We start from the raw sequence: 115,343 nt of genomic DNA, 5'->3' as shown, positions 1-115,343 counted from the left end.
TCTGTCTCTGTAAATCCGTCTATAACCTCAAAAGCTAATGTATTTCCTTTAAAAGTTTCTAATTGTTCTATCATGATCTTCTTTTTTATATTAAAAAAACAGATTTCTTAGCCATAAATTTACTAAAAAACTCACATTTATATTGCTAAACACTCTCTTTTTTTGCCTGTTAAAGTGATTAGTTTTTCTCCCTATAAACTTGTATCTTTGCGTTTTGGCCAAAAAACATGAACAACACAGAAGAAACTATTGAAATTATTGGCGCTCGTGCCCATAATTTAAAGAATATTGACGTAATCATTCCCCGAGAAAAACTGGTAGTTATTACCGGGCTTTCCGGTTCCGGAAAATCATCGTTAGCATTTGATACCATTTATGCCGAAGGACAACGCCGTTATATAGAAACTTTTTCAGCTTATGCCCGACAATTTCTAGGAGGATTAGAACGTCCGGATGTGGATAAGATCGACGGTCTGTCGCCTGTAATTGCCATCGAACAGAAAACAACAAGCAAAAGTCCCCGCTCTACAGTAGGAACTATTACAGAGATCTATGATTTTTTGCGATTGTTATATGCACGTGCGGGTGAAGCTTTTAGTTACAATACGGGAGAAAAAATGGTCTCCTATTCAGATGAACAAATTAAAGAATTGATTTCTGAAACCTTCAATGGCAAACGAATCAATATTTTATCACCTGTTATTCGTTCCAGAAAAGGTCATTACCGTGAACTATTCGAGCAAATTGCAAAACAAGGTTTCGTGAAAGTACGTGTTGATGGTAAAATCCGAGATCTGGAATACGGCATGAAAGTAGATCGATACAAAACTCATGATATAGAAATTGTAATAGACCGGATTGCTGTTAAAAATGATGAAGATACTGAAAAGCGCCTTATCGAAAGCATTAAAACCGCAATGTATCACGGCGATGATATCTTAATGGTATTGGAACAAGAAGGTGATGAAGTACGCTATTTCAGTCGAAATTTAATGTGTCCGTCAACCGGTATTTCGTATCCGAATCCCGAACCCAACAACTTTTCATTTAACTCTCCGAAAGGCGCCTGCGAATGTTGTAACGGTTTAGGCACAACCAATGAAATTAACCTTAAAAAAATCATTCCCAACCCTAAAGCATCGATCAAGAACGGTGGTTTTGCGCCCTTGGGCGACTATAAAAACTCCTGGATCTTCAAACAATTGGAAATCATTGCTCAGAAATTCGAATTCAAATTAACTGATGCTATTGATACGATTCCTCAGGGAGCAATGGAAATGATCCTGAACGGTGGCAATGAAAAATTTTCAGTAGTTTCTAAAGTGATGGGGATTACTAAAGACTATAAAATTGATTTTGAAGGAATTGCCAATTTTATCAAGAACCAATACGAACAATCCGAATCACAAAGTATCAAACGCTGGGCAAAAGAATTCATGGATGAGGTCGAATGTCAGGAATGCCATGGAACACGTTTGCGTAAAGAAGCACTATATTTTAAGATTCATGACAAAAATATAGGCGAATTAGCCCAAATGGACATTGCTGAACTGTCAGAATGGTTTAAAGGTTTACCGGAACATCTTACGGAAAAACAGCAAACCATTGCTCTTGAAATTTTAAAAGAGATCACTACACGCCTACAGTTTTTACTGGATGTCGGCTTGAACTACCTTTCATTAAACAGAAGTTCCAAATCGCTATCCGGTGGGGAAGCCCAACGGATCCGTTTAGCGACACAGATCGGCTCACAACTGGTAGGTGTACTATATATTTTGGACGAACCGAGCATTGGTTTACACCAAAGGGATAACGAACGACTCATCAAATCATTAGAAAGTCTGCGAGATATCGGAAACTCGGTTATTGTTGTTGAACATGACAAAGACATGATCGAACGTGCTGACCATGTAATTGATATCGGACCGAAAGCAGGACGTTTTGGTGGTAAGATCATTAGTCAGGGAACACCGAAAGAGTTGCTAAAAGAAAACACGATTACCGCACAATTCATGAGCGGCAAGATGAAGATCGAAATTCCTGAAAAACGTCGCGAAGGCAACGGAAAAACCGTAAAATTATACGGTGCTAAGGGTTATAACCTTAAAAATGTTACCGTTGAGTTTCCTTTAGGAAAACTAATTTGTGTAACTGGGGTTTCCGGTAGTGGAAAATCGACTTTAGTCAATGAAACACTCTACCCTATTTTAAACGCTCATTTCTTCAATGCGGTCAAAAAACCGCAGCCCTATGACAAAATAGAAGGATTGGAACACATAGACAAAGTTATCGATATTGATCAAAGTCCTATCGGTAGAACGCCGCGCAGTAATCCGGCAACTTATACAGATGTTTTCTCTGAAATCCGCAGTTTATTTACCCAAACTCCGGAAGCTCAGATCAGAGGATATAAACCGGGACGCTTTAGCTTTAATGTTAAAGGCGGAAGATGTGAAACCTGTGAAGGATCAGGTGTACGAACTATTGAAATGAGCTTTTTGCCGGATGTTTATGTTGAATGCGAAACCTGTCAGGGAAAACGCTTCAATCGGGAAACACTGGAGATCCGCTACAAAGGGAAATCTATTTCAGACGTATTGGACATGACTGTTAACGAAGCAGTGGTTTTCTTTGAAAACATCCCGAAAATTTACAGAAAGATCAAAACTATTCAGGATGTAGGTTTAGGATATATTACACTAGGTCAACAAAGTACCACCCTTTCAGGTGGCGAAGCACAACGGGTAAAACTGGCGACCGAACTTTCCAAGAAAGATACCGGAAATACATTTTACATTTTAGACGAACCCACAACAGGTCTACATTTTGAGGATATTCGAGTTTTAATGAATGTGATACAGAAATTAGTCGATAAAGGCAATACGGTTTTGATTATCGAACATAATCTCGATGTTATTAAAATAGCAGATTATATCATTGACATTGGCTATGAAGGTGGGAAAGGAGGCGGTCAGGTAGTCACAACCGGAACTCCTGAAGAAGTTATCAAAAATAAAAAGAGCTATACGGCACAATTTTTGAAAAAAGAATTATCTTAGCGGGCTTGTTTAATTTTAAAAAGACGAAAAGACTATGGCATTAGAGCAATACGAAAACGACGACCACAGAATACAGGAAAAATTCAAACAAAAGACCTGGAACGAAATACGAACTAACGATTCATGGGCAATCTTTAAGATCATGTCTGAATTCGTAAACGGTTACGAGTCAATGGGAAGAATCGGTCCCTGTGTTTCTATTTTCGGTTCGGCACGTACTAAATCTGACAGCAGATATTATCTTTTAGCAGAAAAGATCGCTTATAAAATCAGTAAAGCCGGTTATGGTGTAATCACCGGAGGAGGTCCGGGTATTATGGAAGCCGGAAACAAAGGGGCTCACTACGGCGGGGGAACTTCAGTAGGTTTGAACATTGAATTGCCTTTTGAACAACATTTCAATCCGTATATCGATCGCGACAAAAACTTGCAGTTTGATTATTTCTTTGTCCGCAAAGTAATGTTTGTCAAATATTCACAAGGATTTATCGTTATGCCGGGTGGTTTCGGTACTTTGGATGAATTGTTTGAAGCTATAACGCTAATTCAGACTAAAAAGATTGCTAAATTCCCTATCATTTTAGTTGGTTCTGAGTTCTGGGAAGGCTTAATGGATTGGGTTAAAGCTGTACTGTTAGAAAAATTCCACAACATTAGTCCGGAAGATCTTAATCTATTCAAAATTGTAGATACTGAAGATGAAGTGTTAGACGCTTTAGATACTTTCTACAAAAAATACAATTTATCTCCGAATTTCTAAAAATTAAAAAGTTACTGCTTAACACAGAGATTAAGCAGTAACTTTTTTTAATACTTCCTAAATCAAACTAAAGTTGCCGTCAGCTTTATTTCAAAACTAAAAGCATTACTTACCGGACAGGTTTTCTCTGCATTCTTAGCTACTTTCTGGAATTCTTCTTCACTTATTCCCGGAATCTTAGCCTGTAATGTCAGTTCTGATAGTGTGATCACACCGTTATCAATTGTAACTACTGATTGTGTTTCCAGTGATTCTACCGTATAACCTGCTTCAGAAAGATCTAAATCTAATTTCATTGTAAAACAGCCTGCATGAGCCGCCGCTAAAAGTTCTTCCGGATTTGTACCTACACCGTCTGCAAAACGGCTGTTAAACGAATACTGTGTCTTGTTAAGGGTGGTACTTTGAGTGGTTAAATGCCCTCCCCCGGTTTTAATGTCGCCGTTCCACACGGCAGTTGCTCTTCTTTTCATTTTTTATTGTTTTTAGTTAATTCATAGTTTTACATTAGTCTCATTGTATGCAACGTAAATTCATTTCGATCAGCATCTTTAATTCTGATTTGTCATTTACTGTATTTCGAGTTACGTTAAGCCCACTCCAAAGATTTAATAAATGTAGTCCTAACAAATCAGGAGTCACAGCTGTTTTTAAGTTTCCTTGCATCTTTTCTTTTTCAAGTGCTTTTACGAAAATATCTTTCAGAGTTCTCAATTGTTTTTCGGCTGAACATTTTAAATCTTTGTCACTAACCTGTATCAAAGCATTTGCAAAATAGCAACCATACTTTCCTAAATTAGTTTCCGGATCTGCCATTTCATAAAAGAAAACTCTTATTTCCTCTAAAGGATGCTCCGATAGCTCTATTTTATCTTTAAACGCTTTTATATGGTGATCCATTACCCGATCCAGTGACTTTTGAAAGAGCTCTTGTTTTCCTCCTTTATAAGCCAAATAAAAGCTTCCTTTCCCTATTCCCATAGCTTTTAGCAAATCATCTGATGATGCGTTCTCATAGCCCTTTTGCCAAAAAACTTCAATTGCTTGATCTAAAGCTTGATCTGCATTGTATATTCTGGGTCTTCCTGCCATTTCTCATTGATTTTCAGTATAAATATACAAATTGTACCAATTAGTACAAAATTAATTTAAAAAAATCGGGAAACAGTTTACATTTCCCGATATATAACGTATAAGTTTCTGAACTTATTTAATTACAATTTTTTTGATCGCTTCATTTCCGTTATTCTTCACTTTTACCAAATACATTCCTTTAGCCAGCTCCATCGTAAGTCTGATCTGAGAATCAAAAGTCTGCTCTAAAACAGCCTGTCCGGTTAAAGTATAAATAGTTACAGTAGAAGTGCCGCTTAAACCTGAAATCATTAAATAATCTGTAGTCGGATTGGGATACACCTTAACAGCATCTGCAATAAAATTTTCATTTGCTAAAGCAAAAGACCAAGGATCTCCGTAATGAGAACCGAAAATATAATCTGCTAATAAAGGATAATCAATAAACGGATTTCTATTCATCTGCCAATTATAAACGACATTATTTCGATTCATTTCATAATCATCAGCCGGGTCTTGTGTATTCCAATTCAACAAAGTAGCCAGATCTCCTATTTCCCCTGAAGGGGTTGTTCCGTCAGACAAATACTCACTCGGATCGCCATTAACCACATCCAAAGCATTGAAGCGAACAGCCATATAAAACAATGCTCTAGCTACATCTCCTCTCCAAGAACCTTGAGTTCCTGTTGGTCCGGCATAAACCGTTCCGGAGGCGACTGTACCGTAATTTTTATTGTTCCTTGATGAGTTCTCTTGTCCGTTCACCGCTCTTAAGTGATGTGCATCAGAAATTCCGTCTACCGTATTGTCCGGTCCGGTTGTATTCCAAACATTAATTCCGTCAGCCGTATCTCCCATTGCTACTTCAAACCCGCCTCTTGACTGACAAAAGATATGTTCTCTATTCCATTTTCCGACAATGCTACTGGTATTTTGCTGATCTAATTTCGCCATTGGCGATTCTGTATAAACACACCAAACTTGATTGTTATTTTCGGGATTACGATCAGCATCTTTTAAAATATCCCAGATATCCGCATAACTTTGTAATCTTACCACAGCCGGATCTGCAATTATATCTTGTAATGCTTGTTTCAATGCTGCTCCTGAAAGTCCTTCCAAAGCATCATAATAACCTGCCGGAATTTGTGGTGCACACACTCCATACGTAGGATTTAGAGGTGTTCCCCAAGGATCAGTCGCAAAATTAATATCATAAATCCGGATAATAAAATTGTCATTATTGGCAATATAACCTGAAGGTAATGATTGAAACTGGAACAAAGCTTCTTCATCGCCTTCATCTGTTCCGTCATCATACAAGCTAATGGTTGTAGACGTAGTAGATGAACCAACCGGGATAGAAACCGTCAAAGCGCCTGAAAAATCATTTACTGAAAAATTGCCGTTCGTCAATGAAAAATTCATAATTAAATTTTGATTTTGAACGGGCTGACTTGTTGTAAAAACAATATCAAAATTTTCACCTTCATTATAAGAGGTCTGAGAAGTTGTCACTGTTATATAATTGAATACTATTCCACTTCCGTCATTATTCATACCCGGCGTGGGCGTATCAACAACATAACTACCGTTTAACAACTGAATGGATTGACTGGAACCTGAACTGTTTTGATTTTCATTTACACAAACAGACAATCCCCAAATCGACATTAAAGCCGTTGGCTGCGTTGTAGAACTATTTGAATAAGCTAAAGCATCCACTACATTAGAGGCCGTAGCAGCAGTTCCGAAAGGAAAATCTGTATCGTTACCTAAATAGAGTGCTACTCCGTCCGGACCGTTTTGGATCGTATTATTAGGAATAACAATTACCGGTGAAGGAGAAACTTGTGCATTTCCGATCAGAAAGTTTCCGTTAGCATCAGTAGTATATCCATCTAAATCGATTGCATAATAACTGGAAACTCCTGTTCCGGAAGAAGTTGCATTAAAAAAGACCAACACATATCCGTCTAAAACATAATTAGGTGTCGCAGAATGTAATTCTACAAATTCCAAAACATCTGTACTGGCAGTATCAGCATCTAATTCGCTGATAACAACTTGTGAAAAAATAACAGTAGAGCATAAAAAGGTTACTATGCAAAGTAATTTTTTTATCATTTTTTGGAACATTATAATTCTTTCAAAGATATTTAATTTCTTAAAGAACTTAAGCTATTTCTTGTTTAATTTTTAGTTTAATCCTATTTTAAGCTATTGTTAAGCTTTAAAAAAGAGCATTTGTGTAAGTTTAACGATGAGTTACGCAACTTTTTAGTATTATTGTAATCTTTATTATAAAAAAGTCCGTGAAAAAGAACCTTTTATTTTATCTGTTTTTCTGTTGCATTACGGGCGGAATTGCCCAACATAAATTACGGCTTGATGTTAAAGCTGATACAGAAGCGCACTTATTATACATCCAGCAGGAAATCGAATATTTCAATTCTACGAATGATACACTTCAAAGTATTGTTCTAAACGATTGGAACAATGCTTTTTCTTCCAAGAATTCAGCTTTAGCCAAACGCTTTTCAGATGAATTTGATCGTAGTTTTCACTTAGCGTCTGAAAATGATCGCGGTTATACTGATATTAAAGCTGTTTCAGATGAAAACTTTAAGGAACTGCATTGGCAACGAGCTGCAAAACACATTGACATCATAACTTTAAACCTTAATAAACCACTACTCCCTTTTCAATCCCAACTTATTCGATTGACTTACATTGTTAAAATGCCTAATAGCCGTTTTACACAATATGGTTTTGATAATGACAAATTGTATCTGAAAAACTGGTATTTATCTCCTGCTCTTTTCAGTAATAAAAAATTTATTACTTACAGTAATGAAAATCTGGATGATATATCAAATACTATCGCAGATTACTCTATTCGTATTACTATTCCCGAAACTTTCCATATTGCTTCCAATCTAAAAGTTGAAACAATTGATGCTACCGGAAGTTATTTGCTATCCGGCGAAAACTACCAGGATGTTTCCTTAATTATTTCTCCGACAGCTATTAATCACATCTTTAAAAATGATGTCATAGAAGTTGATTGCAGTATTGAAAATTCAAGATTAGACGATTATCAAAAAGCAATTGTAATTGACAAGATTACCCGATTCGTACAAGAAAAACTAGGCAACTCTTCCGTTCCGAAACTGTTAGTTTCCAACGAGGATTATAAACGTCAGCCTTTTTATGGTTTAAATCAGTTGCCTGCATTCTTAAGTCCTTATCCTGATGAATTCATGTTTGAACTAATGTTCCTGAAAACGTATCTGAACAACTATCTCAAGGCTAATATCCAATCCAATCCCAGAATGTACAACTGGATTTATGACGGTATTCAGATCTATACGATGATGCAGTATATTGATACATTTCATCCGGATATGAAGATGACCGGAAATTTGTCAAAGATCAAGCTTCTGAAATCTTATAATTTTATCAACCTTCCGTTTAACGAACAATTCAACTACCTCTACATGCTGATGGCACGTAAGAATTTAGACCAACCCATAGGCTCTTCCAAAGAAAAGCTGATTAAATTCAACGAGCAGATATCCGGTAAATACCGATCGGGATTAAATTTAAAGTATTTAGATAGTTACTTAGAACACAACATTGTCAATACAAGTATTCAGGATTTTTTAGCCTTAAATAAAATAACCCAAACCAGTTCTCATGATCTGGAATACATTTTAAAGAAGAACAGTCCCAAGAATATTGATTGGTTTTTTACTACCTTGGTTGATTCCCGTGATCTGATTGATTACAAGTTTGGTCGTGTAAAAAAATCTAATGATTCCATTAAGGTTACCATTAAAAACAAGACCAGAACAAATGTTCCGATTTCCTTTTATGAACTTAAGAATGATACAGTCGTGTACAAAAAATGGATTGAAAACATTACAACTGATACTACTCTTGTTTTTCCGAATTATGAAGCCGACAAATTAACCTTGAATTACCACAATGAAATTCCGGAATATAATTTACGTAACAACTGGAAATCTTTAAAAGGATTCTTTTTTAACAACAGACCTTTTAAGTTCAATTTTTTCAAGGATCTGGAAGATCCCTATTACAACCAGATCTTATATGTTCCTGAATTTGAATACAACCTTTACGATGGCATGGCTTTAGGGCTAAATGTTAGCAACAAATCCATTTTGAACAAACCTTTTACTTTTAGTGCAGCGCCTTTCTATTCTCCTAATACACAATCTGTTGTTGGTAAATTTTCCGCCATATATGACAACAACATTCGCGAAGAAGGCAAGCTCTATAAAGTTCGCTATATTTTAAAAGGAAGCCAATTCCATTATGCTCCTAATGCTCGCTATACCAATTTTAGTCCGAGCGTACAATTCTTTCTTCGGGATAAAAACTTCAGAACAAATAAAAGTGAATACATACAATTACGCCAACTGTACATCAACAGGGAAAGTTCGCCGGTTATAACAGATGTCAATACAGACAACTATAGCGTTTTTAATGCCAAATACGGTAATTATCAAGCTGAAGGCACTAAACTTTACAGTTTATTGACCGATCTACAAGTTGCTAATTCTTTCGGCAAACTTTCTGCCGTGCTACACTATAGGAAACTGTTTGAAAACAACCGTCAGATCACCTTACGCTTTTTTGCCGGAACCTTTTTGTACAGAAGCACAACTTCTGACTATTTCAGTTTCGGACTGGATCGCCCAACTGACTACATGTTTGAAGAGAACTTTTTAGGAAGAAGTGAAACTACCGGATTATACAGTCAACAATTTGTTTATGCGGAAGGAGGGTTTAAATCTATTTTCGGAACCCGATATGCTAACCAATGGATGGTTACAACTAATGCCGCTTTTAATATTTGGAACTGGATACAGGTTTATGGCGATGTAGGTGCATTCAAGAACGAAAATTTTAACACAAAGTTTGTCTATGATTCCGGAATACACCTCAATCTGGTTCCCGATTATTTTGAGTTATTCTTTCCGGTATATTCCTCTAACGGTTTTGAATTAAATGATCCTGACTATAATCAAAGAATCCGATTTGTGGTAACCCTCTCACCAAAAACTTTAATTTCGTTATTTACCCGAAAATGGTTTTAATATTTTTTAGAACCTCTGATTATTATTAATTCAACAAAAACACTGTTTTATTTGTTTTTTTTGATGTTTTTTCAAACAATAAAAGGAAAATTTACAAAATACAAAAAATCAAGCCACTTCCCTATTGCTTTTTACAGGCTATTTCTTTACATTTGTAACAATCCAATTTGTTACAAAATATGAGTAGTAAACCGATCGAAAAAGAAGTTCTGTCGTTTGAAGATTTCAAACAGGAAGTAATCAATGATTACAAAATTGCCGTTATCAGTAGAGAATGTAGCCTTTTAGGGCGCAGAGAAGTTTTAACAGGTAAGGCAAAATTCGGAATCTTTGGAGATGGTAAAGAAGTTCCACAATTAGCTTTAGCTAAAGCTTTCAAAAACGGTGATTTCCGTTCGGGTTATTATAGAGACCAAACCTTTATGATGGCTTTAGGACTATTAAGTATTCCTGAATTTTTTGCCGGTTTATACGGACATACCGATATTAATCTGGAACCAATGAGTGCCGGTCGTCAAATGGGCGGACACTTCACTACACATAGCTTAGATGAAAACGGAAACTGGAAAAATCTAACCCAACAAAAAAACTCCAGTGCAGACATTTCTCCTACTGCCGGACAAATGCCTCGTTTATTAGGATTAGCGCAAGCCTCAAAGATTTATCGCAACGTAAAAGGATTGGAAAATCATACACAATTTTCAAATCAAGGAAATGAAGTAGCTTGGGGAACGATCGGTAATGCCTCTACATCTGAAGGCTTATTCTTTGAAACGATTAATGCTGCCGGAGTTTTACAAGTACCTATGGTTATGAGTGTTTGGGATGATGCTTATGGTATTTCTGTCCCAGCAAGATATCAAACGACTAAAGAAAGTATCTCTGAAATCTTAAAAGGTTTTCAAAGAGACGAAAATACAAACGGTTATGAAATCTTTACCGTTAAAGGTTGGGATTACCCGAGTCTTGTAGAAGTTTATCAAAATGCCGGTGCTCTGGCACGTGCGGAACACGTTCCGGTTCTAATCCATGTTCAGGAACTAACCCAACCTCAAGGTCATTCCACTTCCGGAAGTCATGAACGTTACAAAAGTAAAGAACGTTTAGAATGGGAAAGTGAACATGACTGTATCGTTCAAATGAGAAAATGGATGATCTCCAACAATATAGCCAGTGAAGAAGATATTAATGCTATTGATGAAGCGGCTAAAAAAGAAGTGCTTCAGGGAAAAAAAGAAGCATGGAATAACTTTATAAAACCTATTAAAGAGGAACAACAAGATTTGGCTAATTTATTAACAAATTTAGCGCAAAAAAGTCCGAACGGTGTATTCCTGCAAAAATTTGCTACTGATCTATTAGCCATCAAAGAACCTATCAATAAAGATGTTATTACCACTGCACGAAAAACACTTCGTTTAGTCATCAATGAAGATGGTAAACCGACTTTAGTACAATGGATTAAAGATTTTATGACTAAGACACAGCCAAAGTTCAGTTCTCATTTGTATTCACAATCGGCTAAAAGCATTGCTAATATCCCTGCGGTTGCACCTGCTTATGATGAAAACAGCGAAACTGTGGATGCCCGTTTGATCATTCGAAACAATTTTGATGCATTATTTACCAAACATCCTGATGTACTGATATTTGGAGAAGATTCAGGAAATATAGGTGATGTAAACCAAGGCTTGGAAGGAATGCAGGAGAAATACGGTGAATTCCGCGTTTCTGATACCGGAATTCGTGAAGCTACGATCTTGGGACAAGGAATAGGAATGGCTATGCGCGGATTACGTCCTATAGCTGAAATTCAGTATTTAGACTACTTATTATACGCTATCCAAATCATGAGTGATGATCTGGCTACTTTGCAATATCGAACCTATGGTCGCCAGAAAGCTCCTTTGATCGTAAGAACAAGAGGACATCGTCTGGAAGGTATCTGGCATGCCGGATCACCAATGGGAATGATCCTTAACGCTATCAGAGGAATGTATGTTTTAGTTCCCAGAAATATGACTCAGGCAGCCGGCTTTTATAACACTTTATTAGAAAGTGACGAACCTGCATTAGTCATTGAATGTCTGAACGGCTATCGTTTAAAAGAAAAGCTTCCTGTAAATTTAGGCGAATTCAAGACACCTTTAGGAATCGTTGAAACAATTAAAGAAGGAAGTGATATCACTGTTGTTTCTTATGGCTCTACATTGCGAATCATTGAGCAAGCAGCAAAAGAACTTTTTGAAGTAGGTATCAATGTTGAGATCATCGATGTACAGTCGCTTCTACCCTTTGACATCAACCATGATATTGTAAAAAGTGTCGCTAAAACCAATAGATTGTTAGTCGTTGATGAAGATGTTCCGGGCGGAGCCAGTGCCTATATTTTGCAACAAGTAGTAGAAAAACAGCATGCTTATCAATATTTAGATAGCGAACCGCAAACTTTAACTTCTAAAGAACATCGTCCGGCCTATGGGACTGACGGAGATTATTTCTCTAAACCTAGTGTTGAAGATGTTTATGAAAAAATATATGCTATCATGCACGAAGTTAATCCATCAAGATATCCTGATTTATACTAAACAAATGTAAATATTTTATTAAAGTTATCTTAAACTACTTTAATAATTTACTGTACTGATTTATAATGCGTAACTTTATATAGTAAGCTAAACTATATAAAGTTATTGTATTATGAGTACCTTTCAAAACAAAACAATTATAATTACAGGAGCAGCTATGGGTTTAGGCTTAGCTGCCGCCAAAAAATTAGCCGGCTTAAAGGCTAATATTACTTTAGTAGATTACAACGAATCTGCCCTTCGCGAAGCAGAAAAAGAAATTTTAAAAGAATTTCCTGGCACTGGTATTCTTACAGTAGTTGCCGATGTTTCCAAAGAAGAACAAGTCAAAAACTATGTACAAAAAACTTTAGATACATTCAAACGTATTGATGGTTTTTACAACAATGCCGGAATCGAAGGGCGACAAGCTCCTCTTACTGAATACGATTTAGGCATATTCCAAAAAGTACTTGATATCAACCTTTTAGGTGTCTATTACGGAATGCGTTATATCATTCCGGTTATGCAAAAACAAAATTACGGACGAATCGTTAATGTAGCATCTGTAGGAGGTATCCGAGGTGTTATGAACCAGACTGCGTACGTGGCAACAAAACATGCTGTAGCCGGCATGACCAAAAATGCTGCATTAGAATACGGAAAGTTCAACATAATGACCAACGCCATTGCTCCGGGTGCTATTTTGACACCTATGGTTGCTGAAGCTTTTAAGCAGGTAAACCCTGCTGATCCGAAATTAGCTGAAACGGAATATGCTAAAGCTAATCCGACAAAACGATTGGGAATTCCTGAAGAAGTAGCAAATGTTGTTGCTTTTTTATTGAGTGAAGAGTGTTCCTATGTTAACGGACAAGTATTGGCTATTGATGGCGGAGAATCCAATGCATACGGTAATGTTTAAAAAATATAAATACCCCTTTTAACCCCATTTATTAATACCAATCGGCTATCTAAATTGAAACTTAAGAGAACAAACTAAACTATTTTATTCATCACTACAATGTGGTTTTCTATTACTCCCGTTCTTTTGTTTCATTTTGGGTAGCCTTTTTAATTTCTTTTTTTAAGCCAAAAACTCACTTTGGTTTTTCTAATCTGTCTTTCCGTAGTCCGTCTCAATTTTTCATGGTACAAAAAATAACCGGCAATAGCTCCGATCAAACTTCCGATCAGAATATCAAAAAAACGGGTTTCTATTAAATCATTAGCATGGTTAAGTGCTGTTCCTCCGGCTTCAGCCAAAAAAATCGTCAAAGGTGTAATAAAAATAACCGCTAATCCATAATGCCGTACGACCAACATTTCAATTATAAACTGTAAGATCATAATGGTTAGACAAATCCCTAAAGCATCAAAATGTAAGGATACTAATCCCCAAGCCAATCCTAAGCCTATAAATGTACCTAAAATACGCTGAAAACTTCTGCTCCAAACGTGTTGCAACGAAACCCCTTGCAATACAGCCATACAGGAAATAGGCAGCCAATAAGGGTTTGTAAGTTCCAACAACTTACCCGTCAGCAACGAGAGCCCTATAAAAGTTCCTATTATTAAAGATTCAAAAATAGCAGCCGTTGAATTTTTCTTTAACAGAATTAATTCATCCTTTGCAAATTGTCTGTTCTTAGTGATAAAGATACTATAAAACAATGCCAGCAAACACGCTAACATAGCCCCCATTCCAACCAAGCCTACTTTCAACGGAACCACATCAAAATCAAAAGGCATGCAACTCGCTATTGAGGCTATCATTACAAAGAAAAAACTTCCCGGAGGCTTCATGTCAAAATAGCGAACAACCCAATGTACTCCAACCGTAAACAACCCTAAAACCAATGCTGATATATAAGGGTTAAAACTGAACAGAACCCCAATAGTAAAAGAGATCATAAAACCAAATGAACAACTCAACAGAGTAATCATTCTTCTGGCAACAGATGTTGTAGGCAGATATAAAATAACCAATCCGGCCATACAGGATAATAATCCATAATCCAATCTATCAGTAAAGTAGCCCACTAAAAGCGGAAGACCTACACAAAGAGATGCCAAGAGAGGAACATGCCATAAGCGTTCCGTTTTCTTTAAAGTTAAAAGGCTTTTGGCTTCAGCCTTTACAATTTCTAAAAAATCACTCATCTATTGTATCATTTACCCCATTGTCTTCAAAGCCATAATCAATGCATCAATCTCTTCTTTTGTATTTTCATGGCTTAGAGAAATACGTAAACTTGGTTTTTGCAAATCTTCCGGGCTTAAAATTTCAGCTAAAACATGTGAAGGACGAACACTTCCACTTTGACAAGCACTTCCACGGGAAACTGCTATTCCTTTCATATCTAAAGCAAATAAGATCATTGACGTTTTATCTGTTGAAAAAGGCAACATTACATTCACCAAGTTGTAAAAAGTTGTATCACTATATGTTCCGTCAAAAATTTCTCCGTTAAAAATAACTTCCGGAAAAGCCTCCGTCAGTTGTTCCTTCAGGTATATTTTTAATTCATGAATGTGTGAACGCTCTTTTTTCAGTTCTTGATAAGACATTTCTAAAGCCTTAGCCATACCTGCTATCTGATGAACAGCTTCAGTTCCGGCACGCCATCCTTTTTCTTGTTCGCCTCCGAAAAGCAAGGGTTGTAATACATAATTTTTCTTTACATATAAAAGACCAACACCTTTGGGTCCGTGAAATTTGTGCGCACTAGCCGTAATAAAGTCAACCGGAAGTTCTTCCAAATTCAATTCGGTTTTCCCTACCGATTGCACAGTATCAGAATGAAATAAAGCATTGTAATTTTGGCACAATGTACCCACTTTATCTAAATCGAGAATAGTTCCTATTTCATTATTCACATGCATTAAACTTACCAGTGTTTTTCCCTGAACCTCATCTGCTAAAATATTTTTCAATCCTTGATAATCGACCGCTCCGTTGACTTCCAGAGGAACATATTCCACCACAATATCATATTCATTTTGTAAAGCCAGAACTGTATGTAAAACGGCATGATGTTCAATCTTACTCGTTACGATACGTTTAACTCCTAAATCTTTGACTACCGAACGCAAGACCCAATTATTCGATTCTGTTCCACAAGAAGTAAATAAAATTTCACTGGATTTAGCACCAATTGAAGATGCTATCTTTTTTCTTGAAGTTTCTAAAATGACTTTCGCACTACGACCAAAACTATGCGTAGAAGAAGGATTCCCAAATTCCTGAGCCATTACTTCTGCCATGTGAGTAATTACTTCTGGACGAATTCGGGTTGTAGAAGCATTGTCAAGATATACTTTTTGCATGAACAATTATTTTTTGGCAAAGATACGAAACACCTAAAACATGTTGGAAACATTGCATAAAAAAAGCCGCTTTGTTCATAAAGCGGCTTTTTCTTATTTTTTTCTATCTTGTTAGTGACCTCCACTTACTTTTTTATCAAAATTGATTCCTTGTTTTGTTAAGATATCTTTTACGGTATAAGCATAGAACGCTAAATAAGCAAAACAAACAACTCCTACGATATAACTAAAATGAGGAGATGTTAGATCAGCCACAAAACCTTGAATCCAACTTACGATTCCTCCCCCCATAATCATCATGATTAAAAAGTTACTTCCTTGAGTAGTATGTTTTCCTAATCCACTAATAGCTAATGTAAAGATACATGGCCATAACGTAGAACAGAACAAACCAACACTTGTAAACGCATAAACGCTTACCATTCCGCTAGTAGCCATTCCAATTGCTAAAGCTGTAATTCCTAAACCTGAAAAGATCAACAACATCGTAGCCGGATTTCCTTTACTGGCAAAATCTGCAACAATCAATACTAAAATTACAGCCGCATATACATAAAATGGTTGTAAATCTTTCCCTGCTAAGTAACTTGCTAATAAGAACACTCCAAAAGCAATATAAGGCATGATGAATTTCATTATTTTTTGTGCTCCTTCTGACAATCCTAAAGCTTCAACTGCACCCGTCCAACGACCAATCATCAAACTTGCCCAATATAAAGACACATAAGGGGCTACTTCACTAATTGACATTCCTAAACCAGCCTCTAAATAAGCCGGCATATTACTAGCCGTAGAAACCTCAACTCCTACATATACAAAAATTGCTAACATTCCCATTAACAATTGCGGATATTTTAAAGCTGATGAACGAACGTCTTTAACAGTTGCTACTTCTTCTTCTCCTTGTTCTTTAATTTTATTTGGTAAACTTGAAAATTTTAATAGAATAGCCACTAATGCAAAAGCTAAACCTAAAATTAAATACGGAACTTTTACGGTAGCAATATCAATTACGTGGTTTACAGCCGGCTTTGCTCCAAAAATTGCGTACGTTACAATTAAGGGACCTATAGTTGTTCCGAAGTTATTGATTCCACCTGCTAAAGTTAATCGCTGAGAACCCGTAGCAATAGGACCTAACACAATTGCCAAAGGATTAGCAACCGTTTGTTGCAATGAAAAACCTAAACCTACAGTAAACAAGCCTGACAACATTAAAGCAAACGAACCTGTATTAGCAGCCGGATAAAACAATAACGTTCCTAAGGCCGAAATCAGTAAACCTAAGGACAAACTGTTTTTATACCCTAATTTTTGAACAATATCTACTTTTATTAATCTTGAAATCAGCATATAAAGTAAAGCACCCACGGTATAAGCAATATAAAATGCAAATGAAACCAACTGACTTTGCCCATTCGTTAAGTCAAATGCTTTTTTAAAAACGGGAATTAGAATATCATTACTGGCTGCAACGAATCCCCAAAAGAAAAATACCGAAACTAAAGGAATAAATTGAGCCCAATTAGTCTGTTTATTTGATGTACTCATATAGTATAAAACGTATTTATTGGTTTGTTATTTATTTTTTTTGTAGTTCAAATAAAACGTTGCCAAAATAGGTAAATGATCGGACGGATATTTGAAGTCATAAAAATCGTTAATTGTATTGAATTTTCGAACGTAAATTGAAGTTTTTTTATCAAAGAAAATGTAATCTATCTGTTTATCAGGTATTTTATAAAACTGAAAAGCATTCCAGGTATGGATAGAATTACCATACGGTTTTGTTTTTGAAACCGAACTTGCTTCTTTTAGATCTTCTTTTAAGGTTGCAATAACCGTATCGTTAGGTTCGGCATTGAAATCACCTGTAAGAATGAACGGAATATCTTTTTTAGTCTTCAGTTCTTTAGCCAATTGAACCAGTATTTTAGCCGATTTTTCTCTGGCTTTTAAACCGACATGATCCAGATGGGTATTGACGATCCAGAATTTCTGTTTGCTCTTTTTATCCTGAAATAATCCGTACGTCACAATTCGATGACAAGCAGCATCCCAACCTTTAGACATTTCGTCCGGAGTTTCGGAAAGCCAAAAAGTTTTTTCTTCTAATACTTTGTATTTTTCAGCATTGTAAAAAATACAGGAGTATTCCGCATGAATTCCTTCTTCTCTTGGTAAACCAATAAATCGGTACTGCGGAAGGTTTTCCAACAAAAAATCCAATTGTACTTTCTGAACTTCCTGCATTCCTAAAAAATCAGGTTCATAATATTCAATTAAACGGGCAACTCTTTCTTTTCGTATCTCCCAACTATTATCGCCGTCATCTACTGAAGCTAAACGCACATTATACGACATAACATTCAAATCGTCCTGAGCAAATGCTAAGGTTGAAACGCAAAAAAATAAAAACAATACCTTTTTCATCAGTCTACTTTTATAACCGGAGTTCTTTCGCTAATTCCGTTAGCATTAAAGGCTTCTATTTGGAAATAATAGGTGTCGGTTCGATCCATTCCTGTGAAGAAATAATCACTTTTACCGTAAACCATAATACTTCCGTATAATTTATCAGGCGATTTACCAAAATAGATCACATAGCCTTCAGCTTGATTATTTTGTTTCCAACGGATCCACGAACTTCTTCTTTCGCCAAATTTATTCTTATCTGCTCGTAAAACCATAAAATTTTCGACTTTTTCAGGTTTTTTCCCGTTCCCTTTTCCAAAAACACGGAAACCGCTCAAAGCAAATTTCCCGGTTGGCATTTTGATGTTCTCCAATTTCAGGTAACGGGCTTTTATGGGCTTTGCTAACTCGACATAATCATGAGGAACATCTGTCCTGTTTTTGCTTTTATCTACTGCCAGTTTCCATTTTTTACCGTCATCAGATGCCCAAATTTTGTATTGGTGTACAACTCCGGAGCTTTTTCCCATAAATTCTACATCCTGATCAGCATAATTGATCTGTATAGCATTTATTGTCGATATTTCACCTAAATCCGTTTGAAACCATTCCCCTTTTTCTCCTGTTTGTGCACTCCAATAGGTTCTCATATCTTCATCTACTGCAAAATTCGGAGCATATCCTCCCAAAGTAGAAGAAACCTGAACCGGTTTATTGTAGTTCAGCAACATCCACCCGGCAAATAATCCTTGTGTAAAATCTTTATCTTTAGCATATTCCGGAATAAATGTAGGATAATCTCCGTAAGCCGTATTACAATACATCACGTCATCCTTATCAAAACCGGCAGGCCAGATCCCGATCCGTCTTTCAAAATTATTTTTTTGTCCCAGAATAATGGTTGAAACGTGCCACCAGTTTCCGAAATTGTCCTGATATGTGGCTCCGTGACCGGCTCCGCGAGCAAATCCGCCCGGTTTATAGGACAAGGGATTGTGTTGCTGGTAAGCAAAGCCCTCCAATGGATTTGAACTAACATAAACACCATCTGCATATCCGCTGAATTCCGTTGCCGGCGCAGCATATTGCAAGTAATATTTATTTTTATATTTGGTCATCCAGGCGCCTTCCATAAAAGGTTGCAAAAACGTATTATCATTGTATTCCCCGAAACGTTCCCAACCATGATCTTCGGGTTTTAAAGTCAACATTGGTTTTACAAAACCTTCAGACTGTAAAGTCGTCGTATTTATTTCTGTTCCGAAAAGAGGAAATTCATTGCTGGATCCCCAATATAGGAATAACTTATCTTTTTCTTCATCGTACAAAAAACCCGGATCCCAGGCTCCTACTTTAAAGTTGTCAACTGCTTTTTCCCATTCGTTTGCTAAAGGATCCTTACTTCTCCATAGAGCAAAATCAGGTCCGTGTGTGGAACCAATTACGTACATATATCCTTTCATAACAAAGACAGCCGGAGCGCATAGCTCGTCATATACCTTGTTCTTTTCATCAAGCTTATGGTCGGCTTTTACACCATCATTCAATGAAGGGTATTCGTTTTCCGGTTTTAAGAATTTCCGTTGGATATAATTCCAATGTAGCATATCATCACTCCACCAATAGCCCCATTGATTGGTTGCAAACAAAAAGTATTTATTCTGAAAATTAACAATAACCGGATCTGCTGTTGCGCGATGCTTTCCTTGTTTCGTAAAATTAGGAATAGGTGTATAACCATAATCGATATTGACCGGATTACAAAATGTCTTTTGCTGAGCAAATCCCTGAAAAACAGAGATCATGGTTAGTATTGCTACAATTATTTTTTTCATGAGTTACTTCCTTTACTAAAAAATACCCTTTAGTGATATTCCAAAGGGTATTTAACTTAAACTAAAACATTACTTTACTAACTCAAATTTTAATTTCATCTGGGTATCAGAATTGGTTCCTACAAAAACTTCGAACGTTCCGGGTTCCGCTACAAAATCTAAATTAGAATTGTAGAACTTCAAATCTTCTTCAGTTAAGTCAAACTGTAGTGTTTGTGTTTCTCCTTTTTTAAGAGTAACTTTTCGGAATGCTTTTAATTCTTTAACCGGTCTTGTTACTGAACCTACTAAATCTCTGATATATAATTGAACGACTTCTTTTCCGTCGTAATTTCCTGTGTTCTTAACCTCTACCGAAACGGTAATTTTCTCGCCTTTAGTCAACGTATTTGATGACAACTTTAAGTTTGAGTACTCAAAGGTCGTATAACTCAATCCATAACCAAACGGGAATAATGGCGTGTTTGGAACGTCTAAATAATTAGAACGGAATTTTTCGAATTCGCCTTTTTGTGTTTTTTCCAAACTTAAAGGTCTACCCGTATTCTTATGGCTATAGAAAATTGGCACTTGTCCAACATTTCTAGGGAAAGTCATTGATAATTTTCCTGAAGGATTTACCGTTCCATACAGTACATCAGTAATGGCAGGACCTGCTTCAGTTCCCGGGAACCAAACGTCTAAAATAGCATCTGCTAATTCATTTTCCTCAGTAATTGCTAAAGGACGACCATTAAACAATACCAAAACAATCGGCTTGTTCGCTTTTTTCAATTCTTTCAATAAGTCTTTCTGAGCCTGTGGAATCAAAAGGTTTGTTCTACTACTCGATTCTCCGCTTAGTTCGGCTCCTTCTCCGATAGCAAATACAATTACATCTGATCTTTTTGCTGCCTCTAAAGCTTCTGCCCAAAGCACTTCTTTTGCTCTGTTATCGCTTGGTAATGGTTTTCCGAAGAAACCTGCTTTTTCAACAAACGCATCATCATAATCAAAATTACAGCCCATTGCATAATTAACATTTGCTTTGCCTAATTTAGCTTCTAAAGCTGTTTTTAAAGTAATTGGTGTATCAAAATTGGTCGCCACACTCCAAGTTCCCGGCATGTGTTTTTGCGCAATTGCCAAAGGACCAACTAAAGCCACTTTTTGATTGGTTTGTAATGGTAAAACTGAATTTGAGTTTTTCAACAAAACAAAAGATTCAGCCGCGATATTTTGAGCAATCTGACGATTTTCTTTCGTAAAAATTTCTGTTTTAGCACGTTTTACATCACAATATTTATATGGATCGTGAAACAAGCCTAAATCGTATTTTGCTTCTAAAATTCGTTTTACGGCAGCATCTAACTGATCTATGGGTACTTTCCCTTCTTCAATTGATTTCTTCAAGGTTGTCAGAAAGCCTTCTCCAACCATATCCATATCGATTCCGGCATTCATTGCTAAAGCAGAAACGGCTTGTAAATCGCCCATTCCGTGTGCTATCATTTCATTGATCCCGGTATAATCAGTTACTACAAAACCATTGAATTTCCATTGGTTACGCAATACATCTGTCATTAGCCATTTGTTTCCCGTAGCCGGAATTCCGTCGATTTCATTAAATGATGCCATAACCGAACCTACTCCGGCTTCAACAGCTGCTTTGTATGGCGGGAAATATTCATTATACATACGAATACGGCTCATATCAACCGTATTGTAATCTCTACCGGCTTCCGGAGCACCATACAATGCAAAATGTTTCACACAAGCCATAATTGTATTGTTATCCATTAAGCTTGCTCCCTGATATCCTTGCACCATGGCTTTAGAAATTTGACTTCCTAAATAAGCATCTTCGCCTGAACCTTCTGAAACTCTTCCCCAACGCGGATCACGAGAAATATCGACCATGGGAGAAAAGGTCCAGTTAATTCCATCGGCACTGGCTTCTTTAGCTGCAATCTGCGCTGATCTTTTGATATTATCCATATCCCAACTGCATGATAAACCTAAAGGTATAGGAAACGTAGTTTCGTAGCCGTGAATAACATCCATACCAAAGATCAAAGGAATTTTCAGTCGGCTTTTTTCAATAGCAACTTTTTGTACGTCTCTGATGCGTGCTACAGATTTTATATTGAATAAACCTCCTACTAGTCCTTTTTCGATTTTCTCTCCTATATCAGAGTTTGTAGCCTGTCCGGTAGTAAATTCTCCGGCACTTGGCAGATTTAACTGTCCGATTTTTTCTTCTAAAGTCATTTTAGCGATCAATTCATTGACCAAAATATCTTTAGGCGGAACAGTTCTCTGTTTGTTCTTCTTTTGAGCCAAAGCAGAACCGGAGATCGTTATTGTTGCTAATAGTATACTTATTATCTTTAATTTCATTGGTTTGTTTTTGTTTATGGTAGATTAATTCTTTTGTTGAGCAAGCATCCAATTGTAAATTTCGGGGTCATCATAGACTCTTGTCCAACTATCATGATTTGCGTCATCAAAAATGGTTAGTTCGATATCTTCATTGCAATTCTTTAATTTTTTATAGATCTCAATGGAATATCGAACATCTACAACATCATCAACCAATCCATGAAAAATTCGTGTTGGGATTTTGCTTATTTTACAATTTTCGATCATTGGTACACGATCTACAAAACCTGCAATGGGCACTAAAGCAGCAAAGCTTTCAGGGTGAGCAAAAGCTAGATTCCAGGCTCCCCAGGCTCCCATACTTAAACCTGTCAAGTAAATTCGTGATTCGTCTATATTTTTATTTTCTTTGATTATATTTTGAATCAAGCGATATAGTGATTCCGGTTCCCAATATGCTTCTTTCGGACACTGAGGGGCTAAAACGTAAGCGTCCAATTCATGTGTCTTTAAATATTTAAAAGGTCCGTGAACCTTTACTAGTTCAACATCGTCTCCTTTTTCACCTGATCCGTGTAAAAAAATGATAAGCGGTTTTTTATCCTTACCTTTAGGTTTATGCAAAGCATATTGATACGAATAACTCGTTGAAACAGTGGTCTCAAAATTTCCGGTTACCTCTTGAGCCAAAGTGATATTAAACCATAAGAATACTGCAAGAACAATTATATTTTTCATTAAAATCCGTGTTGAGTTGATGAAAATCCTAAGTTTTGTAATCCGGTTTGAACTTCGGTTGCCTGCATGAATAGATCCCATAACAATCCGGTTCTATGATTTTCGATCATCGGAGCAATAGTTCCCTGATCAATAGCTAAATATCTTCTTGTTACCCAGTTATATGGTGGCGAAAAAGCATCATAAGGTCCGGCATAGCCTACCAGTGTAGCTTTCTTTTCTTCATATAAATAGCGTAAAAAACGCATGGATTCTGTCGGAGTATACGGAAATGAAGATAAAGCTGCCGTAGGGGTAATGACACCTGTGTCATTATTAGGTTGATGAGCGGTATAGCCTGTTGAACCGTCTGAATTTCGGGTATAACTTGCCGTAAGTCCCCAACATTTATTACTATATCCATTCCAGTTATAAGGATTATTAACACAGTAGGTATATATAATTTCCGTATGGTTTTTATTCAGATCCCAATAGTTTGCATATTGATCTGAAAGTCCTCTGGGGTCTAATCCTAAATAAGAATAATGAGCCCAGAAAAGCGGTCCTACATTATTAGTCGCTCCGTTGTGATTGAAAATCAAAGGGATTCCATATTTAGTCCCTGAAGTTACAATAGCCCCGTTTCTGGCCCAAGCCTGATGATAGGCTTCGTTAGGAATAGGATGAGTCGGCGAAGCTGCCCCCATAATGTAAGCTGCCAGACATTCGTTATAGCCTTCCAATTTAAAATTCATTTGCCACTCATAATCGGGAGACCAATGCCAGTATAGAGCATTCTCTCCTTTGGTATACCAATCCCACTCTACTCCTTCCCATAAAGCATTTGCTTTTTGAGATAAAGCCTGTTCTGCAGCACTTCCATTTTTAAAATACTCTCTAACGCAGATCAATCCTTCACATAAAAAAGCTGTTTCTACTAAGTCTCCTCCGTTGTCCATTGTCCCGAAAGGGATAACATCACCTGTAGTACCGTTCATCCAATGTGGCCAGGCGCCATGGAAACGATCAGCATTTTCTAAGAAATTCAGTGCTGTAGTTAATCTTGTAACAGCTTCTGCTCTTTGAACAAAACCTCTTTCAATACCAACTAAAATAGTCATTAAACCAAATCCTGAACCTCCTGTGGTAACAATATTCTGATCGTATGTCGGATCATCTATCAGGTAACGTTCTCTTGCTAATTTACAATCAGGGTGTGCTAAATCCCAGAAATAACGAAAAGATTCTCTTTGTACTTGTGTCATTAATTCGTCATCTGATAGTACTACCGGTGTTTCTTCTTGATTATCAGAACCATTATTATCATTACTTTCCGTACAACTAACAGACGAAAAAAAAGTAAAAATTACTATTAACTTTATAATTTTCATGATTAGTATTTAAAAACCTGCCGGAAAAATATATTCTTCCGGCAAGAAATTTTTATTATTTATTATTTACGAATAAATCCTGAACCTCTGCAGCAGTTAAGGCTATATTGTATAATCGAAATTGATCTAATGCTCCTTTCCAATTAGAAGCTAACCAGTTATTTCCACTCGAATTTTGTGCTTGTGGTCCGTTACCGATTCTACAACCTGTAACTTTTGAATCATCTAACGTAAGCCCTCCATGGGTTCCCCAAGTTTTAGTTTCAATAAAATTTCCGTCGATATACATTGTCAGACCAGATGTGTTTTCATCGTAAACAAAAGCAAAATGGTGCCATTGATTATCTAAAACTCCTTCTATTGAATTAGCTCCTTCCCAAGTAACCCAGGTATCAGACATATCGGCATCAACCATAACAAGCTTAATAGCCGCTGCTGTACTTGAACCAGAATATTGATCAAACAACAAAAATAAGGTAGCTCCGGACCAATGTCCGTTTGAAGACGGAATACTAAAAATATTCTCAGCTCCCGGGTTCCCTCCGTTTTGAGTTTGCCCGTCATGTTTTTCCCAAAATGCAATAGTAAAACTACTTACCGTTGAAGCCCAATCATTTGGTTTTGCATAATTAATTTTTGCATCTAATACTCCTTGCACAGCCTTACCTGAAACCCCATCTACTTGATTGAAACCATTTTCTGTAGGGAATTTAGCTCTAATATAATCTACTGCATTATAAAGTTCATTTTCGGTTTCACCATCAAAAGGGACATAAAATTTTAGGGGACCTCCCGGTGGATTTTCATCAATAGGATAATTACCTAAATCAGGATGATCCATATCTTGACATCCTACAAGTAAAAGTGAGGCTATTAAAAACAAGCTTACTTTTCTTAATGAAATATCTATTTTTCTCATAACTTATATCTTTTAAATTTAGAACGAAACAGCCTTTTTACCATTCATTCTGTCAGACTTTAATAATTTGGATTTTGAATTAAAACACCACCCGATTGATCAATTGCTGATTGAGGTATCGGATAATACTGGTTTTTAGCCTGATAGCCCAAACTTCCTAGAACCGTTTGTGCGTCTCCCCATCTAACTAAATCATAGAACCTTTCTCCTTCCATTGCAAATTCAACTCTTCTTTCTTGTTTAATTGCATCTCTAACCGCTGTTTGATCTGTAGCAGAAATGTCCGGTAATACAGAAGAATTCCCTCCTCTTGCCCTTGATCTTACAACATTAATATAATCAACTGCTGCAGAAGATTGTCCTAATTCGTTTAATGCCTCAGCATACATCAAGAGTACATCTGCATAACGCAAAATTTTAATATTTGCCCAATGATTTTTATTTTCTGAATATTCTGTTCTTTCACTTGGTTTAGTATATGCTTTTTTATTCCAATAAGGTTGTGCTAATGGCGGACTATTCGGAACCGTTAATCCATAACCGTCTGTTTGTCCTGAATATAAAATTGTCGCATCCTTTCTTGGGTCTCCTGTCTCAAATGCATCAACCAGATCCTGAGTCGGCACATTGAACCCCCAGCCTAAATCCCATGTACCAGTTCCTCTAACACCTTGTGTCTCCCAATAATTATTAGAATAATTCACTCCAGCTAATCTCAAAAACTGAACTTCAAAAACAGATTCGGTAGAATTGTCTCCATCTTGTAAAAACAATTCTGAAAAAGAGTTATATAGTGAATAACCATAAGTCATTACTTGACTTAATTCACTTTCTGCAGCAGACCAATTTTGCTGATATAAATACAATTTTCCTAATAATGTTTGTGCAAAACCTTTGGTAGCCCTGCCCGGATAACTTGGCCAAGAAATAGGTAGGTATTCTTTTGCAAACTCTAAATCACTTACAATCTGAGTATCAATTTCAGCTACAGTCGATTTCGGAGCTATCTCATCAGAAGGAACAACTATTTTATGAAGAATTAACGGTACTTCTCCGAAATCTCTTCTCAAATCGAAGTAACAAAAAGCTCTGATAGCCATAGCTTCTGCTTTATTAATTAAAGTCCCCTCATCAGTTGCACCGGAATTCTCAATATCAATAATTAAATCATTACATGCATAAATTATTCGATAATGTCCTGTCCAATTCCCTTTAGCTATCCAACCTTCAGATGCGTCATATTGAAATGAATCATAAATATTACCCAAGGTAGCCGCATCTGTTGCCGTGCTCCCTTTTGCCGCATCATCTGAACGAATACTCTGGAACCAGACTCTAGAGAAATCTGCCACTCCTCCTTCGGTTCTCAATTTACCATATAGACCAAAAGCCTGTTCTTCATAGCCTCCTGCTCCTAAATCTCCGTAAGAAGCAGTTCCTAATGGTTTTTTATCAAGAAAATCATCATCACAAGAAGCCACTCCTAAAACAGTGAATGCTACTAATGTTGCTATTTTTATAATTCTTCTATTTTTTTTCATGATCATTTTTTTTTAGAAAGTTACATTTAACCCAAGAGTTGTAATAGCTGGTACCGGATATGATCCTCCGTCTACACCAAAATATGTTGGGCTTCCTCCAAACTCAGGTGTGAACCCTGAATTCTTTTTCCAGGTTACAAAGTTCTGAGCGTTCAAGAATAATCTTAAACTTTTAATCTTTGCTGCACTCAAAAACTTAGAGTCAAAATTATATGCTAACTGAACATTTCTCAATCGTAAGTAGCTACCGTCTTCAATCATATAAGTTGACGGTAAAGAGTTATACCCGGATGCATCATATACTCTTGGTTCCCAATTAGAGGTTCCCGGTCCTGTCCATGCTCCTAAACGATCAGATCTATAATTGAATTGAGCATATGAAGAACCGTTCCCCCAATTTCTATAAACCTCATTACCATATACTCCTTGGAAATCTACCCCAAGACTCCATTTATTGTAATTTACATTAACTGAAAAACCATACGTAAAATCAGGAGTCGGATTACCTATATAAGTTCTATCATCTGTATTAATCACTCCATCTCCGTTTATATCCTTATATTTTAGATCTCCAACTGTGTAATCTCCCAATGTACTTATCGGAGAGTTCAGAATATCTGCATACGTTTGATAAACTCCTTCTACTACATAACCATAGAAAGAACTGATAGGTTGTCCGGCAATAGTTCTGGTTGGACTCGTAAAATAATCAAACCCTTCATCATACAAACTCACTACTTTATTATTCATGGTCGTTAAATTTGCAGATACAGAGTAACTGAATCCTTCTCTTACTTCGTTTTTCCAAGAAGCAATAAATTCTAATCCATTATTTTTCACTTCACCTACATTCCCATAAAAATTATCTGTTCCCGTTATATATGCCAGTAAACCTTTTGTTCTTTTGTCATAATAATTAGCCTCAAATGACAAACGATTATCAAAAGCTCCTATTTCTAGACCTATTTCTTTTGACAATACGGTTTCCCATTCTAAATCAGGATTAATTCTATATGCTAAAATATATGCCGGAACCAGTTCTTCACCGAATACAGCACTTTGACCAGGTACATACAGAGGATAAGTTGGGTAATGCAATGTAGTGAATTGATTCCCCTGCTCTCCCATTGATCCTTTCAGTTTCAAATAATTAATGTGTTTCACATTAAAAAATTTCTCTTTCGAAATTTCCCAAGCTGCACCTACAGCCCAAAAATTCTGAGCATTTCTTAATTCAGAAGAATCATCTCTTCTGAAAGAAGCATTCAACATATACTTACCATCATAGTTATATAATACCCTCCCTAAATAAGATAATGTAGCTCTATCCCATTGGTTTGAATTTGAAAATCTGGTTGTTGGATCACCATAAGGAAATACATTCAAATACCACCATCTAGGGTCATTAGGAATCTGATTTACGTCTACTCCGTTTTCATCATAACTTGGCGCATATTGTGAAACTGTACCACTCATAGCAGAATAATATTCTTCATATCGGGTATGTCCGGCCAATAATGTTACATTATGCAAGCCAAAACTATTTTCATATGATAATGTATAATCTTGCTGTAAGTTCTGCTTGTAATTGCTATATTGATTTACTTTTGTTAATACATTCCCTGAATATGCTGTTAAATCATCTGATTCAGCGGCATAAACATTAAAAACCGGTAAATACCCTCTTCCCTTATTAAAATCTAAATCTGCTAAATATGCTCCTCTCAAAGTAAAATGTTGCAAAAATTTTAACTCTGCAAAAACATTTCCTACAAAGCGTGTATCTCTATTTAATTGTGTTCCTTTTTTCCCTTCAACTTCTAAAAGAGCATTTCCTAATTGTGCACCTCCCATTTCAGTCGGTAATTGATTGTAAACACCTAATTCTTCATTATAAGGTGAAACTATAGGAGTTGAATTTAAGGCAGAAGTAAAACTCCCTAATCGAGGTAAACGAGCATCTAAGAAATTAATATTAAAACCTAATTTTAAATTCTTTTTAATATTCAACTCGTCATTTAAATTAGCTGTAAATTTTTTGTACAGTTCATTTTTAATCAATCCTTCTTCATTTGAATACCCAAAACCGGCATAGAATTTATTATTCTCAGAAGAATTTGAAAAAGATATATTATGATTATAAAATAATGCGTTATCATTTGAAATTGCATCAACCCAATCTGTATCAGCTGTATACAAATCATAATAGGAATAAGGCGCAACTCCTTGATTTTGTCTTTGCATATCGTACAAATACTTAAACTCTTGAGCATTTGTCATACTAGGTTTTCCTGTAATACTTTTAAAACCTACCGAAGAATTATAATTAATGACAGTTTCACCGTTTTTAGCTCTTTTCGTAGTTACAACAATTACCCCATTAGCCCCTCTTGCTCCGAAAACAGACAAAGAAGACGGATCCTTCAACACCTCTATTGAAGCAATATCATTAGGGTTAACAAAATCAATATTATCGGTAAAAATACCATCCACTACGTAAAGAGGTTTAGTTTGGTACAAACTAATTGTTCCTCTAATTCTTACATCCGGTTCTTGACCTGGTTGTCCGGAGTTCACTACTGTTAAACCTGCAACTTTACCTTGCAAGGAGGTCAAAACATTATTATTGGGCTTATCAGCCACTTCTTCTCCTTTGACGCTAACAATAGAACCTGTTAAGTCTCTTTTTTTAGCTCTTCCATATCCTATCATCACAACATCATCTAACTCAGTCAGACTTTCTTTCATGACAACATTCATATTAGTAGTCGCTTTGGCTACCAAATCTTCCATACCTATCATGGTAAATTTCAAATCCTGGCCTTCTTTAGCCTCTATTGTAAAATTCCCATCAAAATCAGTAATGGAATACTTTTCTGTTTCCAGAACTTGTATGGTTACCCCTGACAGAGGTGTCCCGAATTCATCTACTACATTTCCTTTAATTTCCTGCGCTAAGGAAACTATCGGAATAAAGAGCATTGAAATAATTACTAAAATTTGTCTCATTTTGTTAATTCATGTTAAGGTTTTGAGCGATAAAAGTACAACTACAACGTTGTAATAACAACAAAACGAGACACTACAATACTACATCATTTAGAGATAAAAAACACATAAGTAACTATAATACAAAATTTTACAAATGTTAATATATTGTAAAACACCCTACACATAATAACATAGTGATGTAGTAATGATGTATTATAATTTGATAATTTTAAAAGAAATAAAATAAAGATATTATAAAAATTATAGTATTATTTTATATTATTCATAAACAGATTAAGGTTCACGGAAGAATCCAGATCCATCTTTTTTCGTAATCTGTACCGATGAAGTTCTACTCCTCTATAGCTGATATTCATTAAAGGGGCAATTTCTTTAGAGGATAAATTCATCTTAAGATAGATACATAATTTAATATCTTTTGACGTTAAATTCTGATGTTTCAATGTTAATTGTTTTACAAAATCTTCATTGCTCTTCAGCAAGTTTTCTTCAAATGATTTCCATTCATTTTTATTAAGCGCATTGATCTTTATAGCTTTACTGATCTTAGCTTTTAAAGAAGTTATGTTTTTCTCTGAATCTAATATTTTCTGAATACTATCTATCAATTCACCTTGTTTTACTATCGAAAGCGACTTACTGGCCAATTCATTTGCTTTAGCCTGAACCTGATTCTCCAAAATATGTTTTTCATATTCCTGTAGTTTCAATTTATTATCTGCTTCTATCTCCAAACGCAGGATTTCATTCTTATGCTTTAGCTCTTCTTCTTTCAGTTTTAATTTTTGGTAATATTTATATTTGGTCCATTTGTAATACAACAAAAGTAACGATGCAATTATCAGAACATAAACCAATTTCATCCATATAGAGAAATACCAAGGGTCAGAAACCTTAAAACTAAACTTTGACGCCTCGACAAATTTCTCGCCATCGTTGTAATATACCGAGATACTATGCGAATCACTCACCAAATTCTTTAATTCAACCACTCCCTTTTCAAGCGGCACTAACGCCTCATCGTCAATTTTATAATAAAGAGGTGTCTTTTTACTTCCGTAGTATTCCGAAATAACATAAAGCTTTAACTGTTCTTTAAACCCTACACTCCCTCCTTCCCTCAGGAAAGTATTATTAGAACTTGCTAACTCTATTTTTACATTTTGTTTAGCAAATTGACTTCTCAAAGAATTAATCTGTAAGAAACCGTCGTCTGTATTAAGTAAATACTTCCCCTCCTTTTTATAAACTTTTGTTTCATTGTTTATCAGTTTTCCTAAATAATATTCTTGCGGAATTGGCACCCAAATAAAATTATTGTCTACATTATTGATAATAAATAATTTTCCGTCTTTGTTTACTATAAAATCATCCTCATCCAATGAGATGATCTCCTGTATATTTTTAAAATTAGCATTAAAGACTTCATTCGGGATCAACTTATTACTAATCGACTCTAAAAAATACCAGACATTATCGATATAATACAGTTCAGCATTTTTATAATGAAATAACTTTACCCCAAAATCATTCTGTATTTCATTCAACTGAGTTATATTCGTTATCTTTTCCGGTTCGTCTTTTTCATTAAGTTCTACTTTATACAAACCTCGATAGCTATCTGCCAAAACAAAGGCTTTTGGCCCTACCTGAACAAAGTCCTTAATCGGCTTCATTTTATCATTGATCTTTTTATATACCGAAAAATCGTTCGGATCCGGAAAAAGGTACAAGCCGGTGTAATTAGCCTGAATGTATCGATTGGCAAATTTGTCCTTTTTAAAATTCCAGCCTCCAGTAAGATCATTTAACTTTCTATATCCTTTATTTTCTGAATATTCAAAGGTTCCTTCGTTATGCCCAATGACATATTTATCGTCTACTTTTTCAATATCCCACACTTGTCCCTGACTATTAGGAATAAGAGTCAGCTTATTGTCCTTACTTTCAAAAACACCATGATTCGTCCCTAACAAATATCCCTCCCCATACGACGCTAAACTGTATACGGTACCTAACTGCCCGGAATGATCCGAAAAAATCTGATAAGGAGAATTTAGAATAATATGCGAAATTCCGTTATCCAGCCCCAACCAAACATCTTGTTCTTTGTCGACGCTGATACTTAAAACTGAATTATTGCGAAGGGAATTAGACCGATTGATGTTAAAATATTCATTTGATGTTAAATCAACTACATAAATACCATTGAAAGCTGTACCGATCAAAACTTTAGCCTTAAAGACTTTAGCCGTAATAATAATCTGCGTTTTTAACTTCTCATTGATCGGGTGGTTCCAAGCCAGCAGTTCTTCATTGACGTTTTGCACAAAAACACCGTTCTTTTGAGTAAAAAAGAAATTTTGATTCTTATAAGCATCTATACCGTAAATAATATTATCTTCAATTGGTTCCAGTCCGGCTACTTTATCAAATTCTCCTCCCAGAAATTCATAGATCCCTTTATGAACGGTTGCTGCAAACAAACGATCCCTAACTACAAAGCAATAGGATATCTGATACGGAAAATTTTTCTTTACTATTTTTTCACTATCATAAATGTAAAGTTCATTGAATGTCTGAAAATAAATCTTTTTATTCAGGGAAAATATTTTCCAAACCTCTTCACTACGCGTGTTTCCCTCAAAAAAATCTTTATCAGCCGAAAGTGATGTATATTTCATCACCCCATTCTCTCTTACCCAAAAACCGAATTCATTATAAGAGCCGGTAAATACTTTTCCCTGAAAAGCTAAAACCGATCGAATGATCGTCTTATTAGGTAATGTATATTTCTCCCATTTAACTCCGTCATAACGGATCAAAAAACTATTATTCGCAAAATACAACGCATTATCATCACCCTGCGAAACACTCCAAACCTGATTATCTCCATTGTAATCTTGTTTGGAAAAGTTTTCTACAAACGGTAATGTTTCCTGACTAAATAGGAAATGCTGAAAAAAGAATATCAGGATAAAAAAATGTAACTTCACTGAGCAAATATTTATTACCAAAGTTAAAAAACTAATTCCACACTAGCGGAAAATTGAATATTAAACTTATTTTTGTGCTAACTAAAATCAGCAAAACGATGAAAAAAATCATAGGCTTAGTACTTCTTACTTTTTCACTACATTCATGTGATGATGGTGATATCACATTACAATCTTTTAATTTTGACAGCCAATCTATCCAAAAATGCTCTGACACTAATTTGCTTTTTAAAATCAATGATAGTGAAGCTTTACTTTTAGATATTCCGGAAAGCAGTTTACCAACGGATGCTACTCCTGAAGACACGCCTGTTGAATTAAATGTAAGCACTACCAATCAGATCATCTACAGAAAATATTCTGGAACTGTAACTTCATCTTCTTTTTGCGGGGATATTCCTCCGGCTTCTCCTATAGTTTCAAAAGAATGGAATGCTTCCGGCGGAAAAATTATCATCATCTCCAATTATATTTATGACACAGATAACACAACCATAATCGGTTTAACTCACAATATCACTTTTCAAAATGTAAGCTTTTCAAGTGGCGATGAAACATTCAATTTCGAAACCTATATTTTCGGAAATTATGAAGTAGACAATTAAATTATATAGGTCCTAAAAAAATACAAAAGGGGAGCCGTTGGCTTCCCTTTTTCTTTATCCCAAACTCTGCTTAATATAAACTTCCGTTGCTCCCAAACCATACTTTCTGAAATTTGCTTCTTGGAAACTCACGTTATCATATCGAGACAGGAAATATTCTATTTCCGATTTCAAAACACCTTCACCAACGCCGTGAATGAACACTAATTTCGGAATGCGATTTTTAATAGCAAACTCTAATTGACGCTTAACCGTTTCCATTTGGATATTCAGCATATCAAAGTTTGTCAACCCTTTACTTGAGGGCACCAATTTCTCTATATGCAGATCAACTTCTACAACATATTCATCCTTTTTAGACTTCTTTTCTTTGGTGAAACTACGCTTTTTAGGCTCTCTTTTATCATTCAAAACATCATTTAAACTTTTACTTCCGAATAAATCAGTTAAATTATTCATTTCATTAATCTTAACCACTTCGTTGACAAAAAATGTCATCATTAAATCGTCAGAAGTTTTGATCGTAATTTCTTGCTTTTCTATTTTTAAAACCACTCCTTCAATCGGCTCATCTAAAACAGCAACTTTGTCCCCTACTTTTATCATTTCTTTATTCATCGTCTTCTTTTTTATTCGGTATTTTTTTCATTATTTGATACAAGCCTATCATAAAAATTGCCATTGCCCCTATCATTAAAAATGGATTGGGTTGGGGTTTTGACTGTTCCCAAATGGCTAAAAAACCTGCTCCGAAAAACAAGATTGTCAACACTATTTTTTTCATAAAAACTGTATTTTTTTCAAATATAATAAACTATAAAAGAAAGATTTTTTATATTTACTTTTAATTACAAAAATGCAGTTTTAAACTACAGAAAAATGGAAAAATACATGATTCCCTGCATGAGCAAAAAACTCTTCGGTGTGGAATGTTTAGGATGCGGTACCCAACGTTCACTCGCCTTACTTTTACAGGGCGATTTTGTAGCAGCTTTTAAAATGTACCCTGCAATTTACACACTCATCTTACTCTTCATGTTTATCTTTTTACATGTAATTGACAAGAGTAGAAACTACACTAAAATAGTCATTAGTCTGGCCATTGTAAATTTAATTATAATGGTAGTTTCTTACTTTTATAAAATGGTATACTAATCAAAAATTAAATACTTTTTCTTATGGAAAATCAAAAATTACCCAATGCAACCCCTGTTTTAATTTTAGGAATTGTCTCCATTTTGGGATGTTGCTGTTATGGAATCTTAGGTCTTATTTCAGGGATCGTAGCGCTTATTTTAGCTAAAAAAGACACTGCTCTTTACAAACAATCACCGGAACTTTATACCAATTACAATAACCTTAAAGTAGGTAAAGTTTTAGCCATTATCGGAATTATCCTTAGCGTTATTTACCTTCTTTTTGTTATCTGGATGATTGCTACTTTCGGTTTTGAAACCCTACAAGACCAACAATTACTTCAACATAGAATGAATGAATATTTTGGAATAGAATAAGAAAAAAATCTTATTTTTATAAAGAGAGCCTGAGTGCTCTCTTTTTCTTTTTATAACCCATCGATTATTTTTTTGGCACGCTAATTGGATATCTATTACCAAACGATATGTTTTAAAAACAAAAAAATGTTCAACCTTAAAATGATGTGTTATGAAAAAAATTACTTTAGCATTAGCAACGTTTGTTCTTTTAGGAACCGGAATAGTAAAAGCATCAACGGAAAAGGTTTCTGACGGTGTAAATCACAATAACTTTCCTCCTATCGATTATCGATATGCAGAGCCAATTGCTTTCACGGAAAGAGGAGTTGAGTTCTTAGTTTTTCCTAACGGAGATTTTGATTTTAATACCGTAAGATCAAATACAGTTCAGCCAAGAAATAGTACTTACGGTGCTCCGCGCACTTATTACGGATATTACAATACTAATAGTCCTCGTGGTGTTTTGGTACAACATGATAATATGGGACGGGTAAGACGTGTGGGTAACGTTTTTATAAACTATGATGCATTGGGACGTGTTAAACGCATTGGATCTGTTTATATGAGCTATAACAGTTTTGCTTTAAAACAAGTCGGAAATTTACGCATTATTTATGACCGTAGAGGACGTATCATAGACATAAGAGGGTTCGTAAACGCTTACAGCCAACATTATGCTTACACCCCAACGACGAATAATCATTATGATACAACAACTGTTTATCATTATGAAGACAATGACTACGGTTACAATAACGACAATGATTTCTATTATTATAGAAAAGACGGCTCAAAAGCCAAAATGAGTGAAACGGATATTTCAGAAATTAAGAGAGAAACTCAAGAAAATAAAACAAGAAAATAAAAATAAATAGTTTTTGGTTGGTTAGTTTGTAAAAAGTCCTGCGGAGCGATATTAGCAAAGCAGGATTTTTTTATTCATACTGACTGTTTTATTCCGGTAATAAAGAAACTAAATTCTGAGTCAATGCTTTTCGGCTATACTGTTGTAACCCCACAGGATACACCTTTAAACTTCCTTGTTTATAGTTTTTAAAGAGTTGCAAAACATATTCTTTAACCGCTTCTTTATCCTTGTACGTAAAAAACTTTCCGGTATTTGTAGCAGTTACTATTTGTGAAAAATCAGCATTTTCAGGACCTAAAGCTATAATTGGCCGATCTGAAACCATATATTCAAATAATTTTCCGGGAATGATACAAGCAGTATCCTGCGAATTGATCTCTATAAGCAACAATACCTGAGAACATCGCTGTTCCTGTAAAGCTTCTTCATGAGACATATACCCTAAAAGATTACAATAAGCCTCTAAACCTTCTTCTTTTAAGCTGTCCAATACTTCACTACTTACCGCTCCGATAAGCTTTAACTGAAATGCTTCCGCAAAAGCAGTGTTCTCTTCTATCAATTCACTTAATGCTTCCCATAAAACTTTCGGATTCCTCTCTGACAATAAAGAGCCAATATGCGCTACCGTAAATTTTTCATCCATCGGTTTCGACTTGATATTCTCTACGTCATATCCGTTAGTTATAACTGAGATCGGTCGATTGGTCAGGTTTTTAAATTCTTTCTTTGTCGTTGGAGAAGTTACTATTACCCTATCGCAGGATTTAAGCACCTCTTTTTCCAGTTTTTTATGTTTCTGAGCCGCACGATGGCTCAACTTTAATTCTTTGTGATAGCCAATTGTTGTCCAGGGATCTCTAAAATCAGTTATCCAGTGTACGTTCAAATCTTTCTTAAGCTCTAATCCGATTAAATGCAAACTATGTGGTGGCCCTGTAGTAATCACTGTAGTTATTTGATTTTCAATTAGATATTTTTTTAAAAATTGTACAGAAGGCTTCACCCACAACACGCGGGCATCCGGAATAAAAAGATTGCCTCGCACCCAAAGCATGGCTCTTTCTACAAAAGATTGCTTCTTTTTATGAGTTATAATCCCTGAACTTATCTTTTTAGTATTCTTTTTGGATAAAAAAGCTGCCAAACCATACGGCTCTATAATAGGTTGCTTCAGAATAATTGCTTTTTCAGAAACTTCGGCAACTAACTTTTCATCGACCAGAGGATATGTAGGGTTTTCAGGAACATAAACATGTGGTTCAACAGCAAAGTCGGGCAAATATTTCACAAATTTCAACCAACGTTGTACTCCCGGGCCTCCGGCAGGTGGCCAATAATACGATACAATGAGTACTTTTTTTGTCGGTTTATTCAAAACAATTAAGCTTGTATTTTCTTTTTGCGTTCCACATAAATTCCACCGGCAACAACCAAGATCATCGCAATTGAACTGAATAAAGTAATTGTACTTCCTGTTTTTACTACTTGTGGTTCAAATCTAAACTCAATAGTGTGTTTTCCGGCAGGGACATACAAACCTCTTAAAACATAATCGACATTGTAAATCGGCGTTTCTTCACCGTCAATGGTCGCTTTCCACCCGTTTTTATAATACATCTCCGAAAAAACCGCAAAACCGTCTTTACTATTATTTGACGTATACTTTAAATAATTCGGTTCGTATTTTACTAATTGAACGGCTGCTAAAGAATCTTTCCCGATAGCATTAAAATTAGCTTTCATCTTTATAGTAGAATCCGGATTATAAATCGCTACTTTTTTAGTATCTAGATCATCTAATGCTTTCATCTCCTCGTCTGCCGAATTGACGATCTGTACTTTCTCAACAAACCATGCATTTCCGTTTGCCGACGGATTTTCCAAGGCTATAGGCTGTCCTTCTTCATCTGTCTGAATTACATATTTAACATTTAGCATATTCAATGTTCTCACATTATTTTTAGCGATCTGATAATCAAACAACTGTTGCATTCTTCTAGGTTTAGCCGCATGATACCCTCCTATTGAATGATGAAAATACGACGCCCGGGCACTATTCATATTACCGGCAAAATCAAAAACACGGTATTGAGAAGTATCTTGTAAAATTTGTTTATCAGCTTGTGTAGGTTGAAAAGGCTGCTCCATTTCTCTTTTAGAAACAAAATTCTCTTTATTTACATAATTCTTGTCAATAAAAAACAAGTCACCGACCATTAAAACTCCGACTAAAATTACTGCTGTTACGGATTTTAGTGTTTCTTTGGTTACCAAAAACAGAATCACAAAAACAGCTATAACAAAGCCCATAGAACGCAATACATCCTGAGTATATAAAGAAGCTCTGTCTTCTCTCAGAACACGCATGAACTCCGGTCCGTAAGCCTCATTGTAATAAGCATCGCTACCTCCTGCAAAATCAAAAGCCCCTTTGAAAACAAATAACATTACCAAAAGACCAAATGTAACTGCCGTAGATTTCCATAAAAAATCCCATTGCTGTTTTTTGTCTTCCAGTTTAAAAAATTCATAAAACCCTAAAACAGCTAATGCCGGTATACACAACTCCAATACCACCTGAATAGAAGAAACGGCACGGAACTTATTATACATGGGTACATAATTGATGAAAAAATCGGTCAATAAGGCAAAGTTTTTACCCCACGACAGGAATAACGATACCAAAGCTCCTGTAAACAGGATATATTTTATCTTTCGGTTTTGCGGCAAAAACATAGCCAATACAAAAAAGAAAAACACTACAATTCCGATATAAGCCGGAGCAGCCACTATAGGTTGGTCACCCCAATAGGTCGGCATTTGTTTTACCAATTGCATTGCTTCGTAAGGCGGAACTCCCTGAGAGGTAACAAAACGATACATTTCCGAATCAACTCCCAGATCTTCGTGATTTGACCCGCCAAATAAACGCGGCGCAATTAAATTTAAACTTTCAGCCTTACCATAACTATATTGCGTAATATAATCATAGCTCATTGCATTTGTATTCTCTTTTCTTGAGCCATCAGCTTCATAGGTTAATTCACTATTGCTTCTGGTTGAAAATTTAGCATATTCAGAAGTAGCCATTAATCCGGTTGCATTAGCTCCGATAGCCAAAATCCCGGTCACTGCAAAAACACCCGCAACCTTAGCCAGATCGACAAATGCTTTTTCTTTAATGAAGCGGATAACATAAAAAATACCTACAACCAATAGCAGAATCAGTAAATAATATGTCATTTGCGGGTGATTGGCTTGTATTTCCAAGGCAGCCGCGATCATAGTTAAAATTCCCCCTAGCCAATATCGTTTTTGAAAAACCAGTAAAACTCCGGCTAAAACCATAGGCATATAAGCAATAGCATGTGCTTTAGCATTGTGCCCGACCCCTAATATAATAATCAAATAAGTAGAAAAACCAAAAGCTAAGGCTCCGAAGAACGCTTTTAACGGATCTACTTTTAACACCATTAAGAGAATATAAAACCCTATAAAATAAAGGAACAAATAATCAGCCGGACGCGGTAAAAATCGTAATAGGCTATCTATTTTTTTTACATAATTATGTGGATAATTTGCCCCTAACTGATAGGTTGGCATCCCTCCGAAAGCGCTATTCGTCCAATACGGTTCTTGTTGTTTTTCTTGTCTAAAATCGTTTTGTTCCTTTGCCATTCCGGTATATTGCGCAATATCCGATTGAAAAATCACTTTATTTTGCATAACCGGATAAAAATAGATCAGAGCAACAATAACAAAGCCTAATACAGCTAAAGCATGCGGCACATACGATTTTATATTTTTCATCTATTTGTTTTTAGAGTTATTAATCTATCAGTTGTAGTACTTTAAGTAATAATCAGGACGCTAAGGTAAATAAAAAAAGGATATTGTAGAAGCAATATCCTTTTCAGGGTAATTTGTGCGAATTAATAATTATTCAATCTCTTCATAATCAATATACTCACCAATCTTTTCTTTTTCTTTAGGCATATCTTTCTTAGTAGTATTCTGATTGTTGTAATTTTGATAGTTTTGTTGTTTCATTTGATCCTGCATTCTTTCCTGTACTTTGTCAACAGCTTTTTGCATTACTATAGGAGCAAAAATCCGAGCCAAAAAGCGGAACAGATAGTAGAACAAAATAATATAAAACAATACTCTTATAAATCCTGTAAACGAAGCCAATTCCATTTTCGTATTTTTTTAAAATTCAAATATACTACATAAGTGTTTATTTTAGCTGAATTGTTTCTTAAAATTATGATAAAAGTGCTATTTTTGGAAATAAAAAATTTCTCTAATGAAGCGTATTTCTATTTTTTTGATTTTCTTTTTATTAAGCAGTCCGTTCTTATTTGCTCAATTCACAGACGAAATCAATTCTAACCGCCCGGGACGTTCTATGATGGCATATTCAGTAGGTAAAAAAGTTATACAAGCTGAAACCGGTTTAATGTATAAAACTGAAAATCACGACAAATTAAAATATGATGCCAACGGTATTATAGGTGAGTTGCAATTGCGCTATGGCGTCTGGAAAGAAGAATTAGAAGTAGTTGCTGATATACAGTACCAAACAGATAAATACACGTCTACCTTTTTAGAGGAAAACAGAAGTGGTTTCAAACAATTGACATTAGGTGCGAAATATTTAGTTTACGACCCGTTTAAAAATTATGTTGAAAAAGAAAATATTTACAGTTGGAAAGCTAATCACCGTTTTAAATGGAGACAATTCATTCCGGCTGTAGCCGTATATGCCGGAGCCAATTTCGCTCTGGGTGATACACCGTTCAATTACGCTCCTTCATACATTGAAGAACCGTCAATAAGCCCTAAGATCACTGCCATTGCTCAAAACCATTTTGGTCGTCACTGGGTTTTGGTTACTAACATTACGTATGACAAATTCACCTCTGATTTTAAAAGCCTTAATTATATTTTAACCTTAACCAGAGGTTTTAACGCTAAATGGTCCGGTTTCATTGAAAACCAAGGCTATAGTGGCGATTATTATTCCGATGGTGTTTTCAGAATAGGTGCTGCCTATTTGTTTGATAAGAACATGCAGTTAGACGCTTCTATCGGTAAGAATATTAAAAGTACACCTTCCCTGTTCTTTGCCGGCATCGGTTTTTCATGGCGCTTTGCCGAGAAACATGAGGATGTGAAACTGGAAGAAGACAACGGTAGTAAGATGGACAAAAAGATGAAGAAAAAAGCCGATAAAGAAAAGAAAAAACGCAAAGACGCAGTTGAGATAGAAGAATAACGTATGGTTACAATCAAAGAAGTTACAAATAAAAAAGAGTTAAAAGATTTTATCTTATTCTCTTTTGAGCTTTTCAAAGATAATCCTTATTGGGTTCCGCCTTTGATCTCTGAGGAGATGGAAACTTTTGACAAAGAAAAGAATCCCAATCTGGAGAATTGTGATTTAAAGCTCTTTTTAGCCTACAAGAACAATAAAATTGTCGGAAAGGTTGCCGCTATCGTCAATTGGGATGAAGTCAATGAATTAGGCAAGAAGAAAACTCGTTTCGGTTGGTTTGATGTCATTGATGATCTTGACGTAACGAAAGCACTTTTAGATAAAGTTACCGAATTCGGTAAAGAAAAAGGAATGGATCATATAGAAGGTCCGTTAGGCTTTTCTAATCTTGATAAAGTCGGGGTCTTGTCAGAAGGGTTCAACGAAATCAGTACTATGATCTCCTGGTATAGTTTACCTTATTATGTAGAGCATTTCGAAAAATTGGGAATGAACAAGGAAAAAGAATACATTGAAAGTATTTTTTCCATGCTTGATGTAGATCCGAAAGGATTTATGAGAGCCAGCAAAATGATAAAAGAACGTTACAAGCTTAAGGTAATGAATTTTGACAATTCTGCCGATATTATACCTTATGTTGATGAAATGTTTGCTGTTTTCAACACGACTTACGAAAAACTGCAATCTTATGTTACCATTACACCGCAACAGATTGAGTATGTCAAAAGAAAGCATATAAGTTTTATCAATCCGGAATATATTAAGTTTATTATGGATGAACATAACAACATGATTGCTTTTACTATCGTTATGCCCGGTTTTGCTGAGGCTCTTCAAAAAGCAAAGGGCAAATTATTTCCTTTTGGCTGGTGGCATTTACTGCAAGCCAAAAAACATTCTAAAGAAGCGGTGTTTTATCTTATCGGTGTTTTACCGGAATATCAGAAAAAAGGGGTTACAGCTGTTATTTTTGAAGAATATTACAAAGTTTTTAAAGCTAAAAACATTCGCACTTGTGTACGAACTCCCGAATTGGAAGAAAATCACGCTATGCATAATTTATGGAAAAATTTCAATCCGAGAATTCATAAAAGAAGGCGGACTTATAAGAAAGATATATAACTAAAAAGCTACTCTAATAGAGTAGCTTTTTTTATGATTTATGATCTATTTATTTACTTTTTAACTACCAAACGGAATCCTTCTCCGTGAATGTTCAAAATTTCCACATTTTCATCGCGTTTCAGGTATTTTCTCAATTTAGCAATATAAACATCCATACTACGAGATGTAAAATAGTTGTCGTCTCTCCAGATTTTAGTCAATGCTAATTCTCTAGGCATCAAATCATTTTCATGAAGTGCTAACATTTTCAACAATTCACATTCTTTCGGAGAAAGCTTAATCGGCTCCTCGTTCTGGAAAGAAAGAAAACGCAATTTAGAGTTCAAATGAAATCTTCCGATCTGAAATTCAAATCGTGTATTATCCGGCTTCGTTTCTGAAGCTTTGCGTTGCACAATTGCTTTGATCTTCATCAACAACACTTCGGAATCAAAAGGCTTGTTCAAATAATCATCAGCACCTACTTTGTAACCTTTTAAAACATCTTCTTTTAATGTTTTAGCCGTTAAAAATATGATAGGGATTTCCTGATTCTTCTCTCTGATCTCACGAGCCAAGGTATAACCATCCTTATACGGCATCATTACATCAAGAATACATAAATCGAAATTATCTTTTTTAAATTTTTCAAAACCTTCCATACCATTTTTAGCCAATGTTACCTCAAAATCATTGATTACTAAATAGTCTTTTAATACTGCACCAAAGTTGGGGTCATCTTCAACTAATAAAATTTTTCTAGCTTCCATATTTGTTGTGTCTTAATTTATTAATGGCATTTTAATTATAAATGTACTTCCTTTTCCTTTTTCACTTTCTACATAGATCTGACCGTTATGGTCTTCTACTATTTGTTTCACATAAGCTAAGCCCAGTCCATGACCTTTTACATTATGCAAATCGCCCGTGTGTTCTCTATAAAATTTTTCAAACACTCTTTTTTGGGCTACTTTACTCATTCCTGCTCCCTGATCCTGAATCTTGATGAGTATATAGTCTTTGATATTTTCTGTATATACATCAATCACAGGAGCATTCGGCGAATATTTGATGGCATTGTCCAAAATGTTCACCAAAACATTTGTAAAATGCGATTCGTTTAATAATATGGTTGTTCTTGTAGCCTCTAAATGCTTGGTAATTGTTCCATCCCGATCTTCAATCAATAAACTAACGTGTTCTATAGCATTCTCCAGAACTTCCATTACATCTGTCGGCTCTTTATTGATATCCAATTCGTTTTTCTCTAATTTCGAAATTCGCAATACGTTTTCAACCTGAGCATGCATTCGTTTGTTCTCATCTTTAATCATCTGAAGATAACGCTGAACCTTATCCTTATCCTCAATAATTTTAGGATTCTTAATTGCGTCTAAAGCTAAGTTGATCGTTGCAATAGGCGTTTTAAACTCATGCGTCATGTTATTGATAAAATCAGTCTTAATCTCTGAGATCTGTTTTTGTTTAATCAATTGCTTCAATGCACTCATATAGGTCAACACTATAACCAAAGTAAACAAAAGTGAAAGTAACGTTAGACCAAATATTTTAGAAAAAACGAATTTACTTTTTTGCGGAAAGGAAACCAGTAACTGGTAATTTACTTTTCCGTCTCCGTCTTTAAAGATCGGTATGCCGTACGTTTTATTCTTATCATATTTAAAACTCTCTGAACGAACTTTTGTTGCCAAGCCATTACTGTAAATCCCGAATTCAAACGGTGTTTTAATTCCGTAATTATCTAGTTCCGTTTTTAATAAATGATGTAATTCTTCAGCACTTATTCGGGACTGGATCGGTCTTGCAGAAACAATATCTTTCATCGCCAACTCAAAATTAGCTTTATCCAGACTAGACAGTGAACCTGATTTCCGTATCGTTATATCCGGGGTTTTATTCAGTTGTCTGTGATTATTATCAAAAACATCTCCGTTATAGACTTCTGTTTTTCGGTTAGAAACAATATTCTTTACCCATAACGAATCTGCATTTTTATCAAAGAACGAACCGTTAATTCCATAATTTTCAGATACTAATGTACTGGTGTAAATTATAGTTTCATTGGTTTTAATATCTTTCTCATAAAAGAGAATTTCTTTTAATACATTAGTTTCCGGTTCTTTACCAATGCTGTCTTTAATTTTATTGTATTCAGTTATAAAGTTTTTTAATTCACGTGAATTTACATTTTCTGCCACGTGACTTACTACTTGTTGTACCTGATACTTAAATTGTTCATCATTGATCCTCAATGATGTATTTATCCAATAAAGCTGAACCGTAATGATTCCTATTAAGGATAAACTCATCAAAAGAGCCAGCAACCTAAACCTTGTCTTATTCATCAATACAAATTTAACTTTTTAACATTTCTTGTTAAAAAACATTAACCAAAGATTAACAAAAAGATGCTTTTTTACGATTTTCTTATTTTTAAGAAAATATTATCAATTTTTTTTAAAGTGTCCTGCAATTCAATATTCTGAATTACAAAATCACTCATTTTAGCTTTATCTTCATCCGGCATTTGGTTCTGAATCCTGTCCAAAACTTGTTGTCTTGTCAGACCATCCCTAGCCATTGTTCGTTCCACTCGCAATTCTGTCGGAGCTGTCACCAGAATAACATAATCACAATCTTTATGACCTCCGGTCTCAAATAATATTGCCACTTCTTTCACTACAAAAGGCTGTTCTTTATGTTCTTGCAACCAATCGGAGAAATGTTGTTTAACTTTAGGATGTATTATCTGATTAAGCTTTTCTAACTTTTCCGAATCATTAAATACTATATTTCCCAGTTTTTTACGATCTATCTGTCCTTCAGTATTTAAAATCTCTTTTCCGAAAAATTGTATTATTTCTGAAACCGTCTCCGGTAACTCAGCTATTTTTTTAGCTTCTGAATCGGAAACATAAACAGGAATCCCTTTTTGAGCAATATAACGAGCTACCGTTGTTTTACCGCTACCTATTCCTCCTGTTAAACCGATTATTTTTGTCATTTCTTTATCTTTTAAAAAAACAATTCCGGATGCGCTTCCTCCGGTGCTCTCTTCAAAACGTTTATATTCCAAAAAGATTTAAAAAAGCCTATCCCATATCCATAGAACTGTATTATTACAGCTATTATACTATATGTAGCAATTTTTATGCTTTTGGTTACAAATAAAGAAGAAAAAAAAAGTACTATAATGTAAAACAGGTAAACTTCAATACCTATATACACTCCGAAAACGGTTAAAAGAATTGACACAATGAAGCCAAACAAAAAAAGTGTAGGAAACCAGAAAGTCAGTTTTTTATATTCCGGATGCCAGAAATTTAAAATCGGACGGGCTTTGCCGAATTTATTCACCTGAATAAAAAATTTATTCCAGTCAATACGTCTTTTATGAAATACATAGGCTTCTGAAATCAATCGGGTTTTATAGCCGAGTTTCCAAAGACGAATTGACAAATCCGGATCTTCTCCTGGGTGTATGTTCCCAAATCCTTTGGAAGCCTGAAAAGCTTTAGCAGAAAGTCCCATATTGAAACTTCTGGGTTGAAACTTCCCTATTTTTTCACTTCCTCCCCGTATCCCTCCTGTTGTCAAAAAAGAAGTCATGGAAAAATTAATAGCTTTTTGTACGTCAGAAAAGGTATCCAAAGCTGCATCCGGACCTCCGAAACAGTCTACATATTCTACATTTAAATACTCTTCTACTTTCTTTAGGTATTGTTCAGGAATAATACAATCTGAATCAAGGATAATATAGTAATTACCTTGTGCCTTTTGCATCCCGAAATTTCTGGAATCTCCGGGTCCTGAATTGTCTTTATAAAAATAGCTGACGTTTAGCTTCCCTTTGTATTTCTCTATGACCGATCTGCAATCAATCTTTGAGCCATCTTCTACCACAACAACTTCAAAGGGCTTATTATAATCAAGCTTTGATAAACTTTCTAAAAGTTCATCTATTTCATCCGGACGGTTATAAACCGGAATTATAAAAGAAAAGTGCATTCCGTTTTTTTAACAAATATAAGATATCTGGAAATAAAAAAAGCCCCGAAAGTATCGGAGCTTTTAAATTAGTGTTTTATTAAAGTTATTGTTTCACTACTTTTAAAGTATTTGTGTTATCTCCTACCTGAACACTTACAATATAAGTACCGGCAGCTAAGGATGTCATATCTACCTGAGTAGAAGCTGCATTAGCTTTTTGAACCAGAACTTCTTGTCCTAAAAGATTCATAACACGTACTGCTGTAATGTCAGACGAATACTCTAAATTTAAAATATCTTTTACTGGGTTAGGATAAGCTTTAAATGTATTATTACCGAACGATGCTGCACTTAAAGATGCGTCATACGCCGAAACCTGAAAAGATCCTTCTGTATCATTAGCATATTCCCAAACACTTACATACAATACTTCTCCCGGAGTTTGACCTGTTAATGCAACTAAAGAAAAGTTTCCGTCTGCACTATCATCATCATCACACTCAATCAAAGTTAGTGATCCGCAAGAGCCACTATAAACAGCCATTCCTGTATCTGTTACCGAACTTCCGTTTGCCGAATCGTTATTGGTTTCTATTGTTATACTTCCTGAAGCCGGAACTGTAACAGTATACCAAACATCTCCTCCAAGATAAAGAGCACATCCCGGTGCTGTTTCTCCTGAGTCTGTTGCCGCTGTATTATATCCGATTACTGCATTATCAGCAAAAACACCTCCCGGCGTTAATACCGTAGCATTTGCACATTCATCATTAGCTGGCGGACAAGTATATGTTATTGTCCCTGAAGACAACGTACATGACCCGTCTTGTTCATTTGTAATTAAGAACGATAGCGATGCTCCTTCAGCATAAGGACCGAAAGTCTGAACTCCTGTTGCTGAAATAGCTGTCAAAGTCGTTGTTCCATCAGTAATAGAAACTGAAGTAGCCGTTCCTAAATCGGTTAAATCTACATCAACTGAGAATTGTGTATTATTACAATCCGGAATAACAGCAAATATAGCCGTAGGATTAACACAAGTAGCACAAGTTACAGTAAAGTCCCACTGTGTAGAGAACGAAGCATCTCCGCAGCTAACCGAACCATCCGAATCAATCTCTACATAAATAGCATCAGAAGTACTATCAAAAGTCAATCCCGTTAGATCTCCTCCGTTATTTCCTTGGTATAGTAGTGCTCCTGTATTGTCAGTACCATCATAAATTAAAATATCATCACAACAAGATTCAATATCTCCTCCGTTGAATGTAATTCTTAACGGGCTTCCGTCGTCAGAAATAAATACCCATGTTGTTGTATCATTATTATCATAACAGTAAACAGTATTCAATGGCGTTCCACAAATTATTTGCGCCGGTGTTCTGAAAGTCACAGGCCCTACCCATGAGCTATAATTTCCTGAACCACAATCGGCTCTTACATAAGCTTCATAAGCTGTATTAGAAGTCAAACTATTGTCTGTTACTGAAAAACCGGATACAGCCGTACCATTAGCTGCCGGCAAACCTGTTCCCTGTGGTTGAATCACATATTCAAAATCATTCTGAAATCCGGTAGGATCATTCCAATCTAACTGAGCTGAAGTCGGTGAAAGAGCTGTCGCAGTAAAAGAGTTCGGACTAACACAAGTAGCACAAATCACTGTAAAATCCCACTGAGTAGTGAACGAGCCATCTACACAACTAACCGAACCGTCTGAATCGATTTCTACATAAATTAAACCGGAAGCACTATCAAAAGTTAAGCCTGTTAAATCTCCTCCGTTATTCCCTTGGTACAATAATGTTCCTGTGTTATCACTACCTTCATAAATTAAAATATCATCACAACAAGATTCGATATCTCCTCCGTTGAATGTAATTCTTAGCGGACTTCCGTCACTAGAAATAAATGACCATGTTGTTGTATCATTATCATCATAACAATAAACTATATTCGATGGCGTACCACAAACTATTTCTGTCGGAGTTGTAAATGTAATTGGCCCAACCCAAGAACTATAATCTCCACCACCGCAATCGGCTCTTACATAAGCTTCATAAGCGGTATTAGGGGTTAAGCTATTGTCTGTTACTGAAAAACCTGACACAGGTGTTCCGCTACCTGTAGGCGTTCCGGTTCCCTCAGCCTGAATCACATATTCAAAATCATTTTGAAATCCGGTAGGATCATTCCAATCCAACTGAACAGAAGTCGATGAAATTATAGTTGCCGCAAAAGTATTCGGATCAATACAAGTCGGTGATTCATAAACTGTAACTAAAATATTAGCCCAATTAGCCGACGATCCGGAATAAGTCTGATTGAACTCTAGATCCAAAGTTCCGTCTACACTAGGATCATAAGGACCGGAAAAAGTACCTTCAAAAGTTAAAGTCGTACTTGAATTACTACTTGCTCCACCTGAAGTTGCTGTTGCAAAAAAAACAGATCCGGCTGCTGTTGTAGCAGTTAACTGAGCTTCTTCCGAATAAGGAAAACCACTCACTTCTGACCAATCTACCGTTACCTGAAAAGAAGAATATGATCCTGTTGCGGACGTTGGAACTCCGGCACTATTTGCAGCATCATTAATGTTCAAAGTCACAGGAGAACCTTCCTGTACTACTATAGGTCCTGCTATTGTCCCAAATGAATATTGAGCCTGGAGGGATATACCCGATAGAAACAGAACTAAAAGAAGGGTAATTTTTTTAATCATACGTATTGTTATTTTATTATTATTTTTTTTACGCAATTTATAAATAAAATAACAAAAAAATAAAAAATAGACTATTTTTAACTTAAAAAGAAAAAAATAACATTATTACAACCTTTTAAGATCGACCATACCGCCCAAATATATATTCATATAAAATAAAAACCCCGTCTTTAAAAAGACGGGGTTTTTCAAGAGTTAATCAATTAACATCCTTATTGTTTAATAACTTTTATTGTCTTGATCAAATCACCTGCCTGAACATTTACAATATAAGTTCCGGAACTTAATGAAGTCATATCTATTTTTGCAGATGTAGCATTTATCTTTTTAGCAAATACTTCCTGACCTAATAAATTAAGTACTCTTACTTCATCAATAGTAGCTTCATATTCTAAATTCAGAATATCATTTACCGGATTTGGATAAGCTACAAACTGAGCTTCATTATCAAATGTAGCGTTAGATAATGTAGAAGTCACATCGATAGTAAACTGTCCTTCTGAAGAATCTGAAAAACTACTATAATGACCAATGTTTATATAATATGTTTCTCCGAGTGTAGATCCGGTAATTGTATAAGTTTCTCCTGTTCCGCTACTGTTTGAATCAGCATTTCCTACGCATGTAAATGTACCGCAAGAACCTGTATAAACTCCAATCTCGGCATCCCAATAACTCATATTCGTTAATTCAATAGTTATATCACTACCATTCCCTACTACTGTATACCAAACACCATCATTCATTCCGCTTCCACAAGCTGTTACCATTCCTGCATTATTAGTTGCTCCTAAAGCATCTTGCGAATTTGTATAAGGTAATGATGTTATTTCAATTGCTGTAGAACAACTATCGTTAGCCGGTGCAGGTGGCTGTGTTCCTACACAAATATCAAATGTAGTTTGCTCAGTGTTTGTTGAGCTCCAACCGTAAACTGCTACAAGGTACGTATTCCCGATCGTTAAGCCTGTTACATCATAAGTATTAGGATCACTACTACCTATTAAAGATAATGCTGAACATCCGCTTGTTCCGTCAAAAACTGCCATTCCCATATCTGTTGAAGTTCCTACTACTCCAACAATATTTGATAATGTAATTCTATGTTGTGTACTGGTTGCTACAAAAGAGAACCATACATCATTATCAGGTGTACCAGACACGCTAAATGTTGGTTCAATTCCTGAATCAGTGGCTGCTTCATTTGTAGCTGAAGTAACAACTGCACATGAATAATCAGCGTTTACAGTCAACGCTACAGCATTATCACACTCGTCATTAGCCGGTGGTACTGCGGTCGTTGTAAATGAGATTGTTACCCAATCACTTCCACAATCTGTTCTGACATGGAAATAATAAGTTGTTTCAGGTGTTAAAGATGTTTCATTATAACTTTCTCCTGAAATAGGTGTTCCTGCTCCTGTAGGATCAGTTGCACTATTATCTAATACATATTCGTAATTTCCTGTAGTTGCACCCCAAGTAAAATCTGCGGTAGTATCGGTAATATTACTTACAACTACACTAAAAGGTGGTTGACAGGCAGGAGTCAGATCAATAGAAATATCATCTAATGAAATATACCATGGAGCACTATTGATGTTTCCTTTTATACCTACATAATATACACCATCTGCTGAAGGTGTAAAATTACCCTGTATCTGTTGATAGTCTCCGTTTACGATTCCTGTTGCTGCCACTATCGCGTTTGTCATCGAAGCATCGTCCGGATTAAGACCGTAGCTTATAGCTATATCTGCATTTGCAGCATTTGCACCGTCTTGACGCGCATACAAGTCTACTGTATAACTTGTACCACCTATCAATTCAACCGGAATAAATAACCAATCTTCATTAGAATATCCTAGATATGCATTCCAAGAACCGGTTCTCGGTGTTCTATTATAACTTGTCGCTGAAGTATTAGCCGTCCATACCCCTGATCCACTCAATGATTCCTGATACAAACAACCAGCAACAGTAGTTGCATCTGCATACCCTGATTCAAAGCCTTCAAAATAAGGAATTGTATAAGGATTACAAGGTGTGTCAAAATTAATTGGACCTACCCAAACACTATAACTTCCTCCACAATCTGCTCTTATATACGCTTCATAAGCTGTATTTGAATTTAAAGAATTATCTGTTACAGTGAAACTACTTGAAACAGTTGTACCATTACCGGTAGGCACTCCTGTTCCCTGTGGCTGAATAACATATTCAAAATCATATTGGAAACCTGTAGGGTCAACCCAATTTAATTGTGCTTCTGATGCTAAAACATTTGACACTGTGAAATTACTAGGAGGAATACAAGTTGGCATTTCTGTTACCTCAATATTATCTAGAGCCATATCTCCATAAGAATCTGTCCCTCTTACAGCTCTGAATCTTAATCTGATTATTCCTGTATAACCTGACAAATCTACTGCCTTGAACTCCCAAAGATCAGTCTCAGCCGTTTGTTGTTCTCCTGAAATAACTTCTAGATCATTTGTCCATGTTGTTCCGTCGAAAATATCAACATGCAAATCACCCATTGTTGATCCGTACATGTGGTAATAAAACTGTACTGCCGGAGATGTTAAAGCACTAACATCTACAAACGGAGTATATAGCTCTGCTACATCTCCTGCTAATCCTGAAGTAGCTTCAGTATAAAAATAGTTGGTTCCGCTATAAGCACCTGAAGGCCCTGTTAATGATGAAGGTGTTGATCCACTACCATCAACATTCCATCTGAATAACGACGAAGTTCCTGTCGGATTTGACTCCCAGCAATCTGCAATAGATGAACTTGTCGTTGTGGATGCTGATTCCACATCATACAACCATGGAGCTACAGCAGGCGCACAACTTGTTGTAAAAGTAACAGGATTTGCCCATTCGCTATAATCTCCACCTCCACAATTAGCTCTTACATACACTTCGTAATCCGTATCCGGAGCTAAAGAAGAATCCGTAACTGAAAAACCTGAAACTGCTGTTCCGGCACCTGTTGGTACCCCTGTTCCTACCGGTTGGATCACATATTCAAAATCATTCTGAACTCCAGAAGGATCTGTCCATGATAAATAAACAGAATTGTATGTAATATTGCCTACTGCTAAATCTAAAGGTGTATAACAAGAAGGAGCTTCTGTGATTTCAATATCATCTAAAGACATATCACCATAATAATCTGTTCCTCTGATTCCTCTGAATCTTACCTGAACAACCCCTGTATAACCCGATAAACTTACTATTCTTTGCAACCAAGGATCTGCTCCATCTATCTGTTGTTCTCCTATAATTACATCTATATCATTAGTCCATGTTGTACCGTCAAAAACATCCACATGCAACTCTCCCATAGTTGATCCGTACATATGATAATAAAACTGAACCACAGGTGTAGTCAATCCACTAATATCAACATTAGGTGTATATAATTCCGCTACATCTCCGGTAGAACCGGAAGAGGCTTCTGTATAAAAATATTTACTTCCGCTAAAAGCTCCTGAAGGCCCTGTAGAAGTAGACGGTGTAGACCCACTACCATCAACATCCCATCTAAATGATGAAGAGTTCCCAGCAGGGTTAGACGACCAACAATCTGCTATTGAAGAATTTGTTGTTGACGCAGCAGTTTCAACGTCATAAGACCACGGTGCTACAAATGTTGAACACAAAGTTGTAAATGTAATCGGACCTACCCAAGCACTGTAATCTCCTCCACCACAATTAGCTCTTACATAAGCTTCATAAGTAGTATTTTCATTTAATGATGTTTCAGAAACTGATGTTCCGGAAACTGCCACTCCATTAGCTGTAGGCTCTCCGGTTCCTGCTGCCTGAATCACATATTCAAAATCATTCTGAGTACTTGGATTTGCCGTCCAAGAGAGATCTACAGAAGTGGTAGTCAAATTAGACGCCATAAAATTCTCAGGATCCAAACATGTTGGTGCCGGAATTAAAGTTGTCGTTAAACAAAAATCCGTTGATTGAGGAGAAGGCCAGGTAGAAATCTGTAAATAATACGTTTCTCCAGCAACAAGTGGGTCTGAATCAAAAGTAATGTCCTCTGTTCCAATTGTTGTTGCATATCCCATACAGGTTGCAGTACCAGATTCCGGACAACCGCTTGTCAGTCCAAAACCTGTCCAATCATCATGACCAGTTAATACAAAACTAAGAGTTTCTCCTGTTTCAGAAGCCACATAATAGAACAAATAATCATCTCCTCCATCATAATTTCCTAAACAAGGATTACTGCTATTGGTATCACCTCCTTCAGAAGTATTACCGCATTGCTGTGTTCCGGGTGTCAATAAGACCACCCCTGCACAGCCTGCTTGTGAAAACATATTAACTGTCACAAGCAATGTTAAAATTGTTAAAAAACAAGTAATTTTTCTCATTTATGTTATTTTTTTAATAAAGTGCGCTAAAATACATATTTAAATATTTTAAAATCACTTTTTAAAACATATTAACTTTTAGTAAGTAAATTTTTTATTACAAAAGAGAAAAAGATAATCTATTTAACAATTATTAGTTTATTAAATAAAAAAACTCCATCCTTACGGATGGAGCTTAGTATTTAGATTTTAAATCTTTAAAAAGAATTTACTGCTTAACTACTTTAATTGTTTTAACTGCATCATTAACAGTTACATTTACAATATAAGTACCTGCACTTAAATCGTTCATATCAATTTGTACATCTGTTGAATCTACATTATTTTTATTGATAACGACCTGACCTAATAAATTAACGACTTTTACGTCAGTAATTTCAGTTGAATATTTCAAATTCAACACATCTTTTACCGGGTTAGGATAAGCCATGAAACCATTTGATTCAAATGATTCTGCACTTAACTGAGCTATGATATTAACTGTAAAGTCGAGAGTTACACCATAAGAACCTGAAAAACAAGGATCAGGTGGTACTTGTCCGGAATCAGCTGTTCCTATACGCATTCTATGTTGCCCTAATGTTGCACCAGGTGCTAAATAAAATGAAGCATCAAGTGTGGTAGGGTTAGCAGACGTGCTTGTTCCTGTGTATACTTTTTCAGTTACGTTATCAAAGTTATAATCATCATTAAAATCGATCCAAATATTTGTATCGTAAGTATAACCTGTTGCGAAATCAATTAAAACAGAAGCCGTTACATTTTGTTCTAAATCAACAGATGTTGCTGTATGATCATAATATGTAACATCCGGTGTTCCAAAACCTGTTGAATTAATAGTTACATTCGTAATTCCTAAATCATCATTAGAAGTCGGTACAGAATCACAGTAACAACCTGTTGCAGTTGTAGTAAATGTAACTTCAGAACATCCTACAGCATCTCCGTTGTCATTATAAGGAGTAACTGTAAAGTAATATGTTGTGTTAATCAACCCTGTGAAATCATATGTAATTGCAAGACCTAAGTCTACATTATCTAAAATATCATTTCCTCCTGAAGTAGTTCCGATAGTTAATTTATAACCATTAGCTCCGGAAACACTATCCCAAGATAAAACAGTTGGATTATTACCACATGATGCATCAGGTGTAGCAACTACATTTGTAGCACAATCCGGTGGTAAAACCGGTGACAATCTAATCTCAAAATTATCAATAGAGAAGTCGATATCCGCAGAACCGTTTGACGATCCTTCTACCGCTCTATATGCAAATCTTACAACCATACCGGCATAAGCATCCAAATCAATGATATTTACCGTACCTGTGTTTGACGGAACATTTGTATTATCATAAGTATACAACACTGTCCAGTTATCTGTACTGGTAGACACTAATACTTGTACATAGTCATCTGCTTCCCACGCTGTTGTTGGTGCAGAAGTACTTGCATATTGCGCTGCTGCTGCATCAAATTTCAACTCATAGCCAGTTGTAGGGATATCATAAAGCGGTGATAACACCCAATCATTTGCACCTGTTGTATAAATATTGTACTTAAATGCACCTGTTGTACCATTATTTCCGAAACCATCTGCAGACCATGAACTAGAACCGAATGAAGCTGGCCCAGCTACTAGATCTCCGTTATCTGCTTCTTCCCAACAGTCAGGAACATAAGTTGTAAAATCTTCTAACGTAGGGACAGAATAAACTGCACAAGCTGTAGTAAATGTCACAGGTCCTACCCATGAACTATAACTTCCTCCACAATCAGCTCTTACATAAGCCTCATAAGTTGTAACCGGAGATAGTGTATTATCTACTACTGAAAAGTCCGCAACCGGAGTTCCGTTTCCAGTAGGAGTACCTGTTCCTGCAGGCTGAATTACATATTCAAAATCATACTGGAATCCTGTAGGATCAGTCCAATCTAATTGTACTTGAGAGTCAGTAACATTAGATGCTGCAAAATTACTAGGTGGGAAACATGCCGGAGCTTCTGTAAACTCAATATCATCTAAAGACATATCTCCATAAAAATCAGTTCCTCTTACAGCTCTGAACCGTACCTGAATCACCCCTGTATATCCTGATAAGTTTACTATTTTTAGTAACCAAGGATCAGTATCCGATGTTTGTTGCTCACCTAAGATAACATCTACATCATTTGTCCAAGTTGTTCCGTCAAAAACATCAACATGAAGATCTCCCATTGTAGATCCGTACATGTGATAATAGAATTGAACTACCGGTGATACTAAAGCATTGATATCTACTAAAGGAGTGTATAATTCTGCCTCACTACCGGTTGATCCGGAAGAAGCTTCAGTATAAAAATAGTTAGCCCCACTATAAGCTCCTGAAGGCCCTGTTAACGACGAAGGTGTTGATCCACTTCCATCAACATCCCATCGGAATAATGATGTAGTTCCTGAAGGATTTGATGACCAACAATCGTCTATAGCAGAACTTGTAGTTGTAGCTGCAGATTCTACATCATATAACCATGGTGCTGTAACCGGTGCACAACCTGTTGTAAAAGTAATAGGCCCTGCCCATCCACTGTAATCTCCTCCTCCACAATCAGCTCTTACATACACTTCGTAATCAGTAGTCGGAGTTAATGAAGAATCCGTAACTGACAAACCTGTAACTACTGTTCCGGCTCCAGTTGGCGTTCCTGTTCCTACAGGTTGAATCACATATTCATAATCATTCTGAACTCCTCCAGAAGAATCTGACCATGACAACAAAACTGAGTTAAAAGTAACGTTATTTGCTGCTAAGTTAGTTGGTGTAAAACAAGAAGGTGCTTCTGTAAACTCAATATCATCTAAAGACATGTCTCCATAAAAATCAGTTCCTCTGATTCCTCTGAATCTTACCTGAACCACTCCTGTATATCCTGATAAACTTACTATTCTTTGCAACCAAGGATCTGATTGTACTGTTTGTTGCTGTCCAACGATTACATCAACATCATTTGTCCATGTTGTTCCGTCGTAAACGTCTACATGTAGTTCTCCCATGGTCGATCCGTACATGTGATAATAAAATTGTACCACAGGAGTAGTCAATCCACTGATATCAACATTAGGAGTAACTAATTCTGCTACATCTCCGTTAGATCCTGAAGAAGCTTCTGTGTAGAAATAATTATTTCCGCTATAAGCACCTGAAGGTCCTGTAGAAGAAGACGGTGTAGATCCACTACCGTCAACATCCCATCGGAATGACGATGTAGTTCCCGAAGGATTTGATGACCAACAATCTTCAATAACAGAACTTGTAGTCGTAGCTGCAGTTTCAACATCATACAACCAAGGTGCAGTGAATGTTGAACATAAAGTTGTAAACGAACTAGCTGCTGACCAACTACTTACTGTACCACCGCCACAATCAGCCTGTACATAAAAATCGTAATCTGTATTTGCTGTTAACGAACCAATAGTTGTAGGGTTAGACACACCTGTTAGAACAGTTCCTGTTCCAGGAGTAAACCCGGCTGGTCCGTATTCTATATTCCAAAGAGTAGCAGAACCGTTTTCTGTCCAAGTCACAACTGCACTATCAGAAGCCAAAGTTGTATATGTCAAGAAAGTCGGTGGTAAACAAGATGCTACATTTCCTGTAATAGAAACTAGCGGTCTTGTAGTTGATGTAGTTCCTGTAGCTGTTGTACAAGGAGACGTTGCTGTATCTGATCTGTAATAAACAGACCCGTTAAATGACAATGTTGAATTAGAACATTGAACATTTTGAGTCCAAGATCCCGATGCATTACCGGCACAAACTTCAATAATCAAATTTGAAGTTCCGTCCCATGTAAAAGGAGTTGTTAAAGGAAAAACAATTGAACCGGCTGCTGTCGGAGTAAAATCCGCCGGACCGTAAACTACAGTAGCTCCTGATTCAAAAGTTGATGTTAAAGCAGTTAAAGAGGTTTGAAGAATAGAAATTGTATAATTCTCTTCCAAACCACTGGTCCCAATAGAGGTAGCTACCCAACCGATCTCTGTAATATCTCCTGCTACCAATCCTGAGGCTGATAATTCAGAAGCCAGATACAAAAATTGAGACCTACCTGTTTTATAATAATCCTGTAATGGACTTGGGTAACCAGTAGTCGTGTTAGGCGAACCGTCGTCTGCCCCCACCAAAACCGTACCTGTTTGCGCATTCATTTGTAAGAAAACAAAAAACAGCGCAAAAAATAGCGTAATTTTTCTCATTTTATAATTATTAATTTGTTAAGCGTTGCTAATTTATTAAATTTTAGCATTACTTTTACACTTATTTAACATTGAAATAGAAAACCTCATGTAAAAACATGAGGTTTTAACAAATTTCTATCTGAAAGTTAAATTATAGCAACTAAAAATAACTACAAAATGATTTTTCCTTAGTTATTTATACTAGGAATTCTTACAACTTCATTAGTATCAGCTAAATAGTCTACTCCATCAAAACCAAAACCGAACAAATTTAAGAAATCCTGTTTATACCCTGCCAGATCACCGATCTCCTGTAGATTCTCCGTAGAAGCAATTGCCCAAAGTTTTTTAACCTCTTCCTGAACATCTTCTCTCATTTCCCAATCGTCAATACGGATTCTGTGTTTTTCATCTGTCGGGATCTCATTTCCTGAATACAATCTGTCTTGGAACAAACGTTGTATTTGTTCAATACAGCCTTCATGCAATCCTTTTGCTTTCATTATTTTATACAATAATGATATATATAAAGGTATTACAGGAATAGCTGAGCTTGCTTGTGTTACCAATCCTTTATTAACTGAAACATAGGCTCTTCCTTGAATATCTTTCAATTCATCAGTAATTTCAAATGCAGTCGCTTCTAAATGATCCTTTGCTCTACCAATAGTTCCTTTTCTGTAAACCGGTTCGGTAACTTCTGGTCCTATGTATGAATATGCTAAGGTTAACACACCATCAGCCAAGACGCCGGCTTCTTTCATTGCTTCAATCCACAGCATCCAATCTTCACCCCCCATTACTTTAACTGTATTTGCTATTTCCTCTTCATTACAAGGCTCTATAGAAACTTCAGACATTTTACCTGTATGAAAATCCACAGTCTTATCTGTGAATTTATTTCCAATCGGTTTTAAGACTGAACGATATAAAACTCCCGTTTTAGGATCTTTTCTAACAGGAGAGGCTAAACTATAGATTACAAGATCTACTTGCCCTAAATCCTGTTTGATTAAGTCTATTGTTTGTTGCTTAATTTCATCTGAAAACGCATCTCCGTTAATACTTTTAGCATATAAACCTGCTGCTGTTGCTTCTTTTTCAAATGCAGCCGAGTTATACCATCCCGGAGTTGCTGTTTTCCCTTCTGCCGGTTCTTTTTCAAAGAATACTCCTATTGTTGCAGCTCCATTACCAAAAGCACTCGTAATTCTGGAAGCCAAACCAAATCCTGTTGAAGCTCCGATAACCAATACTTTTTTAGCTCCTTCAATTTTTCCTTTAGATTTAACGTATTCTATTTGATTTTTTACGCTTTGCGCACAACCTTCTGGATGAGCTGTTAAGCATATAAAACCACGCATTCTAGGCTCTATAATCATAATTTATTCTTTTACGTAATTAATAAACAAAAATACTACTTTAATTTAATAATGTCTGAGCATGTGCCAATGCCGAGTCAGTAATATTCTTTCCTGACAACATTTCTGCAATCTCTACAACTCTTTCGTTTGCATCCAACTGCTTGATTTCAGAATTCACCACTCCCCCTACTTCATTTTTAAATACTTTGTAATGCTGATTTCCTTTTGCAGCGATCTGTGGTAAATGAGTAATGGCAAATACCTGCATCTTTTTACTCATCTCTTTCATGATCTCTCCCATTTTTAATGCCACCTCTCCGGACACTCCGGTATCTATTTCGTCAAAAATAATCGTCGGCAAGTCTATTGACTGTGCTAATACAGCTTTTACCGCCAACATAACACGCGACATCTCTCCTCCCGAAGCCATTTTTTTGATCGGACCGGGTTTCATCCCTTTATTAGCCGAAAACAACAAACTAACACTGTCTTTCCCTGTTTCCGAAAATTGCTCAAGTGGTTTTATTTCAAACTGTATCTGCGCATCGGGCATTCCTAATGGTCTTACAATTTCCAGCAATGCCTGTTCCAGTTTAGGCGCCGTTAGCTGACGTGATCCTGAAATTTCATCGGCTGTTTTCTCTAATCGGTTAAAAACGATCTCTTTTTGCGCTTCTGCCTGATCTATCTCCGAATCAATTGCGTCAAACTTAGTCGCCTTTTCACTTAATTGATTTTGTATATCCAGAAGTTCCGCAACTGTATTTACGTTATGTTTCTTTTGTAAATTATAAATGAACTGAAGTCTTTCATTAATATAAACTAATCGCCCCGGATCGTCTACGATTTGTTCCTGCTTCCCGACACATTCTTCTATAATATCATCCAGTTCTATATAAATACTATTGATTCGCTCAAATAAACTTTGGTATTCTTTTGACAACGAGGCTAATTTCTGTAAACTGTTCTTAGCTTCATTGACTGAAGAAAGAATACCTATTTCTTCTTCTTTGGCTAACGCCAAAACCTTATCGATATTTTCTTTAACAAACTCAATATTGCTTAAAACTTCCTGCTCTGATTCAAGCTCTTCCTGTTCAGACTCTTTTAAATTAGCCTGAACCAATTCCTCCAATAAGAAGTTGTTGTATTCTTGTTCGTTTAAAAGAGATTGTTTTTCGGCTTGTAATTTTTGCAGTTCTTTCTGTAATTTTTTAAAAACACCCAAATCTTTTTTAAATGCAGCCAAAAGCTCTTTGTTTTGAGCAACTGCATCTAAAATCCGTATTTGGTAACTTTCATCGATCAAATCACGGGTTTGGTGCTGGGAATGTATGTCTAATAAAAAATTAGCCAAGCCTTGTAACTCCTGAAGATTTACAGGACTATCATTTACAAAGGCTCTGGATTTACCGGAAGGCAATATCTCTCTCCTGATGATCGTTACCTCTTCATAATCGAAATCACTAGCTTCAAAAACGCTTTTCAGATCGTATTTACTTACATCAAAATGTGCTTCTACCACACACTTTTGTTCTTCATCTTTAAGCGAACTTAAATCGGCTCTATTTCCTAAAACCAGTCCAAGAGCTCCTAACAAGATTGATTTACCCGCACCGGTTTCTCCTGTAATAATGGAAAAACGATCCGAGAAATTAATTTCTAACGAATCGATAAGTGCATAGTTCTTTATAGCTAAAGTTAAAAGCATAGCAAAAAACTGATTTTTAACGAATTCTACTCCATTTTGCAGAATTTAACGGAGAAATTCTATTCAATGTTTCTTTTAGTGTAACGGTATTGTAATTTGGCCCGCCTGAAAAAACAGACACTATTTCATCCACTTTGGCATCAAAAAACACACGTGTCAGAAAAGCATTAGGTCTGAAACTCTGAATAGCAGATAATGTTTCTATTGCTTTGCCAATCTCTTCTTTAGCCTTAGCTTGATCTGCTGCCATAGTATCCAACCCCAGTAAATGATATTCATACATAGCTTTTCTAAACGCTTCATAGGTATTAGACATCATATCTGAGACCAAAAAGTAACGATTGGTATTTGTATTTTCATTTTGCGACCAACCTTTATAACCTTTAGGTTGTGCTAAATTTAATATTGCTAAAGCAGACTGTAAATATTTTGTACCCGCTTTTTCTTCAAAAGTATCTCTGTCTACCGCAATAATGATATTGGCATAAAAAGCTAAAACGGAGATCAAATTTGACGTAAAATTATTTTGATCGTAAACCAACTGTTCATATTCCAAAAACTGGAATCCGAAATCTTTATCATTAATATTTAAAACCGGTGAACTATAGGTGGAATTATAAATAGGTCTGGACGATTGTACTTGTAATGTTGCCTGAATATTATTAGAATTAAACTCCGCAACATTGATAAAGAAATTACATTCGATTCTTTCGTGCTGTTCAAAGTTCAGGTCTGTAAAACGGGTATTATTAAGAAATTCTCTGACCTTAGTTTCTAAATTCTTAAAAATTTGGGGATTTACATCTGTCATTCGTTGGTAATTAACCGAAACAGTTGCATTCAGTTCTTGAGCAGAACTTACCGATATAAAACCTAAAACTAAAACCAGAATTCTTAAAACGTTACGCATGTTGTATCTCCAAAATTTTATTAATGATATCTTGTGCCACTTCTTCTTTTGACTTCAATTCCATAGCCTGTATATTAAACTGTGCATCTATAAATGTTACTTTATTAGTAGCATGTCCAAAACCGGCTCCTGAATCGTTCAGCGAATTAAGCACAATCAAATCTAAGTTTTTTTTCTGAATTTTTTGCTTAGCGTGTTCAATTTCATTTTCTGTTTCTAAAGCAAAGCCAACTAAAAGCTGGTGTTTTTTATTTTCTCCCAATGACGCTAAGATATCTTTTGTTTTTTCCAACTCTATATTAAACGTAGCATCATTCTTTTTTATTTTCTGATCCGCAACAATTTTCGGACGATAATCAGCAACTGCAGCCGCAGCAACTGCTACATCAACAGAATCAAAATATTCATGACAAGCATCATACATTTCCTGAGCCGATTGTACCCGAACAATTTTAACCTGACTATTATCGAGCTGCAAATGCGTCGGACCGGACACTAAGATCACTTCTGCTCCTTTCTCTGCAGCTTTCTGAGCGATATCGAACCCCATTTTTCCTGAAGAATGGTTCCCGATGAAACGAACCGGATCAATCGCCTCGTATGTAGGCCCGGCTGTTACCAGCACTCTTTTATTTCGCAAAGGAAGCTTTTGCAATAAATCGTCTTCTAAAAAAGTAATAATATTTTCAGGTTCTGCCATTCGACCTTCTCCCGAAAGACCACTTGCTAATTCTCCTTTTTCAGCCGGAATAATGGTATCTCCGAACTTTTGTAATTTAGTAAAACTATCTAAAGTTGACGGATGTTTGTACATATCCAGATCCATTGCAGGAGCAAAATAAACCGGACATTTTGCCGAAAGATATGTTGCTATAAGTAAGTTGTCACAATTTCCGTTTGCCATTTTAGCCAAAGTATTGGCTGTGGCCGGAGCTATGACCATCAAATTTCCCCAAAGAGCTAATTCAACGTGGTTATTCCAAACCGCATTCTCTTCTTCTTCATTGTAAAATTCTGAAACAACGGGGTTTTTAGATAAGGTAGAGAGTGTTAAAGGTGTCACAAAATCTTTAGAAGCAGGTGTCATGACAACTTTAACCTGAGCACCTGCTTTTATAAAAAGTCTTACCAAATGAGCTGTTTTGTATGCAGCAATACCTCCAGATACACCCAGAATAACTTTTTTACCGCATAGAACAGACATAAGCTAATTATTTTGCTTCTCTATAATAAATTTTACCTTCTAACCATTCTTGTACGGCAAGAGCGTGTGGTTTAGGTAATTTTTCATAAAATTTAGATACTTCGATTTGCTCTTTGTTCTCAAAAATTTCTTCTAAGCTGTCATTATAAGTAGCAAACTCATCTAATTTTTCTAACAACTCTTTTTTGATTTCAGTGTTGATCTGACTTGCTCTTTTGGCAATGATTGTGATAGCCTCATAAACATTTCCGGTAGGGGCTTCAATTTTAGCTTTGTTATACGTAATTGTATTTACAGGAGCAGTTGTCTTTTTTAAATCCATGATTTAATTTATATTAGAATATTGTTGTAACTCTTTTTCAATAACTGCCAACATATCGTCAGCTTCTTTTTTGTATTCTGTATCCGGTTTAAACTTCACTAAGCTCGTATACGTAACTTTAGCATAGTTTAAACGGTCTTCTTTTTTACTCGGAACTGAATTTACTGCTAATTTGTAAGCTGAATCCAAACGGTAATACAAAGCTTTTTCTTTATAAGTCGTTCCCGGATAATCTGCCAAGAAATTATCAAACGCTTTCAATGCCGCTTTAAAATCAGAAATCGTATTGTATTGCTTTGCGATTTCAAATGCTTTTTTTTCTAACTTTTCATTAAGCTCTTTTACATACGCATTAGCTTGTGGCAAATATTCTGAATTAGGATATGTATCGATAAATCTCTGCAACTTCATCAATGCTTTATCTGTATCTGACTGATCTAAACTAAATACCGGAGATAATCGATAATAACATTCTGCACTTAAAAACGCTGCTTCTTCTCTCTTTTCACTCTTAGGATAAGTCGCCGCAAAATTTTCAAACTGATATCCTGCTAAATAGTATTGTTTAGAGTTATAGTATGATTTTGAATAAAAATAAAACATTCGCTCTGCACTGGGTTTGCCTTTGAAAGCAGGTGCTACTTGCTCATACAAACGGATCGCTTTGTTGTATTTTTCTTTTTCATACATCTGTTCCGCCACTTTATTCTTCAGTGCTACATCATCGCTTTTCAGCGCTTTTTGATATTCACTACAAGAAATCAACACAACAGATACTATTACTAAACTTATTATTTTTCTCATTTATCCGGTTTTAACTTTTTTAAAAATCAGGCATCTAAAAAAGCAAATGCAAATTTAGATATTATTTAGTTACTACAAAAATCTTTTTTTACTGTATTTTTTTAGTAAAAGCATCTAGTCTTTTAGCTAAATCTTCATCTGTATTTACCAATGGTAAACGAACGGTATTCTCCGCTATTCCTAAGGATTTAAAAATTTCTTTAATTCCTGCCGGATTTCCTTGCTCAAAAATCATATCAATACTTTCGGCTAATTTATATTGTAACGCATAAGCTTCTTCTACTTTTCGCTCTAAACCGAAACGGATTAACGCTGAAAAATCCTTAGGATACCCTTGCCCGATCACAGAGATCACTCCTGCACCTCCGGCCAAAACCATAGGTAATGCAATCATATCATCTCCAGAAATCACTAAAAAGTCTTTTGGTTTATTCTGAATCAGACGCATCGCTTGCGCAATGTCCCCTGCTGCTTCTTTAACCCCTATGATATTTTCAAAATCTTTAGCCAAACGTATCACTGTTGAAGGCAACATATTACTAGCAGTTCTTCCCGGCACATTATATAAGATAACCGGAACAGGCGATGCTTCAGCAATTGCTTTGAAATGTTGGTAAATTCCCTCCTGAGTTGGCTTATTATAATATGGAGAAACCGACAAAATTGCATCAAAAGCAGAAAGATCACTTGTTTTCAATTCTTCCACTACTGCAGCTGTATTGTTACTACCAACTCCCAAAACCATTGGCACTCTCCCTTTATTAGCTTCTACAACCGTCTTTATCACTAATTCTTTTTCCTGCTTGTTCAATGTAGCAGATTCTGCCGTTGTACCCAATACAACTAAATATTCCACTCCTCCTTCAATCACATAATCAACAATTCGTACTAAGGCTTCGGTATCAACCGAAAAATCTTTTTTAAAAGGTGTTACCAATGCTACACCAGTTCCTAAAAATTTTTGCATTACAATTTTTTTAGTATTCTTAAATATTTAAACAATTCATTCGTAAACAACTTGGTTTCCTGCATGTCGGTTTTTACAATAACATTGTTAGCCCGATAATCCACACTATCCAACCCCACTCTGAATTTAGCTTTTGAGCTGGTTGTTGCCCATAATAATTCCGGTTTGTTCTCATCAAAATAATTGACCAACACGTCAAATGGTGTTGCCAAAAAAGCAGCTACTTCTTCCTTTTTCGCAGAACCTGTTAAACTTATATCTTTACCGGAAAAACCGGGTTCTTCTATTGCTCCTTTTTTCTTTACGGCATCTTTAAATGTAAGTACTTTAAGTTGTTTTAACGTAATACCGCTGTCTGCGATATGTTTCAGTAACTCTTTTTTATATCCTTTTTCCGTTTCATCAATTATAATCCCTATTGTCTGTATTTTTCCTTCTGACGAATCTTCTTTAAGTATACTTAACCTTTTATTAATTATTTTTTTTAGAAAAAAGCGGCTAATAATTTTATAAAACATAGTAATTTTACAATTTCGGCAAAATTAAGCATTTAAACCCATCTTGAACATGGTAAAAGTAAAAAAGAATACGATCAAATTTATCTATTTTGTTATATTATTAACATTTTTTTCCTTGACTTCTTGCGAATCTTACAAAGGAAAGATTTATGAAGTAAAGGGTTCAAATATCAATATAAATGAAAATCAACATTCTCGAAACGACATTGAAAATTTTGTAGCTCCTTTCCGGAATCATATCAACAAAGACCTTGATAGTATATTAGCTTACAATCCGGTCGATCAAGACAAAAGCAAAGGAAAATGGCAATCTAACATCGGAAATCTGCTTGCCGAAACTACTTTAGCTTTAGGCGATAAAGTTTTCGAGATGAGAGAACACAAATCTATTGACTTTTGTATTTTAAACCACGGCGGAATTCGATCTGTAATTCCGAAAGGTAATGTAACGACAAGAACGGCTTATGAAGTAATGCCTTTTGAAAACAGTCTGATTGTTGCTGAATTGAAAGGCTCTCAGATCAGAGAAATAGCTGATTATCTTTTAGAGAACAGAAAACCTCATCCGTTAGCCGGAATCACTATTTACATTTCTGAAGACGAAAAATCAGTTGATAAAATCCTGATCCGTAACAAACCTTTAGAAGACCAAAAGACCTATTATGTTGCTACATCTGATTACTTAGCCAATGGCGGTGACAACATGACTTTTTTCACAGAAAGTCCGAAAAAATACGATCTGGATTACAAGTTACGTAACTTGTTAATCGACTATTTTAAAAGTGTTGATACACTTCCTAATTTAACTGACAAAAAAATCATTATAGAATAAGTGAACATGAAAAGAAGAGATTTTATACAAAAAACAGCTGTTAGTTCTGCTTTGTTACCTTTAGGCGGACTTTCATTGAGTAGTTTTAACAAAACCGAAACTAAAAAGATTACTATTCTTCACACAAATGATGTTCACAGCCACATAGACCCGTTCCCGGCAGATCATCCTAAAAACCCGAATATGGGTGGGGTTGCCCGAAGAGCTTCCTTAATCGATCAGATCAGAAGTGAAGAAAAAAATGTTTTGCTATTAGATGCCGGCGACATTTTTCAGGGAACACCTTATTTCAACTATTATGGCGGAGAATTAGAATTCAAACTAATGAGCCTAATGAAATATGATGTAGCTACTATGGGAAATCATGATTTTGACAATGGTATAGATGGCTTTTATGCACAATTGCCTCATGCTGCTTTTGATTTTGTTTCCGCTAACTACGACTTCAAGAATACAATATTAAACGGAATTGTAAAACCTTATAAAATACTTATCAAAGACGGAGTTAAAATAGGTATTTTCGGCTTAGGTGTGCAATTAGAAGGTTTAGTTGATAAAAAATTATCTAAAGAAACCGTTTACAACGATCCGATTGAAGTATCCACAGACATTGTAAAGGAATTAAAAGAAGAACACCATTGTGACTTGATCATCTGCTTATCCCATCTTGGTTTTAAATACAGAAACGAACCTGAAAAAGTTTGCGATATTTTATTAGCTCAAAAAACTAAAGATATCGACCTGATCATTGGTGGACACACTCATACTTTCTTAGACAAACCGATCATTGAGAAGAATTCAGAAGGAAAGCCGGTTCTCATCAATCAGGTAGGATGTTACGGGATCAATCTGGGAAGAATTGATTTTTATTTTACTAACGACAAAAAATTTGACAATACAACCCGCAACATTATTGTATAGTCAATCTCTTTTCATTATCTCTGGAGATAAAATAGCGTACAAGTAAGTAATAACACGGTATTTCAACCGCACAGCTCAAATACAACCACAATGTATTTTGAGTATAATACTTATATAGTACATACAAAATATCAGAACCGAAAAGGGATAAAAATGTAATCAGCAAGAACTTAGAACTGGTTGTTTTGTTTTTCAAAAAATTATAAAAACCTAAAACCAAAACTCCTATGGCTAAAACAATATAAGCTAAAATATTGTAATAACTGCTGAAACTTTTGGTTAACCAATAAACCGAAATAATCTTTGCTACAACAGAAAAAGCAAAAACAGAAAACAAACCGGCTTTTACATATTGAAGTTTCTTTTGTTTTCTTTCCAATAGTTTTGAATCTACTAACAAAATATAAAACAGTAAGATCAATACCACAAGGTATATGAACAACGCCCAAAAGTTAAAAATTTCTTCTAACATCAGCGCCATATTATCTGCAATGAACAATAACAGCAAAATAACAAAATGTAACTTTCCTTTGTAATCTTCTACTTTTTTTTCGTTGTAAAAAAAATAATAAAAGGAGATCGAAGTTACAATCATTGGCTTAAAGATCAACGCTATTTCTTTGTCAGCATAAATTTTAAAAAAAAACAAATACATTATATATGACAAAAAATACAGCAGCAGTGCCGGGTTTCTTAATTTTACAATCATACTAATTATTTAACATCTTTCTCTTTCCACAAAATATTTCATGTAGAAATAGTATGATAGGGTCTGGGTAGCAGTATTTATTATTCTAAGCAGAATAATCTCATCAAGACTTCTGTACAACACAAAAAACAAGTCTGACAGAATAAAAGTTGAGATAGTCAAAGTTAAATAAAAATTTCGTTTATTCGTTGAATTATAATAAACCATTGCCGCTAAACAGCCCATTAATTCTAATTCTAAGCCAAAAAACGTATACAAGATAAATTCCATGGTTGATTTTACTTCCAGAAAATCAAGTGTTAAAAGAATCAACACCGTTAAAACAACTAAAACCAGAAAAAAAGTAAAGTCGAGCACTCTTCTCCTTTTGGTTCTCATAATTTCCTTAAAATCCCCCCAAATAAAATACAACACAAAAAGATAAGGTATCAAGAAGATGGTAAGGATCAATTCATAGAACTCTTCCCCGCCTATCAACAAAAACATATCCCCTAAAAAAAATACGATCAACGACAAAGTAAAAGCAACATTTACTTGCCCTTTTACACATGTATAATATGCAAAAAAGATTGATGGCATAATAACAGGTTTAACAAGCAACATAAGGTCGTAATTGTCCAATCCGACTGCCAGTACCAGAATTAAACTCGCTAAACCATATACTATTAAAGGAGCGTCAATTTTCATTTATCAGGTCATTAAACTCATACTCAGAGATAATCGGTATCCCTAATTTATTTGCTTTCTCTAATTTAGACGGTCCCATGTTAGCGCCCGCCACCACATAATCAGTTTTCGACGAAATTGAACTTCCTACTTTTCCGCCATTATCTTCAATTACTTTTTTCAGATCATCACGGGAATACGTTTCAAAAACTCCGGATACTACAAATACTTTTCCTCCCAAAACATCAGAAACCATAGTTGATTCTTGCTCTTCAATTTCAAAGCGAAGTCCGTATCCCTTTAAACGGTCAATCAGAACAACATTATTCGGATTTTCGAAAAACTGTATTACACTTTGCGCAATTTTATCTCCGATCTCATCGACTAAAATCAAATCCATCAAAGAAGCATTGGCTAAAGCATCAATATTCTTATAGTGCTTCGCCAGCTTTTTAGCCACCGTTTCACCCACATATCGAATCCCTAGTGCATATAAAACTCTTTCAAACGGAATCTGTTTTGACTTTTCAACCCCTTTAATCAGATTGTCTGCCGACTTTTCTGCCATGCGTTCTAAAGGAATAACCTGTTCTTTTTTTAATTCGTACAAATCAGCATAATTTTCGATCAATCCGGCATTATAAAGCAAAGCTACTGTTTCCCCTCCCAAACCTTCTATATCCATTGCCTTACGAGTTATAAAATGTTGAATACGTCCGATAATCTGTGGTGGACAACCGTAAAAATTCGGACAATAATGCTGTGCTTCCCCTTCATTTCTTACCAATTCCGTGTGACACTCCGGACAATGTGTAATATAAACGGTTTTCTGCGAATCAGACTTTCTTTGAGTTGTATCTACTCCAATGATCTTAGGTATAATTTCCCCACCTTTTTCCACAAAAACAGTATCTCCGACTCTGATGTCTAATTTTTCGATCTGATCGGCATTATGTAATGACGCTCTTTTCACGATAGTTCCGGCCAACTGAACCGGTTCTAAATTTGCAACCGGAGTTATAGCACCGGTTCTTCCTACCTGATAAGCTATAGAATTTAAAACTGTTACAGCTTGCTCTGCTTTAAATTTATAAGCAATAGCCCAACGAGGAGACTTTGCCGTATAGCCTAATTCTTCCTGATATTGAACCTGATTCACTTTTACCACCACTCCGTCTGTTTCAAAAAGCATGTCATGACGATGGATATCCCAATAATCGATAAACTCAAAAACTTCTTCTACAGATTTTACTAATTTTGACTGTATAGGCACTTTAAATCCCCAGTCTCTGGCTTTCTGTAAACTTTCAAACTGAGTGCTGATCGGTAAATTATTTCCTATTAGCGAATACAACAAACAATCTAGCGGACGTTTGGCTACTTCTGCCGAATCCTGTAATTTCAAACTTCCGGATGCTGTATTTCTCGGGTTAGAATATGGTGTTTCACCGATTTCTATCAAATCCTGATTCATTTTTTCAAAACCCGCTAACGGCAAAATAATTTCACCGCGAATTTCAAATCTATCCGGATAATCTCCTTTTAAACGAATCGGTACCGATTTGATCGTTTTTACATTATTCGTCACATCATCTCCCTGAAAACCATCACCTCTGGTCAATGCTCTTTTTAATTTTCCGTTTTCGTATAAGATACTGATGGAAGCACCGTCATATTTTAATTCGCAGGTAAACTCTAACGGAACATCACCTAATATTTTCTGGCATCTGTTTACCCAATCCACTACATCTTCTTTCGAATATGAATTATCCAGAGAATACATGCGATACTCATGTGCAATTGTTTCAAAATTTTTAGTAATAGCCCCTCCTACTCGCTGCGTAGGCGAATTCTCATCAAAATATTCCGGATGCTGAGCTTCTAAATCTTGTAATTGTTTTAATTTTTGATCAAATTCAAAATCAGAGATCGTGGGATTATCTAAGACATAATAGTTGTAATTATGCTGATTTAACTCTTCTCGTAAAGCTTTAATTCTAGCTAAAACATCCATAAATATTTATTGATTTAAAAGAAATTCTAATTTAGTAAACAATTCTCCCTTACTGATTATCCCCCCTTGTTTAATGATCTCAAACAAAGAGCCATTCCTGTCTATAGAGATATCTTTTTTCCCTTTTTGTATCTCCACTTCACTGGTCGTTATGTTCTCACTCAGCCAATTGATCCCTTCAGCACTTAAAAAATTAACGTCTTGACTTGTTGCATTGATCACGTAAGAAAAAACAGTTGTCCCCACACATTTAAACAGAAAAATATAATCTTCAGAGAAGTGATCTATAAAATTAATATTAGTCAGTGCTCTATCCCAGATCAGATCCGAAAACACATCTATTTCCTGTTCTGCTATTTCCGGTTTAGTTTCTTTTAGCACATCCCACTCTTTTTTATCAATAGACTGAGTAGCCAAAAAAGTTATAAATTCAGGATGTAGTTCTTCCAGTTGTTCTTTGGTTAATCTTATATATTTCATAAAAAAGAGGCTTTTTCTTGGTAAGAGAAGAACAATTTCCCTCCAAACTATAGTATAAGGTTACAAAAGGTAAATATAAAAAAAGCTCCGCTAATTGCGGAGCTTTCAAAAAATATTTTATTATGAATTATGCTTGTTCAGCAACAATTTCATAAGGCAATTCTACAACTACTTCTCTGTGTAATCTTACAGTAGCATTATATTTACCTAATCTCTTAACGATACCGCTAGTGATGAATTTTTTCTCAATTGCATGTCCGTTACCTTCTAAAACTGCAGCAATATCTGCATTAGTAACTGAACCGAATAATTTATCACCACCTGCTTTAGCTGTAATTTTAATCTCAAGAGCTTTGATAGCTTCAGCAATAGCCTTAGCATCAGCGATCAATTTAGCTTCTTTATGAGCTTTTTGTTTTAAATTTTCAGCTAAAACTTTTTTAGCAGAAGGTGTTGCTAATACTGCAAAACCTTGTGGAATAAGGTAATTACGACCGTAACCGTTTTTCACAGTTACAACATCGTCTTTGAACCCTAAATTTTGTACGTCTTGTTTTAAAATAAGTTCCATGTTGTTGTCCTTATAATTAGTAGAAGTTAGTCCCGCTGCAAGCGAGACAACAACCTATAATATTAATATTATTTTAATAAATCAGCCACATACGGCATTAAAGCTAAGTGACGAGCTCTTTTAACTGCTACTGACACTTTTCTTTGATATTTCAAAGAAGTACCCGTTAAACGACGAGGTAAAATTTTACCTTGCTCATTCACAAACTTCAATAAGAAATCAGGATCTTTATAATCTACATACTTAATACCTGATTTTTTAAAACGACAATATTTCTTTTGTTTGTTAGTTTCAATATTTAGTGGAGTAAGATATCTGATATCTCCCTCTTTTTTTCCTTTTGCAGATTGCTCTAAAGTTGACATAATTAGTTTGATTTAGATTTTAATTTTGCTCTTCTTCTCTCTGCCCAAGCTACAGCATGTTTGTCTAATGCTACAGTTAAGAAACGCATAATGCGTTCGTCACGACGGAATTCAGTTTCAAAAGCAGCAATAATTTCGCCAGGTGCTTTGAATTCAAATAAGTGATAAAAACCACTTTTCTTGTGTTGGATCTCGTAAGCTAATTTTTTTAAGCCCCAATCCTCTTTCGATACCATCTCAGCTCCTCTTGAAGTAAGAAAATCTTCAAACTTGCTTACTGTTTCCTTTATCTGTTGCTCAGACAAAACGGGATTTAAGATGAAAACAGATTCATATTGATTCATACAAAAAATAATTAAATTATTTAAAATTGGCTGCAAAGGTAATGGTTTCTATTTAATATCCAAAGTACCTTTATATTTTTTCTTATTTTTTTATTTATTTGCTTTAGTTTGTAAAATAAAAATCACTATATTTAACAGTAAATTTATATGCCTATGAAATTGAATTGTATCGTTGTTGATGATAGTGCTATTCAAAGAGTAACTATTACAAAACTTGTTAACGAATCGCCTAATCTTCATTTGATAGGTGATTTCGCCAATGCTCTCGAAGCTAAGAATTGTATTAACCATAATACTGTAGATCTCATTTTCTTAGACATTGAAATGCCGTTGATCAACGGCTTTGATTTATTAGACGGATTAAAAATTAAACCTCAAATTATTTTTATCACATCAAAAGCAGATTATGCTGTAAAAGCTTTTGATTATGAAGCTACTGATTTTTTACAAAAACCTATTTCAAAGGAACGTTTTTTAAAAGCGGTCAAAAAAGCTCTGGAATTACACCAGTTAAGAACCGATTCACATGAAGATCTCGGAGAGGCTATCATCATCAAGAGTAATCTTAAAAAACTAAAAATTTACACCGCTAAAATAAAATGGGTAGAAGCCTTCGGTGATTATATTAAGATCATTACAGACGATGACAACCACTTAGTCCTGTCGACTATGAAATCTTTTGAAAATGAACTTCCGGACGGCAAATTTGTACGTGTTCACAAGTCGTATATTGTCAATGTGGAACGCATAGACAAGTTCAACAGTAAATTTGCAGAAATCGGCAGTACAAAAATACCAATCAGCAGAAACAAAAAGGACACAATCACTAAAGCTATAGAAAGTCTTTAGTAATAATCTACATTAGCCGAAACTTTTATACTTCGGTAATGTGAAACCGCTTCAAAACTATTCAAAATCTTTTGGATAGTTTTTTTTGTTTTTCCCAAGTGGTTCTCAGCCGGAATTTTAACCAAAATAGTTCTCAGGTATTCGTTTCGAATCTTACTCACCATTGGTTCCTCCGGTCCTAAAACAGGAATATTCAAATGTTGTTTCAACACATTATACATCCAAAGCGAACCTTCTTTCAATTTATCATAATCCTTGTGTTTCAAGGTTAATCGGATGATGCGATAAAAAGGAGGATATTTAAAATTCTTTCGTTCGTATAGTTGTTCCTGAAACATTGCTGCATAATCATTATTAACCACTTGCTGTATTGTATTGTGATACGGATTATAGGTCTGGATCAGTACTTTCCCTTTTTTCTCTTTTCGCCCTGCCCTGCCCGATACTTGTGTCAATAGCTGAAAAGCTCTTTCATAAGCTCTAAAATCGGGCTGATTCAGTAAGTTATCCGCATTCAGTATACCGACCAAAGTTACATTATCAAAATCCAGACCTTTGGCTAACATTTGGGTTCCCACCAAAATATCAAATTCTCTGTTCTTGAATGAATCGATTATTTTTTCAAAACCAAACTTTCCTCTGGTTGTATCTTGGTCCATTCGTCCTATTTTTTTATCCGGAAATAGTCGTACCAATTCTTGTTCTATTTGCTCCGTTCCGAAGCCTTTTGCATTCAGATCTAAAGAATTACAACTATGACAATGGGTCGGATTAGCGATATTATACCCGCAATAATGACATTTAAGCTGGTTTTTATACTTATAGTACGTTAAACTGACATCGCAACTCGGGCAATGTGGAACATGCCCGCAGGTTAAACATTCTACATAAGGAGAAAAGCCTCGTCTGTTTTGAAACAAGATCACTTGCTCTCCGTTATGAACCGTCTCTTTTATATTTTCCAGTAAAACATCCGAAAAATGCCCTGTCATTCGCTTTCTGAAATATTTATCTTTCAGATCGATTAGCTGAATTTCAGGCAGCACAACATTTCCGTAACGTTCTTTCAACTCCACTAAACCGTATTTTCCTGTTTTCACATTGTAATACGATTCTAGGCTTGGTGTAGCACTTCCCAATAAGACTTTTGCATTGTGCAATTTAGCTAGAACGACAGCAGCATCTCTGGCATGATAACGCGGTGCCGGATCTTTTTGCTTAAATGTTTGCTCGTGTTCTTCATCTACCACGATTAACCCCAGATCAGAAAAAGGCAAAAATAAAGCACTTCGGACCCCTATTACAACCCGTGCATTTTCAGAATTCTGTAATAAATTATTCCAGACCTCTATCCTTTCATTGTTAGAGTATTTTGAATGAAAAACAGCAATCTGATTTCCGAAATAAGCCGTCAGCCGTTGTACCAATTGAGCTGTCAAAGCAATTTCCGGCAACAGAAACAACACTTGCTGCTGTTCCTCTTTTAAGAACTGCTCTATAAGCTTGATGTAAATCTCCGTTTTACCGGATGCTGTAACGCCATGCAATAGCATTACATTCTGTTGCTGAAATCCTTTTTCAATGGCTGAAAAGGCGGCAGCCTGTGCCAAACTCAATTCAAAAGAAGCATCTTCTTTTTTCTCAAATTGTACTCGATCTTCATGAATATAATATTCTTCAAATACATCTTTATCAATTAAGGCTTTTATCACTGCTATACTAGCTCCTGAACTCTCCATTAATTCTTTAACAGCAATAGGTTTTCGCTCTCTTACATGCAATTGAAAATAATGCAGAACCAACTCTCGTTGCTTAGGCGCTCTTGACAGTATTTCCAGCAATTCCAACAGGTGCTCTTGTTGGTGGTAAATAACGTGAAGCTTAATATAGCGAACCAATTTAGGCTTGTATTGCTCTGTCATTTCTTCATGTAGCGCAATTGCCCCTTTTGACAATAACGAGTTAATTGTCGGTATTACTGTTTTTTTTCCTAAGATTTTAACAACTTCCTGTAACGTAATAGATGACTGATGTCGTAACGCTTCCAGAATAAGATATTCATCATCCTTTAATTGATGATCCGGAAGGTTTTCTACTTCTTTAGGCAGTAGTTGTGTTTCACTTTCCAGAATAAATCCGGACGGCACCGCCGCTTTAAACACATCTCCTATAGTACACATGTAATAATCTGCAACCCAATTCCAATGTTGAATTTGTAATTCATTTACAATAGGTTTCTCATCTAATATCTGATGAATTTCTTTGGGTTGATATAATTGCGGTGGTGTATTGTGTTTTCCGACGATCAATGCTGTATAAATTTTGGTTTTACCAAAGGGGACAGCAACCCGCATACCAATTTGTACGAAATCAAACTCTGCTTCGGAAACCTGGTATGTAAAAGTTTTGGCAACCGCCAATGGCAAAACTACTTCTATAAAATACAACATTTAACAAAGGTAGTTTTTAAAAAAGAGAAAAGAAAAACAGAGGAAAAGATTTTGGATAGCAATAGTACATTTTACAAAAAAAGCGTTCTCAATTAAGAACGCTTCAGATTATCTTTTATACCAACAGGTTTATTTTCCCAACATACCTGCTTTTAAATTTTTATCAGCCGGCTTATCGCATAACCAGATTCCGAAAAGTGCTTTTTTAAAGTCATGTCCATCGATAGAACCTTTTTTAACACCATTTTTATATACTACAATTCCGGTTCCCGGTACGTTGACAATTAAAAACTGATCTCCTTTCTTAATTTCTTCACTAAAAAAAGACTTAAATTTTTCAATTTTTGTTTTTATCGACGCTGTATTTCCTTTTGTTGCATTTTCAAATCCTTCATTAACGGCATTGATCATTTTTTCAGAAGTAATCATTCCTGAAACAATCGTTAATTTTATTGCTGCGCCGTCTGCACTTGCCATAATATCATTTGCACTGTTCGATTTTTTAGGAAGATACAACGCCCCTACATACAAGTCTATCCATAACTTCTCTCTCAGCCCGGCTCCGTTTAAGATCAAATCCTGTCCGTCAATTGAAAGTTTACCATCTACCTTTACTCCGCTAATCGTAGTTTGCGCAAAAGACATAAGTGACGAACTTATCACTAACAACATTAAAGCAATTTGTTTTTTCATAATTTTTGATTTTAATTTTTGCTAAATATATAAATTTTTTCTTTTTAATTTACTAATTGTGGCGTTTAACTCAAATCCGAGTAATAAAACCATACAATTGATCCAAATATAAAACATCAGTACAAGAAGTGTACCAATTGAACCGTACAGTTCATTATATCTAGCAAATTTTTCTACATAAATACCAAAAATATAGGATGAAATAACAATCAGAATCGTAGTAAAGACTGCTCCATAACTAATAAAGGAGATCGAATAGGTTTCTTTGGTTCCGAATTTATACAAGATCGAAGTGGTTATCAAAACCATCAGCAATACAAACAAATAACGTCCCCAAACAATAAGTTCTACATCGTCATTGATGAGTCCCTGTAATTTAATTTTTTGAATAACCACTTCAAATGTAACGATAGCCGCTACTGTAAACAGCAGAATAAATGACAGACTTAAGGATATAGCCAAAGCAATGAAATACTGCCTGAAAAAGCCTCTGGTTATGGTAATATGCGTTGACATTTCGAAACCTCCCAGAATAGCATTTATTCCATTAGTCATCAAGAAGATAGACAAGATAAAACCGGAAGACAATAAACCGTTATAACTATTGTTCAGAATATCGTAAATAGTATTTTTAATAGCATCAAACGTATTAGGCGGGACATTCTGAGACACAAATTCTAAAAAATCATCCTGAAAATTATCAATCGGAATATAAGGAATCAGGTTTAGTATAAATAAAGCAAACGGAAACAAGGCCATAAAAAAACTGAATGCAATAGCACTCGCCCTGTAAGAGAAAGCACCTTTTAAAATTCCCATTACATAAAGCTCTACAATATCATAAAGGGAAAGTCCTTCTAATGATTTCAGGGTTATCCTTTTTGCAATAGCCACCAATTGTTTGACTATAGGAATTTTGTTCAGTTTATTTTCAATTGCTTCCGACATGTCTTTAAAAAGCTTTTAAACTTAAATCCATATTATATACTGAATGGGTTAAAGCTCCGGAAGAAATATAGTTTACGCCACAATTTGCATATTCCCGAATTGTTTTTTCATTGATATTGCCGGAAGACTCTGTTTGGCATTGGTCTCCTATTAATCGTACTGCCTCTTTTGTCATTTCGTAATCAAAATTATCCAAAAGGATGCGATATACTCCTTGCGACTGTAATATTTCTTTTACTTCCTCTAGATCCCTGGCTTCAACTATAATCTTTAGATCTTTTTGATATTCTTTCAGATAATTCTGTGTTTTTTCAATTGCTTTTGTAATACCTCCTGCAAAATCAATATGATTATCTTTTAGCATAATCATATCATACAAAGCAAAACGATGGTTCTCACCGCCGCCTATTTTTACAGCCCACTTTTCTATAGCTCTTATTCCGGGGGTCGTTTTACGAGTATCTAAAACCTTTGTCCGGGTACCTTCTAACAAATTTACAAAGGAACGCGTTTTAGTAGCAATAGCACTCATTCGCTGCATAGCATTTAATACTAATCGCTCTGCCTTTAAAATAGATTGTGAACGACCATGAACCGTAAAAACAATATCACCATATTTAACCGGATCACCTTCCTGAAGTAAGGTTTCCATCTTTAGGTCTTTGTCTACATAAGCAAATACCATTTTTGCAAATTCGATTCCGGCTATAACCCCTTCGTCTTTAACTAATAATTTAGCTTTTCCCTGTGCTGTTTCGGGTATACAAGCCAGAGAACTATGATCTCCGTCCCCTACGTCTTCTCTGATTGCGTTGGTGATAATAATTTCTAATTCTTTTTGAAATTGCGCCTCTGATATCATGCTTTATTTTTTTCTGTTGCTAAGGTAGCAATTCAATTGTATTTATAAAACAAAACCACGTTTTGAAACGTGGTTTTTGAGCATCTTTTTTATAGTTGTTCTTATTTGTAAACTGATTCTTTTTTGAAATGTTTCGTTAACAAATAATAGAATACAGCTCTGTATTTGTTTTTATTAGATTTCCCGTATTGCTCAATCACTTTTGCAATAGCACTATCTAATTCCGGTCCGTCTTTTAGTCCTAATTTTTTAATCAGAAAATTATTTTTTACGGTAGCTAATTCTTTTTCATCTGTTCCTGAAACAGTAGAAGAATCAGCATTATAGATTGCCGGACCACAACCGATCGTTACTTTAGTAAGCAAATCCATATCAGGAGTTACTCCACATTTATCTTTTAGATCGGCAGCATATTTTACAATTAATTCATCTCTCTTACTCATATTTTAGAAATTTATAGTTGTTTATCCTTCCAAATATAGAGATTTGTAAATTAAATAACAAAATTTTGACTACAAATTTTCTTTTATAACAATTTCTTAAAATACTCTTTTAAAATCAAGTCATTTTCTTTTTCAGGTGTAAAGACTTCTACGATTTGCGGCTTGGTATTTTGCTGAAACATCTTATCCAACGCCACTTCGAATTCTTCTTCATTGGCAGCTTTTTGGTATTGGAATCCAAACATCCCGGCAAGATACTCAGCTGTTAAATGGTGTGAGGTTTCAAAATATCGGTTAAATGTTTGTGTCTCTTTGTGTCCGGGCAAAATCCTGAAAATTCCTCCTCCACCATTATTGATCAGGACTATTTTAAAATTTTCCGGAATGTAATTATTCCACAAAGCATTACTGTCATAGAAAAAACTGATATCTCCGGAAACCAGAACTGTCGGCTTATCGGATGCAACTGCTGCTCCTATGGCTGTTGTTGTACTGCCATCTATTCCGCTGGTTCCCCGGTTACAAAAAACAGAAACAGAAGGATCGATATCAACTAATTGTAAATAACGAATTGCCGAACTGTTACTCATTTGCAAATTGACAGCTCCTTTTATTTTTCGACTCAAAATATCAAAAACCTTAAAATCTGAAAACGGAATCTGCCCTATATATTCGTTATGCTTTTGAGCGCGATACAATTGAATATTTTGTATTTCCTTCTTATAACTACTTTCCGCTTCTTCTGCTTTCAACATTAAAACGCCAAAGAATTCATCAGGAGTCGTTGCAAAATGAGCTGAAAGACAAGCATAGGTGTCATACGCTCTTAAAGGGTCTATGTGCCAATGATGAGCAGGTTGATACTTTCTCAAAAAAGCTTTGATCCGTTTTGAAACAACCATTCCTCCGAAAGTCAGTAAAAGTTCCGGCTGAAATTTCAGGAAATCTTCCTCGGTAAATGGTGTAATGATGGTATCTATATTAGAAACAAAAGCAGGATGATGCAAATTAGAAGTCTTTTCGGTAAAAACAACCACGCTGTTATCCTTTGCCAGCCATTCTACTATTTTACTTTCTAAACTATCCGGGAATAATTCTCCGACTAACACTAATTTTTTAGCACTTTTATTCCATATAGAACTAATCTCTTCTGTTAATTCAAAAGTTTTCTTTTCTTCTGTTCTTTTGCTAAAATGAGGTGTAACGGTTAACGTTTCGACCGTATCATATAGAGGCTCTTCAAAAGGAACATTAATGTGTACCGGTCCTCTTTTTAAAAATGCTGTATCAATAGCCTCACAAATTTCCGTATCATTAACATCAGAGGCTTCTTCCTGCAAATTAGCATTATACAAAATATGATTTGCATATACATTTTCCTGACGGATCGTTTGCCCGTCACCGATGTCTATTTTGTTATGAGGTCTGTCTGCACTAACCACTATCAACGGAATCTGGCTGTAAAAAGCTTCTGCTACAGCCGGATAATAATTCAGTAAAGCAGATCCTGAAGTACACAGCATTGCTACCGGTTCTCTTTTTTGTTGTGCAATCCCTAATGCAAAAAAGGCTGCACATCGTTCATCAACGATACTGTAACAATTAAAGAAGGGATTATTAGAAAAACCAATCGTTAAAGGTGCATTTCGGGAACCCGGAGAAATTACAATATTTTGAATTCCTTTATTTTTAAAAATCTCTAAAACACTTTGAGCCAAAGGAATTTTGGGATATAACATAGCTTAGTAATAATAAAAAACAAATTTACAAAAGTTGGACTGCTTTTAGTACATTTACGTTATAAAATAATTGTGCTATGTCTTTGCAAATACGAAACTACACTTCTGATGATTGTCAAGCCATCTTAGACATTATTAATTTCAATATTCTGCACTCTACTGCTTTATACGATTATGCTCCGAGAAAACTTGAAAATCAGTTCGCCATCTTTGAAGACAAACTAACCAAAGGTTTTCCTGTTATTGTGGCCGAAAAGGACCAAAAAGTGGTAGGATTCGGTTACTACAGTGAATTTCGTTTCAGAGAAGCCTATCGGTTTACCGTAGAACATTCTGTATATGTCCATCAGGATTACCAAGGTCAATCTATCGGCAAACGTATTTTAGAACACTTGATCATTCTGGCACAGGAACAAAAATTACACACCATGATCGGGGTTATTGATTCCGAAAATAAAGGTAGCATTTTCTTCCATGAAAAAATGGGATTCAAGACCGTTGGTGTCATTAAAGAAACCGGATATAAATTTGACAGATGGTTGGATTCTGTTTTTATGCAGTTGATCCTTTAATCTACATTTGCACCGGTAGCCATCTTATTTTCATTTCGGGACCATTCGCTCCACGAACCTACATACAGTTTCGGATTGCCTAATCCTGCATAATCCAGTGCTAATATAGTATGGCAAGCGGTAACTCCTGAACCGCAATGTACAATAACGTGCTCAATGCTGCGCCCCTTCAGTAGTTTTGTATATTTTTCTTTTAATTGCACTGGTGTTAAAAAAGTCCCATCGGGATTCAAATTTTCCGGAAAAGGAAAATTCACAGCTCCCGGAATATGTCCGGCAATTTGATCTATAGGCTCTGAAATTCCCAAATAACGGTTTTCTTCTCTTACATCAATAATAAGGTCATTTGTTTTACGAATTTCATCCATCTCCACAAGAGGTAGTTCCCATTTTGTAAACGGATAATCTGCAACCGGAACAGGCTGTACTTTATGGTTATTTACCGGATAACCCGATTGCTCTGCCTTTTGTATACCTCCGTCTAAAACCTGAACTTTTTTATGCCCGGCAGCTTTTAACATCCACCAGAATCGGGCTGCGGCATTTGCACCGTTCTTGTCATCATAAATAACGACATGTGTGTGCTTTGAGATTCCTATTTTTCCTAAAATTTCTGAAAAATCTTCTATCTTCGGCAAAGGATGTCTTCCACCCTGACTAAAGTTGTCTTTTATATCTGCTAACTGAGAATTCAAATCCACAAATATAGCTTTGTCTAAATGTTTTTTTTCATAATTGTATCGTGCTTCTTTTCCATTGGAAACGTCGACAATTACCAAATCTTTCTCTTTTTCTGAGAATTCTTGCAACTCCTGTACTTTTATAATCGGATTCATTCTTTGCTTTGTAATTTGCATTTATTTACCTTCTATCCAATCAATGATCTTTGAATCATTCGGCAACGTTTTCGGACTAATTACCATTTCCAACTGTCCTTTTTCATTTAGAAGGTATTTTTGGAAGTTCCACTCCACCTCGTTGTCTTCCAAACCGTTCTCAGATTTTTGAGTTAAAAATTGATACACAGGGTGCATATCGTCTCCTTTTACTGAAATCTTACTCATCATGGGAAATGTCACTCCATAATTTTTTTTACAAAATGTTGCAATTTCCGTATCGGTTCCCGGCTCTTGTTCCATAAAATTATTCGCAGGAAAGCCTACAATGATAAAGTTCTTGTCTTTATATTTTTCGTATACAGCTTCTAATTGCTCGTATTGAGGTGTTAAACCACATTTTGAAGCCGTATTCACTACCATTATTTTTTTTCCGGCTAAATCACTAAATCGGAATTCGTCTCCGTTGATAGCTGTAACTGTAAACTGATGTATCGATGGTTTTTCCATAGTAACCGTTTTTTTATTTGTATCTGTATTTTGTTGGTTTTGCTCTTGCTTACAAGCGAATGATAAAGAAATTACCGCTAATACCAGGATTAAAATTTTAATTTTCATAATTTTCTTTTTTAATTTAACCAATATACATTTTCTTTATAATATGTTATCTTAAACAAATATTAAAAAATATCTAATATTTTTGTGAATAATTTATTATAAAAAATAATTCTATGTTCTTCTTTAAAACTTTAATTTCTTTTTTACAAGATGATGAGTATCGCGACCTGCTGATTACCACTATCATCATTATCATTATCGGAACAATTGCTTACCATTATTTGGAAGGATGGGGATTGCTTGACTCTTTATATTTCTCCGTTGTAACTCTTACAACAATAGGATTCGGTGATTTTACTCCAAAGACAGACGGCGGTAAGATCTTTACTATTTTTTACATCGTTATGGGAATCGGAATGATTCTGAGTTTTATCAATACGGTTCAACATCATTTTACCATTATGCGTCATCAGGAAAAAAGAGATTTAGTTAAACAGTTTAAAAAAACATCCGACACACTCCCTGATACAAAAAAAGACAACGATTAATGTTGTCTTTTTTTGTTGTTATTTACTTTTCAAATGTTTTCGATATTGTGACAGTGCTAACAATCCTATAGCAATTACAACTATCAGAATATAGAAATAATAAGTCACATTTTGTCGTTCACCGGAAGCGTAGGAATGTAATCCACTCAAATGGAAGTTAACTCCCACGTAAGTCATCACAATTGATGCAAATGCTAATACACTCATAAAATTAAAAGCCCATCTTCCTCTTAAACCGGGAACCAAACGAGCGTGTATGACAAAAGCATAAACCATAATACTGATCAATGCCCAAGTTTCTTTCGGATCCCAACCCCAATAGCGTCCCCAACTTTCATTTGCCCATTGCCCTCCTAAAAAGTTTCCGATCGTTAACATCACTAAGCCTATAGTTAATGCCATCTCATTGATATAGCTCAATTCTGCTATAGCTAATTTTATTTTGGATTTGTTTTTACTGTTTGTAAAGATCATTAAAAATAAAGCGACCAGCCCTAAGATCATTCCTAAAGTAAACGGACCGTAACTTGCCACAATAACTGCTACGTGGATCATTAACCAATACGAATTTAAAACCGGTTGCAGGTTTCCGATCTGAGGATCTAACCAGTTTAAATGGGCTACCATTAAGATCATTGATGCCACAAATGCTGTAGAAGCCACTGTCATTTTAGATTTTCCGAATATCAATCCAAACAACATTGTTGCCCAACCAACATAGATCATACTCTCATATGCATTACTCCACGGTGCATGTCCTGAAATATACCAACGGGCGATTAACCCTAAAGTATGCAGTATAAAGCAAATAAAAATGAAACCGTGAAATAGGTTTGTTCCAGCATTGATCCATTTTTTAGAATAGAACAATTGAAGAATGGTAAAAACCAACATTATAATTCCTCCAAAAAGGTAATAATAGTGTAGCTTTTTAAAAATATCATACTTATTGTACAATACTTCCGTTTCAATCTTTTTATCAGACAACATTACCTGTGCTCCATAGGTTTTTTGATATTTTTGCAAACCTGTCAACAGACTATTCGGTAGCTTATAATCTTTAGAAATAGCTGATTTTGTAACAGCGTCTAAATAAAACGGCACAATATTTTTAATTGAATCCAGTTGCGTTCCTGTCGGTTCATTGATTTCCAGAAAGGAAACCCACTTATTATTCGGGTCGTTCGGAATCGGAAAAACTTTTAAAATATCACCGCTCAAAGCTGAATGTAATAGATTCACTTTTTGGTCGGCATCGATAAAATCCTTCTGAAACTGGTTAGGCACAGCCTCTCTGTAGGCGTCGTCTAAAAACGATGCTAATTTATAATTGCCTTTTTCGTCAAAAAAATCGATCAACGAAGCATATTTTGCACCCTTCTCTACTCCTATTATTTTACGAATACTATCATTTCCTCTTTTTAGATAAATGACCGGCAATGAAAACCAATACTGCGGAAATTGTGTCATGGAAATAAAGGCCTGATCTGCATCCATACCTTTATATGTATCGCTTTTAGAAACTTTACGAAGCAATTCTGAAGCAAATGTATTGATTGGCTTCATTCTTCCTCCCTGGTCTTGAATTACAACCTTACCGAACTCTTCAGCATGTTCCGGAGAAACCTTATATTTCTCTAAAAGTTCCAAAATCTTTTTCTCATCACTCGGAATATGTTCATGAGTACCCTGAGCCTGAATCCCTAATGTAAATAATGAAACAACAACTAAGGTTAAAGCTTTCTTTTTATTCTTGATCTGTTTGATTTTTCGTTTCAGATCACCAAAACGAGTATTTTTTCCGAAAAGAATCATAATTAATCCGAAATACAATAAAGTGTATCCTATATAAGTTATCCATGTTCCCCAAAAATCGTGATTTACAGAAAGGTTTGTCCCTTTTTCATCCGGATCAAAACCAGCCTGAAAGAAACGGAATCCTCTGTAATCTAAAATATGATTCATAAACACGCTATCTTTAAATACTTTATTTTCTTCATTGTCCGTTATTAATAATTTACTTTTATAAGCAGAATAACTCTTTTCCGTTCCCGGGTATTTATCTGCAATAAAATCTTCTAACTTGATCGAGAACGGTAATTCATAAACCTTGCTTCCGAAGAATAACGTAAAATCTAATTTCCCAAGAGTAACCGTTTGCGGTATTCCCATTTTTCCACGGGATCCTACAAGAGTAAATTTTTCTTCTTGCCCCTGTGATTTCACTTTTACCATTAAAATATCATCCGATTGCTTGTCCTTAAAGTTATTGTTAGAAACATAGGCTACTTTTCCTCTTTTTGCCATTTCAGGAAAAACGAACTGCGCACCGCCAACATTATATAATGAACGTAAAAACAATACCTGAACAGAGTCTTTCGGAAGATTTCCTTTATATTGGTCTGCCATTCTCATAAAATCACCTTCAAAAGGCGACTGGATAAAATACGCATCATTTTGCAGTGTAACATTAATTGCTCCTTCTGTATATTTATTAAATGCAAATAATACATTATGGATATTCTGTACTTCTCCTTCTTTCAAAAAATGGTCGTGACGGCTTCCCCCTCCTGATTCCACCATTTTAAGATACAACTCACCGTTTTCATCTTCCTCAATGGTCTCGGTTCCGTTCATGACATAATCTTCGTATTCAATCGTAAAGGGAATGCTATTGAAATCGCCTTTAACCGTAAAATTATTATGGGTCACAGGAGAAAGATATAATGCTTTCTCATACGTTTTACGCTTCATTTCGCCCTGATAATCGCCATCGACAAATGCTGTTAAATACGGTTTATCAGAATACACTCTGCTTTCCGTTTCTCCTTCACGGATAGGCATCATTCCTTCATAACTAATATAACGAGTAATAAATGCTCCTATTAAGATAAAAATGAAGGCTAGGTGTAATAACAGAACAGACCACTTCTCTTTTTTATACAATTGATACCTTTTTATATTCCCTATAAAGTTGATCACAAAAAACACCATGATCGCTTCAAACCACCAACTATTATAAATAATTATCCGGGCTGTATCAGTATTATAAGCATCTTCAATAAAAGTTCCGGCTGCCATGGCTGCTGCAAAAACTAAAAATAAAACAGCCATTAATCGGGTAGAAAACAAAAAAGAGAATATTTTTTTATCCATTTGGAGTATATCGTAAAGTTAGTCTGGATGCAAATGTACTTAAAAACAAAAAAAATACCTGTAATTTAACAAAGCTTTACTAAGTTTTAAGAAATACGTTTCTTTTAGTAGTACATTTTAACTTCTTTCACATCAAAAGTTCTCACAGAATCATCTTCAAGCTGTATACACAACTTTCCTTCTCTGTTCACCTCCTGTATAATCCCCATAAATTTACCTGATTCAGCGCTCTCAAATACAGTAGGAATTCCTTTTCTAAACAACAATTCGTGGTATTTGTTCCAGATCTCATCTTCATTCAGTTCTACAGAATCTGAAAAAAAAGACTGCATTTGCTCCATGATTGCTAGTAATATTTCTTCTTTAGAAAACGTTCTATCCTTAATCATTTTTAAAGAAGCTGCTTGTGGCAAATGAGGAAAATGATCCTGATTTACATTCAATCCTATTCCTATTACAGAATATATACTGCCATTACTTCTGAAAAAATTTTCAACCAAGATACCGGCAATTTTCTTATTCCCTGACAAAATGTCGTTTGGCCACTTTACTTTAACATTCGGTATGTCAAACTTTTTTAGTGCCTCAATCACACATAGCGGGACTATAATATTCAACAGAAACAGATCGTGATGTTGCTGTACAAAATCTTTCAAAAACACACTGAATGTAAGGTTTTTACCTTTTTCAGAAGACCAACCGTTACCTCGCTGTCCTTTTCCTTTAAACTGATCTTCCGTAACCACAACCGTTAAATTATCTACTTCATTATGAAGAGCCATCTCTTTTAAAAAAATATTAGTCGAAGCTGTGGCATTGAGTTTGATGATATTCATCTTGGTAAAAAATGAGAGAATTTATTTTAATCTTATGTTAAGTTTCAAAAGTAAATACAAAAAATGATAACTTTGCATAAACTTAAAAATTTTAGATGACGAAGCAAAATTATAGTACAGACGATTTATTAGCAGTTATAATCAAAGGGATTGAAGATGTAAAAGGAGCTGATATCGACATTTTAGATTTAAGAGAGATAGAAAATACAGTTTGCGATTATTTTATTATATGTAACGGAAACTCAAACACTCAAGTTGTAGCAATTGCAAACTCCATCCAAAAAAGTGTTTCCAAAGAATTAAAAGAGAAGCCTTGGCATGTAGAAGGAATGGAAAATGCCGAGTGGGTTTTAATTGATTATGTAAATATCGTAGTACACGTTTTCCAAAAACACATTCGTGAATTTTACAGCATAGAAAGCCTTTGGGGAGATGCAAGAATAACTTCAATCGACAGTAAATTTTAATCATGGCAGAAGACAACAAGAATAAGAATAACAACAATAAAAATAATCAAGGTTTCAATTTCAAATTTAATCCTTGGATATTTTATGGTTTTTTCATCAGTATCTTTATCATCATTTTTGTATTTGGTAATGGTCTGAATTTTAACAATCCGAGACCCATTTCTTTATCTAAATTCTATCAGTATTTAGATTCTAACCAAGTTGATAAAGTAAGTTTTTCGAATACAAAAGCGACAATTTATCTTAAAGAACAAGCTTTACAAGATTCAGTTCATAAACTAGTCAGCAAAGATGTTTTCAATAAACTGAATACAAAAGGACCGCATTATTTCACAGAAATCGGCGATCTGAAAGATTTTCAGGAAACGCTTAGAAAAGCACTGGAACAAGGAAAGATCTCAGAATATACCAAAGAACCGGAAAGTATGTGGGGAGAATTATTATCTATTCTTCTTCCGTTTTTACTGATCGGGGCTTTATGGATCTTTATGATGCGACGAATGTCGGGAGGTGCCGGAGGAGGAGGAGGTCAAATTTTCAGCATAGGAAAGTCGAAGGCTAAACTGTTCGATGAAAAGAACGATGTCAAAGTCACTTTTGCTAACGTTGCCGGATTAGAAGGAGCCAAAGAAGAGATTCAGGAAATTGTTGAATTTTTGAAAAATCCTGAAAAATATACCTCTATTGGTGGTAAAATCCCTAAAGGAGCATTATTGGTAGGGCCTCCGGGAACCGGGAAAACGCTATTAGCAAAAGCTGTAGCCGGTGAAGCTAAAGTTCCTTTTTTCTCTTTATCAGGTTCTGATTTCGTAGAAATGTTTGTAGGTGTAGGAGCTTCACGTGTAAGAGACCTTTTCAAACAAGCTAAAGAAAAAGCACCTTCCATCATTTTTATTGATGAGATCGATGCCGTAGGTAGAGCCAGAGGTAAAAACAACTTCTCAGGTTCAAATGATGAAAGAGAAAATACTTTAAACCAGTTATTAACTGAAATGGATGGTTTCGGCACCAATACTAACGTAATTGTATTAGCCGCTACCAACCGTGCCGATATATTAGACAAAGCGCTACTGCGTGCAGGACGTTTTGATCGCCAGATCTATGTTGACCTACCGGACATCAGAGAGCGTAAAGAAATATTTGAGGTTCACTTAAAACCTATCAAAAAAGCAGAAGACATCGACACTGAGTTCTTAGCTAAACAAACACCTGGTTTTTCAGGAGCTGATATTGCTAATGTATGTAATGAAGCAGCATTGATTGCTGCCCGAAAAAACAAAAAATCAGTTGACAAGCAAGATTTCTTAGACGCAGTTGATCGAATTATAGGCGGACTTGAAAAGAAAAATAAGATCGTTACACCGGAAGAAAAAAGAGCTATTGCCATTCATGAGGCCGGTCACGCCACTGTAAGCTGGATGCTTGAATATGCAGCTCCACTGGTTAAAGTCACTATTGTTCCTCGCGGGCAAAGTTTAGGTGCAGCCTGGTATTTACCGGAAGAAAGACTTATTGTCAGACCGGAACAAATGCTGGATGAAATGTGTGCCACTATGGGAGGCCGTGCAGCTGAAAAGGTAGTTTTTGATAAAATTTCAACCGGAGCTTTAAGTGACCTTGAAAAAGTAACCAAACAAGCCCGTGCCATGGTTACGATCTATGGTTTGAACGACAAATTAGGTAATATCACGTATTATGACTCATCAGGTCAAAACGATTACAACTTCTCGAAACCATATTCTGAGGAGACCGCTCAGGTAATTGACAAAGAAATTTCTACTGTAATTGAAGGCCAATACCAAAGAGCAATTGCTATCCTTACCGAAAATAAGGACAAATTAATCGAATTAGCTGACATTTTGATTGACAGAGAAGTTATCTTTAAAGACGATCTGGAAAAAATATTCGGCAAAAGGCCTTTTGAAAAAGAGGTACATTCGGCTGAGACTGATATCAATAGCAGAATAAACAATGCTACTGAAAACACAGAAAAATCAGAATAATACAAAAAAATCACAAAATTTTAAAAAATCTTGATTCTTACTATACTTTGAATCAAGATTTTTTTATCTTTGAATTTCACAAGAGAAAACACTCCAGCTAAAAATACATGAGTCTTTTTAGAAAAATTTTCGGTTCAACAAGCGATACATCTAAGAGTAATAAGGAAAAGGAAAAAGAAGAAGAAAAAAGCCCTTATACTCCTGAGGTGAAATTGCCTATTGATGAAATGTTTACCTATCATTTTAAGAAAAACGGCGGTAAGTTTATCTATTGTGAAAACCTTGAAGAAGTTTCTGAAAACTTTATTAATATTTTAGAAGAAAACGATTGGTTTGAAAAAGAAGCGCTATGTTTTGACAATCGGCTGAATTATCTTTTAGACGAAAATAAACTTCCTCATACCAATACTAAGAATCCTGCCTTTATCTTATCGTCTTGTGAAAACCTTATTGCAGACGAAGGCTCTATTTTATTCTCATCCAACCAGTTTAAACATTTTAAGCCAAACGAATTACCGACTGACATGGTGGTTTTTGCAACAACCAGCCAACTGGTCAATACAAAAAGTGACGGTCTAAGAGGAATTAAGCAAAAGTATGATCGGGAATACCCTACCAATATCACAACTATTAAATATTTTGAAGAAGTAAAAGAACAGGACTTCTTACATTATGGTAGCTGCCATAAAAACCTGTATTTACTTTTACTTGAAGATCTTTAGAATGAATGAAACTTTAAAAAGAGGCATTACCGGTGCTGTTTATGTTACCCTACTTTTAAGTTGCGTTTTGTACTCAAAAGAAAGCTTCTATTTATTGTTCGGGTTTTTTTTACTCGTAGCCGTTTTTGAATTTTGCCGATTAGTCTCTATCAACAAATGGATTCCTTTAGTATCATCATTGCTCATTTATAGTTTTTTCTATAATGCAACGTTCAATCCTATACTGGATTCTATTATAACCGGTTTTACAATAGCAATATCCATTCGCTTATTACGATTCCTATTCAATGAAAATGCTCAGGAATTATCCATTTTCTCTAAATACTATTATCTGTTCGGATATGTTATTTTCCCTTTTGTGTTGTTGACCAAAGTACCTTTGGGCGCCAGTGGGTACAACCCGAAAATATTAATTTCGATCATTGTTTTGATCTGGACCAATGACACTTTTGCATACCTGATCGGAAAAAATTTCGGAAAAAGAAAATTATTTCCTAGTATTTCACCTAAAAAGACTATTGAAGGATTTATTGCCGGTATCCTGTTCTCAATTATATGCGGTTATTTTTTGGCAAAATTCTACATACATACCAAACAATTCTACTTTTGGATCATTATAGCTTTAATTGTTAGTATTTTCAGTACTTTAGGCGACTTAATCGAATCAAAATTTAAACGTATCGCCGGAGTAAAAGACAGTGGTAAAATAATGCCGGGGCACGGAGGTATACTAGATCGACTAGATAGTATTATATTTGTAGTCCCATTTATATATTTATTTTATTTAATTTTAAATATTTTAAAAAGTTATGTTTCATAAAGAAGGTGGCAAAATTATTTTCATAACGCTATTAGTCGTTGTCGGTATTATTTTCGCTAGTGATTACCTGATTGCTATAGAATGGCTTAAAAACAGTATTATTGTTTTAGCAATTGTATTTTTAATTTTAATCTTACAATTCTTTAGAAACCCTAAAAGAGAGGTAGACAACAGCGACAATCATATTTTAGCTCCGGTAGACGGGAAAGTAGTCGTAATAGAAGAAGTTTACGAACCGGAATACTTTAAAGACAAACGGCTGATGGTTTCCATCTTTATGTCGCCTTTAAACGTACACGTAACCCGTTATGCAGTAAATGGTATTGTTAAATACAGTAAATACCATCCGGGAAAATACTTAGTAGCTTGGCACCCGAAAGCAAGCGAGGAAAACGAAAGAACCACTGTGGTAATCAACAATAGAATTTACGGAGAAGTTATGTACCGCCAGATCGCCGGAGCATTAGCCCGCAGAATCGTTAATTATGCTGTGGAAGGTATGCGCGTTATTCAGGGAAAAGATGCCGGCTTTATCAAGTTCGGTTCTCGTGTTGATATTTATTTACCCCTTGGCACTCCTGTAGATGTTAAATTAGGACAAAAAGCAGTAGGTGCTAAGACTGTTATTTGTAAAAAATAGAATGAGTACAAAAGATTTAGATACTTTATTTGATGAAGCATTTGAAAATGCCAATTTAGTTCCGAAAGAATCTGTTCCTCAGGACGTTCAACTGGTACTCTACGGGCTCTACAAACATGCTATTTCAGGAAGAATTAATGAGTCTTCATCTAATGATGTTAATGATCTCGGGGAAGATTTAAGAAATGCTTTTAAACTGAATGCATGGATGCAGATAAAACATCTGAGCATTGAAGAAGCCAAACAACGTTATATCGATATCATTAATCAGTTGATGAGAGAAAGAGGATTGCTATGATCAAACACATACTAATGGCTTTATGCTTTTTATCTTTACTTTCTTGTAATGATAACAGCAATCTGGTTGAAGTTCAGATTCCGGAACCGGAAGTCATTGTCCAAACAAATTTTGCTGATCCCCGTAGTTTCAAAGCCACAGGATTACCTTTTAAACTAAGTCCCGTGGAATATTCATTTGATACTTTCCCTGATTTTATAGACGGAAAAACTTTTGAATTCCATTATTCCAATATCTACTTAAGTTATACCAATAACCTCAACAAACAAGTAACTGAAAAAAATTGGGAAACTAAAAAAGCAAGTCAGATTTGCAAAGAAATCAATCCCGAAGATACTACTTTCCTTAATTTTGCCGGAGGATACTATAACCACAGCTTATTTTTCGAGACACTATCCCCTAAAAAAGATACTAACCCATCAGAAAGTTTAAATAATGCCATTGATGAAAATTTCGGCTCCGTTGAGAACTTCAAAAAACAGTTCATACTAAAGGGTATCAACACAAAAGGATCAAACTGGATTTGGCTCGTTTTAAACAACGATCAAAAATTAGAGATCACGATCACGCTAAACGAGGAAAATCCGCTAATGCAAAAAAGCACCGTCAAAGGTTTTCCCCTACTCTGCTTAGATCTGTGGGAACATGCTTATTTACTAAACAACAACCCTAGCAAAAAAAATTATATCGAAGCCTTTTTCACTTATGTAGATTGGAATAAAGTTTCAGAAAGATACGAGCAGCTTACTGCTGTTAATCCGCAATCATAGCGGATTTTTTTATAAAATGAAGCCTCTTTTAAACGAAATAAAAAGTTGTACGATTTGTAAAGACAATTTGCCTTTAGGTCCTAACCCGGTTGTAACAGTACATTCTAATGCAAAAATAGTTATTGTAGGACAAGCCCCGGGAATCAAAGTACACCAAACAAGCATACCGTGGAATGATGCTAGCGGTAAAGAACTGAGAAGATGGTTACAAATAGACGAATCTTTATTTTATGACGAAAAACAAATAGCAATTATTCCTATGGGATTTTGTTATCCGGGAAAAGGAAAATCCGGCGACCTACCACCACGCCCGGAATGTGCATTGCATTGGCATAAACCTTTATTTGATTTACTCTCCAATGTAGAACTAATTCTTTTGATCGGTCAATATGCTCAAAACTACTATTTAAAAGATTCAAAAAAGACCTTGACGGAAAACGTTAAAAACTATCAGAATTTTTTACCGCGATATTTTGTTTTACCACACCCCTCACCTCGTAATCGAATCTGGATGAAGAAAAACTTTTGGTTTGAAGAAGAAGTGATTCCCGTTTTAAGAGAAAAAATAAGTACTATTCTAAAAAAATAAATCCCGATTACTCGGGATTATTTTTATTTTTCAAATTCTTGAAGTGTTTTCGTAATAATAGAGATACAATCTAGTAATTGCTCTTCCGTCATAACTAACGGTGGTGCAAAACGAATGATATTCCCATGAGTCGGTTTTGCCAATAAGCCGTTTTCAGCCAATTTTACACAAATATTCCAGGCCGTTTCGCTTTCTTCAGTATCATTAATCACAATAGCATTCAACAAACCTTTTCCTCTTACCATAGTAACGGTATTACTGGTCTTAATGTAATCCTTTAATTTTTCTCTAAAGATCACTCCTAAGCGTTCAGCATTATCGGCAAGTTTTTCTTTTTCAACTACATTCAATGCTGCAATTGCTACAGCAGCCGCTAGCGGATTTCCGCCAAATGTAGAACCATGCTGTCCGGGTTTGATTACGTTCATAATAGCATCATCTGCCAATACCGCAGAAACCGGATAAACACCACCAGAAATAGCTTTTCCTAAGATCAATACATCCGGCTGAACATTCTCATGCTGAACAGCTAACAATTTTCCGGTACGCGCAATTCCGGTTTGAACTTCATCTGCAATAAACAAAATATTATGCTTTTCACACAACGCTTTTGCTTTAGCCAAATATCCTTCTGACGGCACATAAACTCCGGCTTCACCTTGAATCGGTTCCACCAAGAAACCGGCTATATTTGATGAAGACTGAATCGCTTGTTCCAATGCTTCTATATTGTCATACGGAATTTTAATAAAGCCTGCTGTATACGGACCAAAATTCTTTCTGGCATTCTCATCATTTGAGAAAGAAATGATCGTAGTCGTTCTACCGTGAAAATTGTTTTCGCATACAATGATCTGTGCTTCATTTTCATTGATTCCTTTTTTCTCATACGCCCATTTTCTACAGATCTTGATAGCGGTTTCAACAGCTTCAGCTCCTGTATTCATCGGTAAAACTTTATCAAAACCGAAATAGTCTGCTACAAACTTCTCATAAACACCCAATTTATCATTATAAAAAGCTCTTGAAGTCAAGGTTAAGGTTTGAGCCTGATCTGTTAATGCCTCTATAATTTCAGGATGACAATGTCCTTGGTTCACCGCAGAATAAGCTGAAAGGAAATCGTAATATTTTTTTCCTTCCACATCCCAAACAAAAACACCTTTTCCTTTACTCAATACAACAGGTAACGGGTGATAATTATGGGCACCGTATTGGTTTTCCAAAGCAATAGCTTCAGCAGAGCTGATTTTTTCTAAAACTGACATTTTTTTAATATTTAATTAAATAAACTGCAATTCCTTCTTTATTCGGAGAGAAATCATCCTTGTTGTTAGCAAAAATACAAAAAATAAGATTGCTTTTTATAGATAAGTGAAGGCATGTATACATTTTTTATTCTAAAAAATATTAATATCAAAAGCAATACTTTATTTTTGCGTTATGAGAAAGAGACGTAGCGAAAAAATTGTTTTCGAAAATATAGAAATTTTAGATGCAGGCGCAAAAGGAGTTTGCGTGGCTAAAGCTCCGGATGGTAAGGTAATTTTTGTACCGAATGTTGTTCCGGGTGACATCGTAGACATTCAAACGACTAAAAAGCGTAAAGCGTATTACGAAGGAAAAGCAACTCAATATCATGAACAATCTTCTTACAGAGTAGAACCTGTTTGCCAGCATTTTGGCTATTGCGGCGGTTGCAAATGGCAAAATATGTCCTATGATCGTCAGCTTTTCTACAAAAATCAGGAAGTAGAAAACAACCTGAAACGTATCGGTAAGATCGAACTGCCGGATTTCGAACCTATTCTTGGTTCTGAAAAACAATTCTTCTATCGCAATAAAATGGAATTCGGATTCTCTAACGCCCGCTGGATGACTGATGAGGAAATCAAAAGCGGCGTGGAATTTGAATCTAAAAATGCTCTAGGATTTCACATCCCTAAAATGTGGGACAAGATTTTGGATATTGAAAAATGTCACTTGCAGCAAGATCCGTCAAACGCGATCAGAAATGAGATCAAACAATTTGCTACGCAACATGGCTTAGCCTTTTTTGACGCGCGCAATCAGGAAGGTCTTTTGCGTACTTTAATGATCCGAACAGCTTCGACCGGTGAGATTATGGTTTTGGTTCAGTTTTACAAAGAAGACCAAAATGATAGAGAATTACTTTTAGATTTTATTGCTGAACGTTTCCCGGAAATCACCTCTTTATTGTATGTAATCAACGGCAAAGCAAATGATACATTGTATGATCAGGATATAAAACTATATAAAGGGCGTGATTATATCTTAGAAGAAATGGAAGGCTTGCATTTTAGCATTAATGCAAAATCATTCTACCAGACCAATTCTGAACAGGCTTACGAATTATATAAAATTACCCGGGAATTTGCCGGATTAAGCGGAGAAGAGCTCGTTTATGACCTATATACCGGAACCGGAACTATTGCACAATTCATTTCCAAAAAAGCTAAAAAAGTGATTGGTGTAGAAGCTGTACCTGAAGCTATTGATGATGCAAAAGCTAATGCCGAACGCAATAATATTACCAATTGTGAGTTCTTTGTAGGAGACATGAAAAACGTATTCAATGATGAATTTATAGCTACTCACGGGCAACCGGATGTCATAATCACTGACCCGCCGAGAGACGGTATGCATAAAGATGTTGTTGAACAAATTTTGAAAATTGCCCCGAAACGTGTTGTTTACGTAAGCTGCAACAGTGCTACACAAGCCAGAGATCTGGCTTTGATGGACGAAAAGTATAAAGTGATCCGTGTGCGACCGGTAGATATGTTTCCACAAACGCACCATGTGGAAAATGTTGTACTTTTGGAGAAAAGACATTAAAAAAACAGGTTTTAATATACCGTAGATGAAGAAATATAGTATTATAAGTTTAATGATCCTTTTTGCTGTTTCATTCTGGAATTGTGAAAAAGACGACCTTTGTGCTGACGGAACAGTTACTACCCCTCAATTAGTTATTGAGTTCTATGATGCCACTAACACAACCGAAATAAAAGAAGTTACAGGTATTGCTTACTTCGAAACCTCCGTGAACGATACCCTCTCGGAATCTTCCGTAACACAGATCTTGCTTCCGTTAAAAACCAATGCCGATCAGGTCACTTTTAAACTCATTTTAAACGGTAATGATGAAGATACTTCAGATGATATTGAAGATATTCTTACGATAGATTATACCAGAGAGGATATTTACATATCAAGAGCCTGTGGTTATAAAACTAATTTTAACCTCACCGGAGTTACTCTTAATTCTACTAATTGGATTAGCAACTATACCATTGAACAATCCAGCATAACTAACGAAGATGAAGTACACCTTAAATTATATTTTTAGTTTTATCGCACTTATTTTGGTCACACAGATCAATGCACAGGACTCCATTAAAACGTATCCTCAACGTTACGGATTGCGTATAGGAGTTGATTTACATCGTTTATCAAAATCTTTCTATGATTCAAATTATAAAGGTTTAGAATTAGTTGGAGATTATCGCCTGACCAATAAATTCTACATTGCAGGTGAAATCGGTAACGAAGAAAAAACCGTTGATGACGACCGTTTTAACTTTACAACAAACGGTTCATACTTTAAGATCGGTTTTGATTATAATGCTTACGAGAACTGGCTGGATATGGAAAATATGATCTATACCGGAATGCGGGTAGGTATCAGCACTTTTTCACATACTCTGGACAGCTATAAAATATATGATCCTCTTAATTATTACGGAGAGAACATTGTTACTCCGGGACAAAAATTTGATGGGTTAAGTGCCAGTTGGATCGAAGTTATCGGCGGTATTAAGGCTGAACTATTTAATAACGTGTTCTTAGGCTTTTCTGTCCGCTTAAATTATTTGGTTTCCAATAAAAAACCGGATAATTTTGATAACCTTTTTATTCCGGGCTATAACAGAACCTATGAAGGTAAATTCGGAGCAGGATTTAATTACACATTAAGTTATTTCATCCCTATTTACAAGAAGAAAAAATAATTTTCATATTCTCAAATGATAGAGATCAAAAGTTTTCAGCCGGAATATAGAGAAGCTTTCAAACAATTAAATCTTCATTGGATCGAAAAATATTTCAAAGTCGAAGACCCCGATATTAAAGCACTCACCCATCCCGAAGAATATATTCTAGAAAAAGGAGGTGAGATCTTTACCGCTCTGTACAAAAAAGAGCCGGTGGGAGTTGTCGCTATTATAAAAGTCGATGACACTACCTACGAATTAGCTAAAATGGCTGTAGCAGAGAACCATCAGGGAAAAAGCATTTCTAATTATTTAATTCAGGCTTGTATTGCTTATGCTAAAGATCATAAGGCACGTAAAATCATTCTGTATACGAACTCTTCTTTAAAACCGGCCATTCATCTTTACAAAAAATTCGGTTTTACGGAACACCCCATTGAAAACAATCAATACGACAGAGCAGATATTTATATGACGCTGGATTTATAACTTTTATCCGAATACGTCACTTAGACTCCTTAAAAAATATCTTTACTGTAAAAATTACAGAGTATTATTACCAAAAAGTTAACAATCTACATTTATCCGTAATTAATCATTAAAAAATATTAAATTTGAGGCTATCCCAAAAACTTTATCTAATGAGTAACCTGGCAAAAATTAATATTTTCAGAAGAAAAATAACGAAAGGATTAACCCGGAATATCGGTAAAAATCGATTTATCGTTAAAGGTGTTACCCCTAAAAAAATCCTGATTGTCAGACCTAATCACCGTCTTGGAAATACATTACTTATTACGCCTCTTATTTTGGAAATATCAAAGCAGTTCCCGGACAGTAAGATAGACTTATTCGTTAAAGGTACGGTAGCCAATGTTCTTTTTGAAAATTACACTCAAGTAGATCAAATTCTATGTCTCCCTAAAAAACATTTTAAAGAACTTTTTTTATATTTCAAAACCTGGTTCAGACTAAGGCTAAAAAAATATGACTTGGTGATCAATACAACAAAAGGTTCGTCATCCGGAAGACTGGCGACTAAACTTTCCAGAGCTCCTTACAAATTTTACGGAGAAATCGAAGACAATCCATACAACAAACTATCGGATTATGAACATTTTGCTAAATTTCCGGTCTACAATTTCTGGGCGTATTTAGAACTTTCCGGAAGAGCAATTCCGGAAAAGAACATTCCTGTTTTATCGTTAAAACTTTCTGCTGAAGAGTTGCAAAACGGACAAGAGAAACTACATAAAATCATTCCCGACAAAAACAAACCTACTATTGCCATTTTTACTTTTGCTACAGGAGACAAATGCTATTCCGAACAGTGGTGGGAAAAACTATACCAAGCTATGTTGGCAGAATTCAAAGATTACAACCTGATTGAAATTCTTCCTGTTGAAAACATTTCTCAGATCCGGCATAAAGCACCTACTTATTACAGTAAAGACATCCGTGAAATTACAGCCGTAATGGCTAATACAAGTATCTTTATCGGTGCTGATAGCGGTATGATGCATTTATCCGTTTCTAGTGGTACCACGACAATCGGTTTATTCCATGTAACTGACCCGACCCGTTATGGCCCTTACGGCAATAAAAATTGCAGTTTAAACACAACCGGTTTATCTACTGAAGAAATTATAAAAGAGATCAAAGATCGATTATAGATCATAGATTATTACTTCACTTCTTTAATTCCTTTGACAAACAACCATTTCATAAATATCTTATCTCCTTCAGCTGTTTTGAGAAACTGAAATTTAGGAGACAAGAAAAGGGATACTGCAAATGCTATTATCTTTGGCCAAAAATCTTCCATTTTAAGAAGATTTGCTCCTATGAACCATGTTGGCACAAAAAAAGCGATAAAGCCTGCCAAATTATATAAGAATGCTTTTGTCTTTTTACTCATAATTCTATTTTTCTTCTGAGAGCTTAATTAAACTTTGCTTTCTTGCTCCCCTCGTACATTTCATATTTTACCAAACGAGCTTCTAATTTCCCGTTGAACAGCTTTATTTTTCGCGAAGGTCTTAAGCCTACAAATTTTAAAGCTTCGAGATTTGAAGTAATAAACCACGCATTAGTATTAGGATAACCTTGTTTCAACGTGTCTCCTATTTCTCTGTAAAAACGTTCCATGTCAATATCCAGACGTTCTCCGTAAGGCGGATTAAAGACCATGTGCAACGGTCCGTCAGTCTCTTTTTTCGTTTCAAAGAAATTAGCCTGACTTATCGTTACATAATCGTCAAGATTGGCATTTTTCAGATTGTCTTTTGCTTTATGAACAGCACTAGGCGCTTTATCATATCCCGTAATGGTATAGTGAAACTCTTTAGTCTTTTTCAATAATGATTCTAAAATAGTATCAAACAACTCACTGTCCCAGTCTTTCCATCTTTCAAAAGCAAATTCTTTTCGGTTGATATTAGCCGGTATGTTACATGCTATCATAGCAGCTTCTGCCAAAATAGTTCCGCTCCCGCACATCGGATCCATAAAATGAGAATTACCATCCCACCCCGAAAGCAATAACATTCCTGCTGCCAGAACCTCATTTATAGGGGCTATGTTTGTAGCTGTTTTATATCCTCTGTGATGCAAAGAAGCTCCTGAGGTGTCTATAGAAACCGTACACAGATCACGATCAATATGCACATGAATACGCAAATCCGGAAATTCTTTATCAATACTCGGACGTTTCCCTACCGATTCTCTAAACTGATCCACCACCGCATCTTTAGCTTTTAAAGCTACAAACTGGCTGTGATTGAATAATTCCGAATGTAACGTTGTCTCAATCATGAACGTTTGATTCTCATTCAAATAATCAGACCAATCAATACTTTTTACCCCTTCATACAAACTTTTTTCGTTGAAAGCTTTAAAAGTTTTCAATGGTTTCAGGATCTTTAAGGCAGTTCGCAAAGCCAAATTGGCTTTATACATAAACCCTTTATCTCCCAAAAAACTAACCATACGGGTTCCCTGTACTACTTTTTGGGCTCCTAATTGTTGCAATTCTTTCGCTAAAATCTCTTCAAAGCCAAAAAAAGTTTTGGCGATCATTTTAAAGTTTTCCATCTGTTCGACCGTAAATTCAATACCCTGCTTAAATTCAAATTCTAAATACCTGTATCTTATATCAGAGTTGTGCAAAAATACATTAAATTTGCAAGACTAATCGGCTAGAGAAAGAATAATGACTGAAAATACAAAATCAAACACTCAAAATTGGTTTGCATCTTGGTTTGATACGCCTTATTATCATATTTTATACAAAGACAGAGATTATAATGAAGCACAGCACTTCATGGACAATCTAACGCAATATCTGAATTTACCTGAAAATGCTAAAATATTAGATCTGGCCTGCGGAAAAGGCAGACATTCTATTTATTTAAACTCTTTAGGTTACGACGTTACCGGTATTGATCTTTCAGAAAACAGTATCAAAGAAGCATCAAAAGCTACTAATGAAACTTTGCATTTTAAAGTTCATGACATGCGTTTACAATCTGACGAAAAATACGATGCTATCTTTAATTTGTTTACCAGTTTCGGATATTTTGAAGATGACACTGACAATTTAAAAACCTTAAAAGCTATTCATAATAGTTTGAACGAAACAGGATTTGCCTGTATTGACTTTATGAATGTGGATTATGTGATTGAACATTTAGTACCGGAAGAAACCAAAGTAGTGGAAAACATTGAATTCCATATCAAAAGATATGTAAAAGACAATCATATTTTTAAAGAGATTGACTTTTTTGCAGACGGCTATCAGCACCATTTTGTAGAAAAAGTACAAGCTTTACGTTTAGAAGATTTTGAATCCATGATGGAAGAAGCCGGAATTTATCTATTAGATATTTTCGGCAACTACAAATTGCAAAAATTCTTTAGAAAGCAATCAGAACGTTTAATTATGATCTTTAAATAAAATATGCCTTACTCAATTTATATATTCCCCTTATTATCCGTTCTATTAGGATATGCCGTTGCCCTGTTTTTAAAGCCTAAAAATAAGCGCAATCTAAAACTTTTATTAGCTTTTAGTGGTTCCTTTTTATTATCCCTTACTGTAATGCACTTACTTCCGGAGGTCTATGAATCTGATTTACAACACATCGAAGGCCACCACCATCACCACCATAGTGCTGTGGGTATTTATATTATGATCGGGATTGTATTTCAAATCATTCTGGAATATTTGTCTAAAGGTGCCGAACACGGTCATGTACATACTCATGATCATCTTCACAAAATGCCTTGGTTATTATTTTTCAGTTTATGTATACATGCATTATTAGAAGGAATGCCTATCAGTAATGACAATCATTTGGCTTTCGGCATTGCAATACACCACTTCCCTATCGCTATAATTTTGACCTCCTTTTTTGTGAATGCCCATTTAAAAGCTAAAGCAATTTTCTTCTTTATGTTCGTATTCGCTTTTATGACTCCCATAGGAACTTATTTAGCCGAGAACCTTGAATTCCTAACCCATTATTACACTCAGATCGCAGGAATTGTAATTGGTATTCTATTTCATATCTCATCTACTATTATTTTTGAAAGTAGTGAAGGACATAAATTTAATCTTGCAAAATTGAGTGTCATCATTTTAGGAATTATTTTAGCCTATTTTATGTAAACAGGAAACAAGTATAACCGTTTTTATTGATCTTCAATCAAAAAACATTTCTATCATATCACTCAAATCAAATTTCTTTGTAAATTAGCTACCAAACCGAGCTGACTTATGAGTTTTACCAAAACTACCGAACAAACTTCAAAATACAACCATTTGGAAAAAATGTCGGTTGCTGATGTATTGACAAATATCAACAATGAGGATAAAACCGTACCGTTTGCTGTTGAAAAAGCCATTCCTCAGATAGAAAGCTTAGTGACAGCTATAACTGAACAGATGAGAAAAGGAGGGCGTTTATTTTACATCGGAGCCGGTACTTCCGGGCGTCTGGGAATTGTAGATGCTTCTGAATGTCCGCCTACATTTGGCGTTCCCTTTGATCAGGTTATCGGTTTAATTGCCGGAGGAGATACCGCTATAAGACGTGCTGTTGAATTTGCCGAAGACGATACCGAACAAGCCTGGGAGGACTTACGAGCCTGTAAAATAAATGAAAATGATGTTGTCATTGGAATTGCAGCTTCCGGAACTACTCCTTATGTGATCGGTGGACTGGAAAAATGCAATGCAAATCACATTACAACAGGATGTATCACTTGTAATCAAGGTAGTCCTTTAGCTCAAGTTGCTAAATTCCCTGTCGAAATAGTAGTAGGTCCTGAATTTGTTACGGGAAGCAGCCGTATGAAAGCCGGAACAGCTCAGAAACTAGTCCTGAACATGATCTCTACAACCGTTATGATACAACTAGGTCGTGTTAAGGGCAATAAAATGGTAGACATGCAACTGAGCAATACTAAATTAGTCGACAGAGGTATTAAAATGCTTATAGAGGAACTAAACATTACTTATGAAAAAGCACAGACGTTGTTAGAAAAACACGGTAACGTTCGCAATGCGATCAACCATTATCAATCTTTAAAATAATTTAATAAACCCTATATCAATATGAAAACTTTCTTATTTGCCCTTTGTTTCCTTTTTACAGGATTAGCTTTTGCTCAAGAAATCAAATACGAGGACAATAAATTTTTTGTCAATGACAGTTTGGTATATAAACATGAGATCAAAAAAATATTAGCTGCGAATGAAGACGCTTTAAAACTTTATAATAAAGCTAAAACAAGACAATCAATAGGAGGTATATTATTAGCTTCCGGTTTAGGATTGTGTGTTGCTGATGCTGTAATGGGATTAACTACGGACAACAGAAGTTACCCTAAAGCTCTGACTGTAGCAGGTGTGGTCGTTGCAGGTATATCTATTCCTATTTTATCAGGAAACAAAAAACGTATTGAAGAAAGTATCAATACTTATAATGCTGCTTTACCTGAAAAAGAAAAAACCTTAGGCTATAATTTTGATGTTAAATTAATTACCAATCAGAACGGAATTGGTTTCCATATTAATTTTTAATGGCTACAAATAAAAAAATACTATTAAAAGGTATTAGAGTCTTAGCACTGTCTTTACCCTTACTCTTCATCGGACCTGTGGTAATTAACAGTGCTTTTAAAAACAAAGAGAATCCTTTGTATCCTTACGTTTTAGGATTAGGAATTATTATTTGCGGATTTTCAATTTTTTTGATTTTCAAAGGCATTAATACCCTGATTAAAAGCTTATTTGATGGCGATAGATCCTAAGAATTATACCGAAAGTGTTTATAAGCAAATGTTGTATTACAAGGCACTTGCCGAAAAAGCCATGGAACAAATTTCTGAAGAACAATTATTTGTATCGTATAACGACAATAGTAATTCTATAGCATTAATTATAAAACATTTAGCCGGTAATATGCTTTCCCGTTGGACAGATTTTCTTACAAGCGACGGGGAGAAAGAATGGCGTAACCGGGATGCTGAGTTTGAAAATGATATTAATTCTAAAGAAGCAGTAATGGCTCTCTGGAATAAAGGCTGGAACGTTTTTTTAGACACCCTTAAAAGTTTAAAACCGGATGATCTGAGTAAAATTGTTTACATCCGCAATCAGGGACATACTGTTGTTGATGCAATAAACAGACAACTAGCTCATTACCCTTACCACGTGGGACAAATCGTGTTTTGTGCTAAATTGCTTAAAGAAACAGAGTGGAATAGCTTATCCATTCCGAAAAACAGATCAAAAGATTACAATGCTGAAAAATTTTCAGAAGAAAAAAGGATAAAGCATTTCACTGATGATGAATTAAAGAACTTAAAATAGCCTGAGAACCTTATCTTAAAAATGAAAAAACTTCTACTACTTATACCTTTTATTATGGCTTCTTGTTACAATCAGAAGCGCAATTGTACTGACTTTAAGACCGGTAAATTTGAATTTTCACAGGAAATTGACGGTAAGACCGAAACTTCCGTCTTTGTTCGTAACGATTCTTTGCAAATAGAAACGTTCAGAGGTAAAACAGATACCTCTGCTGTCAGATGGATCAATGATTGTGAATTTGTCCTGCAAAAATTACACCCTAAAAACAGAGCTGAGAAAAAAGCAATACACATGAAAATAGTGACCACTAATGAAAACGGTTATATTTTTGAGTATGCTTTTATAGGTGATACTAAAAAGCAACGGGGAACTGTAAATCGGCTAAATTAAGAAAAGCATAATCAATTAATATAAGCTTATATCTAATAAAAGAAAAACCCACAAGATCACTAAGTGTACCTTGCGGGTTTAAAAAAAATAACAACAACAAAACGTTTACTTTAACCCGTCGGTTAAAGTATGTAAAAACATTACTAAATTTTCTTTTTCCTGAGAAGTTAACTGCAAATTATCAAAAGGCAAAGTCTGGTATTCCAGATCAAAACCTAACCCTTGTCCGCCTCCTTTATTATAAAAATCAATTACTTCTTCTAAATTCGTATAAACACCATTGTGCATATAAGGTGCTGTTTGAGCGCTGTTGCGTACCGTAGGTGTTTTAAAAAAATATTTTCGCTGTTCAGTTTTAAACAAGTTGTATCTTCCTTTATCATCATCTAAAACCGGATGTATCGTATCTTTTGTTTTAGGCACTCCTAGTAATTCCAGTTCTGATTCTTTATAAGCCATAGGAACAGTTCCGTTAAACAACGGTGCAAAATGGCAGGTTGCACATTTTCCTTTTCCCATAAAAACATTAAAACCGTTTATTTCTTGCGGAGTAAGAACAACTTCTTCTGATTGCATACTTTGATCAAATTTTGAACTAAAAGGACTCAATGAAGCGATATAAGATGCTATTGCTTCACGGATCAGAACATTTGACACCTCTTCGCTAAATACCTGTTGAAATTTTTCCTGATACGTTTTATGCTCCTTTACCTTTGTTTCTACCGTATTTAAATTCGTATGAAACTCATTCGGATTCTCCACTACATCTATAATTTGTCCTTGTAAACTTCCGGTGCGCTTGTCGTGAAAGAAGCCTTTTTGTAAAGCCGCATAAAAAAGTGTCGGAGAATTTCTGTTTGTCCCCGGTGATTTTGCTAAACCATCCGTTAAAAAGAGTTCTTGTTTATGGCAACTTGCACAACTTAACTGACCATTACCGGAAAGTGTCGGATCTTCAAAGAGCATTTTTCCTAAGGTGACTTCTTCTTGTTTTAACTTAAAATCAGGCTTATCCATAAAATAGCCGACATTAAACGTTGTGTTTGTAAACAAATTATCTGCATCATACGCTATTGCCTGCTGAAACGGGAAAGTCACTTTCCAGTCCTGAACCGTTTTTTGCCACAACTTTAACTTTACATGTACGTCATCCTTATAATACTGATAGAAATTAAAAGTATCAAATTGAGACGTTGCTAATTTTTTTTGTGTCCCCTCAATTTGGCTTTGCCAATTTTGTACCAATTCTTTTTGATTAAATTCGGAGGTATAAACTGTAATGATCTTTAAAACTCCGTCGTATACCCAACTTACTTCCTGTAAAGTTTGAGTACTTTCAGGCACATCAAATGCTGTAACACCTAAAAGAGAAGCCCGTAAAAATCCATCCCGAATCATCCATAATACCTGATGCGGCTTGACAAATTGCAGGGAATGATTTTTTCGCAAAAATTTTACCCTTTGACTGGTTTTATAAATTAGTTCTTTCAAAGCTTTTTCATCGGGGTTATCACCATATAATGATTCCTCTATTACCTGAAAGCCAACCGGGTTTTTAATTTTTATATCTGTCGCATCTTCTTCGTCAATCTTTAGCAAATTGGCCTGATTGAGATAATTGTAATTCTCAAAATCCAGAAAAGCTAAAATCGGTTCAATTGTTTTAAAAGCTTTTCTTGCTTTCCAGAAATGTTCTTTTTTTTCAGCTATATCTTGTGTCAATACTATTGAATCTAACTCTTCAAAAGTATTTTCTAGCTGCTGCTTGTAAAATTGTTCCAACACAACCTTTTCCTCTTGCGGTTCAAACTCCTTTCGATCTGTACAACTCACAAAAGATGGGAAAAGGCTATATAAACATATAGCCTTTAAGGAAAAGGAAATAATTAACCTTTTTTTCATTTTTATCTTTCTAATCCTTTGATTATATGCAAAATACTACCCTCACTTGAAGTTGAGTTAGGATTTGCATTCACATCTGTAAAGGCAGGATCTGTCCAACCGTGGTTTTGTGTAATGATCAAGAATGTCCCTTCAATTCCTACAGTATCAGAAATGTCGATCATCCCTGTTAACTCCCAAACACTTGAAGCAGAACCATAACCTGCAGCTTCAGCAGTATTCTGATCACATTCTAAAACAACTTTTAAAGCTCCTGTTTGAATATTATATTGGTACAATTGTGCAAAGTGAGTTTTATCTGCTGTATCAAAATAACCGTTCGGATCTTCCTGGATGTACACATAATTATCCGTTACACATAAATTATCAGGACTGTGGAATTGTTTTGCAGCACCTGTAGCATTATCTCCGTCTAACACACAAGTAATCGTACCTGCCAACGGACTGTTAGCATCCAATACTACTTTATAGATACGCCCGTAAGAAGTTCCTTTACCCACTAAGCCACTACTTTTACGACCGGTAACGGCAAAGTAAAACTCTCTGTTATTTGCACCTGAACCTTTTCTGTAATCAATGTCTTCTACTCTTGAGAATCCCATGATTCCTAAAGCTGCTGATTCATTCTCTAATTCGTTATAAGTTCTCTCTGTATATTCTACGAATTCTACGTCATACGACTGACCTTCCTGCATATCCATTTCGTAAGTAACACCTGCTGTAGTCACTTTTAATCCATATAAGTTTCCTCCAGCCAAATCACCTCGGTTCCCTACATACATTGCTAACTGTCCTTTCGGTGTGTTATTATCTGCCTTATCGTCTCCGATAATCACTACTGTTTTATCCGTAAAAGCATCTTTTCCCAGTGGTACTGCATTTTCAGTATCCCATTGACCTAAAGCCGGTAAAACAGTACCTAATTCAGCATCTTCAGCATTTCTGAACGGATCCGTTGCAAAAACGTTTTTAGAAGAACCACCCCATTCTCCACCTGATAGATATAATGGTCCGAAACCATGTTCTTCCGGAGTAATTAAAGTTCCTGAACACATTGCTGTATTAGCTGTAGCTGCTGCATTCAATATGTATTCTCCTTTTACAGGTTTAAAAGTTTTGTCTAATGAAATTCTTGAAATAGAATAATCAGCTTCAATATTGTTGATTAAGGTAAAAGTCCCGTCATCATTCTTAAGCAAACCCGCTCCGTCAGCCATTGAACCATAAACGAAGTTAGGTGAATCTACTAATTGATCTTCTGAACTTAATAAAGAGTAGATCTGAAGGTTTTCAAATCCTGTTTTTTTGGTTAAGAACACCGGTGTTTCTGAATGACTGGCTAAAACCGGTTGTAAGTTAGGTTCTGTTGTAGCAGATGAATCATCATCGTTGTTACATGATGCCATAATCCCCGCTAATGCTAAGATCGACAATAATTTTGTGTTGGTTTTCATAAGGCTTTTGTAGTTTGATTAATTGTCGCAAAACTAAATCTCAGAGATTAAATCAACATTTCCTTATTCTTACAAAATAGAAACTAAAACATTACGAAAAGGTTATCGTAAACACAATTTGTAAACTTATCTTTAACAAAAAAAAACCCGAAGTAATTCGGGTTTTTCTTTTTGTTATTCATCTAAACTCAAGGTTATTTGTCCATCGTCTTCTAAATCCGTTTTTATTTCCTCAGAAATATTCTCTTCATTTTTCACCTCTAACTCTTCCGGTTTAGGTTCCTCCGGTTCTTCAAAAGGTAACGGATCTAATAAATTAATCTGCCTTACTTTGTCTGTTGTTAACTGATTTCCTAAGGCTTTTATTCCTTTTACAGCAATAAACTGTTCCAAATCTACAGTAATAGGTTCCTTTTGTATACCTTTTACTTTTGAAAAAATTATTTCAGCCATCGGACGCCAATCTGTCGAAACAATCTCTAACTGGGACTTTTCGTGTTCAGTAATAAAGGTTTCTTCTTTGTTTTCATTTTCTACCAGAAAACGTTTTACGTAGTAACGCTCTTTTTCCCCGTCATAATAAATAGCTGAAACAGGTTTATGAGGTTTCCATTTTTCCAACACGATCATATTCTCGTCAAAATGTGTAGTCAATTCAGGAATAATTGTTTTTACTTTACCTGATTGTGTAATGACCAGTAAGCGATCATTCGGCTTAAATTCGCCTAATAATTCTCCTCTTCCGTCTACATTTAAACGTTGTACAGTATCGTCAAACCAGATTTTACGCGGACGAAGTGTTGAGATTCCTCTTTCTTTTAATTCAATTCGCTTAATCGGATATTTTGCAACCGTATTTCCTTTAGAACTTCTTCCTTTAATAAGGATATCTGCAAAATCAATATCCCATTTCAGTTTTTTCACACTTCCTACCTGACGTAACAAAATGGTTACCACCTCTGCCTCACCGTTAGGATTAGCGGAAAAATATAAGGTTTGACTTCCTGCTTTCCCCTGTGTTAAGTCGTATTCCCTATCACGCGTAACACCGGACACATTAAAGCGCTTTATGAAAGAACTACCACTTTTGCCATCGCGATAGATCATATTGTAGATGGTTCTCTTATCGTTCTTATCAAAAACAGCTATGTGTATAATATCTTTTCCTATGAACTTTTTATCATCTACTTTGGTTACCATCATTTTACCGTCGCGTAAAAAGACAATAACATCATCTATATCGGAACAATCGAAAACGTATTCATCTTTTTTCAAGCTGGTTCCTATAAAACCTTCTTCCCGGTTTACGTATAATTTTGTATTGCGCAACACTACTTTTGTTGCTTCAATAGTATCAAAACTTCTCAGTTCAGTTTGTCGCTCTCTGCCCTTTCCGTATTTCTCTTTTAACTTGGCAAAGTAAGCAATGGCAAAATCGATCAGATGTTCCAGATCGTGTTTTACCTGTTCTATTTCCGCTTCCAATTTTGCAATAGCATCATCGGCTTTATCCGAATCAAATCGCGTGATACGAATCATCGGGATCTGTGTTAATTTCTGTAAATCATCATCTACAATCTCCCGGATCAATTGCTTTTTGAACGGCTCAAAACGTTTGTACAAATAGTTATACAATGATTCTTTGTCACTATATAATTTGAAATCGATATACATTTCTTCACGAATGAATATTTTTTCCAAATTTGCAAAATGCCATTTGTTCTCTAATTCATCCAATTGAATTTCCAACTCTCGTTTTAAAATTTCGACTGTACGGTTCGTTGAAATTTTCAACATATCGGAAACACCAATGAACAAAGGCTTATTACAACTCTCGATCACACAACCTAAAGGTGCTATCGAGGATTCACAATCCGTAAAAGCATATAAAGCATCGATCGTTTTATCGGGAGAAACACCTGCCGGAAGATGTACTAAAATTTCAACTTCAGCAGCTGTATTGTCTTCAATTTTTTTGATCTTAATTTTCCCTTTATCATTCGCTTTCAGTATACTATCTATCAATTTTGTCGTATCTGTTGCAAAAGGGATCTGGGTAATTACCAATGTTGATTTGTCAAACTGTGAAATCTTGGCACGTACCCGAACACGTCCGCCTCGCATTCCCTCATTATAATTCGATATATCGGCAATACCAGCTGTCGGAAAATCGGGATATAATGTAAAAGGTTTTCCTTTTAATATTTTGATCGAAGCGTCAATCAGTTCATTAAAATTATGCGGTAATACTTTTGTTGACAAACCTACCGCAATACCTTCACCTCCTTGTGCCAACAATAACGGGAACTTAACCGGAAGATGTATCGGTTCGTTCTTACGTCCGTCATAGCTCAACTGCCATTCCGTTACTTTAGGAGAAAACAAAACGTCTAACGCAAATTTGCTTAAACGTGCTTCAATATAACGCGGTGCTGCCGCTCCGTCGCCGGTTAGGATATTCCCCCAGTTTCCCTGACAGTCGATCAATAAATCTTTTTGACCGATATTTACCATAGCATCACCAATACTGGCATCACCGTGCGGGTGATATTGCATGGTATGCCCGATGATGTTTGCTACTTTGTTATAACGTCCGTCATCCAATTCTTTCATGGAGTGCATAATACGACGCTGAACGGGTTTAAATCCGTCTTCAATAGCCGGAACAGCACGTTCTAAAATCACATAAGAAGCATAATCTAAAAACCAGTCTTTGTACATTCCGGTTACTTTGGTAATCGAATCGGAATTTTCGACTTGTTCCTGATTTTCAGGTTCAAAATTCGGATTATCATCCGGGTTTATATGTTGGTTCTCTTCGCTCATATTTCAGTTGTCAGTTACTCGTTAACTGTCATTATTTCATCAATTCTTCTGCTGTATCTAATTCTACCTTCAAGTTGTGAATGATAAACTCTTGTCGGTCCGGTGTATTTTTCCCCATGTAAAATTCTAAAAGTTTTTCAATCGACATGGCTTTGTCCAGCATTACCGGATCTAATCGGATATCCTGACCGATAAAGTGTTTGAACTCATCGGGTGAAATTTCCCCCAAACCTTTAAATCGGGTGATTTCCGGTTTCGGTTTTAATTTTTCAATAGCTGTTATCCGTTCTTCATCGCTGTAACAATAGATCGTTTCTTTTTTGTTACGCACACGGAACAATGGGGTTTGTAAAATATACAAATGCCCTTCTTTAATCAATTCCGGGAAAAACTGTAAAAAGAACGTAATCAACAACAAACGGATGTGCATTCCGTCCACATCGGCATCGGTTGCAATTACAATGTTGTTGTACCGTAAATTTTCATAATCTTCCTCAATATCTAAAGCGGCTTGTAGCAGGTTAAACTCTTCATTCTCATACACGATCTTTTTACTCATTCCGTACGAGTTCAAGGGTTTTCCTCGTAAAGAGAAAACCGCCTGTGTATTTACATCGCGACTTTTTGTAATAGATCCCGAAGCCGAATCTCCCTCAGTAATGAACAACGTACTTTCTAAATATCTGGGGTTTTTAACATCTGTTAAATGCACACGACAATCGCGCAACTTTTTATTGTGTAAGCTTGCCTTTTTAGCCCGTTCACGTGCCAGTTTACGGATTCCGGAAAGCTCTTTGCGTTCGCGTTCTGCCTGAAGGATCTTTTTCAATAAAGCATCAGCTACTTCCGGATTTTTATGCAGGAAATTATCCAGCTTGTTCTTAATAAAATCATTGACAAACGTACGAACGGTAGGTCCTTTAGGTCCCATTTCGGTAGAACCTAATTTAGTTTTGGTTTGCGATTCAAAAACCGGTTCTTCAACTTTAACGGCAATTGCCGCTACAATTGATTTACGGATATCTGATGCTTCAAAATTCTTATTATAGAATTCTTTTAAAGTTCGTACTACTCCTTCTCTAAAGGCTCCTAAATGTGTACCTCCCTGCGTTGTATTTTGTCCGTTAACGAATGAATAGTATTCTTCAGAATACTGTGTTCTGCTGTGTGTCAAGGCAATTTCGATATCATCACCTTCCAGATGTATTACCGGATATACAGTATCTTCTTCAACAATATTGTCTTGTAATAGATCTTTTAACCCGAATTCCGAATAGAATTTCTCACCATTGTAGTATAGTGTTAATCCACGGTTCAGATAGGTATAATTGCGAAGCATCTTTTCAACGTACTCATTGCGATACTTATAATTCTTAAAGATCGTATCATCAGCAATAAAAGATACTTTGGTACCCCGACGTTTAGTCGTTTCCGTTATGTCCTCTTCCGTTGTTAGATTTCCTGCAGAGAACTCTGCTACTTTTTGCTGGTTATCACGTACGGATTCTACACGAAAATAGGTTGAAAGTGCATTTACCGCTTTGGTACCAACCCCATTCAGACCTATCGATTTTTTGAAGGCTTTGGAATCGTATTTTCCTCCGGTATTCATTTTAGAAACCACATCAACCACTTTTCCTAACGGAATACCACGACCGTAATCACGGACAGTTACCAGTTTTTCTTTTATGGTCACTTCAATGGTTTTACCGGCACCCATAGCAAATTCATCGATACAATTATCGATAACTTCTTTTACTAAGATATAAATACCGTCATCGGGTGTGGAACCGTCACCTAATTTTCCAATGTACATTCCGGGACGCATACGGATATGCTCTTTCCAGTCGAGCGACCGTATATTGTCTTCGGTGTATTGATTTTGCTCTTGCATAGACAGACTTCGGATTTTGTGCAATATACCATTTCTGCCTAAAAAATAAAAGTCACTACTGTAGAAGTTATTGACAATTTGAAGTTTAAATCCCTCTCTTTTAACACGGTCAAATTCTCCTAAAAGTGCACTTTTAGTTATAATGATGAAAAATACCGAAATCAAAAATGGTCCACAATGCCGCTTTTTGATCCGCTGCTTTTAAAGCCTGATTTACCCAGGTATTACAAGTATAAAACAAACTATACCTCCCTTTTGCCTTGTAAAAAACATCATGAATACCATAAACAGCATTGGTCCGGATCTTAGAATATGTATCTTTCTCAGCCTGAAATGAATTTTGTATAAAACGAACCAGTTTTGAGTAATTACCTGCTGAAAGCCATAATTTTACACAATCTTTACCTTCCTTTATCCCTTCATAAAAAGTAACATGCATTGCTGTAGTATTGAAGCCCGAAGCAGCTTTAAGAGCCGTACTCGTTTTTAGATCAGCCCAAGTAGGTGTGTCTAAATAAAAGCCTTTATCACCCCAACCAAATGCTACATACTCATACTGTCTGTTTTTAGCTCTCACATCTTCAAATTTTACTTTTTGAGACCAATCGAAAATTTCATTTTTAACGGGAACTACAATATCCGTATGAACACCGTTTGACAAAATGTAAACCGGCACTTTATTGCCTGACATTTTCAACACTATTTCATCGTTTACCGGAATATAGGAGACTGCTACTACAGATATTAAGTATAGTACTAAAAACAGTAACAGAAAAGTTGTAAGCCTTATCGCTTTTTTAAAAATTTTAATCATCTTAGGTATTTCAAAACTTTATATAAACAAAAAAACCACAAAAATATTTTGTGGTTTTCTATATTTCTTTGCTATGCAAAAGTATTATACATTAAATCTAAAATGCATTACATCACCATCTTTTACGATATACTCCTTACCTTCTACTCGAAGTTTTCCGGCTTCTTTTACTTTAGCTTCCGATCCATAGTTTGAAAAATCTTCAAAAGCGATTACTTCAGCTCTGATAAATCCTTTTTCAAAATCGGTATGGATTACTCCGGCAGCTTTCGGCGCTGTATCCCCGACTTTAATAGTCCAGGCACGAACTTCTTTAACACCTGCAGTAAAATAGGTTTGAAGATTTAACAACTTATAAGCTGCACGAATTAAAACTGCCGAACCAGGCTCTGTTAAGCCTAAGTCTTGCAAGAACATTTGACGTTCTTCATAGCTTTCTAATTCATTAATATCAGCTTCGGCTCCAACAGAAAGTACAATTACTTCTGCATTTTCATCTTTTACTAATTCACGAACTTGTTCTACATATTTATTTCCGCTAACCGCAGATGCTTCGTCTACATTACAAACATACAAAACAGGTTTTGCTGTAATTAATTGGAAATTTTCGAATAGCGCTTCTTCATCAGCTCCTTCCGGAACTACGGTACGAGCCGATTTAGACTGTAATAAGGTTTCTTTAATCCTGTTTAACAATGCCTGTTCTACAAGAGCCTCTTTATTTCCTACTTTAGCCGCTTTATTCGCTTTCTCTAAACGTTTTTCAACCGTTTCTAAATCCTTTAATTGCAACTCAATATCGATAGTTTCCTTATCTCTAATAGGATTTACATTTCCATCAACATGAACAATATTATCGTTATCAAAACAACGTAACACGTGAATAATAGCATTACACTCGCGGATATTTCCCAAAAACTGATTCCCTAAACCTTCGCCTTTACTAGCTCCTTTTACTAAGCCGGCAATATCCACAATATCTACTGTAGCCATCTGAACACGTTCCGGTTTAACGAGTTCTTCCAAACGGGCAATACGCGGATCCGGCACATTTACTACCCCGATATTAGGTTCAATTGTACAAAACGGAAAGTTTGCACTCTGCGCCTTAGCATTTGACAAACAGTTAAATAAAGTTGATTTTCCTACATTCGGTAAGCCTACAATTCCTGCTTTCATAATTCTATTTTTGCCGTTAACTATTTGGGTTAACTATTTGTTTTTTTTAAGTGTGCAAATATAAATATTTGAACCAATATTTCTTGCTTTTTAATCTGAAATGTAAATTATATAATACTTCCTGTGAATTTCATAACGCATTTCTACAAGGTGCTAATTAACTTTGACTTATAAAAATTTAAAAAGAAATGATTATGAAAAAGACAATGATGCTATCCGTATTATTTTTGAGCGGTTTTACGCTATTTGCTCAAAACACGAATGTTTTAAAAGAAACTGAGACTACAATCACTACAATCAAAGATTCCAAAGGTGAACGAAAGATTGAAAAGGTTACAGAGATAAAAGAAACTCAGCCTGTAGAATTAGAGATATCGGAACAAAAAGGAAAAAACATTCCCATGAAAGAGAGTGTTCCTGTAAATGTAGCCACAACCACTAAAGTAGCTGTTGACGGTCAAACAGAATATGTAGATGTAGATCACTCTTCTTATTATATGTATAACGGTGAAAAGTATGAAATTAAAAATGATGAAAAAGGCTATATTTTTTATCGCAACGGAAAAGAAACGAACAGTATTTTACGTAAAGCTTCGGGAGGTTACTACCTGTATATCTATAAAAATGATGTATCAATAGCTCGATTTGACAAAAACGGAGATTTAGTCATAGAAT

General features: G+C 35.5%; 99 protein-coding genes (1 of these 99 running past the window's edge). 37 read left to right on the top strand and 62 right to left on the bottom strand.

Annotation, left to right across the window (positions count from 1 at the left end):
* A protein-coding gene (locus NHF50_RS12225) for an STAS/SEC14 domain-containing protein (protein ID WP_109569925.1) crosses the window boundary here: on the bottom strand, positions 1 to 74 show its 5' end (the start). 313 nt of this gene lie to the left of the window's left edge; 74 of the gene's 387 nt are visible here — the first part of the coding sequence; its start codon is at positions 72 to 74; its stop codon lies off the left edge, out of view.
* A gap of 153 nt (positions 75 to 227) precedes the next feature.
* Here NHF50_RS12225 and uvrA point away from each other — a divergent pair, with 153 nt between their 5' ends.
* Together uvrA and NHF50_RS12215 are read left to right on the top strand one after the other, a co-directional pair.
* Complete coding sequence (gene uvrA, locus NHF50_RS12220) at positions 228 to 3,059, top strand: excinuclease ABC subunit UvrA (protein WP_252776708.1); 2,832 nt, start codon at positions 228 to 230, stop codon at positions 3,057 to 3,059.
* Positions 3,060 to 3,093: 34 nt separating this feature from the next.
* Entirely contained in the window at positions 3,094 to 3,819 is a 726-nt protein-coding gene (locus tag NHF50_RS12215) for a TIGR00730 family Rossman fold protein (RefSeq protein ID WP_252776706.1), read from the top strand.
* 62 nt (positions 3,820 to 3,881) lie between these two features.
* On the opposite strand, the gene NHF50_RS12210 is transcribed toward NHF50_RS12215, so the two are convergent.
* From NHF50_RS12210 to NHF50_RS12200, 3 genes are all read right to left on the bottom strand, one after another.
* Positions 3,882 to 4,292, bottom strand: coding sequence for an OsmC family peroxiredoxin (locus tag NHF50_RS12210; protein ID WP_252776705.1), 411 nt, complete (start codon positions 4,290 to 4,292; stop codon positions 3,882 to 3,884).
* Between the two features lie 40 nt (positions 4,293 to 4,332).
* A complete protein-coding gene (locus tag NHF50_RS12205; protein ID WP_252776703.1) occupies positions 4,333 to 4,911 on the bottom strand; it encodes a TetR/AcrR family transcriptional regulator in 579 nt (192 codons plus the stop codon).
* Positions 4,912 to 5,025: 114 nt separating this feature from the next.
* Positions 5,026 to 7,023, bottom strand: a complete 1,998-nt coding sequence (locus NHF50_RS12200; protein WP_109569921.1) for an endonuclease — start codon at positions 7,021 to 7,023, stop codon at positions 5,026 to 5,028.
* A gap of 188 nt (positions 7,024 to 7,211) precedes the next feature.
* Between NHF50_RS12200 and NHF50_RS12195 the strand changes: the two genes are divergently transcribed.
* The 3 genes from NHF50_RS12195 to NHF50_RS12185 all read left to right on the top strand — a co-directional run bounded on the left by NHF50_RS12195 (position 7,212) and on the right by NHF50_RS12185 (position 13,514).
* Positions 7,212 to 10,022, top strand: coding sequence for an aminopeptidase (locus NHF50_RS12195; protein WP_252776701.1), 2,811 nt, complete (start codon positions 7,212 to 7,214; stop codon positions 10,020 to 10,022).
* Between the two features lie 179 nt (positions 10,023 to 10,201).
* Entirely contained in the window at positions 10,202 to 12,610 is a 2,409-nt protein-coding gene (locus NHF50_RS12190; protein WP_252776698.1) for a thiamine pyrophosphate-dependent enzyme, read from the top strand.
* 112 nt (positions 12,611 to 12,722) lie between these two features.
* On the top strand, positions 12,723 to 13,514 hold the full coding sequence (locus NHF50_RS12185; RefSeq protein ID WP_252776696.1) for an SDR family oxidoreductase: 792 nt from the start codon (positions 12,723 to 12,725) through the stop codon (positions 13,512 to 13,514).
* A gap of 149 nt (positions 13,515 to 13,663) precedes the next feature.
* Here NHF50_RS12185 and NHF50_RS12180 read toward each other — a convergent pair whose 3' ends face one another.
* The 12 genes from NHF50_RS12180 to NHF50_RS15815 all read right to left on the bottom strand — a co-directional run bounded on the left by NHF50_RS12180 (position 13,664) and on the right by NHF50_RS15815 (position 33,106).
* Positions 13,664 to 14,752 carry an FUSC family protein gene (locus NHF50_RS12180; protein ID WP_252776693.1) on the bottom strand — a complete coding sequence of 363 codons (1,089 nt, stop codon included), beginning with the start codon at positions 14,750 to 14,752 and terminating at the stop codon, positions 13,664 to 13,666.
* 12 nt (positions 14,753 to 14,764) lie between these two features.
* Positions 14,765 to 15,919, bottom strand: a complete 1,155-nt coding sequence (locus NHF50_RS12175) for a cysteine desulfurase family protein (RefSeq protein WP_252776691.1) — start codon at positions 15,917 to 15,919, stop codon at positions 14,765 to 14,767.
* Between the two features lie 111 nt (positions 15,920 to 16,030).
* The gene (locus NHF50_RS12170; RefSeq protein ID WP_252776689.1) at positions 16,031 to 17,470 is read right to left on the bottom strand and encodes an MFS transporter; all 1,440 of its coding nucleotides are present in this window, start codon (positions 17,468 to 17,470) and stop codon (positions 16,031 to 16,033) included.
* A 27-nt stretch (positions 17,471 to 17,497) separates the two neighbouring features.
* Entirely contained in the window at positions 17,498 to 18,352 is an 855-nt protein-coding gene (locus NHF50_RS12165) for an endonuclease/exonuclease/phosphatase family protein (protein ID WP_252776687.1), read from the bottom strand.
* The gene (locus NHF50_RS12160) at positions 18,352 to 20,169 is read right to left on the bottom strand and encodes a discoidin domain-containing protein (protein ID WP_252776685.1); all 1,818 of its coding nucleotides are present in this window, start codon (positions 20,167 to 20,169) and stop codon (positions 18,352 to 18,354) included. The genes NHF50_RS12165 and NHF50_RS12160 overlap by 1 nt, the downstream gene beginning before the upstream one ends.
* A 69-nt stretch (positions 20,170 to 20,238) precedes the next feature.
* A complete protein-coding gene (bglX, locus tag NHF50_RS12155; RefSeq protein ID WP_252776684.1) occupies positions 20,239 to 22,548 on the bottom strand; it encodes a beta-glucosidase BglX in 2,310 nt (769 codons plus the stop codon).
* Positions 22,549 to 22,572: 24 nt separating this feature from the next.
* Entirely contained in the window at positions 22,573 to 23,268 is a 696-nt protein-coding gene (locus NHF50_RS12150; protein WP_252776682.1) for a dienelactone hydrolase family protein, read from the bottom strand.
* Positions 23,268 to 24,638 (bottom strand): glucoamylase family protein, encoded by a 1,371-nt coding sequence (locus NHF50_RS12145; protein WP_252776679.1) that lies wholly within the window; start codon positions 24,636 to 24,638, stop codon positions 23,268 to 23,270. The genes NHF50_RS12150 and NHF50_RS12145 overlap by 1 nt, the downstream gene beginning before the upstream one ends.
* Before the next feature lie 55 nt (positions 24,639 to 24,693).
* Positions 24,694 to 25,557, bottom strand: a complete 864-nt coding sequence (locus NHF50_RS12140) for a LamG domain-containing protein (RefSeq protein WP_252776676.1) — start codon at positions 25,555 to 25,557, stop codon at positions 24,694 to 24,696.
* A 59-nt stretch (positions 25,558 to 25,616) separates the two neighbouring features.
* The gene (locus tag NHF50_RS12135; protein WP_252776674.1) at positions 25,617 to 27,098 is read right to left on the bottom strand and encodes a RagB/SusD family nutrient uptake outer membrane protein; all 1,482 of its coding nucleotides are present in this window, start codon (positions 27,096 to 27,098) and stop codon (positions 25,617 to 25,619) included.
* A 12-nt stretch (positions 27,099 to 27,110) separates the two neighbouring features.
* Positions 27,111 to 30,107, bottom strand: a complete 2,997-nt coding sequence (locus NHF50_RS12130) for a TonB-dependent receptor (protein ID WP_252776672.1) — start codon at positions 30,105 to 30,107, stop codon at positions 27,111 to 27,113.
* A gap of 251 nt (positions 30,108 to 30,358) precedes the next feature.
* Positions 30,359 to 33,106 carry a LuxR C-terminal-related transcriptional regulator gene (locus NHF50_RS15815; protein WP_252776670.1) on the bottom strand — a complete coding sequence of 916 codons (2,748 nt, stop codon included), beginning with the start codon at positions 33,104 to 33,106 and terminating at the stop codon, positions 30,359 to 30,361.
* A 98-nt stretch (positions 33,107 to 33,204) separates the two neighbouring features.
* Between NHF50_RS15815 and NHF50_RS12120 the strand changes: the two genes are divergently transcribed.
* Entirely contained in the window at positions 33,205 to 33,711 is a 507-nt protein-coding gene (locus NHF50_RS12120; protein WP_109569908.1) for a hypothetical protein, read from the top strand.
* Positions 33,712 to 33,765: 54 nt separating this feature from the next.
* Here the strand turns inward: NHF50_RS12120 and NHF50_RS12115 are convergent, their stop codons facing one another.
* Entirely contained in the window at positions 33,766 to 34,329 is a 564-nt protein-coding gene (locus NHF50_RS12115) for a Smr/MutS family protein (protein ID WP_252776668.1), read from the bottom strand.
* Complete coding sequence (locus NHF50_RS12110) at positions 34,322 to 34,495, bottom strand: hypothetical protein (RefSeq protein WP_170108207.1); 174 nt, start codon at positions 34,493 to 34,495, stop codon at positions 34,322 to 34,324. Before NHF50_RS12110 ends, NHF50_RS12115 begins: the two co-directional genes overlap by 8 nt.
* A 95-nt stretch (positions 34,496 to 34,590) precedes the next feature.
* On the opposite strand from NHF50_RS12110, the gene NHF50_RS12105 reads away from it, so the two are divergent.
* From NHF50_RS12105 to NHF50_RS12095, 3 genes are all read left to right on the top strand, one after another.
* Complete coding sequence (locus NHF50_RS12105; RefSeq protein WP_109570678.1) at positions 34,591 to 34,866, top strand: DUF2752 domain-containing protein; 276 nt, start codon at positions 34,591 to 34,593, stop codon at positions 34,864 to 34,866.
* Positions 34,867 to 34,889: 23 nt separating this feature from the next.
* Complete coding sequence (locus NHF50_RS12100) at positions 34,890 to 35,225, top strand: CCC motif membrane protein (RefSeq protein ID WP_109569907.1); 336 nt, start codon at positions 34,890 to 34,892, stop codon at positions 35,223 to 35,225.
* A gap of 151 nt (positions 35,226 to 35,376) precedes the next feature.
* Entirely contained in the window at positions 35,377 to 36,072 is a 696-nt protein-coding gene (locus NHF50_RS12095; RefSeq protein WP_252776666.1) for a hypothetical protein, read from the top strand.
* A gap of 88 nt (positions 36,073 to 36,160) precedes the next feature.
* Here the strand turns inward: NHF50_RS12095 and NHF50_RS12090 are convergent, their stop codons facing one another.
* The 3 genes from NHF50_RS12090 to NHF50_RS12080 form a co-directional block, all read right to left on the bottom strand.
* Positions 36,161 to 37,453 (bottom strand): glycosyltransferase family 4 protein, encoded by a 1,293-nt coding sequence (locus NHF50_RS12090; protein WP_252776664.1) that lies wholly within the window; start codon positions 37,451 to 37,453, stop codon positions 36,161 to 36,163.
* Positions 37,454 to 37,458: 5 nt separating this feature from the next.
* Positions 37,459 to 39,888: a YfhO family protein gene (locus tag NHF50_RS12085; RefSeq protein WP_252776661.1), complete on the bottom strand. Its 2,430-nt coding sequence runs from the start codon at positions 39,886 to 39,888 to the stop codon at positions 37,459 to 37,461.
* 129 nt (positions 39,889 to 40,017) lie between these two features.
* Positions 40,018 to 40,275, bottom strand: coding sequence for a DUF4834 domain-containing protein (locus NHF50_RS12080; RefSeq protein ID WP_109569904.1), 258 nt, complete (start codon positions 40,273 to 40,275; stop codon positions 40,018 to 40,020).
* 109 nt (positions 40,276 to 40,384) lie between these two features.
* On the opposite strand from NHF50_RS12080, the gene NHF50_RS12075 reads away from it, so the two are divergent.
* Together NHF50_RS12075 and NHF50_RS12070 are read left to right on the top strand one after the other, a co-directional pair.
* Entirely contained in the window at positions 40,385 to 41,356 is a 972-nt protein-coding gene (locus tag NHF50_RS12075; RefSeq protein WP_109569903.1) for a transporter, read from the top strand.
* 3 nt (positions 41,357 to 41,359) lie between these two features.
* Positions 41,360 to 42,478: a GTP cyclohydrolase gene (locus tag NHF50_RS12070; RefSeq protein ID WP_252776660.1), complete on the top strand. Its 1,119-nt coding sequence runs from the start codon at positions 41,360 to 41,362 to the stop codon at positions 42,476 to 42,478.
* Between the two features lie 53 nt (positions 42,479 to 42,531).
* On the opposite strand, the gene NHF50_RS12065 is transcribed toward NHF50_RS12070, so the two are convergent.
* From NHF50_RS12065 to NHF50_RS11995, 15 genes are all read right to left on the bottom strand, one after another.
* The gene (locus NHF50_RS12065; protein ID WP_109569901.1) at positions 42,532 to 43,230 is read right to left on the bottom strand and encodes a response regulator transcription factor; all 699 of its coding nucleotides are present in this window, start codon (positions 43,228 to 43,230) and stop codon (positions 42,532 to 42,534) included.
* A gap of 12 nt (positions 43,231 to 43,242) precedes the next feature.
* The gene (locus NHF50_RS12060; RefSeq protein WP_109569900.1) at positions 43,243 to 44,826 is read right to left on the bottom strand and encodes a sensor histidine kinase KdpD; all 1,584 of its coding nucleotides are present in this window, start codon (positions 44,824 to 44,826) and stop codon (positions 43,243 to 43,245) included.
* Positions 44,827 to 44,897: 71 nt separating this feature from the next.
* Positions 44,898 to 45,485 carry a dephospho-CoA kinase gene (gene coaE, locus NHF50_RS12055; protein WP_252776658.1) on the bottom strand — a complete coding sequence of 196 codons (588 nt, stop codon included), beginning with the start codon at positions 45,483 to 45,485 and terminating at the stop codon, positions 44,898 to 44,900.
* A gap of 11 nt (positions 45,486 to 45,496) precedes the next feature.
* Entirely contained in the window at positions 45,497 to 46,489 is a 993-nt protein-coding gene (locus NHF50_RS12050; protein ID WP_252776656.1) for a glycosyltransferase family 2 protein, read from the bottom strand.
* 85 nt (positions 46,490 to 46,574) lie between these two features.
* On the bottom strand, positions 46,575 to 49,193 hold the full coding sequence (locus NHF50_RS12045) for a T9SS type A sorting domain-containing protein (protein ID WP_252776654.1): 2,619 nt from the start codon (positions 49,191 to 49,193) through the stop codon (positions 46,575 to 46,577).
* A gap of 212 nt (positions 49,194 to 49,405) precedes the next feature.
* Positions 49,406 to 53,596 (bottom strand): fibronectin type III domain-containing protein, encoded by a 4,191-nt coding sequence (locus tag NHF50_RS12040; RefSeq protein ID WP_252776653.1) that lies wholly within the window; start codon positions 53,594 to 53,596, stop codon positions 49,406 to 49,408.
* Between the two features lie 208 nt (positions 53,597 to 53,804).
* A complete protein-coding gene (locus tag NHF50_RS12035; RefSeq protein ID WP_252776651.1) occupies positions 53,805 to 57,833 on the bottom strand; it encodes a fibronectin type III domain-containing protein in 4,029 nt (1,342 codons plus the stop codon).
* 170 nt (positions 57,834 to 58,003) lie between these two features.
* Entirely contained in the window at positions 58,004 to 59,197 is a 1,194-nt protein-coding gene (gene fabV / locus NHF50_RS12030) for an enoyl-ACP reductase FabV (protein ID WP_252776650.1), read from the bottom strand.
* Positions 59,198 to 59,237: 40 nt separating this feature from the next.
* Positions 59,238 to 60,890 carry a DNA repair protein RecN gene (gene recN / locus NHF50_RS12025; RefSeq protein ID WP_252776648.1) on the bottom strand — a complete coding sequence of 551 codons (1,653 nt, stop codon included), beginning with the start codon at positions 60,888 to 60,890 and terminating at the stop codon, positions 59,238 to 59,240.
* A 16-nt stretch (positions 60,891 to 60,906) separates the two neighbouring features.
* Positions 60,907 to 61,800, bottom strand: coding sequence for a DUF4835 family protein (locus NHF50_RS12020; protein WP_109569893.1), 894 nt, complete (start codon positions 61,798 to 61,800; stop codon positions 60,907 to 60,909).
* Positions 61,793 to 63,004, bottom strand: coding sequence for a bifunctional phosphopantothenoylcysteine decarboxylase/phosphopantothenate--cysteine ligase CoaBC (gene coaBC / locus NHF50_RS12015; RefSeq protein WP_252776646.1), 1,212 nt, complete (start codon positions 63,002 to 63,004; stop codon positions 61,793 to 61,795). The genes NHF50_RS12020 and coaBC overlap by 8 nt, the downstream gene beginning before the upstream one ends.
* Positions 63,005 to 63,011: 7 nt before the next feature.
* Positions 63,012 to 63,326 (bottom strand): DNA-directed RNA polymerase subunit omega, encoded by a 315-nt coding sequence (locus NHF50_RS12010; protein ID WP_109569891.1) that lies wholly within the window; start codon positions 63,324 to 63,326, stop codon positions 63,012 to 63,014.
* Between the two features lie 3 nt (positions 63,327 to 63,329).
* Complete coding sequence (locus tag NHF50_RS12005) at positions 63,330 to 64,130, bottom strand: outer membrane protein assembly factor BamD (RefSeq protein WP_109569890.1); 801 nt, start codon at positions 64,128 to 64,130, stop codon at positions 63,330 to 63,332.
* Positions 64,131 to 64,218: 88 nt separating this feature from the next.
* Positions 64,219 to 65,097: a 4-hydroxy-tetrahydrodipicolinate synthase gene (gene dapA, locus NHF50_RS12000; RefSeq protein ID WP_252776644.1), complete on the bottom strand. Its 879-nt coding sequence runs from the start codon at positions 65,095 to 65,097 to the stop codon at positions 64,219 to 64,221.
* Entirely contained in the window at positions 65,097 to 65,615 is a 519-nt protein-coding gene (locus NHF50_RS11995; protein ID WP_252776642.1) for a hypothetical protein, read from the bottom strand. The genes dapA and NHF50_RS11995 overlap by 1 nt, the downstream gene beginning before the upstream one ends.
* A 49-nt stretch (positions 65,616 to 65,664) precedes the next feature.
* Between NHF50_RS11995 and NHF50_RS11990 the strand changes: the two genes are divergently transcribed.
* Both NHF50_RS11990 and NHF50_RS11985 read left to right on the top strand, forming a co-directional pair.
* Entirely contained in the window at positions 65,665 to 66,447 is a 783-nt protein-coding gene (locus tag NHF50_RS11990) for a 5'-nucleotidase C-terminal domain-containing protein (RefSeq protein ID WP_109569888.1), read from the top strand.
* A 6-nt stretch (positions 66,448 to 66,453) separates the two neighbouring features.
* A complete protein-coding gene (locus NHF50_RS11985; RefSeq protein WP_109569887.1) occupies positions 66,454 to 67,368 on the top strand; it encodes a bifunctional UDP-sugar hydrolase/5'-nucleotidase in 915 nt (304 codons plus the stop codon).
* Here NHF50_RS11985 and NHF50_RS11980 read toward each other — a convergent pair.
* The 7 genes from NHF50_RS11980 to rpsF form a co-directional block, all read right to left on the bottom strand.
* Positions 67,358 to 68,077, bottom strand: a complete 720-nt coding sequence (locus NHF50_RS11980; RefSeq protein WP_252776640.1) for a hypothetical protein — start codon at positions 68,075 to 68,077, stop codon at positions 67,358 to 67,360. The genes NHF50_RS11985 and NHF50_RS11980 overlap by 11 nt on opposite strands.
* A gap of 9 nt (positions 68,078 to 68,086) precedes the next feature.
* Positions 68,087 to 68,764 (bottom strand): hypothetical protein, encoded by a 678-nt coding sequence (locus tag NHF50_RS11975; protein WP_252776639.1) that lies wholly within the window; start codon positions 68,762 to 68,764, stop codon positions 68,087 to 68,089.
* On the bottom strand, positions 68,754 to 70,757 hold the full coding sequence (gene ligA, locus NHF50_RS11970; RefSeq protein WP_252776637.1) for an NAD-dependent DNA ligase LigA: 2,004 nt from the start codon (positions 70,755 to 70,757) through the stop codon (positions 68,754 to 68,756). Before ligA ends, NHF50_RS11975 begins: the two co-directional genes overlap by 11 nt.
* A gap of 6 nt (positions 70,758 to 70,763) precedes the next feature.
* Positions 70,764 to 71,237, bottom strand: coding sequence for a DUF6495 family protein (locus tag NHF50_RS11965; RefSeq protein WP_109569883.1), 474 nt, complete (start codon positions 71,235 to 71,237; stop codon positions 70,764 to 70,766).
* A 127-nt stretch (positions 71,238 to 71,364) separates the two neighbouring features.
* On the bottom strand, positions 71,365 to 71,808 hold the full coding sequence (gene rplI / locus NHF50_RS11960; protein WP_109569882.1) for a 50S ribosomal protein L9: 444 nt from the start codon (positions 71,806 to 71,808) through the stop codon (positions 71,365 to 71,367).
* A gap of 68 nt (positions 71,809 to 71,876) precedes the next feature.
* Positions 71,877 to 72,173, bottom strand: coding sequence for a 30S ribosomal protein S18 (gene rpsR, locus NHF50_RS11955; protein WP_072785428.1), 297 nt, complete (start codon positions 72,171 to 72,173; stop codon positions 71,877 to 71,879).
* Positions 72,174 to 72,175: 2 nt separating this feature from the next.
* Positions 72,176 to 72,517, bottom strand: a complete 342-nt coding sequence (rpsF, locus tag NHF50_RS11950) for a 30S ribosomal protein S6 (RefSeq protein ID WP_109569881.1) — start codon at positions 72,515 to 72,517, stop codon at positions 72,176 to 72,178.
* 153 nt (positions 72,518 to 72,670) lie between these two features.
* On the opposite strand from rpsF, the gene NHF50_RS11945 reads away from it, so the two are divergent.
* On the top strand, positions 72,671 to 73,366 hold the full coding sequence (locus tag NHF50_RS11945) for a LytTR family DNA-binding domain-containing protein (RefSeq protein ID WP_109569880.1): 696 nt from the start codon (positions 72,671 to 72,673) through the stop codon (positions 73,364 to 73,366).
* On the opposite strand, the gene priA is transcribed toward NHF50_RS11945, so the two are convergent.
* From priA to menD, 6 genes are all read right to left on the bottom strand, one after another.
* Complete coding sequence (gene priA / locus NHF50_RS11940; RefSeq protein WP_252776635.1) at positions 73,363 to 75,816, bottom strand: primosomal protein N'; 2,454 nt, start codon at positions 75,814 to 75,816, stop codon at positions 73,363 to 73,365. The genes NHF50_RS11945 and priA overlap by 4 nt on opposite strands.
* 129 nt (positions 75,817 to 75,945) lie before the next feature.
* Positions 75,946 to 76,509 (bottom strand): chalcone isomerase family protein, encoded by a 564-nt coding sequence (locus tag NHF50_RS11935; RefSeq protein WP_109569878.1) that lies wholly within the window; start codon positions 76,507 to 76,509, stop codon positions 75,946 to 75,948.
* A gap of 21 nt (positions 76,510 to 76,530) precedes the next feature.
* The gene (locus NHF50_RS11930; protein WP_252776633.1) at positions 76,531 to 77,457 is read right to left on the bottom strand and encodes a YihY/virulence factor BrkB family protein; all 927 of its coding nucleotides are present in this window, start codon (positions 77,455 to 77,457) and stop codon (positions 76,531 to 76,533) included.
* 4 nt (positions 77,458 to 77,461) lie between these two features.
* Positions 77,462 to 78,319, bottom strand: a complete 858-nt coding sequence (gene nadC / locus NHF50_RS11925) for a carboxylating nicotinate-nucleotide diphosphorylase (protein ID WP_252776632.1) — start codon at positions 78,317 to 78,319, stop codon at positions 77,462 to 77,464.
* A gap of 101 nt (positions 78,320 to 78,420) precedes the next feature.
* A complete protein-coding gene (locus tag NHF50_RS11920) occupies positions 78,421 to 78,762 on the bottom strand; it encodes a DUF2853 family protein (RefSeq protein WP_252776629.1) in 342 nt (113 codons plus the stop codon).
* An 83-nt stretch (positions 78,763 to 78,845) separates the two neighbouring features.
* Complete coding sequence (gene menD, locus NHF50_RS11915; protein ID WP_252776626.1) at positions 78,846 to 80,501, bottom strand: 2-succinyl-5-enolpyruvyl-6-hydroxy-3-cyclohexene-1-carboxylic-acid synthase; 1,656 nt, start codon at positions 80,499 to 80,501, stop codon at positions 78,846 to 78,848.
* Positions 80,502 to 80,578: 77 nt separating this feature from the next.
* Between menD and NHF50_RS11910 the strand changes: the two genes are divergently transcribed.
* Positions 80,579 to 81,073: a GNAT family N-acetyltransferase gene (locus tag NHF50_RS11910; protein WP_109569873.1), complete on the top strand. Its 495-nt coding sequence runs from the start codon at positions 80,579 to 80,581 to the stop codon at positions 81,071 to 81,073.
* Here NHF50_RS11910 and NHF50_RS11905 read toward each other — a convergent pair.
* Positions 81,070 to 81,909, bottom strand: a complete 840-nt coding sequence (locus NHF50_RS11905) for a sulfurtransferase (protein WP_252776624.1) — start codon at positions 81,907 to 81,909, stop codon at positions 81,070 to 81,072. The genes NHF50_RS11910 and NHF50_RS11905 overlap by 4 nt on opposite strands.
* A 21-nt stretch (positions 81,910 to 81,930) precedes the next feature.
* On the bottom strand, positions 81,931 to 82,527 hold the full coding sequence (locus NHF50_RS11900; protein ID WP_252776620.1) for a glutathione peroxidase: 597 nt from the start codon (positions 82,525 to 82,527) through the stop codon (positions 81,931 to 81,933).
* Positions 82,528 to 82,640: 113 nt separating this feature from the next.
* Between NHF50_RS11900 and NHF50_RS11895 the strand changes: the two genes are divergently transcribed.
* Positions 82,641 to 83,015: a potassium channel family protein gene (locus NHF50_RS11895; protein ID WP_109569872.1), complete on the top strand. Its 375-nt coding sequence runs from the start codon at positions 82,641 to 82,643 to the stop codon at positions 83,013 to 83,015.
* Positions 83,016 to 83,033: 18 nt separating this feature from the next.
* Here NHF50_RS11895 and ccsA read toward each other — a convergent pair whose 3' ends face one another.
* Together ccsA and NHF50_RS11885 are read right to left on the bottom strand one after the other, a co-directional pair.
* Positions 83,034 to 86,171 (bottom strand): cytochrome c biogenesis protein CcsA, encoded by a 3,138-nt coding sequence (ccsA, locus tag NHF50_RS11890; protein WP_252776617.1) that lies wholly within the window; start codon positions 86,169 to 86,171, stop codon positions 83,034 to 83,036.
* Between the two features lie 104 nt (positions 86,172 to 86,275).
* Positions 86,276 to 87,007 (bottom strand): biotin--[acetyl-CoA-carboxylase] ligase, encoded by a 732-nt coding sequence (locus tag NHF50_RS11885; RefSeq protein WP_252776615.1) that lies wholly within the window; start codon positions 87,005 to 87,007, stop codon positions 86,276 to 86,278.
* A gap of 95 nt (positions 87,008 to 87,102) precedes the next feature.
* Here NHF50_RS11885 and rsfS point away from each other — a divergent pair, with 95 nt between their 5' ends.
* The 8 genes from rsfS to NHF50_RS11845 all read left to right on the top strand — a co-directional run bounded on the left by rsfS (position 87,103) and on the right by NHF50_RS11845 (position 93,316).
* The gene (gene rsfS / locus NHF50_RS11880; protein ID WP_109569869.1) at positions 87,103 to 87,474 is read left to right on the top strand and encodes a ribosome silencing factor; all 372 of its coding nucleotides are present in this window, start codon (positions 87,103 to 87,105) and stop codon (positions 87,472 to 87,474) included.
* A 2-nt stretch (positions 87,475 to 87,476) separates the two neighbouring features.
* The gene (gene ftsH, locus NHF50_RS11875; protein WP_109569868.1) at positions 87,477 to 89,477 is read left to right on the top strand and encodes an ATP-dependent zinc metalloprotease FtsH; all 2,001 of its coding nucleotides are present in this window, start codon (positions 87,477 to 87,479) and stop codon (positions 89,475 to 89,477) included.
* Between the two features lie 107 nt (positions 89,478 to 89,584).
* Positions 89,585 to 90,199 (top strand): lactate utilization protein B/C, encoded by a 615-nt coding sequence (locus tag NHF50_RS11870; RefSeq protein ID WP_109569867.1) that lies wholly within the window; start codon positions 89,585 to 89,587, stop codon positions 90,197 to 90,199.
* Position 90,200: 1 nt separating this feature from the next.
* Positions 90,201 to 91,019: a phosphatidate cytidylyltransferase gene (locus NHF50_RS11865; RefSeq protein ID WP_109569866.1), complete on the top strand. Its 819-nt coding sequence runs from the start codon at positions 90,201 to 90,203 to the stop codon at positions 91,017 to 91,019.
* Complete coding sequence (locus NHF50_RS11860; RefSeq protein WP_109569865.1) at positions 91,009 to 91,659, top strand: phosphatidylserine decarboxylase family protein; 651 nt, start codon at positions 91,009 to 91,011, stop codon at positions 91,657 to 91,659. Before NHF50_RS11865 ends, NHF50_RS11860 begins: the two co-directional genes overlap by 11 nt.
* A gap of 1 nt (position 91,660) precedes the next feature.
* Positions 91,661 to 91,957: an acyl-CoA-binding protein gene (locus NHF50_RS11855; protein ID WP_109569864.1), complete on the top strand. Its 297-nt coding sequence runs from the start codon at positions 91,661 to 91,663 to the stop codon at positions 91,955 to 91,957.
* Positions 91,954 to 92,727 (top strand): superoxide dismutase, encoded by a 774-nt coding sequence (locus NHF50_RS11850; protein ID WP_109569863.1) that lies wholly within the window; start codon positions 91,954 to 91,956, stop codon positions 92,725 to 92,727. Before NHF50_RS11855 ends, NHF50_RS11850 begins: the two co-directional genes overlap by 4 nt.
* Positions 92,728 to 92,743: 16 nt before the next feature.
* Positions 92,744 to 93,316, top strand: coding sequence for a uracil-DNA glycosylase family protein (locus NHF50_RS11845; RefSeq protein ID WP_252776613.1), 573 nt, complete (start codon positions 92,744 to 92,746; stop codon positions 93,314 to 93,316).
* A gap of 23 nt (positions 93,317 to 93,339) precedes the next feature.
* On the opposite strand, the gene rocD is transcribed toward NHF50_RS11845, so the two are convergent.
* Positions 93,340 to 94,584 (bottom strand): ornithine--oxo-acid transaminase, encoded by a 1,245-nt coding sequence (rocD, locus tag NHF50_RS11840; protein WP_109569861.1) that lies wholly within the window; start codon positions 94,582 to 94,584, stop codon positions 93,340 to 93,342.
* A gap of 175 nt (positions 94,585 to 94,759) precedes the next feature.
* On the opposite strand from rocD, the gene rlmD reads away from it, so the two are divergent.
* From rlmD to NHF50_RS11815, 5 genes are all read left to right on the top strand, one after another.
* A complete protein-coding gene (rlmD, locus tag NHF50_RS11835) occupies positions 94,760 to 96,175 on the top strand; it encodes a 23S rRNA (uracil(1939)-C(5))-methyltransferase RlmD (RefSeq protein ID WP_252776611.1) in 1,416 nt (471 codons plus the stop codon).
* 25 nt (positions 96,176 to 96,200) lie between these two features.
* Positions 96,201 to 96,689, top strand: coding sequence for a DUF6452 family protein (locus NHF50_RS11830; RefSeq protein ID WP_252776609.1), 489 nt, complete (start codon positions 96,201 to 96,203; stop codon positions 96,687 to 96,689).
* Positions 96,661 to 97,350 carry a DUF6048 family protein gene (locus NHF50_RS11825; RefSeq protein ID WP_109569858.1) on the top strand — a complete coding sequence of 230 codons (690 nt, stop codon included), beginning with the start codon at positions 96,661 to 96,663 and terminating at the stop codon, positions 97,348 to 97,350. Before NHF50_RS11830 ends, NHF50_RS11825 begins: the two co-directional genes overlap by 29 nt.
* Positions 97,351 to 97,365: 15 nt before the next feature.
* Entirely contained in the window at positions 97,366 to 97,821 is a 456-nt protein-coding gene (locus NHF50_RS11820; RefSeq protein ID WP_109569857.1) for a GNAT family N-acetyltransferase, read from the top strand.
* A gap of 152 nt (positions 97,822 to 97,973) precedes the next feature.
* Positions 97,974 to 99,005 (top strand): glycosyltransferase family 9 protein, encoded by a 1,032-nt coding sequence (locus NHF50_RS11815; protein ID WP_252776608.1) that lies wholly within the window; start codon positions 97,974 to 97,976, stop codon positions 99,003 to 99,005.
* An 11-nt stretch (positions 99,006 to 99,016) separates the two neighbouring features.
* On the opposite strand, the gene NHF50_RS11810 is transcribed toward NHF50_RS11815, so the two are convergent.
* A complete protein-coding gene (locus NHF50_RS11810) occupies positions 99,017 to 99,250 on the bottom strand; it encodes a hypothetical protein (protein ID WP_109569855.1) in 234 nt (77 codons plus the stop codon).
* 23 nt (positions 99,251 to 99,273) lie between these two features.
* The gene (locus NHF50_RS11805; RefSeq protein ID WP_252776606.1) at positions 99,274 to 100,425 is read right to left on the bottom strand and encodes a class I SAM-dependent RNA methyltransferase; all 1,152 of its coding nucleotides are present in this window, start codon (positions 100,423 to 100,425) and stop codon (positions 99,274 to 99,276) included.
* Positions 100,426 to 100,543: 118 nt separating this feature from the next.
* Here NHF50_RS11805 and NHF50_RS11800 point away from each other — a divergent pair, with 118 nt between their 5' ends.
* The 7 genes from NHF50_RS11800 to NHF50_RS11770 all read left to right on the top strand — a co-directional run bounded on the left by NHF50_RS11800 (position 100,544) and on the right by NHF50_RS11770 (position 104,599).
* Positions 100,544 to 101,287, top strand: a complete 744-nt coding sequence (locus tag NHF50_RS11800) for a class I SAM-dependent methyltransferase (RefSeq protein ID WP_109569854.1) — start codon at positions 100,544 to 100,546, stop codon at positions 101,285 to 101,287.
* Between the two features lie 3 nt (positions 101,288 to 101,290).
* Positions 101,291 to 102,001, top strand: a complete 711-nt coding sequence (locus NHF50_RS11795) for a ZIP family metal transporter (protein WP_109569853.1) — start codon at positions 101,291 to 101,293, stop codon at positions 101,999 to 102,001.
* Between the two features lie 108 nt (positions 102,002 to 102,109).
* Positions 102,110 to 102,928, top strand: coding sequence for an N-acetylmuramic acid 6-phosphate etherase (murQ, locus tag NHF50_RS11790; RefSeq protein ID WP_252776604.1), 819 nt, complete (start codon positions 102,110 to 102,112; stop codon positions 102,926 to 102,928).
* Positions 102,929 to 102,949: 21 nt separating this feature from the next.
* Positions 102,950 to 103,417 carry a hypothetical protein gene (locus tag NHF50_RS11785; protein WP_109569851.1) on the top strand — a complete coding sequence of 156 codons (468 nt, stop codon included), beginning with the start codon at positions 102,950 to 102,952 and terminating at the stop codon, positions 103,415 to 103,417.
* Entirely contained in the window at positions 103,417 to 103,647 is a 231-nt protein-coding gene (locus NHF50_RS11780; protein WP_109569850.1) for a DUF6095 family protein, read from the top strand. Before NHF50_RS11785 ends, NHF50_RS11780 begins: the two co-directional genes overlap by 1 nt.
* Positions 103,631 to 104,209 carry a DUF1572 family protein gene (locus NHF50_RS11775; protein ID WP_109569849.1) on the top strand — a complete coding sequence of 193 codons (579 nt, stop codon included), beginning with the start codon at positions 103,631 to 103,633 and terminating at the stop codon, positions 104,207 to 104,209. Before NHF50_RS11780 ends, NHF50_RS11775 begins: the two co-directional genes overlap by 17 nt.
* Positions 104,210 to 104,230: 21 nt before the next feature.
* On the top strand, positions 104,231 to 104,599 hold the full coding sequence (locus tag NHF50_RS11770; RefSeq protein ID WP_109569848.1) for a DNA topoisomerase IV: 369 nt from the start codon (positions 104,231 to 104,233) through the stop codon (positions 104,597 to 104,599).
* Positions 104,600 to 104,704: 105 nt separating this feature from the next.
* Here NHF50_RS11770 and NHF50_RS11765 read toward each other — a convergent pair whose 3' ends face one another.
* From NHF50_RS11765 to ychF, 6 genes are all read right to left on the bottom strand, one after another.
* Positions 104,705 to 106,501 (bottom strand): cytochrome-c peroxidase, encoded by a 1,797-nt coding sequence (locus NHF50_RS11765; RefSeq protein WP_252776603.1) that lies wholly within the window; start codon positions 106,499 to 106,501, stop codon positions 104,705 to 104,707.
* A gap of 2 nt (positions 106,502 to 106,503) precedes the next feature.
* Entirely contained in the window at positions 106,504 to 107,955 is a 1,452-nt protein-coding gene (locus NHF50_RS11760) for an alkaline phosphatase PhoX (RefSeq protein WP_109569846.1), read from the bottom strand.
* A 174-nt stretch (positions 107,956 to 108,129) separates the two neighbouring features.
* Positions 108,130 to 110,781 carry a DNA gyrase/topoisomerase IV subunit A gene (locus NHF50_RS11755; protein ID WP_109569845.1) on the bottom strand — a complete coding sequence of 884 codons (2,652 nt, stop codon included), beginning with the start codon at positions 110,779 to 110,781 and terminating at the stop codon, positions 108,130 to 108,132.
* A gap of 31 nt (positions 110,782 to 110,812) precedes the next feature.
* Complete coding sequence (locus tag NHF50_RS11750; RefSeq protein ID WP_109570674.1) at positions 110,813 to 112,675, bottom strand: DNA topoisomerase IV subunit B; 1,863 nt, start codon at positions 112,673 to 112,675, stop codon at positions 110,813 to 110,815.
* A gap of 133 nt (positions 112,676 to 112,808) precedes the next feature.
* Positions 112,809 to 113,489, bottom strand: a complete 681-nt coding sequence (locus NHF50_RS11745) for a TIGR02117 family protein (protein WP_252776602.1) — start codon at positions 113,487 to 113,489, stop codon at positions 112,809 to 112,811.
* 84 nt (positions 113,490 to 113,573) lie between these two features.
* Complete coding sequence (ychF, locus tag NHF50_RS11740) at positions 113,574 to 114,668, bottom strand: redox-regulated ATPase YchF (protein WP_109569843.1); 1,095 nt, start codon at positions 114,666 to 114,668, stop codon at positions 113,574 to 113,576.
* Positions 114,669 to 114,862: 194 nt separating this feature from the next.
* Between ychF and NHF50_RS11735 the strand changes: the two genes are divergently transcribed.
* Positions 114,863 to 115,343: hypothetical protein (locus NHF50_RS11735; protein ID WP_252776600.1), on the top strand; the 481-nt coding region annotated here is incomplete at its 3' end.

Origin of the sequence: Flavobacterium sp. NRK F10 (assembly GCF_024054235.1) — a bacterium.
Classification (GTDB): domain Bacteria; phylum Bacteroidota; class Bacteroidia; order Flavobacteriales; family Flavobacteriaceae; genus Flavobacterium; species Flavobacterium sediminis.
The sequence above is the reverse complement of the archived record's forward strand: the minus strand, read 5'-3'. Positions and strand labels throughout refer to the sequence as shown.

Coding starts and splice junctions, on each gene's coding strand:
- coaBC (WP_252776646.1), bottom strand. CDS start 63,004: ATGTCTGTTCTATGCGGTAAAAAAGTTATTCTGGGTGTATCTGGAGGT.
- ccsA (WP_252776617.1), bottom strand. CDS start 86,171: ATGGATAAAAAAATATTCTCTTTTTTGTTTTCTACCCGATTAATGGCT.
- NHF50_RS12085 (WP_252776661.1), bottom strand. CDS start 39,888: ATGAAAAATATAAAATCGTATGTGCCGCATGCTTTAGCTGTATTAGGC.
- NHF50_RS12070 (WP_252776660.1), top strand. CDS start 41,360: ATGGTTACAATCAAAGAAGTTACAAATAAAAAAGAGTTAAAAGATTTT.
- ftsH (WP_109569868.1), top strand. CDS start 87,477: ATGGCAGAAGACAACAAGAATAAGAATAACAACAATAAAAATAATCAA.
- NHF50_RS11770 (WP_109569848.1), top strand. CDS start 104,231: ATGAAAAAACTTCTACTACTTATACCTTTTATTATGGCTTCTTGTTAC.
- NHF50_RS12175 (WP_252776691.1), bottom strand. CDS start 15,919: ATGCAAAAAGTATATCTTGACAATGCTTCTACAACCCGAATTCGTCCA.
- NHF50_RS11785 (WP_109569851.1), top strand. CDS start 102,950: ATGAAAACTTTCTTATTTGCCCTTTGTTTCCTTTTTACAGGATTAGCT.
- NHF50_RS12040 (WP_252776653.1), bottom strand. CDS start 53,596: ATGAGAAAAATTACTTGTTTTTTAACAATTTTAACATTGCTTGTGACA.
- dapA (WP_252776644.1), bottom strand. CDS start 65,097: ATGCAAAAATTTTTAGGAACTGGTGTAGCATTGGTAACACCTTTTAAA.
- fabV (WP_252776650.1), bottom strand. CDS start 59,197: ATGATTATAGAGCCTAGAATGCGTGGTTTTATATGCTTAACAGCTCAT.
- uvrA (WP_252776708.1), top strand. CDS start 228: ATGAACAACACAGAAGAAACTATTGAAATTATTGGCGCTCGTGCCCAT.
- NHF50_RS11885 (WP_252776615.1), bottom strand. CDS start 87,007: ATGAATATCATCAAACTCAATGCCACAGCTTCGACTAATATTTTTTTA.
- NHF50_RS11995 (WP_252776642.1), bottom strand. CDS start 65,615: ATGTTTTATAAAATTATTAGCCGCTTTTTTCTAAAAAAAATAATTAAT.
- NHF50_RS12180 (WP_252776693.1), bottom strand. CDS start 14,752: ATGAGTGATTTTTTAGAAATTGTAAAGGCTGAAGCCAAAAGCCTTTTA.
- rplI (WP_109569882.1), bottom strand. CDS start 71,808: ATGGAACTTATTTTAAAACAAGACGTACAAAATTTAGGGTTCAAAGAC.
- NHF50_RS11780 (WP_109569850.1), top strand. CDS start 103,417: ATGGCTACAAATAAAAAAATACTATTAAAAGGTATTAGAGTCTTAGCA.
- NHF50_RS11850 (WP_109569863.1), top strand. CDS start 91,954: ATGATCAAACACATACTAATGGCTTTATGCTTTTTATCTTTACTTTCT.
- NHF50_RS11810 (WP_109569855.1), bottom strand. CDS start 99,250: ATGAGTAAAAAGACAAAAGCATTCTTATATAATTTGGCAGGCTTTATC.
- priA (WP_252776635.1), bottom strand. CDS start 75,816: ATGTTGTATTTTATAGAAGTAGTTTTGCCATTGGCGGTTGCCAAAACT.
- NHF50_RS11800 (WP_109569854.1), top strand. CDS start 100,544: ATGACTGAAAATACAAAATCAAACACTCAAAATTGGTTTGCATCTTGG.
- NHF50_RS11755 (WP_109569845.1), bottom strand. CDS start 110,781: ATGAGCGAAGAGAACCAACATATAAACCCGGATGATAATCCGAATTTT.
- NHF50_RS12050 (WP_252776656.1), bottom strand. CDS start 46,489: ATGCACTTTTCTTTTATAATTCCGGTTTATAACCGTCCGGATGAAATA.
- rocD (WP_109569861.1), bottom strand. CDS start 94,584: ATGTCAGTTTTAGAAAAAATCAGCTCTGCTGAAGCTATTGCTTTGGAA.
- NHF50_RS11830 (WP_252776609.1), top strand. CDS start 96,201: ATGAAGAAATATAGTATTATAAGTTTAATGATCCTTTTTGCTGTTTCA.
- NHF50_RS12095 (WP_252776666.1), top strand. CDS start 35,377: ATGAAAAAAATTACTTTAGCATTAGCAACGTTTGTTCTTTTAGGAACC.
- NHF50_RS11865 (WP_109569866.1), top strand. CDS start 90,201: ATGAATGAAACTTTAAAAAGAGGCATTACCGGTGCTGTTTATGTTACC.
- NHF50_RS11765 (WP_252776603.1), bottom strand. CDS start 106,501: ATGAAAAAAAGGTTAATTATTTCCTTTTCCTTAAAGGCTATATGTTTA.
- NHF50_RS12135 (WP_252776674.1), bottom strand. CDS start 27,098: ATGAAAAAAAATAGAAGAATTATAAAAATAGCAACATTAGTAGCATTC.
- NHF50_RS12100 (WP_109569907.1), top strand. CDS start 34,890: ATGGAAAATCAAAAATTACCCAATGCAACCCCTGTTTTAATTTTAGGA.
- menD (WP_252776626.1), bottom strand. CDS start 80,501: ATGTTATATCCCAAAATTCCTTTGGCTCAAAGTGTTTTAGAGATTTTT.
- ligA (WP_252776637.1), bottom strand. CDS start 70,757: ATGGATGTTTTAGCTAGAATTAAAGCTTTACGAGAAGAGTTAAATCAG.
- NHF50_RS11930 (WP_252776633.1), bottom strand. CDS start 77,457: ATGTCGGAAGCAATTGAAAATAAACTGAACAAAATTCCTATAGTCAAA.
- NHF50_RS11895 (WP_109569872.1), top strand. CDS start 82,641: ATGTTCTTCTTTAAAACTTTAATTTCTTTTTTACAAGATGATGAGTAT.
- NHF50_RS11935 (WP_109569878.1), bottom strand. CDS start 76,509: ATGAAAAAACAAATTGCTTTAATGTTGTTAGTGATAAGTTCGTCACTT.
- NHF50_RS12205 (WP_252776703.1), bottom strand. CDS start 4,911: ATGGCAGGAAGACCCAGAATATACAATGCAGATCAAGCTTTAGATCAA.
- NHF50_RS12115 (WP_252776668.1), bottom strand. CDS start 34,329: ATGAATAAAGAAATGATAAAAGTAGGGGACAAAGTTGCTGTTTTAGAT.
- NHF50_RS11860 (WP_109569865.1), top strand. CDS start 91,009: ATGTTTCATAAAGAAGGTGGCAAAATTATTTTCATAACGCTATTAGTC.
- NHF50_RS12160 (WP_252776685.1), bottom strand. CDS start 20,169: ATGAAAAAAATAATTGTAGCAATACTAACCATGATCTCTGTTTTTCAG.
- rpsR (WP_072785428.1), bottom strand. CDS start 72,173: ATGTCAACTTTAGAGCAATCTGCAAAAGGAAAAAAAGAGGGAGATATC.
- NHF50_RS11815 (WP_252776608.1), top strand. CDS start 97,974: ATGAGTAACCTGGCAAAAATTAATATTTTCAGAAGAAAAATAACGAAA.
- NHF50_RS11750 (WP_109570674.1), bottom strand. CDS start 112,675: ATGCAAGAGCAAAATCAATACACCGAAGACAATATACGGTCGCTCGAC.
- NHF50_RS12170 (WP_252776689.1), bottom strand. CDS start 17,470: ATGAGTACATCAAATAAACAGACTAATTGGGCTCAATTTATTCCTTTA.
- NHF50_RS12035 (WP_252776651.1), bottom strand. CDS start 57,833: ATGAGAAAAATTACGCTATTTTTTGCGCTGTTTTTTGTTTTCTTACAA.
- NHF50_RS12010 (WP_109569891.1), bottom strand. CDS start 63,326: ATGGATTTAAAAAAGACAACTGCTCCTGTAAATACAATTACGTATAAC.
- NHF50_RS11905 (WP_252776624.1), bottom strand. CDS start 81,909: ATGAATCCGATTATAAAAGTACAGGAGTTGCAAGAATTCTCAGAAAAA.
- rpsF (WP_109569881.1), bottom strand. CDS start 72,517: ATGAATCAATATGAATCTGTTTTCATCTTAAATCCCGTTTTGTCTGAG.
- ychF (WP_109569843.1), bottom strand. CDS start 114,668: ATGAAAGCAGGAATTGTAGGCTTACCGAATGTAGGAAAATCAACTTTA.
- NHF50_RS12200 (WP_109569921.1), bottom strand. CDS start 7,023: ATGATAAAAAAATTACTTTGCATAGTAACCTTTTTATGCTCTACTGTT.
- NHF50_RS12110 (WP_170108207.1), bottom strand. CDS start 34,495: ATGAAAAAAATAGTGTTGACAATCTTGTTTTTCGGAGCAGGTTTTTTA.
- NHF50_RS11965 (WP_109569883.1), bottom strand. CDS start 71,237: ATGAAATATATAAGATTAACCAAAGAACAACTGGAAGAACTACATCCT.
- NHF50_RS12060 (WP_109569900.1), bottom strand. CDS start 44,826: ATGAATAAGACAAGGTTTAGGTTGCTGGCTCTTTTGATGAGTTTATCC.
- murQ (WP_252776604.1), top strand. CDS start 102,110: ATGAGTTTTACCAAAACTACCGAACAAACTTCAAAATACAACCATTTG.
- NHF50_RS12165 (WP_252776687.1), bottom strand. CDS start 18,352: ATGAAAAAGGTATTGTTTTTATTTTTTTGCGTTTCAACCTTAGCATTT.
- NHF50_RS12080 (WP_109569904.1), bottom strand. CDS start 40,275: ATGGAATTGGCTTCGTTTACAGGATTTATAAGAGTATTGTTTTATATT.
- NHF50_RS12130 (WP_252776672.1), bottom strand. CDS start 30,107: ATGAGACAAATTTTAGTAATTATTTCAATGCTCTTTATTCCGATAGTT.
- NHF50_RS11985 (WP_109569887.1), top strand. CDS start 66,454: ATGAAAAGAAGAGATTTTATACAAAAAACAGCTGTTAGTTCTGCTTTG.
- NHF50_RS12120 (WP_109569908.1), top strand. CDS start 33,205: ATGAAAAAAATCATAGGCTTAGTACTTCTTACTTTTTCACTACATTCA.
- NHF50_RS12185 (WP_252776696.1), top strand. CDS start 12,723: ATGAGTACCTTTCAAAACAAAACAATTATAATTACAGGAGCAGCTATG.
- NHF50_RS11820 (WP_109569857.1), top strand. CDS start 97,366: ATGATAGAGATCAAAAGTTTTCAGCCGGAATATAGAGAAGCTTTCAAA.
- bglX (WP_252776684.1), bottom strand. CDS start 22,548: ATGAAATTAAAGATAATAAGTATACTATTAGCAACAATAACGATCTCC.
- NHF50_RS11975 (WP_252776639.1), bottom strand. CDS start 68,764: ATGAAAATTGACGCTCCTTTAATAGTATATGGTTTAGCGAGTTTAATT.
- NHF50_RS11760 (WP_109569846.1), bottom strand. CDS start 107,955: ATGAAAACCAACACAAAATTATTGTCGATCTTAGCATTAGCGGGGATT.
- NHF50_RS12045 (WP_252776654.1), bottom strand. CDS start 49,193: ATGATTAAAAAAATTACCCTTCTTTTAGTTCTGTTTCTATCGGGTATA.
- NHF50_RS12190 (WP_252776698.1), top strand. CDS start 10,202: ATGAGTAGTAAACCGATCGAAAAAGAAGTTCTGTCGTTTGAAGATTTC.
- NHF50_RS11775 (WP_109569849.1), top strand. CDS start 103,631: ATGGCGATAGATCCTAAGAATTATACCGAAAGTGTTTATAAGCAAATG.
- NHF50_RS11870 (WP_109569867.1), top strand. CDS start 89,585: ATGAGTCTTTTTAGAAAAATTTTCGGTTCAACAAGCGATACATCTAAG.
- NHF50_RS11845 (WP_252776613.1), top strand. CDS start 92,744: ATGAAGCCTCTTTTAAACGAAATAAAAAGTTGTACGATTTGTAAAGAC.
- NHF50_RS12210 (WP_252776705.1), bottom strand. CDS start 4,292: ATGAAAAGAAGAGCAACTGCCGTGTGGAACGGCGACATTAAAACCGGG.
- NHF50_RS12145 (WP_252776679.1), bottom strand. CDS start 24,638: ATGAAAATTATAAAGTTAATAGTAATTTTTACTTTTTTTTCGTCTGTT.
- NHF50_RS12215 (WP_252776706.1), top strand. CDS start 3,094: ATGGCATTAGAGCAATACGAAAACGACGACCACAGAATACAGGAAAAA.
- rlmD (WP_252776611.1), top strand. CDS start 94,760: ATGAGAAAGAGACGTAGCGAAAAAATTGTTTTCGAAAATATAGAAATT.
- NHF50_RS11855 (WP_109569864.1), top strand. CDS start 91,661: ATGAGTACAAAAGATTTAGATACTTTATTTGATGAAGCATTTGAAAAT.
- rsfS (WP_109569869.1), top strand. CDS start 87,103: ATGACGAAGCAAAATTATAGTACAGACGATTTATTAGCAGTTATAATC.
- NHF50_RS11825 (WP_109569858.1), top strand. CDS start 96,661: ATGAAGTACACCTTAAATTATATTTTTAGTTTTATCGCACTTATTTTG.
- NHF50_RS12075 (WP_109569903.1), top strand. CDS start 40,385: ATGAAGCGTATTTCTATTTTTTTGATTTTCTTTTTATTAAGCAGTCCG.
- nadC (WP_252776632.1), bottom strand. CDS start 78,319: ATGATATCAGAGGCGCAATTTCAAAAAGAATTAGAAATTATTATCACC.
- NHF50_RS11990 (WP_109569888.1), top strand. CDS start 65,665: ATGGTAAAAGTAAAAAAGAATACGATCAAATTTATCTATTTTGTTATA.
- NHF50_RS12065 (WP_109569901.1), bottom strand. CDS start 43,230: ATGGAAGCTAGAAAAATTTTATTAGTTGAAGATGACCCCAACTTTGGT.
- coaE (WP_252776658.1), bottom strand. CDS start 45,485: ATGACAAAAATAATCGGTTTAACAGGAGGAATAGGTAGCGGTAAAACA.
- NHF50_RS12140 (WP_252776676.1), bottom strand. CDS start 25,557: ATGAGAAAAATAGATATTTCATTAAGAAAAGTAAGCTTGTTTTTAATA.
- NHF50_RS12005 (WP_109569890.1), bottom strand. CDS start 64,130: ATGAGAAAAATAATAAGTTTAGTAATAGTATCTGTTGTGTTGATTTCT.
- NHF50_RS11980 (WP_252776640.1), bottom strand. CDS start 68,077: ATGATTGTAAAATTAAGAAACCCGGCACTGCTGCTGTATTTTTTGTCA.
- NHF50_RS11745 (WP_252776602.1), bottom strand. CDS start 113,489: ATGATTAAAATTTTTAAAAAAGCGATAAGGCTTACAACTTTTCTGTTA.
- NHF50_RS11900 (WP_252776620.1), bottom strand. CDS start 82,527: ATGAAAATTAAAATTTTAATCCTGGTATTAGCGGTAATTTCTTTATCA.
- NHF50_RS12020 (WP_109569893.1), bottom strand. CDS start 61,800: ATGCGTAACGTTTTAAGAATTCTGGTTTTAGTTTTAGGTTTTATATCG.
- NHF50_RS11920 (WP_252776629.1), bottom strand. CDS start 78,762: ATGAGTAAGAGAGATGAATTAATTGTAAAATATGCTGCCGATCTAAAA.
- NHF50_RS11805 (WP_252776606.1), bottom strand. CDS start 100,425: ATGGAAAACTTTAAAATGATCGCCAAAACTTTTTTTGGCTTTGAAGAG.
- NHF50_RS11795 (WP_109569853.1), top strand. CDS start 101,291: ATGCCTTACTCAATTTATATATTCCCCTTATTATCCGTTCTATTAGGA.
- NHF50_RS11945 (WP_109569880.1), top strand. CDS start 72,671: ATGAAATTGAATTGTATCGTTGTTGATGATAGTGCTATTCAAAGAGTA.
- NHF50_RS11910 (WP_109569873.1), top strand. CDS start 80,579: ATGTCTTTGCAAATACGAAACTACACTTCTGATGATTGTCAAGCCATC.
- NHF50_RS12105 (WP_109570678.1), top strand. CDS start 34,591: ATGGAAAAATACATGATTCCCTGCATGAGCAAAAAACTCTTCGGTGTG.
- NHF50_RS12150 (WP_252776682.1), bottom strand. CDS start 23,268: ATGAAAAATATAATTGTTCTTGCAGTATTCTTATGGTTTAATATCACT.
- recN (WP_252776648.1), bottom strand. CDS start 60,890: ATGCTTTTAACTTTAGCTATAAAGAACTATGCACTTATCGATTCGTTA.